The organism is Megalodesulfovibrio gigas DSM 1382 = ATCC 19364 (assembly GCF_000468495.1).
GTDB classification, from domain to species: Bacteria; Desulfobacterota; Desulfovibrionia; order Desulfovibrionales; family Desulfovibrionaceae; genus Megalodesulfovibrio; species Megalodesulfovibrio gigas.
In genome coordinates this window covers 332366-445308 of record NC_022444.1, presented here as the reverse complement: position 1 = coordinate 445308, position 112943 = coordinate 332366, and the positions used below count along the sequence as shown (strand labels likewise).

Annotated in this window: 101 protein-coding genes, 5 tRNA genes, 1 other RNA gene and 1 pseudogene; 67 read left to right on the top strand and 41 right to left on the bottom strand. The window is 64.1% G+C overall.

The genetic code is table 11. From position 1 onward, the window contains the following. Positions 1–129 precede the first annotated feature (129 nt). The 4 genes from DGI_RS01955 to DGI_RS01940 all read left to right on the top strand — a co-directional run bounded on the left by DGI_RS01955 (position 130) and on the right by DGI_RS01940 (position 3820). A complete protein-coding gene (locus tag DGI_RS01955) occupies positions 130–546 on the top strand; it encodes a bacteriohemerythrin (protein ID WP_027192947.1) in 417 nt (138 codons plus the stop codon). A 70-nt stretch (positions 547–616) separates the two neighbouring features. Next, the gene (locus tag DGI_RS01950) at positions 617–1669 is read left to right on the top strand and encodes an aspartate-semialdehyde dehydrogenase (protein WP_021758953.1); all 1053 of its coding nucleotides are present in this window, start codon (positions 617–619) and stop codon (positions 1667–1669) included. Positions 1670–1818: 149 nt separating this feature from the next. Continuing rightward, complete coding sequence (locus DGI_RS01945) at positions 1819–2766, top strand: aminotransferase class IV (RefSeq protein WP_021758952.1); 948 nt, start codon at positions 1819–1821, stop codon at positions 2764–2766. A 133-nt stretch (positions 2767–2899) separates the two neighbouring features. Next, on the top strand, positions 2900–3820 hold the full coding sequence (locus DGI_RS01940) for a cation diffusion facilitator family transporter (protein WP_021758951.1): 921 nt from the start codon (positions 2900–2902) through the stop codon (positions 3818–3820). A gap of 273 nt (positions 3821–4093) precedes the next feature. On the opposite strand, the gene DGI_RS16765 is transcribed toward DGI_RS01940, so the two are convergent. The 4 genes from DGI_RS16765 to DGI_RS01925 form a co-directional block, all read right to left on the bottom strand. Continuing rightward, entirely contained in the window at positions 4094–4810 is a 717-nt protein-coding gene (locus tag DGI_RS16765; protein ID WP_021758950.1) for a Tim44 domain-containing protein, read from the bottom strand. Between the two features lie 45 nt (positions 4811–4855). Next, the gene (locus DGI_RS01930) at positions 4856–5254 is read right to left on the bottom strand and encodes a response regulator (RefSeq protein WP_021758949.1); all 399 of its coding nucleotides are present in this window, start codon (positions 5252–5254) and stop codon (positions 4856–4858) included. Between the two features lie 155 nt (positions 5255–5409). Continuing rightward, positions 5410–5505, bottom strand: an RNA gene (gene ffs, locus DGI_RS17695) — signal recognition particle sRNA small type. Positions 5506–5514: 9 nt separating this feature from the next. Further along, positions 5515–5604, bottom strand: a tRNA-Ser gene (locus DGI_RS01925). Positions 5605–5777: 173 nt separating this feature from the next. Between DGI_RS01925 and DGI_RS01920 the strand changes: the two genes are divergently transcribed. After that, a complete protein-coding gene (locus DGI_RS01920; RefSeq protein WP_021758948.1) occupies positions 5778–6296 on the top strand; it encodes a hypothetical protein in 519 nt (172 codons plus the stop codon). Between the two features lie 105 nt (positions 6297–6401). Beyond that, positions 6402–7247, top strand: a complete 846-nt coding sequence (locus DGI_RS01915) for a DsbA family protein (protein WP_021758947.1) — start codon at positions 6402–6404, stop codon at positions 7245–7247. A 118-nt stretch (positions 7248–7365) separates the two neighbouring features. On the opposite strand, the gene DGI_RS16760 is transcribed toward DGI_RS01915, so the two are convergent. The 6 genes from DGI_RS16760 to DGI_RS01885 form a co-directional block, all read right to left on the bottom strand. Beyond that, positions 7366–7761: a VanZ family protein gene (locus DGI_RS16760; RefSeq protein WP_051286357.1), complete on the bottom strand. Its 396-nt coding sequence runs from the start codon at positions 7759–7761 to the stop codon at positions 7366–7368. Beyond that, entirely contained in the window at positions 7758–7961 is a 204-nt protein-coding gene (locus tag DGI_RS01905; protein ID WP_021758945.1) for a hypothetical protein, read from the bottom strand. Before DGI_RS01905 ends, DGI_RS16760 begins: the two co-directional genes overlap by 4 nt. A 321-nt stretch (positions 7962–8282) precedes the next feature. After that, positions 8283–10358 (bottom strand): chemotaxis protein CheA, encoded by a 2076-nt coding sequence (locus DGI_RS01900; RefSeq protein WP_021758944.1) that lies wholly within the window; start codon positions 10356–10358, stop codon positions 8283–8285. A gap of 10 nt (positions 10359–10368) precedes the next feature. Then, positions 10369–10650: an STAS domain-containing protein gene (locus DGI_RS01895; RefSeq protein ID WP_021758943.1), complete on the bottom strand. Its 282-nt coding sequence runs from the start codon at positions 10648–10650 to the stop codon at positions 10369–10371. A gap of 22 nt (positions 10651–10672) precedes the next feature. After that, positions 10673–11161 carry a chemotaxis protein CheW gene (locus DGI_RS01890; RefSeq protein ID WP_021758942.1) on the bottom strand — a complete coding sequence of 163 codons (489 nt, stop codon included), beginning with the start codon at positions 11159–11161 and terminating at the stop codon, positions 10673–10675. 98 nt (positions 11162–11259) lie between these two features. Next, positions 11260–13302, bottom strand: coding sequence for a HAMP domain-containing methyl-accepting chemotaxis protein (locus DGI_RS01885; protein WP_027192949.1), 2043 nt, complete (start codon positions 13300–13302; stop codon positions 11260–11262). A gap of 672 nt (positions 13303–13974) precedes the next feature. On the opposite strand from DGI_RS01885, the gene DGI_RS01880 reads away from it, so the two are divergent. Next, positions 13975–14547: a Cif family virulence factor gene (locus tag DGI_RS01880; protein ID WP_144284086.1), complete on the top strand. Its 573-nt coding sequence runs from the start codon at positions 13975–13977 to the stop codon at positions 14545–14547. Between the two features lie 135 nt (positions 14548–14682). Here the strand turns inward: DGI_RS01880 and hemC are convergent, their stop codons facing one another. The 7 genes from hemC to DGI_RS01840 form a co-directional block, all read right to left on the bottom strand. Further along, positions 14683–15624 (bottom strand): hydroxymethylbilane synthase, encoded by a 942-nt coding sequence (gene hemC / locus DGI_RS01875; RefSeq protein WP_021758939.1) that lies wholly within the window; start codon positions 15622–15624, stop codon positions 14683–14685. Positions 15625–15635: 11 nt separating this feature from the next. After that, positions 15636–15890 carry an FmdB family zinc ribbon protein gene (locus tag DGI_RS01870; RefSeq protein ID WP_021758938.1) on the bottom strand — a complete coding sequence of 85 codons (255 nt, stop codon included), beginning with the start codon at positions 15888–15890 and terminating at the stop codon, positions 15636–15638. 69 nt (positions 15891–15959) lie between these two features. Next, positions 15960–16589, bottom strand: a complete 630-nt coding sequence (locus DGI_RS01865) for a D-sedoheptulose 7-phosphate isomerase (RefSeq protein WP_021758937.1) — start codon at positions 16587–16589, stop codon at positions 15960–15962. Positions 16590–16674: 85 nt separating this feature from the next. Continuing rightward, a complete protein-coding gene (gene amrB / locus DGI_RS01860) occupies positions 16675–17532 on the bottom strand; it encodes an AmmeMemoRadiSam system protein B (protein WP_021758936.1) in 858 nt (285 codons plus the stop codon). Positions 17533–17623: 91 nt separating this feature from the next. Next, positions 17624–20971 (bottom strand): tetratricopeptide repeat protein, encoded by a 3348-nt coding sequence (locus tag DGI_RS01855; RefSeq protein WP_154661663.1) that lies wholly within the window; start codon positions 20969–20971, stop codon positions 17624–17626. A gap of 52 nt (positions 20972–21023) precedes the next feature. Then, complete coding sequence (locus DGI_RS01845; protein ID WP_021758934.1) at positions 21024–22034, bottom strand: sigma-54 interaction domain-containing protein; 1011 nt, start codon at positions 22032–22034, stop codon at positions 21024–21026. Positions 22035–22262: 228 nt separating this feature from the next. Continuing rightward, on the bottom strand, positions 22263–22646 hold the full coding sequence (locus tag DGI_RS01840) for a flagellar basal body rod protein FlgC (protein WP_021758933.1): 384 nt from the start codon (positions 22644–22646) through the stop codon (positions 22263–22265). Between the two features lie 135 nt (positions 22647–22781). Here DGI_RS01840 and DGI_RS01835 point away from each other — a divergent pair, with 135 nt between their 5' ends. From DGI_RS01835 to DGI_RS01820, 4 genes are all read left to right on the top strand, one after another. Further along, on the top strand, positions 22782–23585 hold the full coding sequence (locus DGI_RS01835; protein ID WP_021758932.1) for an alpha/beta fold hydrolase: 804 nt from the start codon (positions 22782–22784) through the stop codon (positions 23583–23585). Between the two features lie 121 nt (positions 23586–23706). Further along, a complete protein-coding gene (locus tag DGI_RS01830; RefSeq protein ID WP_021758931.1) occupies positions 23707–24360 on the top strand; it encodes a CerR family C-terminal domain-containing protein in 654 nt (217 codons plus the stop codon). 10 nt (positions 24361–24370) lie between these two features. Next, a complete protein-coding gene (locus DGI_RS01825) occupies positions 24371–25570 on the top strand; it encodes an efflux RND transporter periplasmic adaptor subunit (protein ID WP_051286419.1) in 1200 nt (399 codons plus the stop codon). Beyond that, complete coding sequence (locus DGI_RS01820; protein ID WP_021758929.1) at positions 25567–28650, top strand: efflux RND transporter permease subunit; 3084 nt, start codon at positions 25567–25569, stop codon at positions 28648–28650. Before DGI_RS01825 ends, DGI_RS01820 begins: the two co-directional genes overlap by 4 nt. Before the next feature lie 150 nt (positions 28651–28800). On the opposite strand, the gene DGI_RS16755 is transcribed toward DGI_RS01820, so the two are convergent. Next, the gene (locus DGI_RS16755) at positions 28801–30918 is read right to left on the bottom strand and encodes a glycosyltransferase (protein ID WP_144284085.1); all 2118 of its coding nucleotides are present in this window, start codon (positions 30916–30918) and stop codon (positions 28801–28803) included. Then, positions 30900–32396, bottom strand: a complete 1497-nt coding sequence (locus tag DGI_RS01810) for a glycosyltransferase (RefSeq protein WP_021758927.1) — start codon at positions 32394–32396, stop codon at positions 30900–30902. The genes DGI_RS16755 and DGI_RS01810 overlap by 19 nt, the downstream gene beginning before the upstream one ends. 215 nt (positions 32397–32611) lie before the next feature. On the opposite strand from DGI_RS01810, the gene DGI_RS01805 reads away from it, so the two are divergent. Beyond that, positions 32612–33007, top strand: a complete 396-nt coding sequence (locus DGI_RS01805) for a VOC family protein (RefSeq protein ID WP_021758926.1) — start codon at positions 32612–32614, stop codon at positions 33005–33007. A gap of 93 nt (positions 33008–33100) precedes the next feature. Here the strand turns inward: DGI_RS01805 and DGI_RS01800 are convergent, their stop codons facing one another. The 3 genes from DGI_RS01800 to DGI_RS01790 form a co-directional block, all read right to left on the bottom strand. Continuing rightward, positions 33101–35119, bottom strand: a complete 2019-nt coding sequence (locus DGI_RS01800; RefSeq protein WP_021758925.1) for a methyl-accepting chemotaxis protein — start codon at positions 35117–35119, stop codon at positions 33101–33103. A gap of 11 nt (positions 35120–35130) precedes the next feature. Then, positions 35131–35580 (bottom strand): cytochrome c family protein, encoded by a 450-nt coding sequence (locus DGI_RS01795; protein ID WP_027193013.1) that lies wholly within the window; start codon positions 35578–35580, stop codon positions 35131–35133. 135 nt (positions 35581–35715) lie between these two features. Then, positions 35716–37155 carry a sigma-54 interaction domain-containing protein gene (locus DGI_RS01790; protein ID WP_051286428.1) on the bottom strand — a complete coding sequence of 480 codons (1440 nt, stop codon included), beginning with the start codon at positions 37153–37155 and terminating at the stop codon, positions 35716–35718. Positions 37156–37377: 222 nt separating this feature from the next. Between DGI_RS01790 and DGI_RS01785 the strand changes: the two genes are divergently transcribed. From DGI_RS01785 to DGI_RS01770, 4 genes are read left to right on the top strand one after another with little or no spacing between them, the layout of a single operon-like run. Further along, positions 37378–38349, top strand: coding sequence for a 4Fe-4S dicluster domain-containing protein (locus DGI_RS01785; protein ID WP_021758922.1), 972 nt, complete (start codon positions 37378–37380; stop codon positions 38347–38349). After that, positions 38342–38815: a hypothetical protein gene (locus DGI_RS01780; protein WP_021758920.1), complete on the top strand. Its 474-nt coding sequence runs from the start codon at positions 38342–38344 to the stop codon at positions 38813–38815. Before DGI_RS01785 ends, DGI_RS01780 begins: the two co-directional genes overlap by 8 nt. A 21-nt stretch (positions 38816–38836) precedes the next feature. Continuing rightward, entirely contained in the window at positions 38837–40474 is a 1638-nt protein-coding gene (locus DGI_RS01775) for a tetrathionate reductase family octaheme c-type cytochrome (RefSeq protein WP_021758918.1), read from the top strand. 2 nt (positions 40475–40476) lie between these two features. Then, positions 40477–41085 (top strand): cytochrome b/b6 domain-containing protein, encoded by a 609-nt coding sequence (locus DGI_RS01770; protein WP_021758916.1) that lies wholly within the window; start codon positions 40477–40479, stop codon positions 41083–41085. 196 nt (positions 41086–41281) lie between these two features. On the opposite strand, the gene DGI_RS01765 is transcribed toward DGI_RS01770, so the two are convergent. From DGI_RS01765 to DGI_RS01750, 4 genes are all read right to left on the bottom strand, one after another. Further along, positions 41282–42967 carry a SulP family inorganic anion transporter gene (locus tag DGI_RS01765; RefSeq protein WP_021758914.1) on the bottom strand — a complete coding sequence of 562 codons (1686 nt, stop codon included), beginning with the start codon at positions 42965–42967 and terminating at the stop codon, positions 41282–41284. 133 nt (positions 42968–43100) lie between these two features. After that, entirely contained in the window at positions 43101–44534 is a 1434-nt protein-coding gene (locus tag DGI_RS01760) for a hypothetical protein (protein ID WP_021758912.1), read from the bottom strand. Between the two features lie 91 nt (positions 44535–44625). Beyond that, on the bottom strand, positions 44626–45186 hold the full coding sequence (locus DGI_RS01755) for a hypothetical protein (protein WP_021758911.1): 561 nt from the start codon (positions 45184–45186) through the stop codon (positions 44626–44628). Next, positions 45183–46208 carry a tetratricopeptide repeat protein gene (locus DGI_RS01750; RefSeq protein ID WP_021758910.1) on the bottom strand — a complete coding sequence of 342 codons (1026 nt, stop codon included), beginning with the start codon at positions 46206–46208 and terminating at the stop codon, positions 45183–45185. The genes DGI_RS01755 and DGI_RS01750 overlap by 4 nt, the downstream gene beginning before the upstream one ends. Before the next feature lie 121 nt (positions 46209–46329). Here DGI_RS01750 and DGI_RS16750 point away from each other — a divergent pair, with 121 nt between their 5' ends. The 7 genes from DGI_RS16750 to thiD all read left to right on the top strand — a co-directional run bounded on the left by DGI_RS16750 (position 46330) and on the right by thiD (position 52513). After that, positions 46330–47289, top strand: a complete 960-nt coding sequence (locus DGI_RS16750) for an alpha/beta hydrolase family esterase (RefSeq protein ID WP_021758909.1) — start codon at positions 46330–46332, stop codon at positions 47287–47289. 29 nt (positions 47290–47318) lie between these two features. Beyond that, positions 47319–47624 (top strand): 50S ribosomal protein L21, encoded by a 306-nt coding sequence (gene rplU, locus DGI_RS01740; protein WP_021758908.1) that lies wholly within the window; start codon positions 47319–47321, stop codon positions 47622–47624. 12 nt (positions 47625–47636) lie between these two features. Further along, entirely contained in the window at positions 47637–47924 is a 288-nt protein-coding gene (rpmA, locus tag DGI_RS01735) for a 50S ribosomal protein L27 (RefSeq protein WP_021758907.1), read from the top strand. Positions 47925–48024: 100 nt separating this feature from the next. Next, a complete protein-coding gene (locus DGI_RS01730) occupies positions 48025–49410 on the top strand; it encodes an Obg family GTPase (protein WP_021758906.1) in 1386 nt (461 codons plus the stop codon). A gap of 14 nt (positions 49411–49424) precedes the next feature. Beyond that, positions 49425–50594 carry a glutamate 5-kinase gene (gene proB / locus DGI_RS01725; RefSeq protein WP_027193011.1) on the top strand — a complete coding sequence of 390 codons (1170 nt, stop codon included), beginning with the start codon at positions 49425–49427 and terminating at the stop codon, positions 50592–50594. Positions 50595–50652: 58 nt separating this feature from the next. Next, the gene (locus tag DGI_RS01720) at positions 50653–51699 is read left to right on the top strand and encodes a lysylphosphatidylglycerol synthase transmembrane domain-containing protein (RefSeq protein WP_021758904.1); all 1047 of its coding nucleotides are present in this window, start codon (positions 50653–50655) and stop codon (positions 51697–51699) included. After that, positions 51647–52513: a bifunctional hydroxymethylpyrimidine kinase/phosphomethylpyrimidine kinase gene (gene thiD, locus DGI_RS01715; RefSeq protein ID WP_051286411.1), complete on the top strand. Its 867-nt coding sequence runs from the start codon at positions 51647–51649 to the stop codon at positions 52511–52513. Before DGI_RS01720 ends, thiD begins: the two co-directional genes overlap by 53 nt. A 235-nt stretch (positions 52514–52748) precedes the next feature. On the opposite strand, the gene DGI_RS01710 is transcribed toward thiD, so the two are convergent. Continuing rightward, positions 52749–52825: transfer RNA gene (locus DGI_RS01710), tRNA-Asp, on the bottom strand. A gap of 13 nt (positions 52826–52838) precedes the next feature. Next, a tRNA-Val gene (locus DGI_RS01705) sits at positions 52839–52914 on the bottom strand. Between the two features lie 247 nt (positions 52915–53161). On the opposite strand from DGI_RS01705, the gene DGI_RS01700 reads away from it, so the two are divergent. From DGI_RS01700 to cobT, 4 genes are read left to right on the top strand one after another with little or no spacing between them, the layout of a single operon-like run. After that, a complete protein-coding gene (locus DGI_RS01700) occupies positions 53162–53623 on the top strand; it encodes a universal stress protein (protein WP_021758901.1) in 462 nt (153 codons plus the stop codon). A gap of 9 nt (positions 53624–53632) precedes the next feature. Further along, a complete protein-coding gene (locus tag DGI_RS01695; protein WP_021758900.1) occupies positions 53633–54235 on the top strand; it encodes a peroxiredoxin family protein in 603 nt (200 codons plus the stop codon). Positions 54236–54245: 10 nt separating this feature from the next. Beyond that, a complete protein-coding gene (locus DGI_RS01690) occupies positions 54246–54827 on the top strand; it encodes a peroxiredoxin (protein ID WP_021758899.1) in 582 nt (193 codons plus the stop codon). A 7-nt stretch (positions 54828–54834) separates the two neighbouring features. Further along, on the top strand, positions 54835–55917 hold the full coding sequence (cobT, locus tag DGI_RS01685) for a nicotinate-nucleotide--dimethylbenzimidazole phosphoribosyltransferase (RefSeq protein ID WP_021758898.1): 1083 nt from the start codon (positions 54835–54837) through the stop codon (positions 55915–55917). A gap of 111 nt (positions 55918–56028) precedes the next feature. Here the strand turns inward: cobT and DGI_RS01680 are convergent, their stop codons facing one another. Beyond that, positions 56029–57027 carry an HD-GYP domain-containing protein gene (locus DGI_RS01680; RefSeq protein ID WP_021758897.1) on the bottom strand — a complete coding sequence of 333 codons (999 nt, stop codon included), beginning with the start codon at positions 57025–57027 and terminating at the stop codon, positions 56029–56031. Positions 57028–57433: 406 nt separating this feature from the next. Between DGI_RS01680 and DGI_RS01675 the strand changes: the two genes are divergently transcribed. The 14 genes from DGI_RS01675 (at position 57434) to ftsZ (ending at position 74321) form a co-directional block, all read left to right on the top strand. Then, positions 57434–57907: a division/cell wall cluster transcriptional repressor MraZ gene (locus DGI_RS01675; protein ID WP_021758896.1), complete on the top strand. Its 474-nt coding sequence runs from the start codon at positions 57434–57436 to the stop codon at positions 57905–57907. A 69-nt stretch (positions 57908–57976) separates the two neighbouring features. Next, the gene (gene rsmH, locus DGI_RS01670; protein WP_027193008.1) at positions 57977–58966 is read left to right on the top strand and encodes a 16S rRNA (cytosine(1402)-N(4))-methyltransferase RsmH; all 990 of its coding nucleotides are present in this window, start codon (positions 57977–57979) and stop codon (positions 58964–58966) included. A 36-nt stretch (positions 58967–59002) separates the two neighbouring features. Next, positions 59003–59347, top strand: coding sequence for a hypothetical protein (locus tag DGI_RS01665; protein WP_235619924.1), 345 nt, complete (start codon positions 59003–59005; stop codon positions 59345–59347). 131 nt (positions 59348–59478) lie between these two features. Continuing rightward, a complete protein-coding gene (locus DGI_RS01660) occupies positions 59479–61689 on the top strand; it encodes a penicillin-binding transpeptidase domain-containing protein (RefSeq protein WP_158407274.1) in 2211 nt (736 codons plus the stop codon). Further along, positions 61686–63170: a UDP-N-acetylmuramoyl-L-alanyl-D-glutamate--2,6-diaminopimelate ligase gene (locus DGI_RS01655; RefSeq protein ID WP_021758892.1), complete on the top strand. Its 1485-nt coding sequence runs from the start codon at positions 61686–61688 to the stop codon at positions 63168–63170. The genes DGI_RS01660 and DGI_RS01655 overlap by 4 nt, the downstream gene beginning before the upstream one ends. Then, positions 63161–64555 (top strand): UDP-N-acetylmuramoyl-tripeptide--D-alanyl-D-alanine ligase, encoded by a 1395-nt coding sequence (locus tag DGI_RS01650; protein WP_021758891.1) that lies wholly within the window; start codon positions 63161–63163, stop codon positions 64553–64555. The genes DGI_RS01655 and DGI_RS01650 overlap by 10 nt, the downstream gene beginning before the upstream one ends. Then, positions 64555–65634 (top strand): phospho-N-acetylmuramoyl-pentapeptide-transferase, encoded by a 1080-nt coding sequence (gene mraY / locus DGI_RS01645; protein WP_021758890.1) that lies wholly within the window; start codon positions 64555–64557, stop codon positions 65632–65634. Before DGI_RS01650 ends, mraY begins: the two co-directional genes overlap by 1 nt. Positions 65635–65641: 7 nt before the next feature. Continuing rightward, positions 65642–66961 (top strand): UDP-N-acetylmuramoyl-L-alanine--D-glutamate ligase, encoded by a 1320-nt coding sequence (murD, locus tag DGI_RS01640; protein ID WP_051286407.1) that lies wholly within the window; start codon positions 65642–65644, stop codon positions 66959–66961. Between the two features lie 89 nt (positions 66962–67050). Continuing rightward, positions 67051–68187, top strand: coding sequence for a putative lipid II flippase FtsW (ftsW, locus tag DGI_RS01635; protein ID WP_027193005.1), 1137 nt, complete (start codon positions 67051–67053; stop codon positions 68185–68187). Further along, positions 68187–69284 carry an undecaprenyldiphospho-muramoylpentapeptide beta-N-acetylglucosaminyltransferase gene (gene murG, locus DGI_RS01630; RefSeq protein ID WP_021758887.1) on the top strand — a complete coding sequence of 366 codons (1098 nt, stop codon included), beginning with the start codon at positions 68187–68189 and terminating at the stop codon, positions 69282–69284. Before ftsW ends, murG begins: the two co-directional genes overlap by 1 nt. A gap of 20 nt (positions 69285–69304) precedes the next feature. Then, the gene (gene murC, locus DGI_RS01625; protein ID WP_021758886.1) at positions 69305–70666 is read left to right on the top strand and encodes a UDP-N-acetylmuramate--L-alanine ligase; all 1362 of its coding nucleotides are present in this window, start codon (positions 69305–69307) and stop codon (positions 70664–70666) included. A 7-nt stretch (positions 70667–70673) separates the two neighbouring features. Then, positions 70674–71603 (top strand): cell division protein FtsQ/DivIB, encoded by a 930-nt coding sequence (locus DGI_RS01620; RefSeq protein ID WP_051286405.1) that lies wholly within the window; start codon positions 70674–70676, stop codon positions 71601–71603. A gap of 42 nt (positions 71604–71645) precedes the next feature. Next, positions 71646–72872 carry a cell division protein FtsA gene (ftsA, locus tag DGI_RS01615; RefSeq protein WP_021758883.1) on the top strand — a complete coding sequence of 409 codons (1227 nt, stop codon included), beginning with the start codon at positions 71646–71648 and terminating at the stop codon, positions 72870–72872. Positions 72873–72923: 51 nt separating this feature from the next. Further along, complete coding sequence (ftsZ, locus tag DGI_RS01610) at positions 72924–74321, top strand: cell division protein FtsZ (protein WP_021758881.1); 1398 nt, start codon at positions 72924–72926, stop codon at positions 74319–74321. A 385-nt stretch (positions 74322–74706) separates the two neighbouring features. Here the strand turns inward: ftsZ and DGI_RS19560 are convergent. Beyond that, positions 74707–75859 (bottom strand): annotated as a pseudogene (locus DGI_RS19560) (methyl-accepting chemotaxis protein). A 1042-nt stretch (positions 75860–76901) separates the two neighbouring features. Between DGI_RS19560 and DGI_RS01600 the strand changes: the two are divergent. The 3 genes from DGI_RS01600 to DGI_RS01590 all read left to right on the top strand — a co-directional run bounded on the left by DGI_RS01600 (position 76902) and on the right by DGI_RS01590 (position 79783). Continuing rightward, positions 76902–77870 carry a GAF domain-containing protein gene (locus DGI_RS01600; protein ID WP_051286401.1) on the top strand — a complete coding sequence of 323 codons (969 nt, stop codon included), beginning with the start codon at positions 76902–76904 and terminating at the stop codon, positions 77868–77870. A 66-nt stretch (positions 77871–77936) separates the two neighbouring features. Next, positions 77937–78962, top strand: a complete 1026-nt coding sequence (gene mreB, locus DGI_RS01595; RefSeq protein ID WP_021758877.1) for a rod shape-determining protein — start codon at positions 77937–77939, stop codon at positions 78960–78962. A gap of 26 nt (positions 78963–78988) precedes the next feature. After that, a complete protein-coding gene (locus DGI_RS01590; RefSeq protein ID WP_021758875.1) occupies positions 78989–79783 on the top strand; it encodes an inositol monophosphatase family protein in 795 nt (264 codons plus the stop codon). On the opposite strand, the gene DGI_RS01585 is transcribed toward DGI_RS01590, so the two are convergent. Continuing rightward, positions 79773–80399 (bottom strand): NUDIX hydrolase, encoded by a 627-nt coding sequence (locus DGI_RS01585; protein ID WP_327023098.1) that lies wholly within the window; start codon positions 80397–80399, stop codon positions 79773–79775. The genes DGI_RS01590 and DGI_RS01585 overlap by 11 nt on opposite strands. Here DGI_RS01585 and rimI point away from each other — a divergent pair. From rimI to DGI_RS01560, 5 genes are all read left to right on the top strand, one after another. Further along, positions 80398–80955: a ribosomal protein S18-alanine N-acetyltransferase gene (rimI, locus tag DGI_RS01580; protein WP_081696796.1), complete on the top strand. Its 558-nt coding sequence runs from the start codon at positions 80398–80400 to the stop codon at positions 80953–80955. The genes DGI_RS01585 and rimI overlap by 2 nt on opposite strands. Then, positions 80909–81658: a triose-phosphate isomerase gene (gene tpiA, locus DGI_RS01575; RefSeq protein WP_021758871.1), complete on the top strand. Its 750-nt coding sequence runs from the start codon at positions 80909–80911 to the stop codon at positions 81656–81658. The genes rimI and tpiA overlap by 47 nt, the downstream gene beginning before the upstream one ends. Before the next feature lie 41 nt (positions 81659–81699). Next, on the top strand, positions 81700–82119 hold the full coding sequence (gene secG, locus DGI_RS01570; RefSeq protein WP_021758870.1) for a preprotein translocase subunit SecG: 420 nt from the start codon (positions 81700–81702) through the stop codon (positions 82117–82119). Positions 82120–82128: 9 nt separating this feature from the next. Continuing rightward, positions 82129–82215: transfer RNA gene (locus tag DGI_RS01565), tRNA-Leu, on the top strand. Between the two features lie 388 nt (positions 82216–82603). After that, positions 82604–83776, top strand: coding sequence for a hypothetical protein (locus DGI_RS01560; RefSeq protein WP_021758869.1), 1173 nt, complete (start codon positions 82604–82606; stop codon positions 83774–83776). Between the two features lie 261 nt (positions 83777–84037). Here DGI_RS01560 and tpx read toward each other — a convergent pair whose 3' ends face one another. The 5 genes from tpx to DGI_RS01535 all read right to left on the bottom strand — a co-directional run bounded on the left by tpx (position 84038) and on the right by DGI_RS01535 (position 88882). Further along, positions 84038–84547 carry a thiol peroxidase gene (gene tpx, locus DGI_RS01555; RefSeq protein ID WP_021758868.1) on the bottom strand — a complete coding sequence of 170 codons (510 nt, stop codon included), beginning with the start codon at positions 84545–84547 and terminating at the stop codon, positions 84038–84040. Positions 84548–84677: 130 nt separating this feature from the next. Continuing rightward, complete coding sequence (locus tag DGI_RS01550; RefSeq protein ID WP_081696795.1) at positions 84678–85703, bottom strand: HD-GYP domain-containing protein; 1026 nt, start codon at positions 85701–85703, stop codon at positions 84678–84680. Between the two features lie 2 nt (positions 85704–85705). Continuing rightward, positions 85706–86107 carry a cytochrome c3 family protein gene (locus DGI_RS01545; protein WP_021758866.1) on the bottom strand — a complete coding sequence of 134 codons (402 nt, stop codon included), beginning with the start codon at positions 86105–86107 and terminating at the stop codon, positions 85706–85708. A gap of 168 nt (positions 86108–86275) precedes the next feature. Beyond that, positions 86276–87430 carry a DHHW family protein gene (locus DGI_RS01540; protein ID WP_027192999.1) on the bottom strand — a complete coding sequence of 385 codons (1155 nt, stop codon included), beginning with the start codon at positions 87428–87430 and terminating at the stop codon, positions 86276–86278. A 3-nt stretch (positions 87431–87433) separates the two neighbouring features. Beyond that, positions 87434–88882, bottom strand: coding sequence for an MBOAT family O-acyltransferase (locus DGI_RS01535; protein ID WP_021758864.1), 1449 nt, complete (start codon positions 88880–88882; stop codon positions 87434–87436). Between the two features lie 188 nt (positions 88883–89070). On the opposite strand from DGI_RS01535, the gene DGI_RS01530 reads away from it, so the two are divergent. From DGI_RS01530 to DGI_RS01505, 6 genes are all read left to right on the top strand, one after another. After that, on the top strand, positions 89071–89730 hold the full coding sequence (locus tag DGI_RS01530; RefSeq protein WP_021758862.1) for a hypothetical protein: 660 nt from the start codon (positions 89071–89073) through the stop codon (positions 89728–89730). Between the two features lie 130 nt (positions 89731–89860). Then, positions 89861–91225: a hypothetical protein gene (locus DGI_RS01525; protein ID WP_235619923.1), complete on the top strand. Its 1365-nt coding sequence runs from the start codon at positions 89861–89863 to the stop codon at positions 91223–91225. A gap of 63 nt (positions 91226–91288) precedes the next feature. Beyond that, positions 91289–92059, top strand: a complete 771-nt coding sequence (locus DGI_RS01520) for a hypothetical protein (protein ID WP_021758860.1) — start codon at positions 91289–91291, stop codon at positions 92057–92059. A 168-nt stretch (positions 92060–92227) separates the two neighbouring features. Continuing rightward, positions 92228–92767 carry a tetratricopeptide repeat protein gene (locus DGI_RS01515; RefSeq protein WP_027192996.1) on the top strand — a complete coding sequence of 180 codons (540 nt, stop codon included), beginning with the start codon at positions 92228–92230 and terminating at the stop codon, positions 92765–92767. A gap of 8 nt (positions 92768–92775) precedes the next feature. After that, positions 92776–93396 carry a hypothetical protein gene (locus DGI_RS01510; RefSeq protein WP_021758858.1) on the top strand — a complete coding sequence of 207 codons (621 nt, stop codon included), beginning with the start codon at positions 92776–92778 and terminating at the stop codon, positions 93394–93396. Between the two features lie 25 nt (positions 93397–93421). Continuing rightward, positions 93422–94261, top strand: coding sequence for a hypothetical protein (locus DGI_RS01505; protein ID WP_027192994.1), 840 nt, complete (start codon positions 93422–93424; stop codon positions 94259–94261). Between the two features lie 220 nt (positions 94262–94481). Here DGI_RS01505 and DGI_RS01500 read toward each other — a convergent pair whose 3' ends face one another. The 3 genes from DGI_RS01500 to DGI_RS01490 are packed head-to-tail and all read right to left on the bottom strand — an operon-like array spanning position 94482 to position 97406. After that, a complete protein-coding gene (locus tag DGI_RS01500; protein ID WP_021758856.1) occupies positions 94482–96128 on the bottom strand; it encodes an NAD+ synthase in 1647 nt (548 codons plus the stop codon). A 43-nt stretch (positions 96129–96171) separates the two neighbouring features. Then, a complete protein-coding gene (locus DGI_RS01495) occupies positions 96172–96786 on the bottom strand; it encodes a hypothetical protein (protein WP_021758855.1) in 615 nt (204 codons plus the stop codon). Next, positions 96783–97406, bottom strand: coding sequence for a 3'-5' exonuclease (locus tag DGI_RS01490; protein ID WP_081696802.1), 624 nt, complete (start codon positions 97404–97406; stop codon positions 96783–96785). Before DGI_RS01490 ends, DGI_RS01495 begins: the two co-directional genes overlap by 4 nt. 104 nt (positions 97407–97510) lie before the next feature. On the opposite strand from DGI_RS01490, the gene DGI_RS01485 reads away from it, so the two are divergent. The 6 genes from DGI_RS01485 (at position 97511) to msrB (ending at position 104548) form a co-directional block, all read left to right on the top strand. Next, positions 97511–97876: a VanZ family protein gene (locus tag DGI_RS01485; RefSeq protein WP_021758853.1), complete on the top strand. Its 366-nt coding sequence runs from the start codon at positions 97511–97513 to the stop codon at positions 97874–97876. A gap of 110 nt (positions 97877–97986) precedes the next feature. Continuing rightward, positions 97987–99039: a 4-hydroxythreonine-4-phosphate dehydrogenase PdxA gene (gene pdxA, locus DGI_RS01480; RefSeq protein ID WP_081696794.1), complete on the top strand. Its 1053-nt coding sequence runs from the start codon at positions 97987–97989 to the stop codon at positions 99037–99039. Further along, positions 99024–100679 carry a hydantoinase/oxoprolinase family protein gene (locus tag DGI_RS01475; RefSeq protein ID WP_021758851.1) on the top strand — a complete coding sequence of 552 codons (1656 nt, stop codon included), beginning with the start codon at positions 99024–99026 and terminating at the stop codon, positions 100677–100679. Before pdxA ends, DGI_RS01475 begins: the two co-directional genes overlap by 16 nt. 10 nt (positions 100680–100689) lie before the next feature. Next, entirely contained in the window at positions 100690–102009 is a 1320-nt protein-coding gene (locus DGI_RS01470; RefSeq protein ID WP_021758850.1) for a histone deacetylase family protein, read from the top strand. A gap of 119 nt (positions 102010–102128) precedes the next feature. Continuing rightward, positions 102129–103322, top strand: a complete 1194-nt coding sequence (locus tag DGI_RS01465) for a PAS domain-containing sensor histidine kinase (RefSeq protein ID WP_021758849.1) — start codon at positions 102129–102131, stop codon at positions 103320–103322. 104 nt (positions 103323–103426) lie between these two features. Further along, positions 103427–104548 (top strand): peptide-methionine (R)-S-oxide reductase MsrB, encoded by a 1122-nt coding sequence (gene msrB / locus DGI_RS01460; protein ID WP_407656286.1) that lies wholly within the window; start codon positions 103427–103429, stop codon positions 104546–104548. Between the two features lie 235 nt (positions 104549–104783). Here msrB and DGI_RS01455 read toward each other — a convergent pair whose 3' ends face one another. Next, a complete protein-coding gene (locus tag DGI_RS01455; protein ID WP_021758847.1) occupies positions 104784–105476 on the bottom strand; it encodes a response regulator in 693 nt (230 codons plus the stop codon). A 585-nt stretch (positions 105477–106061) separates the two neighbouring features. Between DGI_RS01455 and DGI_RS01450 the strand changes: the two genes are divergently transcribed. From DGI_RS01450 to DGI_RS01440, 3 genes are all read left to right on the top strand, one after another. Beyond that, the gene (locus DGI_RS01450) at positions 106062–107528 is read left to right on the top strand and encodes a right-handed parallel beta-helix repeat-containing protein (protein WP_202961829.1); all 1467 of its coding nucleotides are present in this window, start codon (positions 106062–106064) and stop codon (positions 107526–107528) included. A 165-nt stretch (positions 107529–107693) separates the two neighbouring features. Further along, positions 107694–108419 (top strand): BglII/BstYI family type II restriction endonuclease, encoded by a 726-nt coding sequence (locus DGI_RS01445; RefSeq protein WP_021758845.1) that lies wholly within the window; start codon positions 107694–107696, stop codon positions 108417–108419. Continuing rightward, positions 108416–109123 carry an MT-A70 family methyltransferase gene (locus DGI_RS01440; protein ID WP_021758844.1) on the top strand — a complete coding sequence of 236 codons (708 nt, stop codon included), beginning with the start codon at positions 108416–108418 and terminating at the stop codon, positions 109121–109123. Before DGI_RS01445 ends, DGI_RS01440 begins: the two co-directional genes overlap by 4 nt. Before the next feature lie 14 nt (positions 109124–109137). Here the strand turns inward: DGI_RS01440 and DGI_RS01435 are convergent. Further along, positions 109138–109231 (bottom strand) — tRNA-Sec (locus tag DGI_RS01435). 187 nt (positions 109232–109418) lie between these two features. Here DGI_RS01435 and ftsH point away from each other — a divergent pair. The 3 genes from ftsH to DGI_RS01420 form a co-directional block, all read left to right on the top strand. Beyond that, positions 109419–111446, top strand: a complete 2028-nt coding sequence (gene ftsH / locus DGI_RS01430) for an ATP-dependent zinc metalloprotease FtsH (protein WP_021758842.1) — start codon at positions 109419–109421, stop codon at positions 111444–111446. Positions 111447–111466: 20 nt separating this feature from the next. Further along, positions 111467–112357 carry a dihydropteroate synthase gene (gene folP, locus DGI_RS01425; protein WP_021758841.1) on the top strand — a complete coding sequence of 297 codons (891 nt, stop codon included), beginning with the start codon at positions 111467–111469 and terminating at the stop codon, positions 112355–112357. After that, positions 112345–112943: diadenylate cyclase (locus DGI_RS01420; RefSeq protein WP_051349717.1), on the top strand; the 599-nt coding region annotated here is incomplete at its 3' end. The genes folP and DGI_RS01420, both read left to right, overlap by 13 nt.

The following is a 112943-nucleotide window of genomic DNA, read 5'->3' as shown; positions in this document are numbered from 1 at the left end:
AGCTTTTTGCCGGCGCAGCACAACAAAAACTGCAGTTTGTCAAATCCCCTGCTGTTGGTGTACGGTGCCGCCACCCCGGGAGGCGCATTCTGCCTGCCGCCATGCCCGCGCTTCCCTCACGGAGAGCATATGCACCCCATCGATTGGAACGAGTCCCTTCATATTGGCGTTGCCACCATCGACGAACAGCACGGCCGCCTCACGGACACCATCAATGCCCTGCTGCTGGCCTACATGCAAGGACAGGAGCGGGAGGTGCTTGCCGGCATCATCAACGAACTGCACGACTATGCCCACACGCATTTCGCCACGGAAGAATCCTTGATGCGGCGGTTTGATGGGCAATACAGTGAGCTGACCATCCATCTGCAGCAGCACACCATGTTTTTTACCAGGATTGTGGATTTCCTGCTGGAATACGTCGGCGATCCTCAGGGTGAACTCACGCCCGAGGTGCTGGACTTCCTGACCGACTGGTGGAAAACTCACGTGACCGGCATTGACGCCCGGTTTGGAAAATTTTTGAATCAGCAAGGCATTCAATAACGACTTCCTTGTCATTTCGACCGGGGCGGCGCCGTCCCGGTCGCAACCGCCTCTCAAGGAGCACACAGGCATGGGCGCACAGCAATTCGTCGTGGCCGTGGCCGGCGCCACGGGCGCCGTTGGCAGAGAAATGCTCAAGATTCTGGAAGAGCGCGACTTCCCCGCATCCAAGGTCATCGCCTTGGCGTCCTCCCGGTCCGCGGGCAGCACCGTGCCGTTCAAAAACACGGAACTCCTGGTGGAAGAGCTCACCGAAGCCTCCTTCCAGGGAGTGGATATCGCCCTGTTCTCCGCCGGCGGGAGCACGTCCGAAAAATTTGCGCCGTATGCCGCCGCCGCTGGCTGCGTGGTGGTGGATAACTCCAGCGCCTGGCGCATGGACGACCGTTGCCCCCTGGTGGTGCCGGAAGTGAATCCGGACGACCTGGACTGGCACAACGGCATCATCGCCAATCCCAACTGCTCCACCATCCAGATGGTGGTGGCCCTCAAGCCCCTGCACGATGCCGCCACCATCACCCGCGTGGTGGTCTCCACGTATCAGGCTGTGTCCGGCACCGGGCAGAAGGCCATTGAGGAACTGGAGCGCCAGGTGCGCGGTCTGATGGGCGGCCAGGAGGTGGAGAACAAGGTCTACCCGCACCGCATCGCCTTCAACGTCCTGCCGCAGATCGACGTCTTCCTGGAGAATGAATACACCAAGGAAGAAATGAAAATGGTGCACGAAACCAAGAAGATCATGGGGGATGACTCCATCCGCGTCACTGCCACGGCTGTGCGCGTGCCGGTCTTCTTCGGCCATTCGGAATCCGTGAACATCGAAACGGCAAAGAAGCTCACCGCCAAGGAAGCCCGGGCTGTGCTCGCCCAGGCCCCCGGCGTGCGCGTGCTGGACAACCCTGGCGAGAAGATCTACCCCATGCCCATCAATGCCGGCGGCATGGACGACACCTACGTGGGCCGCATCCGCGAGGACGACACCATCGAAAACGGCCTCAATCTTTGGGTGGTGGCGGACAACCTGCGCAAGGGCGCGGCCCTGAACGCCGTGCAGATCGCCGAAACCCTGGCCGCCCGCGGCCTGGTGCGCGTGCAGGACAGGAACGTGTTCGAAACGAAGTAATCCGGGCGCGTCGAGCTGCTCCCCAACACGGGAAACAGCCCCGGCCCGCCTTGCTTGCTGCAATCAAACCCTAGTTTGAGATGGAAAGACGCGAGGGGAACACATCAACACGATGCCCCTCGCTTTTTCCGTTCTCGCGGAGATGTCTCATGGACGTGCTCGACAGTCAGGCGTTTCTGGAACGATTGGTCGGCCAGCCCAGGCCCGGCAGCCAGAACTATCTGGCCTGCTACAACCACCAGGTTCGCGCCTGCACCACGGATCCGGCCCTCATGCTCCTGCCCCTGGACGATCACCTTGTCCACCGGGGCGACGGGCTCTTTGAAACCCTCAAGTGGGAAGACGGCCGGCTCTATCAGCTGGAGCCCCACGTGGGCCGGCTCTCCCGCGGTGCGGCGGCCATCCACCTGAATCCGCCCTGCCCGTGGGAGGAAATCGCCTCCCTGACCGTGGAAACCGCCCGTCTGGCCAATCGGCCCCATGGCTACGTGCGCATTCTGCTGGGCCGCGGCGTGGGCGGCTTTGGCATCGACATGGCCGAATGTCCCGTCGCCTCCCTGTTCATCATCACCTATGCGTACACGCCCAAGCCCGAGAGCTTCTACGACAAGGGCGTCACCGCGGCCAAGGTCTCCACGCCGGCCAAGCAGGGCTGGTTTGCGCGCATCAAGTCCACGGACTACCTGCCCAACGCCCTGATGAAGCGCGAGGCCAAGGCCCTGGGCGCGGATTTTGCCATCTGTTTTGATGAACACGGCTACCTGGCCGAGGGCGCCACCGAGAACATCTGCATGGTGGACCGGCACGGCAAGCTGGTGATTCCCGAGTTTGACCGTGCCCTGGCCGGCACCACGGTGGTGCGTGCCGTGGAGCTCATCAGCAACGAGGTTCCGGTGCTCCGCCGGCCCGTGCACGAGGATGAGCTGCTGGAGGCCAGGGAGCTGCTGGTGGTGGGCACCACCTGGGACGCCATCGGCATTGTGCGCTACAACGACAAGCCCGTGCACGACGTGCGGCCCGGCCCGATCACCCGCCGCATGCGCGAACTGCTGCGTCAGGATTTGCGGCAGGAAGGCGTGCTGGTCTACGAGGGATAAGCGGAAGCAGGTTCGGGGGAACGCAGCGGTATCGAACGCAGTTCCCCCGATTTTTTTCATTCGCCAGGCAGGCAAAAAGGGGCCAGGGGGATTTTCTCCCTGGAGAACCAGTCTTGTGCCTTGGAGGAACGCAATGGCGCACGGGTCCAAAAAGGTCATCATCGCGGCGTTGCTGGGCAACACGGCCATCGCCGTGACCAAGTTCATCGCCGCGAGCATCAGCGGCAGCGCGGCCATGCTCAGCGAGGGCGTGCACTCCCTGGTGGACTGCGGCAACCAGTTGCTGCTGCTCCACGGCCTCAAACGCGCCGCCCGTCCGGCAGACGCACAGTTCCCCTATGGCTATGGCAAGGAAGTGTATTTCTGGAGCTTTGTGGTGGCCATCTCCATTTTCGGCCTTGGCGCCGGGGTGTCCATCTATGAAGGCATCCACCATCTGCTGCACCCCAAACCGGTGGAAAGCCCCTGGCTGAGCTATCTGGTGCTGGCGGCGTCCCTTGGCTTTGAAGGCTATTCCTGCAGCGTGGCCGTGCGGGAGTTCCGCAAGACCAAGGGCAGCGTCGGCTGGCTCACGGCCGTGCGCGCCAGCAAGGATCCGGCCATTTTTGTGGTGCTGTTTGAGGATGTTGCCGCCATGGCTGGCCTGCTGGTGGCCCTGGCCGGCATTGCCCTGGGCCATGCCACGGGCAATCCGTATTTCGATGGCATCGCAGCCGTGTGCATCGGGCTGCTGCTGGCTGGCGCGGCGGTGTTCCTGGCCTTCGAGACCAAGGGGCTGCTCATCGGCGAGGCTGCGGATCCCGGCGTGGTGGCCGTGCTGCATCGTCTGGCGGCGGCGCGACCAGAGCTGGCCGGCATCTCGGAGATCTCCACCATGCACATGGGGCCGGACACGGTGCTGGTGACCATCAGCGCGGATTTTCACGACGATATCCCCGCCGGCCGCGTGGAGGAAATCGTCTGCGAGCTGGATGCCAGCATCAAGGCCCAGGTCCCTGCGGTCAAACGGCTGTATGTGCAGGCGCAGAAATGCCCGCTGCCGACGCAGGGCTAGAGCAGGTTACACTTGAAAAAGGACAGTGCGAGNCTCGCGCTCTCCCCTTCCAAAACTTTTATAATACTTTGTCATTCTAACGAAAGTCTTTGAGAAGGGGGGTCGGGGGAAGAGCCTTTCTTGAGAAAGGTTTTTCCCCGAGAACTTCTTTCAAAGGTAACTTGCTCTAGAGCAGTTTACTCTTGAAAAAGCATATGCGAGAGGGGAAACCTTTTGGAAAGGGTGCGCCCGCCTGCCAAGCTGGTGTCCGAAGGAAGGATGTCCGGGCCCGTATCAGGCCACTTGGCTGATGCCCACCACTTTCCACATGCCGAGGGGGGCCCCTTCGGCGGAAAGCTCGCGGCCGAAGTGCCAGATTTCTTCGATGGTGTACGGCGGCTTGTCGTTCTTGCTCATGCGCACCCGGAAGCGCACGCTGGCCACCTCGCGATCACGTTCCGGCTCAATATCCAGGAAGGCGGCGTCCAGGGTGAGGATGGTGGCATGGGAGGGCGCAGGGTCCTTGGCGGCCAGTGCCTGCAGGTTGTTGAAGACCTGATCGTCCACAAACTCGCGGATGTCTGCCAGGTCGCGGGCGTCCCAGCTTTCCTGGATGCGGGCATAGACCATGCGCGCGCCCTGCAGGAATTCTTCGGGATCGAAGCCTTGGCTGCCGGCTTTGCGGGATGCAGCGGCGGTGTCGCCGTTGCGCGGCGAGGGGGCGGAGCGCAGGGAATCCCACATGGCCTGGGCGCGGCGGTAGGCCTCGCTGGCTTCGCGGGGGGTGGGTTCCGTGTCTGGGGACTCAGGCCCGGACGCCGAGCCGGGCGCAGCAGGCGGCGCCTGATACCTGGAGGGCGGCCGCAGATCGCCGGGGGAGGGCCGGCCATCGCGCCTGGGCGGCGTGGTGCTGTCGTCGGAGCCGGACCCGTCGTCGGCGTCGTCGCGGGGCCTGGCGAACAGGAACCAGGCCATGACGAGCAGCAGGATGATCCAGATTATGTCGCCCATGGCGTCACACGGGAGCTGCAGGTGGCGGCGGTTGGGTGCATCGGCCTACTGAATCAGGCCCAGATTGCGCAGCAGGTGGATGAAGAGCTGCCGATCGATGGGTTTGGGAATGTAGGAGGTGGCGCCGCCTTTGTAGTAGGCTTCCACCACGTTTTTGGGGTCGTCCAGGGCAGTGGTCATCACGACTTTCACTTCATCGGAAGCGCGTACCCCCATGGTGCGTTCAATGGCGCGGATCTGCTTGAGGGCTTCCTGGCCGTCCATTTCGGGCATCATGATGTCCATGCACACCAGATCATACGGCTTGGCGCTGTTCAATGCGTTCTGAAAGGCTTCCACCGCCTCGCGCCCGTTCACGGCAGCATCGCAGTCACCGTAGGGAGACAGGATGGTTTGCATGAGTTTTCGGCTGGTAAAGTCGTCTTCCACGATGAGCACGCGCATGCTGAATCTCCTGGCGTCTGCACGAGGACGCGACGCAAAGTGCTGTAGGACAACAAGGAATGACTTGGATCGTATCCAAAAAATCGAGGAAAGCAACGATTTTTTTGACGCGGTGAACAAAAAAACAAGGGCGCGCCATGCGTGTGCACAGCGCGCCCTTGAGGGAGCCGGGCGCCCAACAGCGTCTGTTGCCGCTGCTCCCTTTCGGGTCTGACGGGGTTGGCAGCGCCATTGCCGCCCAGCTCCCTGAAAAATCAGGATGGCGGAGAGGGAGAGATTTGAACTCTCGGTACCCTTTCGGGTACACACGATTTCCAGTCGTGCACCTTCGGCCGCTCGGTCACCTCTCCGCGGGAAGAGGGTTGATAGCGCATTCGGTCGCGGGTGGCAAGCAGTTTTTTTGTGCACGGCGCAAGGCGATGATGCGGCAGGATTGACCCCTCCCGCGGAGTGTGCCACAGACGGACAACGTGTTATTGTGATGCGAAACGGTGCACACCGCACCTGCCTGTGGGAGGGCGACATGATGAAACCGTTGCTGTTGTCTTTGGCGCTGCTGCTGGCCTGTTCGGGCGACGTGCTGGCCAAGGGCTTCAACTGCGTGGATCTCCCCTTTGGTGAGCGACTTGCAACGCTGAATGCGGAGCAGCACTTCATCAAGTATATGGAGAAAGAGGGAGTCGCCTATTACAACTATGTCGGCCCCTGCCATCTGGAACAGCAGCAGAAGCTGAATCTGGCCATTGCCTACGCCTTTGTGGACGAAAAGCTGTACGCCAGGATCATCACCATTGTCAGCAATGCCGAGGCCAAGGCAGACAAGGCGCTCATCGTCAAGAACCTCAGCGCCGAACTGGACGCCACCCCCGCAAAGGAATATGCGGAAGGCGACTGGCACGTCTATGCCTGGAACATTACGGACAAGCAGCTGAAGTTCAAGCTGAAGTTCAACAATAAAACAACGATGTCCAAATCTGCGTTCTATTATGCGCCGCTCAAGCCCGCACAGGACGACGACGCCCTGCTGCCGGTGCCGCAGTAGCCGTCGTCCTGCGCGGCGGCATTGGGCGCTTGTCAACTGTCGGCTGGAATTGTACAGAACGGCTGTTCCCGGGTTCAACAACCATACATCTGCTTCGGAGACTGCATGCGCCGTCTGCTCTGCCTCGTGTTGCTTTGTCTGCTCGCCCTGCCTGCCGCCTGCGACTCCCCCGCCCCCGCGGGCAAGAATGCCGCTGCCGATGAGGTGGCCGTCAAGGAAGACTTCAGGGAGTGGTTGCGCGACGCCATCAAGGACGATCCGGCGATGATCATGGATGTGTTGGCTGCGAACAACGAAACCGTGTTCCATATTGTGGACGAGGGCTTCCGCGTGGCGCAGAACAAGGCCCAGCTGGCCCAGCGGCTCAACCAGCTGGAGCAGGGCATCATGCCCAGGCTGGATGACTCCCGCCCGTCCATCGGGCCGGATAACGCCACTATTACGGTAGTGGAATTTTCCGATTTTCAGTGCCCGTACTGCAGCCAGGCCGCCCGGACACTGGAGCTGCTGCAGTTGAAGTATGCCGATTCGATGCGCGTGTTCTTCAAGCACATGCCCCTTTCGTCCCATCAGCATGCCCAGAGCGCGGCGGCCCTGTTCGAGGCGGCTTCCCTGCAGGACGAAGCCAAGGCCTGGGAGCTGTACCACCGCTATTTCCAGGGGCAGGAGCAGATCAAGGACGGCGGCATGGATTGGCTGCTGGGGCAGGCCCGCGAGGTGGGGCTGGATGTGGACCGCCTCAATCAGGACGCCGCCAGCAACAGGGTGCTCACGCGCATCAAGGAAGACGTGGAGGATGCCCAGCGCTTCGGCCTGCAGGGCACGCCGTCCTTCATCATCAATGGCGTGACCGTGAGTGGGGCCCTGAGCCTGGAGGAATTCACGGCGCTGGTGGAATTCGTGTTGCAGAACGATCCGCGACTGCAGCCGGGCGCAACGCCGCCGCAGTAAGCGGCAGGCCGGCGCTGCCTTAGAGCATTTTGATTTTGAAAAAACATTGCGAGAGGGGAAACCTTTTTGCAAAAGGTTNAGGTTTTCCCCCGAGAGTTCTTTTCAAAAACAACGTACTCTAGCGGCAGCGCCGGGCGCGTACCATGCGGTGCGCCATGCCGGGCAGTACCCCAGCGAGGCAGCCCAGGATGTTGGCGGCCATGTCCTGGAGGGCGAAGGCCCTGGACGGGATGAACAGTTGCGCCAGCTCCGTGGCCACGCCCAGCAGTACCAGCACCAGGACGGCCAGGCCCAGATCCAGCCACGACGCGAACTGGTACGGCAGCCCCACCGCCAGCATGGCAAAGGCCAGAAAGTGCAGGGCTTCGTCCAGCATGATATTGCCGAACAGGTTGATCTGATACGGGAACTGCCACGGCGCCAGGGAGAAGGCTGCGTACACTGCCACCCCGGCAAACCAGAAGGCGTAAAACGCGCGCCACCGGGGACGTCGGGCGGTGCCGTTTTCGTTCACTCGGCGTCCTTGTTGCGGTTGGATTGCCGGTTCTTTTCCGCACGTTTCTCCGCCCGCCGGGCCAGGGTGAGGCCGGCAAAAAAACCGCCCAGCATGCCCCAGGCCGCGCCACGGCCCATGTCCACCATGCCCAGGAGCGAGGCGAACACGCCAAGCGAGCCGCCAATCATAATCCCGCGTACAATGTGATTGATTCCCATGACGTTCCCGTACGTTCAAGGTTGCAGTATCTTGCGAGAGCATTACGCATTTTTTGCGCTACTGCGAAATCTCGCATGGCTGGTGCCTGCTGTCAATGATGGCACGCGCCAGCCACGCCGGGCTCGTTGGGTGCGAAGTATCACGCTGCATGGAGCGGGCGATGGCGAACTTTTTTTGCAAAAAGGTTCGCCTCTCTCGCGCGTTCCCCGTCCAAAAATTTGAGAGCGACCTTGAATCACAATAACAGTCTTTGGAAAGGGGGTTCGGNCCCCGAGAGTTCTTTTCAAAACAACGTGCTCTAGAAAGGTTTTCCCCCGAGACTAGCTGCCAAGGGCGCGGGCCTGGGCGTGGCGCACCAGCTGGGCGACGTCCAGAATCAGGGAGATGCCGCCATCGCCGCTCACGGTGGCTCCGGAAAGCCATTTGAGGTGGCTGTAGATATCCGCCAGGGGTTTGATGACCGCCTGCTGCCGGCCCACCACGGCATCCACGGCAAGGCCCACCTGCTTGCCATCGCTGGAGACGATGATCACCCGCTCGAATTCCGGCTGATCGCCCGGGATTTCCAGCAGGGCGCGCAGGCTGATGCAGCTGATGAGATGGCCCATGCGCTCGATGGCGTCCACCTCCCGCACGGTATCCGGCTGCACGGTGCGTTCCTGACAGGCTTCCACATGGGCCAGGGGGATGATGTAGGATTCCTTGCCCACCACCACATGCAGGCCGTCGATGATGGCCAGGGTCAGGGGCAGGCGGATGCGCAACGTGGAGCCCTGACCGGGGACGCTGTCCATGGTCACGGTGCCGCGCAGGGCGTCGATGCTCTGCTTGACCACGTCCATGCCCACGCCGCGGCCGGACAGGTTGGAGACCTGGGCTGCGGTGGAAAAGCCGGGTAGAAAAAGCAGGTTGCAGATTTCCGGATAGGAAAGCTCGGCCTCGGGGGCAATCAGGCCCCGCTCCACCGCCTTGGCGTGCACGGCTGCAGCATTGACGCCGGCGCCATCGTCGGACACCTGGATGACCACCTCGCCGCTTTCGTGCCAGGCCGCCAGACGCACCACGCCCTTGGGGGGCTTGCCGGCTGCGTGGCGGATGGCCGCGGCTTCAATGCCATGGTCCACGGCATTGCGCAGTATGTGCATGAGGGGATCTTTCAGGCGGTCGATGACGGTCTTGTCCATTTCCGTCTCTTCCCCTTCGGTGAGCAGCTCCACTTCCTTGTTGGTAAGGCTCCCGGCATCGCGTACCAGCCGCCGCAACGCACCGACAACACTACCGATGGGCAGCATGCGCAGGCCCAGGGCGGTATCGCGCAGTTCGTCGGCAAGGCGCTCCAGATCTTCGGCAATGCGGTAGACGGGGGAGTCTGCCGCCATCCACCGGGTGGCCTGGGTGAGCCGCGATTGCAGGATCACCAGCTCGCCCACCATGTTCACCAGATGGTCAAGGCGTTGGGAATCCACCCGGATGCCGCTGTGGACGGGTTCCTGCTGCCGGGCCGGGGCGGCAGGGGGCGGGGCGGCGTCTGGCGCGGCGGCAGTACGGAAGCCCAGCAGGGTATGATGCTGGGCGGCCAGGGCGGCCTGGATTTCCCGGGGCGGGTGCTGCCAGAGGCTGTGCAGGGTGTCGGCAAAGGCGTCCAGGTCGGCATCGCGCACCTGGCCCGGCCCCACGGGGTGGATCTGGGCCACGGCGTCATCCTCGAAAATGAAGATGTCGCGCAGGGGGTCGATCCCGTGAGGGGAGAGCACCAGCACATCCCACCAGCAATGGATGGTGTCCGGCTCCAGGGCCGCCAGGGGGGGCACGTCGTCGTCGTGGCAGAACAGGCGCGTCTTGCCCAAGGCCTGGACCTCATCCAGGAGCATGAGCGGCTGCACGCCGGAAAAGAACGCCTGGGCTGCGGGACGGTACCGCAACCAGCACACGCCCGGCTGGCCGGTGGGGCTGGGGCCGGCCGGCGGCGGCGCGACAGGTGCGGCGGATGGGGCAGGTGCGGCGGATGATGGCGCGCTGCCCAGAAAGGGCCTGAAGGCGGCGATGATGGCGTCGGACGCGGCAATGCCGGCCGGTTCGCCGGCGGGGTCCTGGCGCAGCAGTGTCAGCAGGTGGTCCTTGGCCTGGAAGGTCAGGCTCACCAGCTCGCTGTTGGCCTGGATTTCCCGGCTGCGCACCTTGTCGAACACCGTTTCGATATCATGGGTGAAGCGGGCGATCTCCGAATATCCGAACATGCCGCCGGAGCCCTTGATGGTGTGCATGGTGCGAAAAATGCCGGCAATGCATTCCGTATCCTCGGGATTCTGATCCAGGCGCAGGAGCAGATCTTCCAGGTTTTCGAGGAGCTCCTGGGCCTCGTCGAGGTAGGCCTGGTACGGGTCCATGGCTGGCATATGGCGCTCCTCAGCAGCTGGCGCCCGGCGCCGCGACAATGGCGGCCCAGTTGGTGACGCAGGCGGCGCGGGACAGGTGGGGCGGCAGATCCGCAGTCAGGGTCAGGAGTCGGCCGGACTCCTCGCAGCTGCGTTTCAGGGCCGTCAGCAGTTGAAAAAACGAGAGATCCGCTTCGACCACGTTCTTGAAGCTGCAGCGTATTTCACCGCCCCGGGCCAGGGCCTCCAGCAGCATGGCCTTGATGTCCTGGGCATGCTCCACGATACAGCGCTTGGGAAACACAATATCCATACTCCCCCCTATGTCCGTGCAATCAACGTGGTGCGGGCGGCGCGGCGAGGCGGACGCGCTCCAGCTCCTCGGGCGCAAACACCTTGTGCTCGTCCAGCAGCAGCAGGAAGCCGCCTTTGTGCCGGGCCACCCCTTTCAGGAAGTCGCTGCGCACCTGTGCCCCCATGAGCGGTGGCGGCTCGATCTGGCTTTCCTCCAGCTCCAGCACTTCCTTCACCGAATCCGCCAGGACGCCGATGAGCAGCGGGTGCTTGTCCTGGGGCAGCTCCAGAATGATGATGCGCGTGAGAATGGTGCGCTCCGTGCGGCCCATGCCGAACTGCTGCTTGAGATCCACCACGGTGACGGCGTTGCCCCGCAGGTTGACCACGCCCCGGATGAAGGACGGCATGTGCGGAATGCGGGTGATTTCGCAAAAATCAAGAATTTCCCGCGCACTGGTGATATCCACCGCAAAGAGTTCACCACCGAGGGTGAAGGCGAGGTATTTGCTCGTGGCGACGACGCTCATGGACCCCCCCCGGGTATATGACCGAAGATCAGGATGACGCCGGATCCCCGGGCGCGCGCTGCAGGCTTTCCCGCGGTGCGCGCCCGGGCACGGCACCGTCAGTAACGTTCGAACGCGTCGTCCGTGGGGTCGTTGTCGCTCAGGTCCAGCACGATTTTCTTGGCGGCGCCCTTGTTTTTGGAATCTGCCCTGGAGTCGGGGCGCTGCCCCTTGCCCGCCGGCAGGCTCCTGGGCGCAGGGCCGCTCTTCACGGCAAGCTGGTCCTGGTCTTCCACAAAGAAGAAGGCGATGCCCTGCTGCAACTGCACGGCCTGGGCGCTCATTTCCTCGGCGGTGGAGGCGAATTCTTCCGCGGCGGTGGTGTTCTGCTGGGTCACCTGATCCAGCTGCTCCAGGGCAACGGCCACCTGCCGGGCGCCCATGTTCTGCTCCTGGCATGCCGCGGCGATTTCCTGCACCAGACCGGCGGTTTTCTGGATGTCCGGCACCAGCTTGTCCAGCAGCACGCCGGCTTTTTCCGCAACGCCCGTGCTGTTCGCGGCCAGTTCGGTAATCTGGGCGGCTGCCACCTGGCTGCGCTCCGCCAGCTTGCGCACTTCCGAGGCCACCACGGCAAAGCCGCGGCCGGCGTCGCCGGCCCGGGCCGCCTCGATGGCGGCATTGAGGGCCAGCAGGTCCGTCTGTCGGGCGATTTCTTCGATGATGGAGATTTTGCTGACGATTTCCTTCATCGCCGCCACGGTCTGGCACACGGCCTGGCCGGATTCCCGGGCATCCTGGGCGGCCTTGAGGGCGATGGATTCCGTCTGGGTGGCATTGTCCGCGTTCTGGGAAATGGAGGCGCTCATCTCGTTCATGGAGGCGGAACATTCCTCCACCGAGGCTGCCTGCTCCGTGGCGCCCTGGGACAACTGCTGCGAAGAGGCGCTCATCTCCTGGCTGCCTGCGGCCACGTTTTCCGCACCGCCCTTGACTTCCCGGAGCACATCGGCAAGCCGGTTCACCATTTCACCCAGGGACTGCATGAGCGTATCCTGGGCATCGCGCTTCACCACAGACACATGCAGATTGCCCTGGCTCAATTCCTGGGCGATGGTCGCCACGCGTTTTTCCGCTTCCACCAGACCCGCGAGCGCCAGGATCAAGGCATCCTTTTCCGAGCGGGGCTGAATGGTCTGATCGATCCTGCCGATGGCAAGACCCTGGGCCAGCGTCACGATGCCGCGTTCCGCCTCCACCAGCTTGCGCAGGGAATGGATCATGGCGTCCTGGTCCGACCGGGCGACAGCCTCGACATTCAGGTCGCCTTCCGCCAGCTTGCTGACGATGCCTTCCACTTTTTTGGAGGCGTCCACCATATCGCGCATGGTCGCATACACGCTGCCTTCAGGGGCCTGATCGTTGAACCGCAGGGAAAGATCGCCGATGGCCACCCGCCGGGCAATGCCGGCGATGTCGTCCGGCTCGCCGCCCAGGCTGCGGTTGATGCCCCGGATGATGAACCATGCCATGAAGGACCCGAACAGGATCATGACCCCGGAGAGGACGGCAATCAAGATGATGGATTTCGTGTAGATGGTCCGCGAGTCGATTTCCCGCAACTCGGCGTATTTCAGGCTGAGCTCCGTCAGCTCGTTGATGGCTTCCCGCATGATCTCAAACTGGCGGTTGGCCTCGCCGATGCTCAGCTCCTCCGCCATCAGACGGTCCGTGGAGCTGCCTTGCCTGCATGCCTCCATGACCCGTTTGGAGGTCTCCTTCCAGATGGCGAAGTCCTTTTCGAACCGGTCGATGATGGCCTTTTCCTCTGGCGTCTCGGCCAGGGTCTTGAATTTGTTGAACCGATCCCGTGCCTGCTGCAGGTTCGTCTCGTATGCCTTCACGAGGGATTCAAAGGTCTTGGTGCCCGCGTCGGAAAACACCATGGACCGCTCGGCCACCAGCAACTGGTGCAGGTCACGGTCTGCTTCGAGGAGGGTGATGATGCCAGGCAGGAAGCGGGCATAGAGCGCGCCAAGGTCGCCACTGATGGCCTTTGCCGCGTAGTAGCCCGTGAACCCGACGACGGCCAGGGACAAGATGATGATCGCATAGCTGGAAATGAGTCTGAAGCTCAGGCGGCTTGTCATTCTCTTGCGCATCTTGGCCTCCTCGGGGGCAGTGTTCAACACTCTGTAACTAATTGTTTTTTTATCAATTCGCCAGCAGACCCTGGCCCAAAGGGGGAGTACAGGGCGCATGGGGAAGATGCGGCCGCTCCTGCGCGCCATCTGGCGCGGTAAGGCGTCTGTCCCTTGGGCAGTGTGTGAATGTCCCCCCGTAGCATGCTGGCAAACCACTATACATCCATTTGGGGAGAGTAGTCAAAGAATGCTTGTGACTGGGGGGACAACGGGAGCCCTGGGGGCAGCCGTCCGACTGCCAGTGTCACGTCCCCGAAATAAGACGATGTTTCCATCATCGTATTTCGGGGAGGACCGTCCGNGGCTCCGGGGCCGCCTTGCAGCGGCCCAGTGTTGCGTCTTCTATATATGGACATATTTTGAGGACGCAACACTCGCCGTCATGCCGGGGGGCAACTGTGTTGCGCCGTTGTGCTGCAGACACCTCTTGCAGCGATGTACCGCCGGCACAATCGGTCCTGGTGATGTTGAATGTCGTTGCCAGCCAGAAGCTGGACACGCGGTCCAATCTTTGGCATAAGTTTGTATCCCGCTTAATTTGCGCATATTTTCTGGCAGGAGAGGAGCATGCATCAGGTGAAGAGCAATCGGGCTATGGGCCGGAATCCGGAGGAGGGCAGGGGAAGGGTCATGGCCTTGGCGGCGTGCCTGATGGCGATGTGCCTGGCCGCGGCGGTGCTGGCCGGCTGTGCCGAGAAGCACGCGTCCGGACCGGATGCGATTGCCGAGCCCGGCCCGTCTGGCCCGTCTGGCCTGTCTGGCCTGTCTGGCCTGTCTGCCCCGTCCGGGGGGCCGATCAACGCCCGTACCATCCACCAGGAGGTGCGGCAGGCCATTGCAGCGTTGGTTCAGGCCAAAAACGCCCGGGACGTGCGGGGCATCCTGGCCTGCTACGATGTTGAGGCCCGGGTGATGACCTGGGTTCCTGATCAGGAGCGCGACGTGCTGGCGCCCCTGGCGGTGTTCCGGGATTTGCTGCCCGGCAAGGTCCAGGGCTGGGCCGAACACGACAGGCGGCACGAGTTGCTGGCGGTGGAAGAGCCCACGCTGCACGGCAGGGAGATCTGGTGTGTCTATACCGTGCGGATAACCGAAGGCCAGGGGGAAGGGGCAGGGCAGGTGCAGGCGCGGTTCACCACGCGGCTGGTGCATCAGGCCGGCCGCTGGCTGGTGGTGGAAGAGCGCTACAGCAAGGTGGAATGAGGCAGATTCAACGCCTCGGGGGAAACCTTTTTGCAAAAGGTTCTCCCCTCTCGCGCTCTCCCCTTCCAAAANGAGAGGGGAAACCTTTTTGCAGAAAGGTTTTCCCCCGAGAACTCCTTTCAAAGATACCTTGCTCTAGGCTCTGGCGTGGCCGGCGGCGTAGACGCGGTCCAGGATGACCTTGCCGCCGGCGGCGAGCACGGTGTCGGCCAGGGCCAGGCCCAGGGCGAAGGCCTGATGCGCCGGGCCTTCGGTGCTGCGGCGGATGGTTTCGCCGGTGTCCGGATCGGCCACCAGACCTTCAAGGCGCACGGTTTTGCCGTCCAGCACGCCATGGGCGGCAATGGGCACCTGGCAGCCGCCGTTGAGCCCGGTGAGGAAGCCGCGTTCGGCCTCCACGGTGATGCGCGTGGGGGGGTGATCCATGAATCCAAGATATTCCAGCAGATCGGCGCGATCCTGACAGTATTCGATCCCCAACGCCCCCTGGCCCACGGCGGGGAGGAAGTGCGGGGGCCCCAGCTCCTGCATGTGCGGGGCCTTGAGGCCCAGGCGGCGCATGCCGGCCGTGGCCATGACAATGGCGGCGAACTCCCCGGCCAGGAGCTTGTTCAGGCGGGTGTCCACATTGCCGCGCAGGTGCTCCAGCTGCAGATCCGGCCGCAGGGCCCTGAGCTGGCACTGCCGGCGCAGGCTGGAGGTGCCCACCACCGCACCCAGGGGCAGGCTTTCCAGGGTGGGCCAGTGCACGCTGAGCAGGCAGTCCGTCACCAGCTCCCGCGGCGGCACAATGCCCAGCACCAGCCCTTCGGGCAGCTCCACGGGCACGTCTTTCATGGAGTGCACGGCCAGATCGGCCCGGCCATCCAGCAGGGCATCTTCGATTTCCTTGACGAACAGGCCCTTGCCGCCCACCTTGGCCAGGGGGACATCCAGAATCTTGTCGCCCTTGGTCTTGAGGATCAGCAGTTCCACGGCCACGGCGTTGCCGTGGCGCAGTTCCAGCTGGGACTTGATGTGGTTGGCCTGCCAGAGGGCGAGCTTGGAGCCGCGGGTGGCGATGACGAGTCGTTGCATCGGCATCCCGGCTACTTGCAGGTGGCGCAGCTGCCGCCGCTGCAGCTTGCGCAGGCGCTGCGCGAGGAGGGGCCGGCTGCGGGCGCCGGGATGGCCTGGTCCTTGTACGGGAAGGGGCTCGGCCCGGTCTTGAACCGGCAGCAGCTCATGAGCTTTTCCGTCTCGGTGCTGCCGCACTTGGGGCAGGGCACGGCGGCATCGTCCTTGAAAACCAGTTCCTCGAATTCACGGCCGCACTGGCCGCAACGGTATTCAAAAATCGGCATGACACTCTCCTCTGACATGTATTCGCACGGTTCCCCGCGGCAGTCGCGCCGCGTCCGGCGGGGAACGGGTTACGGCCGGGGGGCGTTGCTGGACAGGTACGGTTCCAGCTCCAGCACGGCTTCGAACAGAAAATAATCCACCAGCCGGCACAGGCAATGGCCCACGGCGATGTGCACTTCCTGGATGAGGGCAGTGATGTTGGACGGCACGGCCACCAGATAATCGCACAGGGGGGCCATCTCCCCGCCGCTTTCGCCGGAAAATCCCACGGTGAGGCAGCGCTTGTCCCGGGCGGCCTTGAGGGCGTGGATCACGTTGGCGCTGTTGCCCGAGGTGGAGAAGGCCAGCAGCACATCCCCGGCGCCGGCCAGGGCCTGGACCTGCTTTTTGAAGACGAGTTCGTAGCCGTAGTCGTTGCCGATGGCCGTGAGGATGGACGTATCCGTGGTCAGGGCCAGGGCAGGCAGGGGCGGCCGTTCCATCTGATAGCGGTTCACCCATTCGGCGGCCAGATGCTGGGCGTCCGCCGCGCTGCCACCGTTGCCGCAGAGCAGGATCTTGCCGCCTTCGGCAAGGCGCAGGGCGATATGCCGGGAAATATCCACCACCAACTGGGCGTGGCCGTGGAAGAAGTCGGCGCGCAGCATGGCGCCGTCCTGGCCATGGGTGAGAACAAGGGAAAGGGCTTTTTCGGACATGGCGGCTTCTCCTCGCCGCAAGGGCGGCAGACGAATGGCGATCCTTATCGTAAGCGCCGGCGTCTGGCAATGGCGGGCCGTCGCGTCAGGCGGTCTGCACCAGGACGCCGGCGTAGCCCACCACTTGTGCGTAGTCGCCGCTCACCTGGCCGGAGGTGGTGTACTCCACCAGCACCGGCGGCGCGGCGTCCAGCTCCCGGGCGATTGCCAGGCCCAGGGTCATGGGCAGCACCCCGCACATGCTGATGCGCTCGCGCCGCACCGTGGCATGCAGGCCTTCGGGATCCAGGGCCAGCACCCGGTCCAGGGCCTTGCGATCCTGGGCGGCGGCGAGGTCCTGGGGCAGGTAGTGGCTCATGTCGGAACTGACAACAATGCTCACCGGCTCCGGCCACGCGCGCAGCACGCCGGCCATGGCATGCGCCACGGCCAGCAGCGGCCCCAGGGCGGGTTCAGCCACGGCCACGGGCACAATGCGGCAGGCAGGATTGGCCTGCAGCAGGAACGGCAGCAGCACTTCCAGGGAATGTTCGCCGCGGTGGGCGGTGGCGTCCGGCGTCAGGCGGGGGGCTGCATGCAGCAGGGCCTGGGCCAGGGGCGCATCCACGGGCACGTCGCCGGTGGGAATGCGCCAGCTGCCGTCGGGCCAGAGGGCCAGTGCCGCGCCCTGGCCGGTGTGGTTGGGCCCCAGGAGCAGCAGGGTGTCTGCCAGGGCGGCGGCGCCGATGGTCTTGCCGGCCACGTCGCCGGAGTAGACAAAGCCGGCATGGGGCACCATGGCCAGCAGGGTGCGTCCGGGCAGGGCCTGCCCGGTTTCGCGCAGGGCCTGCCCGAGGGCGAGCCGGGTCTGCACATCCTGGCGCAGACGGTCTGGGGAAAGCTCATAGAATCTGCCGGCGACGACGGGAGTGCGATGCAGGGGCGCTGCGGTGGGGGTGGACATGGCGTGAATCTCCTGTAAGGCGGCAACTATCCATCATCATAGGAGCTGTCGTGACAGAGTCAATGCCTGGGAATGGCGCTGGCCATACGCCCTACAGCGGCGGGGGCGGCGTGTACTGGCTCACACCCTCTTCCAGCTGCGCGCCTTTGAGATCCATGGCTGCCATGCGGCCGAAGGGCGAGTTTGGCAGTTGGGAGGCCAGCTCTTCCAGAATGGCCCGCCACTGTCCTTCATCCTGCACCTTCTTGTACAGCTGGGCCGTGCGGTAGCGCATGGCCGGCCAGCGGGTGTCGGCGGGATCCAGGCGGTTGCCGAATTCGATGGCCCACTTCAAGGCATCCCTGGGCCGGCCGGCCACGTCGGACACGTCCATGAGCAGGTGCAGCAGGTCCATCACCTTGCCGGGGTCTTCGCCGCTTTCCAGGAAGTAGGAGAGGGCGTCCATGCCGTGCTCGTAGGCGGCCTTCAGGTTCTCGCGCTTGCGGGCCTCGATGGCCAGGAAGTATTTTGTGTAGGCGATGCGATTCACGCCCAGGTCTTTCTTGTCCGCCAGCTCTTCCCAGATGGCCTGGCTTTTGTCCGGCGACTGGAGATTCTCGTAGGCCAGGGCCAGGGCGTAGTCGAACTCGTCCTTGATCTTGGGGGAAAGCTCCCAGTCCTGGACGAGTTCATGCAGGGCGACGATCTTGTCCCAGGCCCGGTTTTCCAGGTGGATGGTGGTGGCCAGCTGCAGGGCCATTTCGCTTTCCTCGGGCATGCCGGGCCGCGCCAGGAGCGGTTCCAGGATGGACAAGGCCCGGGCGGGCTGGCCGGTCTTCCAGAAAGCCAGGGCCATGGCCGTCTGCGTGGTGGGGGGCAGGCGGTCCAGCTTTTCCGCGATCATCGGATGCTCGTTGCACAGGACCACGATGCCCGGGTAGTTCTCCTGGCCCACGTGGTTGGCAATGACGGCCTGGAAGGCCTGCCCGGCCACTTCCATGGCCTGCGGGGTAAGCTCGTGCTGCGGGTAGTCCTTGAGGAAGGTTTCCACATCGGCCAGGGCTTCGCGCTCCCGGGTGTTGAACAGCCGCCACATGGCCAGCTTGAGCCGGGCCAGGGGCGCCAGGCTGGATTCCGGGTGCTCGCTGAGGATGCGTTGATAGATGTCCGCCGGCTGGGTGGAGAAGGGCCGGTCGAACACGGTAAACATCTCTTCCACCGAGGGCGTGTCGTGCACGCCGTTTTCCGCCAGCCGCATGAGGGAGATGAGGGCGCCATCCTTGCCGGGATAGCGGGCGGCGCATTGCTGGTAGATTTCGCGGGCGGCGGCGGTGCTGTTCTGGCCCAGATACACATCGCCGATGCGGGCGAGGGTGATGTCGGCATCGTCGCCGTCGGGACTCAGGTTGTAGTAGGTCCAATAGTTGGCGCGGGCGCGTTCCCAGGCCTGATTGCGGGCGGCCACCTCGCCGCCGAGCTTGAGGATGGGCGGATATTCCACGTAGAACCGGGGCCAGCGTTTGTCGATGTAGTCCACAATCTGCAGGGCCTGGGTATCGTAGCCGAGTTTGTACAGGGCTTCTGCCAGCCCCACGGCGGCCTCGCGCACGTGGCGGGAATCCGGGAACTGCTGGACCACGTATTGGAACTTGTCTGCGGCTTCCTGGAACTTGCCTTGGTCAAAGAAGTTCTTGCCCTGGTAATAATAGACCAGGGGCACGCTGGGATCGTTGGGGAATTCCCGCAGCAGCATGGCGAAATAGGCGTCTGCCTCGGGGGCGTTGCCCACGCGCAGGTTGATGAGCCCCAGCTTGAGCAGGGCTTCGGGGGTGCGCGGCGATCGGGGATTCTGGTTCATGGCCGCGATGAGCAGGGAGGTCAACGTATCGTAATGGGTGCGATAGTCTTCCTTGGCCTTGATGAAATGGGCGTCTGCCAGGGAATAGAGCACCTCTTCCACAAGCCGTTTGGGTAATTTTGGATGCACCCGCAAGGCGTCGAAAATGGCGATGGCGTCGTCATGGTCGCCGTTGACCATGGCAGCGCGGGCGCTGTTGATGACGGCATCGAAGTCCGGCACGTACGGCTTGGAGGCGTTTTGCTCTTCGCCGGGGGCGGGTTCCCGCGGCTCCAGGGCCTTGAGGGCCTCGTCGGCCGTGAGGATCCAGCCTTCGTTGGGGTCCCGGGATCTGCCGGTGCGGGTGCTCTCCACCAGGGCGCTGCTGGCATTCGTCGCGGCGTCGGGGGCGGGGTCTGGCGCAAGGGCCAGACTGGCGTTTCCTGCCGGCGTGGCGTTCTGCGCCAGCACAGGCGATGGCGTGGCGTTTTGCGCCAGGGGAGGGATCGCGGGCAGCGGTGGCAACACCGGCAACGGTGCAGGCGGCAGCGCAGCGGCTGGGGGCGCAGTTGGGGGCGCAGCGGCTGGGGGCGCAATTGGGGGTGCGGCAGGCGTCGGAGGTGCAGTCGGCGCAGGTGGCTGCGCAGGGGCAGCGGCCTGGACACTGCGGCCGCCGGGCATGGGATCGCCCAGTTCGCGCAGCAGCACCGGGGCCCGGAGATTCCATGGCCGGGACAATGCCGGCACGGGCGCAGGGGCGCCGGGCTCGGCCGGCCTGGGGGTAATGGGCCCGGAGATGATGGCCCCGGAGGGGCTCGGCCCGGAAGCGGTTGACGCGGAAGCGTTCGGCCCCGCCGCGGCAGGCGCGGAGACTGCCGTTCTGGGGGTGATGGGTCCGGAAATGGTCGGCCCCGTGAGGTTTGCGCCGGACGCGTTCGCGCCTGGCGTGAGGGGGCTCGGCGTGATGGGGCCGGAGACAATCGGACCGGAGATGGACGGTGGCGTTGCCCGGGGCCTGGGTGCGGCCGTGGCATTGGCCGTGGCGTTGGCCGCGGCGCTGGTGCTGGCCGTGGCATTGGCCTTGGCAGTCACAGGCGGGGCGTCCGCCGTGGGCTGCTCCGTGAACGCCGGCGGCGTGGCATTGGCTGCGGGCTGCGGCGCGGGCTCCCATCTGGCGCCCAGGGGATCGGCGAACACATCCACCGTCAAGGTCTTGCCATCGAGCTGGTGGATGAAGCCGAAGGCCGGCGAGACCAGCTCAATGCGCAGCCCTTGCGGCGTGGGCTCCACACGGCGCAACAATTTGCCCCGCCGCGGCTGCAAGGTTGCCGGTCGGGGGTGTTTTTTCCAGTAGTCCGGAGGCAGGGCGAGGGTCAGGGACGTGCGCGAATCGCGCAACAGATTGTACAGGGAAGGCGCTTCGTCCAGGGTGATGGTCAGCTGTTCATGATTCTGCGCCTGTCTGATGGCGAGGGTGGCCGCCGACAGCGGCGATGCAGCTCCCATGAGCGTGGCCGCAAGCACCAAAACGGCGAGCAAAAGCCCCGGGGGCAGCCGTGGCGGGGCTGGCGGCCGGGCAGGGAGCATCCGTGCCCCGACCAGAACCTGATGGCGAGCGTTCATGGTTGGGGGATTTGCAAAATGTGTGCGACGGCGTCCTGCATACGGCTGCGTCCTACTCCTCCCACTGCCGCTTCTTGAGTTTCTCAATCAGAGTGGTGCGCTTGATGCCCAGAATTTCCGCTGCCTGATTCTTGACGCCGCTGCTCATGTCCAGGGCTTCCCGCAACAGCCGCTCTTCCACGATATCCAAAAAATCCTTAAGACCCATGTTGTTGTCTCGAAGGTCCTTGATCATGGGCCACACAAAGCCCGCCGGGGCGGCCTCTGCCGTGCGTTTGGGCGGGTCCATCCCCACCTCGCGCAGGATTTTCTCCGGCAGATCGTCCACGGTCACGGCGTCGTTGTCGCACAGGATGGAGAGCCGCTCCATGAAATTTTCCAGCTCGCGCACATTGCCTGGCCAGGAATAGCCGAGCAGCAGTTCCCGGGCCTTGGGCGTCAGCGTCAGCAGCGCGCGGTTTTTTTTATCGCAGAACCGGCGCAGAAAGCTCTCGGCCAGCAGCAGCACGTCGTTGCCGCGATCACGCAGCGGGGGCAGATGCAACGGGATGACATTGAGCCGGTAGAACAAATCCTCGCGAAACCGGCCGGTGCGGACTTCTTCTTCCAGATCGCGGTTGGTGGCCGCCACGATGCGCACATCCACCTTCTTGGCCCCTGCGCCGCCCACTCGCTCGAATTCCTTTTCCTGCAGCACCCGCAGGATTTTCACCTGCAGGGAAAGCTCCATTTCTCCAATTTCGTCAAGAAAGATGGTGCCACCGTCGGCCAGCTCAAAGCGGCCAGGCCGCGAGCGGATGGCGTGGGTGAAGGCGCCTTTCTCGTGACCGAACAGTTCTGACTCCAGCAACTCCTTGGGGATGGCCCCGCAGTTGATGGGCACAAAGGGTTTGTCCTTGCGCAGGGAATTGCTGTGCAGGGCGCGCACCAGCAGTTCCTTGCCCGTGCCGGATTCGCCGGTCACCAGCACGGTGGAGTCCGTGGGAGCCACCTTGGCAATGACCTTGAAGAGGTCGCGCAAGCCTTGGCAATTGCCGATCATGGTTCCGGCGCTGAAGCTCACGCGAAGTTCTCCTTGAGACGAGGCGGCTGTTGCGGCAACTGCAAAAAGGACGCGCGTCGCCAAGTCCTTGCACGCGCGATGCGCAAACTATGGTGCCATGGCGTCGCCATGTCAAGGTTCTGACGTGTTCTGCACATAGCATTATCACTAAAGAAAATCTATCCCCTCGACACCACAAAAAAAATGCCCCAAGGGGCGGCATGCGGGATCCCGGCACGGCTGCGCATGCTACACCACCATGTTCAGCAGCACCCCGCTCATGTCGTCATTGGTCCGGATGACGGCGGCATTGGCCTCAAAGCCGCGCTGCCAGGAAATCATGTCCACCATCTCCCGGGCCAGGTCGGTATTGGAGGCTTCCACGACCTGCCATTCCATGGCAAGCTGGCCGGTATCCGGATGCTCCACGGGCTGCAGGCTTTGTATGTAGCCGGCATTGGCAGTGCGTTGCTGCACATCCGCCACGCGCACGCCGCCCGGCGGGGCGGATTCGGCAAGCACCGCATTGCCGGCCTGGAATCCGGGCGTGTTCATGTTGGCGATGTTGTTCGCCGTGACCTGCATGCCGGTGGAAAAGGCCTGCAGGGCGGATGCAGCCGTGGTGATGCTCATGATGATACTCCGGCAGGGTGGGCAGGGCAGCGAAAACCAGATGCAGTCCGGGACCGCCTTGCATACAATAACCACGAACCCTGCATGACGCAATGGCCACGGCCGCGCCATGCTTTCTGACAAGGAGCGCATACGATGCAGACTGTACAGACGACCACCGCGGCCGGCGAACCGGTCGTATGCCGGGAGCGCGGGACAGGTGAGGTGCTGTTGTTCATTTCCGGCTGGGGGGGAGACGCGGTGTCCTGGGAAGCGGAATTTGTCTGGTTCGGCTCCCGGTTGCGTTGTCTGACCCTGGAACATCCCGGCCTGGCGGGCATCCCGGCGCCGGACGGCCCTCTCGGCACGGCAGACATGGCCGACCGCATCGCCCGCGGCCTGGCGGCCATGGGAATCACGGCGGTGACGGCGTTGGGCATGTCCATGGGCGGGGCCGTGGCCCAGGAACTGGCCCTGCGGCATCCGCAGCTCGTGCAGAAGCTGGTGCTCAGTGGCACGTTTCCCCGCATGGATGTGCGCGCTGGCCGGGCCCTGGATGCCTGCACCCGGCTGCTGGCCGGGCCGGATCGGGTGGCTGCGCTGCAGATGATCTATTGGATGATCTTCGGCGCGTCCTTCCATGCCGCAAACCTGCAGGCGCTGGATGCGCTGCTGGAATCCCGGCTGGATTCGCCCGTGCCCCTGGAAGTGTTCCAGTACCAGGCCGCGGCGTGCATCGCCCACGATACCACGGCCCGACTGGGGCAGATCGCCTGTCCCACCCTTGTCACCCATGGCACGGCCGATTTGCTGGTGGATGTGTCCCATGCCCGGCAACTGGCGGCAGGCATCCCGCAGGCCCGGCTGGTGGAGTTTCCCGGCGCAGGGCACTGCCACCTGTGGGAGGAGCCGGCCCGCTACCGGCAGGTCGTGCTGGAGTTTGTGGACGCTGCCTGCTGACGAATTTGACAAGATCTTCATCTTCCGCCGATGTCGTGTGTCTGGACAACGATTCAACGATTGTTTAAGACCGAAGCGTCCCGACATTTCGGGGCAACGTCCTGAGCTGGAGTCCCCACGCATGTCTGAACCGCAACACCCGGAGACCAAGGCGCGCCTGCTGCATGCCGCGGGCGAGTGCTTTGCCGAAAAAGGCTACCACCGCGCCTCGTTGCGGGAAATTTGCCGTCTGGCCGACCTGAATGTGGCCATGGTGAAGTATTATTTTGGGGACAAGGCCGGCCTGTACGCCGCCGTGCTGGAGCACTGCCACCAGTGCGGCCCACCGCGGTTTGTGCAGGAGATGGGAAAGACGCCCCCCACACCGCCGGAGGTCCGGCTGCGTCAGTTCGTGCGGGCCATGGTTGCCCGCGCCCGTGGGGAAGACCGACCAGCCTGGTGCGGCCGCATCCTCAACCGCGAGCTGGTGGAGCCCACGGAAGTGCGGGCGGAGTTTGTGCGGCGGGAGATCGCCCCGGTGTCCTCGCTGCTGCTGGCCCTGGTGCAGGAGCTGGCCGGGCCGGGCCTTTCCCGACGCGAGACCATCCGCTGCGCCTTGTCCATCGTCGGCCAGTGCCTGCACCATCGCGTGGCGGCAGGCAACATCGCCCTGCTGTATCCCGATTACGCATACACGGCGGCCGAGCTGGATGCGTTGGTGGAACACATCACTGCCTTTTCCCTGGCCGGGCTGGCTGCGCTGCGGCGTGCCCGGGCAGCCTCCTCCCGCGAATAAAGGATTGCATATGCGTCGCATTTGTTGCTGCGTTCTGTCGTGCAGCGTGCTGGCCTGGGCACTGCTGTGGTCTTTGCCGTGTTTTGCCCAGGGCGGTGCGGGGGGGCAGGGCAAGGGCGCGCCCCAGGCTGCGCCGGTGCTGGCAGCCACGGCGACGGTGGAGTCCATCCCCGAGCTGGTTTCGGTTGTGGGCAATGCGGAAGCGGCCAGCGTGGTGGAGATCAAGGCCCGCATCAACGGCGAGCTGGTGCAGGCGCACTTCGAGGAAGGCCAGGAAGTGCGGCAGGGGGATGTCCTCTTCACCATCGATCCGCGTCCCCTGGAAGCCGCCCTGCGCGAGGCCAAGGCCAAGCTGGAGCGCAACCAGGCCCTGCTGCGCAAGGCCGAAGAGGACAACCGGCGCTATGCGCAGCTGGTGAATGAGCGCATCATCAGCCGGGAGCAGTTCGAGGAAAAAACCACCAATCTGGCTGCCTTGCTGGCCCAGGTGAAGGCGGACGCCGCCACCGTGGAATCTGCCGAGGTGGAGCTGACCTATTCCTCCATCCGCTCCCCCATCAACGGCCGCACCGGGCAGATCCTGGTGGACCGCGGCAACATGATCAAGGCCAATGACGTGGCCATGCTGGTGATCCAGCAGATCGAGCCCATCCATGTGCAGTTTTCCGTGCCCGAGGCCCTGCTTGGGGAGATCATGGCCCGATACAAGGCGGCCAAGCTGGAAGTCCGCGCCGCGCCGCCGGGGCGGGAGCAGGACCCCGATGTGGGCGTGCTGGTGTTCATCGACAACACCGTGGATCGCAAAACCGGTTCCATCGCCCTCAAGGCCAGTTTTGAAAACAGGGAACACCGGCTCTGGCCCGGGCAGTTCGTCAATGTCCAGCTGGTGCTGGGCGTGCGGGACAGGGTGGTGACCGTACCTTCCCAGGCGGTGATGCCGTCTTCGCAGGGCGAGGCGGTGTATGTGATCCGGGAAGACAACACCGCGGAATTCCGCCCGGTGAAGACGGACGTCCGCCTGAGCGCCGGCCTGCCGGGCAAGGTGGCGGTGGAGTCCGGCCTGTCCGGCGGGGAGCGGGTGGTGGTGGACGGGCATTTGCGCCTGGCCCCGGGCCGTCCGGTGGATGTGCGCGGCGGCGTGGCAGATGGCGGCGGCGGCGGGGTGATCGGCAGCGAGGCCCTCAACGGCAAGGCAGGGGGGCCGCAATGAACCTGTGCGAGCCGTCCATCCGGCGTCCGGTAGCCACCACGCTGGTGATGGCCGGGCTGTTGCTCTTCGGCATCATGAGCTACCGCATTCTGCCGGTGAGCGATCTGCCGGCCGTGGATTTTCCCACCATTTCCGTTTCCGCAAGCATGCCCGGGGCAGACCCGGAAACCATGGCCAGCACCGTGGCCACACCCCTGGAACGCCAGTTCGCCACCATCTCGGGCATTGATTCCATCTCCTCCACCAGCTCCCAGGGCAGCACGCGCATCACCCTGCAATTCAACCTGGACCGCGACATCGACGCCGCCGCCCAGGACGTGCAATCGGCCATCGCCAAGGCCCAGCGGCAGCTGCCGGACGACATGCCGTCGCCGCCGTCCTACCAGAAGGTGAACCCGGCGGACCAGCCCGTGTTTTACATCTCCCTGGCCTCGGAGACCCTGCCCATGGCCCAGGTGGATGAATATGCAGACACCATGATTGCCCAGCGGCTGTCCATGCTGCCGGGGGTGGCCCAGGTCTCCATTTATGGTTCCAAGAAGTACGCCGTGCGCGTGCAGCTGGACCCCAAGGCCCTGGCCTCGCGCGAGGTGGGCATTGACGAGGTGGCCCAGGCCATCGGCAACGCCAACGTCAACCTGCCCACGGGCACGCTCTATGGCGCGCACCGGGCCATGAACGTGCAGGCCTCGGGCCAGTTGATGAACGCCCCGGCCTATCGCCCCCTGATTGTTGCCTGGCGCGGCGGCGCGCCCGTGCGGCTGCAGGACCTGGGCGAGGTGATCGACTCCATCGAGAACGACAAGGCCATCACCTGGCGGGCAGGGCAGACGTCCATCGTCCTGGCCGTGCAGCGTCAGCCCGGCGCCAACACCATGGATGTGGTGGACGGCATCAAGGCCTTGCTGCCGGTGTTCGAGGCCCAGATGCCCGCGGCCATCTCCATGGAAGTGCTGTACGACCGGTCTGCGTCCATCCGGGAGTCCGTGGAGGATGTGAAGTTCACCCTGGTGCTCACGGTGTGTCTGGTGGTGCTGGTGATCTTCCTGTTTTTGCGCAACATCCGGGCCACGGTCATCCCCAGTCTGGCCTTGCCCATGTCCATTGTGGCCACGTTTGCGGTCATGCATCTGATGGGCTTTTCCGTGGACAACCTGTCCCTCATGGCCCTGACCCTGGCCGTGGGGTTTGTGGTGGATGACGCCATCGTCATGCTGGAGAACATCGTCCGCCATGTGGAAATGGGCAAGACGCCCCTGCAGGCGGCGCTGGACGGCTCCAAGGAAATCAGCTTCACCATCATTTCCATGACCATCTCCCTGGCGGCGGTGTTCATCCCCGTGCTGTTCATGGGCGGCATCGTGGGCCGGCTGTTCCATGAGTTTTCGGTGGTCATCGCCGCGGCCATCCTGCTGTCGGGGTTTGTCTCCCTCACGCTTACGCCCATGCTCTGCGCGCGGTTTCTCAAGCCGCATCACGAGCGCCGGCCCGGGCTGCTCATGCGGGCTTCGGAAAACGTGTTTGACGGGATGCAGGCCCTGTACCGCTGGACGCTGGATGCAAGCCTCAGGCTGCACCCGCTGACGTTTCTGGTGTCCCTGGCTGTGCTCTGGGGCACGGTGCACATGTTTCAGACCATGCCCAAGGGGTTTTTGCCCAGCCAGGACACGGGACAGATCCAGGGCTTCACCGAGGCCGAACAAGGCGTGAGCTTTGAACGGATGGTGCAGCACCAGCAGGCGCTGCATGAGGTGCTCAAGGGCGATCCGGCCATCCGGACGTTCATGTCCAGCGTGGGCGCCGGGGGCCCCAACGTCTCCGGCAACTCTGGCCGGTTCATGATCCGTCTGAAGGATCACGACCAGCGCAACGAGACGGCGGACGAGGTGATCCGCCGGCTGCGTCCCAAGCTGAACCGCGAACCCGGCGTGCAGGCCTTCCTGGTGAACCCCCCGGCCATCAACATTGGCGGTCGCGCGGCCAAGGCGTTGTATCAATACACCCTGCAGAGCCCGGACACGGCAGAGCTCTATCGCGTGGCCCAGGAAATGGAGGCGGTGTTCAAGACGGTGCCGCAGATCCAGGACGTCTCCAGCGATTTGCAGCTCAAAAACCCCCAGGCCCGCGTGGCCATCGACCGGGACAAGGCCTCGGCCCTGGGCGTTTCTGCCCGGCAGATCGAGCTGGCCCTGCAATCCTCGTACGGCACGCGGGAAGTCTCCACCATCTATGCCCCCAGCAACCAATACAAGGTCATCATGGAGTTGCTGCCCCAGTACCGGCGGGACATGGACGCCCTCTCCCTGCTGTACGTGCGCACGGCGGGAGGCGTGCTGGCCCGGCTGGATACCCTGGCGCAGATCACCGCCGGGGTGGGGCCCATGCTGGTGAACCATACCGGCCAGCTGACCTCGGTGACCATCGCCTTCAACGCCCGGCCCGGCGTGTCCCTGGGCGAGGCCGTGCAGGCCGTGGAAGCCGCTGCCCGCGACGTGCTGCCGGCCACGGTGCATGCCAGCTTCCAGGGCACGGCCCAGGCCTTCCAGGCCTCCCTGAAGGACATGGGCCTGCTGCTGTTCATGGCCGTGGTGGTCATTTATCTGATTCTGGGCGTGCTTTACGAATCTTTCATCCACCCGCTGACCATCCTCTCGGGCCTGCCTTCGGCGGGCTTCGGCGCGTTGCTGACGCTGTGGTGGTATGGATTCGATTTGAACCTGTACGGCTTTGTGGGCATCATCATGCTCATCGGCATCGTCAAGAAAAACGCCATCATGATGATCGACTTCGCCCTGGAGGTTCAGCGCGAGCAGGGCCTGACCCCGCGGGAGGCCATCCGGCAGGGGTGTCTGGTGCGCTTCCGGCCTATCATGATGACCACCATGGCCGCCATCATGGGCGCCATGCCCATTGCCGTGGGCTACGGCGCCGGCGGCGACGCCCGGCAGCCCTTGGGCCTGTGCGTGGTGGGGGGGCTGGTGACGTCCCAGCTGCTCACCCTGTACATCACCCCGGTGTATTACATCTATTTCGACAAGCTGCAGCGGCTGCTCTTCCGCACCGCACCCCGCCCGGCGTAGGGCAGGGGCCGGAGCAACGTATGTTTGGAAAAAGATCAGTGCGAGAAGGGAAACCTTTTGCAAAAGGNAGAACCTTTCTTCAGAAAGGTGTTCCCCCGAGAGTTTTTTTCAAAAAAACGTGCTCTAGGGGGCTGCACCTCGCGCCTGCCGTCACCAGACGGAGCGTTCGATCTCGATCTCAAATTCGTCTTCGATTTCCCAGGCTTCCCGGGCGGCGCGGCCGTAGTAGCGTTCGTAGTAGCGCCGCGCCTCGGGATCCTGCTCCTGCACGATGCCCAGCCGGCGCTCGACGAGGTAGCGGAAGAAGAGCCACAGCACATCGCGCAAGCCCTGCCCCAGCCCCTTGCGCTGCCAGCCGCGGGTGGAGGCCGTGACGCCGGCCTGCCGCCAGGGCTGGACGTGCGCCGGGCCAAGCTCCTTGGCCTGCAGGGAGAGTTCCACATCCTCCATGAGCCATTGTGCAGGAAAGCCACCCAGTTGCCGCAGGGGCTCGCGGCGGATCCACTGGGCCTGATCCCCGAAACAGATGTCTGTGCAGCGGGCCCGCAGGGCGTTGAGCATGGCGATGACCCACCACTCGTCCTGCCGGGATTCGAAGCCCATGCCCAGGGCGCCATGCACGACCTCGGGCCGGGTGTCCAGGAGGTGCACCAGTCGCACCAGGGCATCGGGATGGATGGTCACGTCCGCATGCAGAATGAGGAGCACGTCGCCGCTGGCCACGTCGGCCGCCGCGGCGATCTGCCGGCCCCGGCCGCGCGGGGCATGGATCACCAGACAGCGCGTCTCCCGGGCCACGTCCAGGCTGTCGTCGTAGGAACCGCCGTCGGCCACGAGGATTTCCACCGCCACGGGGCGCTGATGCGGCAGGGCGTGCTGCAGCGTGGTCACGGCCCGACGCAGGGAGCCCAGACAGTGGCGCAGGCGCTCGGCCTCGTTGAGCACGGGAATGATGACGCTCAGGGATGCCGGCGGCGGATAGCGCCGCGGCAAAAGGGCATCGCTTCGCCAGAGCCCCCGCACCAGCAGGGCCAGCACGGGGAGGTGGGCCAGATCCCGCAGCCAGGTGATTTCCGCAAACATGCCCGTCTGGTATTCCACGTGGTACACGGCAAAGGTCCAGACCTGCACACCCATGAGGGCCAGGACCGTCCGGGAGGGGAACAGGGGCAGCAGCATGGCCGGCAGCAGCAGATACCAGGGGTGCAGGGTGGGCAGCCAGACCAGCACCGCCAGACTGCTCAGGAACGCGGCGCGCAGCCGTTCCTGCACGGAGAGCCAGATGCCGGCCAGGGTCACAAGCAGGCCCAGGCCCGCAGCCAGGGGCGTGGCCGCGCCGAAGACCGGCCGCAGCAGACTGCACAGGACATCGTTGAAGTGCATCTCCCGGCCGAACTGCAGGACGGACTCCAGCAGGGCCGGGCCGGCATCCACAAACGGTAGCCAGAGCACAAGGGGCAGGGCGGCCCACCAAAGCCCGCGGACGTTGCGGCGCGTGACAAAACATGGCAGCAGCGCAAAGGCCAGGAACTTGGCCATGCCGGCCAGACCCAGGAAGCAAAAGCCCAGGCGGTCCCAGTCGGGCCGGTTCTTCTGAAAGCACAACAGGGCCACGGCCGTGCAGCCGGCCATGATGGCGTCCAGGTGTCCTTCGCCGGAAAAATAGAGCAGCACCAGCGGGTTGAGCGCGTAGAGGGCCAGGGCGGCGTCGGGCAGGTCGCGGATCCGCACCAGCCGGGCCACGCAGGCCAGGGTCAGCAGCTCGAAGGCCAGCACCGCAGTCTTGGCAGCGAGGACCGTGGGAGCGCAGGCCGCGGCCAGGCGGAACACCAGCTGGGCCAGGGGCGGATAGACGGCGGCGTAGTCTTTATGGTTGATGTGCGGCCAGATGGAGGCCATGGGCCCGCCGCGCAGGGGCTCCAGGGCAGGGGCGTCCGGCGTCCAGGCAAAGGGATTGATGCCCTGCAGCTGCAGCCAGCCTTCCCAGACATAGCGATAGACGTCGTTGGAGACGTCGAGCTGCAGAAAAAAGAGGCCGCGCAGCAGCAGGCCCAGGGTGAGGATGGGCCAAAACAAACGGGGACCATCCTTGCGGACGGTCCCCGTGTAAAAGACGATCAGGAGCGCGAAGCCGGCGAGCCAGAGGGCCGCCATGGCCGGGGCGTTGCGGCCGATGCCTCCCAGCTGGGTCATGACCGCCAGACAGGCGGCGCAGCCCAGCAGGGGGGCCGGCAGGCAACGCGGCGGGCCTACTTGTTGCGCAGCCACTTGAAGGCGTTCCCCACGGTCATGGCGCCCACACCCAGGAAGCCCAGGGCATAGATGAGCAGGAAGGGGCCCACCGCATAGTGGCCGTCGGCAAAGTAGCACACCACGCCGATCATGCACCAGGAGCCGGCCAGCAGTTCCCACATGTGCTGCTTGGAGCGGGAGGCCTTGTACTGCTTGACGCCGCCGTTCACGCCGGCCTTGGGCGTGCGCACAAAGGCGCTCTGCTTGCCCATCACGGCTTCAATGACGGCCTTGGTGTTGTTCACAGCCAGACCGCAGCCGAAGAGCACCATGGCCGGGATGAGCGCCAGGGTCTTCCAGAAGGAATGGCCCAGGGCGCGCTGCGCCGTCATGTACAGCCGGTTGGGGCCGGAGCAGGAGAGCAGCAGCAGGGTGATGAAGACCAGGAAGGGCATGCCTTCAAAGCCGATATTGCCGATGGCCATCACGGGCATGGCCAGAATGGCCAGGAACAGCATGATGGGGTGCACGCCGTAGTGGCTCATGTGCATGAAGGCCTGGAACTTCTTGAAGAAGGAGCCCTTGTGCATCATCACCTGGGGCATGAGCTTGATGGCCGTCTGGATGGAGCCCTTGGCCCAGCGAAACTGCTGCGCCTTGAAGGCGGCCATGTCGGCCGGGATTTCCGCAGGCACGGCCAGATCGATGAGGAAGCGGCAGTCGTAGCCCACGAGCTGGATGCGGTAGGACAGGTCCATGTCTTCGGTCAGGGTGTCATCCTGCCAGTTGCCGGCATCGTAGATGGCTTTCTTGCTGAACACGCCGGCAGTGCCGTTGAAGTTCAGGTACAGGCCATTGTAGTTGCGGGCGCTCTGCTCGATCATGAAGTGCCCGTCGATGCCCACGGCCTGCAGCTGGGTGATGAGGCTCTCGTCGCGGTTCAGGTGGTCCCAGCGGCCCTGGACAAAGCCGATTTCGGGATGATCCACAAAATAGGGGATGGAGCGCAGCAGGAAGTCCTTGGGCGGCACGAAGTCTGCGTCAAAGATGGCGATGTAGTCGCCCTTGCAGAATTCCTGGGCGTAGCGCAGGGCGCCGGCCTTGAAGCCCTTGCGGTCGGGGCGGTGCACCTGCACGATGTCCACACCCTTGGCGCGCCATTCGGCCACCTTGGCAGCCACGATGTCGCGGGTTTCGTCGGTGGAGTCGTCCAGAACCTGGATTTCATGCATGCCGGCAGGGTATTCCATGGCCGCGCAGGCGTCGATGCACCGGGCGATGACGTTGGCTTCGTTGTAAATGGGAATCTGCGTGGTCACACGAGGCAGCCGGGCGCAGGCGGAGTTGGCCACAGTCAGGCCCTGGGAGCCGTAGAAGGCCTCCAGATCGGCGGCATCGCGCTTGCGCGATTCAGCCACGCGACGCTGAAACAAGTGCGTCATCACGTGGCAGTTGATGCCGTAGATGGTCAGGATGGTCGCACAGACGATGTAGATAACGACCAGGAGTTCCATAGCTTTCTTAAACCTCGGTGAGGGGGTGGTGGTTGCAATGCGGCGCGAGTATGTGGTCAATTAAGGTCCCGGTCAAGAGGCGCAAGGGGAGAACCGATCGTTGAAACAAATGTTTTACCTTGCCAAGGCTGCAAGATAAATTCTACACAATTTTTTGTAACGAGCCCCTTGCCAAACTTGTTTTAAACATACCGCAATCACAGGAGAAAAGTGGAATGACCCTTCAGGACGTCTCGCATGGCATGATTAACTGGAGCGAACTCATGACCACCGATCCTGCGCGGGCGAGGGCGTTTTACGGGGAGCTTCTGGGGTGGACCTTCGAGGACTACCCGTCCTGTGGGTGCCAGTATGCCATCGTCAAGGTGGGCGAGCGGGTGATCGGCGGCATCATGGACATGCCGCCCGAGGCTCTGGAACTTGGCGCGCCGCCTAACTGGGGCTGCTACATCACCGTGGACGATGTGGACGTGACAGTGGACAAAGCCAAGGCCCTGGGGGCTCAGGCCATCATCGAGCCGCGCAATATTCCAGAGGTGGGGCGCTTTGCCGTCATTCGCGATCCGCAAGGCGCGGTCATCAGCTTCATTTCCTACGGCATGGTCCGATAGGGCGTTTGCTTTTGAACCATGCGCCCAGGGGAAAACCTTTCTTGCCGAAAGGTTTTCCCCTCGCGCAACGCGCTTGCTCCAACGATATTCGCCTTATGTATTGAGCTGCTGGACCAGCGTTTCCAGTTCCGAAGCCAGGCCGGCCAGGATGTTCAGGGCCTTGGAGGCCTCGGCCATGGCCAGGGAGTTTTCGTTGGCAATTCCGTGGATGGCCTCCACGGCACGGGTGATTTCCTCGCTGGCCGCGCTCTGCTGCTCGCTGGCTGCGGCGATGCTGCGCACCTGATCCGAGGCCTGCCCCGCCAGCGTGACGATGCGTTCCAGGGCGTCCCGGGAGTGGCGGGCCTGATTGGTGGCCTTGTCCACGGACGAAGCCGCCACGTGCACGGCCTGGGAGTTTTTGCGTACCCCCGCCTGGATGGAAGAGACGGATTGCGCCACGTCCTTGGTGGCGGTCATGGTCTTTTCCGCCAGCTTGCGCACCTCGTCGGCCACCACGGCAAAGCCCCTGCCTGCATCGCCTGCCCTGGCAGCCTCGATGGCGGCATTCAGGGCCAGCAGGTTGGTCTGGTCCGCGATGTCCTGGATGACCTGCATGATGGCGCCGATGCCCTCGGCCTGCTTGTCCAGCTCTTCCATGGCCCGCTGCAGGCTCTGGGTTTCCTGGGCCACGCTGCCGATGGCGGCCACGGTTTCATCCACCACGGCTTCGCCCTGGCCAGCCTCCTGCCGCATGTCTTCGGTCAACTGGGCGGCGTTGCTGGCGCTGCCGGCCACCTCCAGCACGGTGGCGTTCATTTCTTCCATGGCGGCGGCCGTCTGTCGGGTGCGCTGGTGCTGGTCGTGGGCGCCCTGGGCCGTCTCCTCCACCTGGCTGGCCAGTTCCTCGGACGAGGCAACCAGACGATCCATGATGATGCGGGCCTGGGCGGCGATTTCCTGCATTTGCACGTTCTGGCTGGCGATTCTAGCCTCCTGGGCGCGGATGGCCGTGAGGTCGAAATACAGCGCGAAGCCGCCCAGGGGCTTGCCGTCCAGATCGGTGATGGGCGTGGCGCTGATGTTCACGGTCAGTTCGCCCGACGGCAGTCGGAAGGTGAGCTCCCGGGCCTGACGCTGGTTCTGCCTGACGGCCAGCAGGGCGGTGGTGTCCCGGGAGGCGTCGTCATAGAAAAATACCGAGGCGTTGGTCTGCAGGTAGTCCTCTGGCCGGCCGCGTTTCTGGAACAGGGAGAGCAGCTCCTGATTGCAGTAGAGGATGGTGTTGTCGGGATCCACCAGCACGCACGGATACGTGACGCCCTTGAGCACGCCCTGGGCAAAGCCGAGCCGGGTCTTGATTTCCTGGAGCATGGCTTCCAGGTTGCGGGAGAGGGCGGCCAGCTCGTCGGAACCGGGCAGGATGAAGTGGCTGGCATAGTTGCCGGCGGCCACGGCATCGGAGGCGGCGGCCAAACGGGTGATGGGACGGAGCACCACGCGGCGCAAAAAGGCCAGCAGGGTCCCCACCAGCAGCACGCCCCCGGCCAGGGAGTACAGGGCGGAGTTGAAGGTCTGGTTTGCGATGGCTGCCATGGCCGGGTCCACATTCTTCATGATGACCATGCAGCCCAGGATGGGTTCCGATGCACCATGACAATGGTGGCAGGACGGCTGATTCTCCACGGAAAAGACTTCTACAAACAGGCTGCGGCCGTCTGTTTGCACCAAAGACCCCTCCCGGATGGGCTGGGCCAGGCCTTTTTGCAGCATGGCCTGGATTGCCGGCACGTTGACCGCCTGGGCAAAGTCGCGGCGGACATCAGAGGAAGTGGTGGAGTAGGTGATGTTGCCGGTGAAGTCTGTCAGATAGAGCGAGGTTTCCGTGAATTTGCGGCCCAGGGTCGCGAATTCCTTGCGGGTGGATGCATCGTCGCCCACGATCATGGGCTTTTCGATGGACAGATACAGCAGCTCGGCCTCGTCATCCATGGATTCCGCAAGCTGATGCAGCATGTTGTCGCGCTGGCTGGCGTTGCCCATCCAGGCCAGGACGACAAAGACGGCAAAACACAGGCCCGCCACCAGCAGGGCCAGCCGGAGGGCCAGGGAGGAGCGAATGCGTGCGAGCATAGGCCGCTCCTTTAATGGGCGCCGCTGAAGAGCAGCGGCTTGAAGTTGAAGTCCTGCACCCGCGTCTCGTTGTGGCAGGTCTTGCAGGTCTCGATGGCCGGGCGACGGGTGATGAGGCTGGTGTCACCGGCTTCGGCATGCGCACTGCCAGGGCCGTGGCAGGTTTCGCAGCCCACCTCGGCCAGATGCGGGGTCTTTTCGTAGCTGACGAACCCGCCCGGCTTGCCGTGGCCGGTGGTGTGGCAGTCGTAACACTCCTGCAGCTCCGCCGGCTTGAGGTTGGAGCGCATGATTTCCACGCTTCTCCAGGAGTGCGGTTTTTTGGAATGCGCCTCGAAGCGTTCATACTGCTCGGCATGGCAGTCCGCGCACGCCTTGGAGCCCACATACACCAGCCCCTCGCCGGCGCGTAACGCTTCGGGAATGCAACAAAGCACGGATGCCAGCACGATTGCCGGCATCCATACGCCATGGAAAATGTGCATTGGTTTTACTCCCCCTGTTCATGCAGGATTTTTCCTGCATGGCTGCCCGTCGTCGGGAACTACACAACTCGGCCGTGCAGTGTCAAATATAAACGAGGGGGATGTTGATTTCTATCGTGATTTCACCATATTTGTCGAATTATTCGCCGCGTTGGCTGCCACGGATTTTTGCACATCAACGCCATATTTGCGCATTCTGTTCAAAATGGTGCCCCGGTGCACGCCCAGCAGGCGCGCCGCGGCGTTCTTGTTGCCGCCGGCTTCCTGCAGTGCGGCGATGAGGGCGTTTTTTTCCGCGTGTTCGTCGGCGCTCAGCCCGTCGTCGGCGTGCCGGGTGGCGGCAGTCTGGGGCGGCGGGCACAGGGCCTGCCCCTGCACCGTGGCAGGCAGGTGGCAGACCTCGATGCGGCCGTCGGTTTCGGCCTCGGCGTGGATGGCGGCGAATTCCAGGGCGCTTTTGAGCTCGCGCACATTGCCGGGCCACGGGTGCCGCAGCAGGGCCTCCAGGGCAGGGCGGTCCAGACTGAAGGCGCAGCGGCCGCTGCGGGCGGCGATGGTGTGCAGAAAATGCTCGGCCAGCAGGGGAATGTCCTCCAGCCGATCCCGCAGGGGCGGGACGTGCAGGGGCAGGACATTGATGCGATAATAAAAATCTTCCCGATAGGTGCCTTCCGCCACCAGGGCCGGGATGTTGCGGTTGGTGGCGGAGATGAATCGCACGTCCACGGGCATGGGGCGGTTGTCCCCCACGCGTTCCACTTCCTTGGTCTCCAGCACGCGCAGGAGCTTGACCTGCATGGGCACGGGGATGTCGCCGATCTCGTCCAGGAACAGATCCCCGCCGTGGGCAGCCTCGAACCGGCCCTGCCGATGCCGCACCGCGCCGGTGAAGGCGCCCTTCACATGGCCGAACAGCTCGCTTTCCAGCAGGGATTCGTTGAGCGCCGCGCAGTTGAGCTGGATAAACGGCCCGTCGCGCCGCGCGCCCAGGGCATGCAGGGCATGGGCCACCAGCTCCTTGCCCGTGCCGGACTCGCCCAGGATGAGCACCGGCGCGTCGCTGCCGGCGGCACGCTCAATGGACTTGAACAGCCTGCGCATGGGCGCGCTCATGCCCACCAGCCCATGAAACCCTGGCGCTTCCTCCACGCGGCGGGTCAGCTCTTCTATTTTGCGGTCGCGCAGATCCAGCTCGGTCAGGTCGGTCAGGGTCTCCACGGCCACCAGCACCTGCTCCCCCTCCATCACCAGCGAGGCGTTCTTGAGCACGGGCACGGACGCCCCGTCCTTGCGCAGGATCCGGCACCGGCGGCGGTGCTCCTGGCGGGTGTCGAACAGCCGGCACCAGTGGTCGCGGCCCTCACGGCGGGATTTCTCGCACACGTCGCACTGCAGGATGGTGCAGGGCTGGCCGATGAGCTCGCCCGCGGTATAGCCGGTCAGTTTTTCCATGGCCGGATTCACGGCCTGGATGCGACCATCCGCCCCGATGAGCACCAGCCCTTCCTGCAGCGTGTTGCAGACGGCGGAAAGCTGAGGGGTTTTGAACATGGATGCCTCAAGCCAGGTGCAGAAGGTGTTTCGACATGTGTCGATGTGATTAGACATCAGCATAGACATCACCTCCGGAAAGCGCAAGGGCCGCGGGCATGCCGACCAGTGGAATCAGCACGTTGCAGATTTATTCCCCGCCATGCTTGTATCCGGCATGGATAATGCTTACATTGTACCAAAATCCCGCATCAGCGCGGTGGAATACAAGGATGCATGTTCATGACAACACCCCTTTCTCGTCGCCAATTTCTGGGGGGCCTGGGGCTCCTGGGCGTGGCCGGGGCCACGGCTGCCTTGCCTGCTGCACCGGCCCGGGCCGCCTCGCCGCACTCCGGGGAGCTGGCCACCTTGCTGGATCTGTCCAAATGCGTGGGCTGCGGCGCCTGTGCCCAGGCCTGCAAGGATGCCAACGCCGCCAGATTTCCCGAGCCCAAGAAGCCGTTCCCGCCCATGCTGCCCAAGCGTGTGAAGGTCGAGGACTGGTCTGACAAGCGCGAGGTGGACGACCGCCTCACCCCGTACACCTGGCTGTACATCGATCACTTCGAGGGGCAGCGCGACGGCCAGCCCTTCGAGCTGCACATGCCGCGGCGCTGCATGCACTGCCAGAATCCGCCCTGCGCCAATCTCTGCCCCTGGGGCTCCTGCAGCAAGGACGACCGCGGCGTGGTGGAAATCGATCCAGTCACCTGCCTGGGCGGGGCCAAGTGCCGGGATGTCTGCCCCTGGTCCATCCCACAACGGCAAACCGGCGTGGGCCTGTACCTGGATTTGTTGCCTCGCTTTGCCGGCAACGGCGTCATGTACAAGTGCGACCGCTGTGCCGCCCGGCTGGATGCAGGGCAGCTGCCGGCCTGCATCGAGGCCTGTCCCTTCGAGGTCCAGCAGATCGGCCCGCGCGAGGAGATCGTGGCCAAGGCCAAGGCCCTGGCGGCGGAAATGCACGGCTTTGTGTACGGCCTTGACGAGAACGGCGGCACCAACACCATCTACGTCTCTCCCGTACCCTTCGAGACGCTGGAGGCTTCCCGGGCCAAGGGGCCGGGGCGGCCGCATCTGGCGGCGGTGGAGGACCCGTTTGAGAATCAGACCCTGCTGGCAGCGGCCCTGGTGGCGGCGCCCCTGGCCGGTCTGGCCGGGGCGGCCCTGCGGACGGTCAGCCGGATGAAGCGGGGGGCGGACCATGAATAAGCCTCGTCCATGGATCGAACGTCGGCTCTTTGCCCTGGCGGTGCTGGCCCTGGCCATTTCCGGCCTGGGGCAGATGCCCATCTTCAAGCGCTATTACATTGCGGACATCCCCGGCCTGGCCTGGACGGCGGATTTTTACGTCACGCACATCATCCACTACCTTGCCGCGGCGGTGTTCCTGGCCCTGGTGGCCCTGCGCGCCGGCGAGGCCCTGGCGTCCCGTCGCCTCGGCCGCATCAGCCATCTCCGCATGACGCGGCTGCACTGGGCTCAGCTTGCAGCCATTGCCGGGCTCGTGCTCACGGGCTTCATCCGTGTCTGGAAGAACCTGCCCACGGGCGGCGTATCCAAGGGCACGGGCATGGCGGTGGATATCGGGCATCTGGTCCTGGCCATGGCCTGGGGCGGGCTGGCTTTGGCAAGCTGGATCATCCGGCGGCGCAGCGCGGGCCGCCTTGCACCATAGCCTGAGGAAGGGAGGAGATCCATGCGAATTCGCAGCACATCCATTCACTGGCGGGCCGGACCGGCCCTGGCCCTGTTGGGGGCCGTAATGCTGCTGACCGCCATCGCGGCCGTCAGTCTGGCGTCCCAGCCGGCGCCGCAGCCCCTGGCCCATGCCCCCAAGGAAACGCGGTGGATTACGGCGGATCATTCCAAGTTCCCGGCCTTGCAAGGGAACTTCACGTCCGGACCAGAGGTGACCAAGGCCTGCCTTTCCTGCCACACCGAGGCGGCCAGCCAGATCCACAAGACCATCCACTGGACCTGGAAGTGCCCGCATGACGAGACGGGCACCATGGGCAAGTATGGAAAAACGCTGAACAACTTCTGCGTGGCCGTGCCCTCGAACGAGCCGCGCTGCACCTCCTGCCACATCGGCTACGGCTTCAAGGACAAGACGTTCGACTTCTCCGACGCCAACAAGATTGACTGTCTGGTCTGCCATGACCGCACCGGCACCTATAAGAAGTTCCCCACCATGGCCGGCAATCCCGTCTCCGAGCCCACGGTCTTTCCCGAGGACAACACCACCTATCTGCCGCCGGACTGGAACAAGGTGGCCCAGGGCGTGGGCCGGCCGGACCGCACCAACTGCGGCAACTGTCACTTTTATGGTGGCGGTGGCGACGCCGTGAAGCATGGGGATCTGGATTCCTCCATGGTCAATCCGCCGCGCACCCTGGATGTGCACATGGCCAAGGACGGCGCCAACTTCACCTGCGCGCGCTGCCATACCACCGAGGCGCACCGCATCGCCGGCCGCTGCTACAAGACACCAGCCGCCACCCATCGCAAGAGTCTGGTGGAGGACGATACCGTCTCGCGCATTACCTGCGAATCCTGCCACACCAGCACCCCGCACAAGCCGGGTGTGAAGGCCAATGACCACACCGACAAGGTGGCCTGCCAGACGTGCCACATCCCCGCCTTTGCCCGGGAACTGGCCACCAAGATGAGCTGGGACTGGTCCACCGCCGGCAAGATGAAGGACGGCAAGCCGTTCAAGACCAAGAATGAATTCGGAGTCTCGTCTTACGACTCCAAGAAGGGCGACTTCGACTGGCAGAAAAATGTGGTGCCGGTTTACGCATGGTTCAACGGGACCATGGAATACCTGACCATCGACGACACCATCAATCCCGACACCCGCGTGGCCATCAATTCGCCCGTGGGGGCTCGGGAAGACGTCAATTCCCGCATCTACCCGTTCAAGATGCACACCGGCAAGCAGCCCTATGACACCAAGTTGAAGCGCTTCGTCATTCCGCATCTCTTCGGCAAGGACGACGCCGCATACTGGAAGAGCTACGACTGGGCCAAGGCCATTGCCGCGGGCATGGACTACATCAAGCAGGAATATTCCGGCGAGTACGGCTTTGTGGAGACGAGCTACGTGTTCCAGACCACGCACATGGTGGCGCCCAAGGAACAGAGCCTGGCCTGCGAATCCTGCCACACACGCGAGAACAGCCGCCTGCAGCAGTTGGCCGGGTTCTACATGCCCGGGCGCGACAGCGTCTCCGTCATCGACCAGCTCGGCTGGGGTCTGGTGATTCTGTCCCTGGCCGGCGTGTTCATGCACGGTCTGGCCCGTGTCATCGCATCCAAGAAAAGGAGCTGACCATGAGCGCCACGCGATTCTACTGCTATACGCGGTTCGAGCGCATCAACCACTGGCTGCAGGCAGCCCTGGTCATCACGCTGCTGCTCACAGGCTTCGAGCTGCACGGCACCTATGCGCTTTTTGGCTACAAGCTGGCGCATGAACTGCATATCTGGTGCGGACTGGGCTGGTTTGTGCTCTTCTGCTTCGGCATCTTCTGGCTGGCCACCACCGGGGAATGGAAGCAATACACCCCCACAGCCAAAAAGCTCATGGCCGTGATGCGGCATTACATGTGGGGCATCTTCAAGGGCGAGCCGCATCCCGTGCGCAAGCAGCCGGACGTCAAGCACAATCCCCTGCAGCGGCTCACGTATCTGGGCATTGTGTCGGCACTGTTGCCGTTCCAGATGCTCACCGGCTTCCTCTATTACTTCTACAACGACTGGGACGCCCTGGGCATCGTCATGCAGCTGGGCACGGCCGCAGCCCTGCACACCGTGGGCGCGTTCCTGGTGCTGCAGTTCCTCGTCGTGCATGTGTACATGACCACCACCGGGCATAGCGTCTTCGCGCATGTGAAGGCCATGTGCACCGGCTGGGAGGAAGGCGAAAAAGAGCACTGTTAGCGCAGGGTGATTTTGAAAAGGGACTTTGCGAGAGGGGAAACCTTTTGAAACAGGTTCTCCCCTCTCGTGCGTTTCCTTCCAGGATTGTAATAGTATCCTGGAATCAAAAGAAAAAGTCTTTGGAAAGGGGGTTCGGGGGAAGAACCTTTCTTCAGAAAGGTGTTCCCCCGACAACTCTTTTCAACGGTACATTGTTCTACTCGAACGCCACCACGCGGCGGGCGCGGTCCAGGGCCTCGCCGAAGTTGTCGAAGATGTTCTCTTCGCCGATGGCCTTGAGGGTGCCCATTTTCTTGAGGTTGGCCAGGGCCCGGGGCCGCACGCCGGCCAGGATGAGCCGGGTGCCGTCCTTCTGGCAACGCTTGGCGAACACTTCCAGGGCGTTGTCGGCCGTGGCATCGATGGCCGGCACCCTGCCCATGCGCAGGACGATGACCTTGGGCTTGGTGTCCAGGGTATGCAGCACGCTTTTGAAGCGGTCCGCCACGCCAAAGAAGAAGGGACCGTCGATCTCGTACACCATAAGATTATGGGGCAGCTCCAGGAATTCCGAGCGCGGCAGGTCGGGCTTCCAGGTGCAGCAGTTGTGTCCCCAGTCCTCGATTTCCGTGGTTTCGCTCATGCGCCGCATGAACAGCAGCGCCGCCAGCACCACGCCCACGTTCACGGCCACGGTCAGGTCGATGAGCACGGTGAGCAGCAGGGTCAGCAGCATCACCAGCATGTCAGACTTGGGGGCCCGCAGCAGGCGCAGCACCTTGTGGTATTCGCTCATGTCCCAGGCAACCACCACCAGCACTGCCGCCAGGGATGCCAGGGGGATGAAGGACGCCACCGGCGCCAGAAAGAGGATGAACGCCGCCAGCACCACGGCATGCAGCATCCCGGCCACGGGGGAAAACGCCCCGGCGCGGATGTTGGTCACCGTGCGGGCGATTGCCCCGGTGGCCGGAAGCCCGCCGAACAGGGGGGAGGCGATGTTGGCCACGCCCTGGGCCATGAGTTCGGTGTTGGACTGGTGACGGTCCCCGGTCATGCCATCAGCCACCACGCAGGAGAGCAACGACTCAATGCCCCCCAGCAGGGCCACGGTGAGGGCATCCGGGATCAGTTCGCGGACGCGCTCCAGGGTGACCATGGGAAAGGTCAGGCTGGGCAGGGCGTCCGGCACGCCGCCAAAGCGGCTGCCGATGGTCTCCACCGGCAGGCTGAACACATACGCCACCAGGGTTGCCAGAAACACGCTCACCACCGGCGCCGGCACGCGCGGGATGAAGCGCCGGATAAGGAGGATGGTGATCAGCCCCACGCCGGAAACAGTGAGGGTGGCGGGATTGATGCCCTGCACATGCCCGAAGTATTCTGCCCATTTGTCCAGGAAATCCGGCGGCACGGTCTCCATGGGCAGGCCGAGGAAATCCTTCATCTGCGAGGAAAAGATCAGCACGGCGATGCCGGCGGTAAAGCCCGTGGTGACTGGATAGGGAATGTATTTGATGAGCGATCCCATGCGGAACGCCCCGAACAGCAGCATCAACACCCCGGCCATCAGCGTGCACAGCACCAACCCGTCGTAGCCGTGACGGTCGATGATGGAATACACGATGACCACAAAGGCCCCCGTGGGGCCGCCGATCTGGTACCGGCTGCCGCCCAGGGCGGAAATGAGAAAACCGGCCACGATGGCTGTGAACAGCCCCCGCTCCGGCGTGGTCCCCGAGGCAATGGCGAAGGCCATGGCCAGGGGCAGGGCCACCACCCCCACGGTGAGGCCGGCGAACACGTCCTGCACGGCGTGCTTCGCTGAATATCCTTGCCTGAATACGTCTACAATTTTTGGGAGAAAGGGTTCGCGTTTCCCACTTGTGGCATCGTCCGCCATGATGTGTGCTCTCTGTTAACGTGACAAAAAACGTTCCGAAGTTACGCCTGCCTTGGGGTGAAGACAAGGGGCGCACCTTGGGAAACAGAGATTTATTTGTCGGAAATACGGAGCAGGCGGCGGCAATCAGGGATCAGCGCTGGCCGGCGGGCACGTCTGCCAGGGAGCCGCCCTGAGACGCACTCTCCAGGCGGAACATGGTGTGGCCCAGCCAGCTTTGCCGGTCCTCGGTGCCATTGGTGTAGCGTTCAACATGGTAGATGGACTGCACATCCAGATCCACGCCGAAGAGCACCACGCTGTCTGGCAATTTCTTGGTGATGGTGTAGCGGCCCTGGCTGGGGTTGGCCTCGATGAGCTTGAGGATGTCCCGGGCCTGTTCCTTGGCCGGCCAGTGGCCGCCGGGGACAGTCTGCAGGCCGGCGGCGGGCGGCGGGTCCGCGGCGCTGGTGCGCCCGGGCGTGGGCGGGGGCGGTGCATCGCCTTCGAGCAGTTTGGTGAGGGAGCGGGTTATGGCGTGCAGGGAAAGCTCGGGCGCGTGCATCACAAAAAAGAAGGCCCCCACGGCGCTGATGGTGAGCATGATCAATAGCGTAAGCGCAACTCGACGCGTCGGGGCGGTGCTGCGGACGACATGGCGGCCCTTCGCCGGGATGGAGCGTTGCGGCGAGCCCGTGCCCAGGCGCAGGGGGTCGCGGTTGACAGGCGGACTGGCAGGCCGGTCCTTGCCCGGGCTGGCGACGGGATCGTGCGCAGGCCGGGGGAGAGGCGGGGGCGGTTCGCCGGGCGGCGCGGCAAAAGGGCCGGGGTAGTCTTGCGTTCCGGGCTGCCCGCCTGGGGCCTGCGGGATGGGAGGGGCCTGCGGGATGGAGGGCATGGCCAATGGCGCGTCCAGCATGGGGTCAGAGATTGCCTCCGGCAGCGAATCCGACATGGAATTCGGCATCTCCCCGAGTGGGAAGGTCCGGGCGTCTTCGTGCTGATGATGTGCTGGTGCGGCCCAGCCCGTGGCTTCTGGCGGCAGCGGATAGCCTTGGCCGGCAGGGCCGCCTTCCTGGCTCAGCGCCTTGTGGATGCGTAGTTCCAGGATCTGACAATGGGCGGGATCCGCCGGGGCGCGACGGTTGGCCCAGCGGTCTTCCCCCGGATGATAATGGAAGAAGCCTTCCGCACACAGCACGCTGGCCCAGGGGATGGAGCGGTCCCGCGGGAAAAAGATGTCCGCGCTGTCCGGGCCGCTTTGGTGGACCAGGGCGGGCAAGGGCAGGGAGACGATGCGCCGGCAGATGGGGTAGCCCAGGCGCAGGGGTTCCAGCCGTTCCACGATGCGCCGGTCGCGCTCCTTGAACCCGTCCGGCAGCAGGTCTGGCTGGACGCGGAACACGTGCAGCAGATGCGGGCACAGCCGGCGGACGTCGTGGGGCTTGAAGGCAGCCCGGGTGACGAGCCATTCTTCGCAGGTGCAGGTCCAGGCCTGGGGATCCACTTCATACACGGCATTGTCGCCGGTGAAGCTGTCCACAAGAAAGGAGTCTGACGAAAACGGCGCGTCGTCTGCAGGGGGCACGGGCTGGTCCTTGGTCGGCGGTGACGCGTGGGGCGCGTGGGCACAGTGTAAGGAACCGCGCGCCCGAAGGCAAGGACCACCGGGCCTTGGATCAGGGGGCCCAGGGCGTGGCGTGCACGGCGAGACCGTCGATCCAGACCAGACCCGGGCCGGTGACCACCAGATTCAGCAGAATGCGGTCGGGATTCTCCCCGGCATTGAGATAGAACGGAATGGTCTGGCTCGTCCAGCCGGTGGTGCCGGAAAGGGGCATGTTCAGCCCCCGGGAAAAGAATTCTCCCTTGCCCGGAAACCGGCACAGCATTTCCAGATAGGCCTGCCCCTTGAGGTCCTGCGTGCGCAGCCGGGCCGAGAAGGTGACCATGGCGGCTTCCACGTCCGGATCGTCAAGGGTGGCCAGGTGCAGCGTGGTGGGGGCCACGGCCTGCAGCCGGAGGCCGCCATCGTCCGCGGCAACGGCGTGGGCGGCGGCAATGTCTCCGGGGGCGGCGAGATCCTTGGCAAACAGGGCCTGGGCCTGCGGCGGTGTCTGGGCATGGGCCGGGCCGGGGAGGGCTGCCAGGCACAGTCCCAGGCACAGCCCCAGGCACATCGCGGCAAGGGGCCGCCGTACGGCGAGTGCAGCGCGGGGGGAAGGGGTGGCGTGCGTCATTGGATGGCTCCCAGTGTGGGGGGTGGTCCGCCAGTCGAGGATTGCGGGAGGATCACCTGCGGGTCGATGGCCTGGGCTTTCTTGAATTCCTGCTCGGCCTGGCCGGCATTGCCCAGGCGAAGATAGATGTCGCCCCGGGCGGCGTAGGCCTGGGCGTCCTGCGTATTGATGGCGAGGGCCTTGTTGATGTCCTGCAGGGCGCTTTGCAGGTCGCCTTGCTGCAGGAACAGCTGGGAACGGTTGAAATAGGTATGGGGATAGCTGGGGTCCAGGCTCTCGGCCTTGTCGTAGTCGGCCTTGGCCCGGATGAGGTCGCCCTTTTTCAGCCAGGCGTTGCCGCGGTTGGAATAGGCCGTGGCGTCGGGCTGCAGGTCGATGGACTTGGTGTAGTCCTGGATGGCTTTGTCCAAATCTCCCTTTATTTTCAAAGCAATACCACGATGCAGATAGGCGTCGGCATCCTTGGCGTCCAGGAGGATGGCCTTGCCGAAATCGGAGATGGCCTTGTCCAGATCGTCCTTTTCCAGCCACAGGGAGCCGCGGTCGAAGTACAGATCCTGGGCGTTGTTCAGGTCGGCCTGGGCCTCGGCATTACGGCCCATCTTCAGGTAGATGTTGGCGCGATTGTGGAAGACATCCGGATCCGAGGGCAGGATGGCGGCGGCGGCGGTGAAGTCCTTGAGAGATTCCTCCATCATGCCGCGGTCGAACCAAGCCAGGGCGCGGGCCTTGAGGGCCATGCCCTGGTCGTACCGGGAAAGGCCACCGGACTGGAGGGCCTCCGTAAAGTACCGCACGGCCACTTCATGCGCGCCACGGCGGGCGGATTCGATGCCGGTCATCACCTTTTCCTCGGCGGTCTGGGCACGGGTGGCGCTGGAGAGCAGGGGGTCCTTGGTGCTCAGGGACGAGGGCCCGGCAGCCTGCGCACGGGCCGCACCAGGGGCGCAGGCAAGGAGCATGGCGGCGAACAGCAGGATGGAGCAGTGGCATTTTGAACAACACGGGACGCGGGCAGGCATGGGGTTCCTCCGGAAAAAACGCGATCAATCCCGGCGAAGGAGATTGATCGCTGGACGCTGAGAGCTCAAGCACTGTATCAAATGGATCTGGCAGAAGGCAATCTGTCCAAGGAGAAAATGCATGCGTTACAGCTTGTTCATGATATTGGCCCTCTGCCTGCTCGCGGCGTGCCCCGGCTGCAAGTCCGGCAAGGCGCGCACCGGGCGGGGCGCGGCCGCCCCTGCGCAATCGCAGGCCCAGGTCACCCAGCTTTCTGATGACGTCTCCCTGCCGGCGCGGCCCGTGCTCTTCGAGCCGCCGCCGAAGCTGGCCCGGGAGCGCGCGGCGCTGATTTTTCTGCACGATGCCGGCTCCTCGCCCCAGCAGGCCGCCCGGAGCCTGGGCCTGGAGGCTGCCGCCCGGGATGCCGGCGTGCTGCTGGCGATTCCCCAGGGCAGCGGGCCGGCCGGGGCCCTGGCCTGGAACGCCGGGAGCTGCTGCGGCGAGGCCCAGGCCACACAGACGCCGGATGCAGCCTGGCTGGTGAGCCTCATCAGGGTGTTGCCGGGAAAATTCGGGGTGGATCCGGCCCGCATCTACCTGGCCGGCAAGGGGGCCGGCGGCATGATGGCCTACCGCATGGCCTGCGAACACGCGGACCTGCTGGCCGGCGTGGCCGTGGTGGGGGCGTCGCTGGATGCGCCGGGCTGCGTCCCGGCCAAGGCGTTGCCGGTGCTGCATGTGCACGGCATGGAGGATCGTCGTCATCCATACTTCGGCGGGCAGGCCCCGGAACCCCTGGGCGAAGGCCTGCGGACCATGAACTCCGCCATCCGCAGCGCCATGTTCTGGGCGCGCAGCAACCGCTGTGCAACCCAGTACACCCGCTTCACCCAGGGCGACGCCATCTGGGAACGCTTCGAGCACTGCGCCGCCGGGGCCGATGTGACGCTGCTTTCCCTTTCCGCCACCGCAGGCCGGGGCGGGGACCCGTATGCCGGATATCCTGTAGGCTTCAAGATTCTTGAGTATTTCGGGCTGACGAAAAAATGGGACACCGGCAAGAAGAATTCCATTGACGCCATGCCAGGCATGAGGTAATACGCCTGTTTCCCATGCCGGAGGAAATCATGTTCGCAATTATTGAATGCAGTGGCAAGCAGTACAAGGTGCAGGAAGGCACCCTTGTTGATGTGGATCTTTTGGCGGCCGAACCCGGCCAGGAAGTGAAGCTGGACAAGGTGCTCATGTTGTCCGGGGATGAGACCAAAGTTGGCGATCCCTATGTGGACGGCGTGACCGTCTCCTGCGAAGTGGTGGAGCACTACCGCGACAAGAAAGTCGTGGTCTTCAAGAAGTGGCGTCGCAACGATTCCCGCAAGAAGCAAGGGCATCGCCAGAGCTACACCACCCTCAGGGTCACGTCCATCGCCTAAGGAGAAGCACCCATGGCACATAAAAAAGCAGGCGGCAGTTCCAGAAACGGCCGCGACTCACAGGGTCAACGGCGCGGCGTCAAGCGCTTCGGCGGCCAGGTGGTGCGGGCGGGCAACATCCTCGTCCGCCAGGTTGGCTCCACATTCCATGCCGGCAAGAATGTCGGTGTGGGCAGCGACTACACGCTCTTCGCCCTTGCCGACGGCGTGGTGAAGTTCGAAAAGTACCTGCGCAACCGCAAGGTCAAAACGCGCGTGCACGTGCTGCCGGCGGAAGCCCCTGCTGCTGCAGAGGCCTAGGCCTGCGCGTTTCCATGCTTTTGGAAGAGGGTGAAGGGCGCCTTGCGTCTTTCGCCCTCTTTGTCATCGTGTTTTTCTGGCGCGTGCCCGAGGCCTCTCCATGAAGTTCGTTGACGAAGCTGTCATCACCGTGCGCTCCGGCAACGGTGGGCGCGGGAGCGTCTCCTTTCGCCGCGAGAAGTTCATCCCCCGCGGCGGCCCCGATGGCGGCGACGGCGGCCACGGTGGCGATATCTGGTTCGAAGCTACCGCAGATTTGCTGACCCTGTACGACTTCCGTCTCAAGCGTCGCTACGGCGCCGAGAACGGCCAGTACGGCATGGGCCAGCAGCGCTATGGCCGTGCGGGCCGGGATCTCATCATCAAGGTGCCCGTGGGCACCCTCATTTATGAGCTGCCCCTGCCAAAGGCCGAGGTGGAAGACACGCCCAAGGCCCCTTCCGAGGACGGCTTCCTGGCGCCGCCCCAGCTCAACTGGCGCGCCAACGAGCCCCTGGACATCGAGGAAATGCTCGCCCTGGACGGCTACACCGGCGACGAGCCCGATGACGACGACAGCGAAGACATCGGCAGCGATCCTGTCCCCATGGATGACGAGGGCTGCATCGCCAGTTGCGAGGACGATTGCGACGACGATGCCGCAGGCGAGGACGACGCCATCAACGCCAACCCCGAGGGCGTCCGTGGTGTGCTGGTGGCCGATCTGGACACTCCCGGCAAGCGCTGGCTGGCAGTCAAGGGCGGCCGTGGCGGCAAGGGCAACGTCCATTTCAAGTCCTCCACCATGCGCGCACCTCGTTTTGCCCAGCCCGGCGAATCCGGCCAGGAGCGCAAGCTGCGGCTGGAGCTGAAAATTTTGGCCGATGTGGGGCTGGTGGGCCTGCCCAATGCCGGCAAGTCCACGTTCATTGCCGCCGTATCCCAGGCGCGTCCCAAGATCGCCAACTATCCCTTTACCACCCTCACGCCCAACCTGGGCGTGGTGATGGAAGGTCCTGGCGCAGACCTGGGCGAGCGCTTCGTCATGGCCGACATCCCCGGCCTCATCGAAGGCGCGCACCTTGGCCAGGGCCTGGGCGTGCGCTTCCTCAAGCATGTGGAACGCACGCGCTGCCTGGTGCATATCCTCTCCGCCGAGGACGTGGACCAGCGCGTCTATGACCCGGCCGAGGACGAGGAGCAGGAGCAGATTGATCCCTGGTCCGGCTTCCGGCTGGTGGATGAGGAGATGGCTGCCTTTGATCCCGCCTTGCTGGAAAAACCGCAGCTGCGCGTCCTCAATAAAATCGACCTGCTGACGCCCGAACAGATCCAGACCCTCAAGGCCCGGGCCCAGGCGGACGGCATGCGCGTCTATTTCATCTCCGCCCTGGAAAAACGCGGGGTGGAGCAACTGCTGGCGGCCATCTGGGACATGCTCGCCCACGTCAAGGGCGACTGCCAGACCAGTCAGGCCAGTCAGGACGGTCAGGCACGCCGGCCGTAAGCAGGGATCACGCCATGACAACGACGCAGGATGATGCCCAACTGGCGGTGCGTCGCCAGTGGCTGGCCAAGGCGCGACGGGTGGTGGTCAAGGTGGGCAGCGCAGTGCTCACCGGCAAGACGGGCATTGACGATGCCGTCATCGAGCAGCTGGCCGACCAGATTTCCCAGCTCATGGCCCGCGGGCTGCAGGTGGCGCTGGTCTCCTCCGGGGCAGTGGCCGCAGGGCGCGGCGTGATCTGCACCTCGGAAAAGTGCCGCGTCATCAAGGGCATGCCGGATCGTCAGGCCGCGTCTGCCGTGGGGCAAAGCCGGCTCATGCACGCCTACGATCAGGCCTTCGCCCGGCGCGGCATCGTCACCGCGCAACTGCTCCTCACCCGGGACGACCTGCGCAGCCCCCGCCGCTTTCTCAATGCCCGCAACACCTTCGGCGTGCTCTTCAACTGGGGCGCCGTGCCCGTGGTGAACGAGAACGACACCGTGGTGGTGGAAGAGCTGGAATTCGGCGACAACGACACCCTGGCCGCCCTGCTGCTCAATGTGGTGGAAGGCGACCTGCTGGTGAACCTCACCTCCGCCGATGGCGTGTACACCGCCAACCCTGCCGACGATCCCGACGCCCGCCGGCTGGATCACATCGACGACATCGATGCCCTGAATCTTGAAGCCATGTGCTCCGGCAAGACCGCCGTGGGCACCGGCGGCATGTATTCCAAGCTGCGCGCGGCCCGGCGCGCGGCCCAGCTGGGCGCGCCCACGCTCATCGTCTCCGGCCGCATCTCCGGCGCGCTGGTGCGGGCCATGGATGGCGAGGCCCTGGGCACCTTCATCGTACCCCACGACAAAAGCATTCCCCAGCGCAAGTATCGCCTGGCCTACAATGCCGTGCCCGTGGGCACCCTGACGGTGGACAACGGTGCGGCCAATGCCCTGACCACCAATGGCAAGAGTCTCTTGCCCATTGGCATTCGCGGGGTGGAAGGCAGCTTCGGCCGCGGGGCGCTGGTGCGCATCTGCGGTCTGGACGGCCGCTGCCTGGGCGTGGGACTGGTGAACTACCGGGCCCAGGATCTGCGCAAGATCATGGGCAAAAAGCTGGCAGACATCGAAGCCGTGCTCGGCCCCGGCCTGTACGAAGAGGCGGTCCATCGCAACAACATGTTGCTGGACGCAGCCCTGTGAAGCAGGTAGTGGAGGGCCGTCCCGGCCTTGCAATCGCACGAACCCCCCTGAATATTCCATGGCTAGCAGCTCTTCGCATCTGATGAAGCATCTTGGTACGGCCTTCCGTTTCGCCCTGGTGGGCGGCTGTCTTGTGTACGCCTTTTGGGGCCTGGAGTGGGACAAGTTCTGGCTGGCGGTGCAGCAGTTCGGCTGGCTTGGCTTGCTGGTCACGGGGGTGTTGTCCGTGGCGCAGTACCTGCCCGTGGCCCTGCGCATCAGCTACCTGACGCATTGGCAGGCCTCGCTGCTGGTGTCCCTCAAGGCCAGCGTGTTTTGCCTGGGGGTGAACAACATCCTGCCGGCCAAACTGGGCGAGGTGGCCAAGGCCTACTACCTGCGCAAGAAGACCGGCCTCACCCTGGGCAAGGGCCTGGGGATGATCTTCTGGGAACGGTTCTTCGACCTCAACATCCTGCTGCTCATGGGACTGGTGGCGGCGGTGCTGCTGGGCAAGAACATCGTGGTGGCGCCGTTGGGCATGGTGGTGGGCGGCATCTGGGCCACGGTGATCCTCTTCCGCTGGAAGCCAGGCCTGTCTGCCCTGGTGGCCAAGATGCTGCCCGGGGAAAAGGTCAAGCACCTGTTCCACGATGTGATGCATCAGTTGCAGTGTCGCGTGAGCCCTCAGTTTTTTGCCGCCCTGACCGGCTACAGCCTGATCGTGTGGGCCGGCTTTGCCGTGGTGTATTTTTCCGCCATCTGGCTCATGGGTGAGCTGGATCTGACCTTCGCGCAGACCCTCACCGTCTTCGTGGTGGCGTCCATCGGCTTTGCCGCGCCGTCCTCGCCGGGCGGGGTCGGGGTGTTCGAGGGGGCGTTCGTCTTCGCCATGTCCCTGTTCAAGGTGGAGCGGGAAACCGCCCTGGCCATCGCCCTGGTGCTGCGATTCATGTTCTTCGTGCCCACGGTGCTGGCGGCGTTGTACGTCATGGCCCAGTCCGGCATGAGCCTCAAGGGCATCCGCGAGGTGCAGGTGGAGCCGGAGAACATCGAAAAGGAGTGCGTGTTCGATGAATCAGACACCGCAGCCGTCCCAGCCCCCCAGGGGAGCGCACCCCGCTAGCCGGCCCTGTCTGTTGACCATCGCCGGGTCCGATTCCGGCGGCGGCGCGGGCATTCAGGCTGATCTCAAGACCTTTTCCGTCCTGGGCGGCTTTGGCGCCACAGTCATCACCGCCCTGACGGCCCAGAACGGCCTGGGGGTGACGGGCATTCATGCCCCGCCGCCCGAATTCGTCGCCGCCCAGCTGGACGCCGTGCTGACCGGGTTCCCCATCGCCGCCGCCAAGACGGGCATGCTCTTTTCCGCAGCCATCATCGAGGCAGTGGCCGATCGTCTGGCCGGCACCGCCTTCCCCCTGGTGGTGGATCCCGTGTGCATGAGCCAGAGCGGACATGCCCTGCTGCAGGATGACGCCGTGGAGGCCCTGACGGCGCGCGTGCTGCCTCTGGCCGCCCTGGTGACGCCCAATCGCCCTGAAGCCGAACGGCTCACGGGCATGGCCATCGCCTCCCCGGCCGACGTGGCCGAGGCCATCCGCCGGCTGCTGGCCCTGGGCGCGGGCGCGGTGCTGCTCAAGGGTGGACACTTCGACAAGACCGCCGACGTGGGCGGCCGGCTTACGGACTGGCTGGGCCTGCCCGGCCAGGCTCCTGTGGCCCTGCCCATGCCCCGCGTGGAGACCGAGCACACCCATGGCACCGGCTGCACGCTCTCCGCCGCCATTACCGCCGGGCTGGGCCAGGGGTTGGGGCTGGAAGACGCCGTGGTCTGCGCGCAACGCTACCTGCATCGTTGCCTGGAGACGGCCTTTGCGCCGGGGCTGGGTGTCGGCCCGCCGGATCATATGGCCCCCTGCGTCTGCGCCGGGGAGTAGAGAAAATTATCCGCGAAAAGGTCGGTGCGAGAGGGATACCTCTCCAAAGACTTCTTTCGATGCCGGGCGGTGAACTGATGCGGGTTCAGCGCCCGGTATTTTTTTGCTGACGCCCCGGCGTTGCCTCGACGCCGCAATAGCCCGAGCAACAATACACTGGCGCAGAACAGATAAACCCCCGAAGGGGCAAGCCCTTCGGGGGTCATCACAAGCAGCCAAGCTGCTTGGTACGTTCTGGCGGAGCCGACGAGACTTGAACTCGCGCCCTCCGACGTGACAGGCCGGCGTTATAACCAACTTAACTACGGCTCCGCGTTGTCACACTTGGTAGGCGGAACAGGGCTCGAACCTGTGACCCTCGGCTTGTAAGGCCGATGCTCTTCCAGCTGAGCTATCCGCCCACGCGCACATCGTTCTGTCGGAGTGAATCGATGCGCCCCGTGTGGAGAAATGTGTCTACGCACGATGGCCTCACTCGTCAACAACTTTTTTTCAAACCGCCCAATTTTTTTTCAGCCCGCCACAAAAATCTTCCCAGTCGCGCAACCCCTGGGCTACACTGCCAGACACAGTGTGTTCCATGCCCACCCCTCGCGCCGCCGGCACCTCCCCTGCCGCAGCAACCGCCAGCCCGGAAGGAGCCCCCGCATGGCCAGATTCGGCACCATTCTCTGCCCCGTCGATTTCTCCCCGGCCACGCCGCGCGTGGTGGCCTACGCCAAGGACCTGGCCACGGCCCTGCAGGCCCGGCTGGTGCTGCTGCATGTGTCCCGCCCCATGCTTCGGTTCACGGCGGTGGAGGTGGGCATGGAGAATATCGCCCGCTTTGCCAATGCCGTGCATGAGGGCGCCGTGAAGAACATGCACGCCCTGAAGGCGGAGCTGCTGCCCGAGACGGACGCGATCCTGCGGGTCGAGACGGGGTATCCGGCGGAAGTCATTCTGGCTGTGGCCAAGGAAGCCAAGGTCGATCTCATCGTCATGGGCACCCATGGCTATGCCGGCCTCAAGCGCATGGTCTTCGGCTCGGTGGCGGAGAAGATCGCCAAGAATTCTCCCGTCCCCGTGCTCACCGTGCGTCCCTACGACGAAACCGCCCAGCATCCGTGAGGAAGTAACATGCCGTTTGCCGTTGCCATTCGTGTTGTCCTGCTGTGTGCCCTGTGCCTGGGGCTGTATGGCCCTGTTGCGGCCGAGGCTGCAGCGCCTCCGGCCGTTGAGGGCAAGACGGCCGAGGGACAGGCCCTGCCGGCCATCACCCTCGCCGGCCCCCTTACCGCCAGGGACGCCGCGATCCTGGGCCTGCCCGAGGGCAAGCCCTTTGCCCTGACGGACATCCGTACCCCGTTCCTGCTGCTGCAACTCTATTCGATGTATTGCCCGCATTGCCAGCGTGAGGCCCCGCACATCAAGGCCATGTACGAATTGATGGTCCGGCGCGGGCTGGACAAGCAGATCACCCTGCTGGGGCTGGGCGTGGGCAATTCGGCCTTTGAGGTCGGCGTGTTCAGGGAGCAGTACGCCATCCCCTTCCCCCTGGTCCCGGACAAGGAATTCTCCATTTGCGAGGCCACCGGCCGGGTTGGCACTCCTCATTATCTGCTGGCCCAGCGCGAAGGCGACGCATGGAAGGTGTTGTTTCTGCACGAAGGCGCATTTGAAGATCCTCAGGCGTTCCTGACCCTGTTGCTCAAGAAAACCGGCGTGGCTGCCGCCAAATAAGGAGTCGCCCATGCGCGTCTGCCTGTTCCTGACACTCTGCATCATGTTGACGGCTGCACCCCTGCAGGCGGAGACGGACGCCTCCCTGTTGTTTGAGACCGGCACGCTCGCCCCGGTGGACAGTCAGACGCATCTCAAACCGGGCGACGAGGCCCCGGATTTTACCCTGCCGGCCATCTCCGGCGAGACGGTGACGCTTTCCCAGTACCGCGGCCGCAAGAACGTCATGCTCTCCTTCGTGCCGGCAGCCTGGACCCCGGTGTGTTCCGATCAGTGGCCCGGCTACTGCATGACGGAGAACATCTTCGCCGCCCACAACACCATCCTGCTGGGCATCACCGTGGACAACGTGCCCACCCTGCATGCCTGGACACGCCAAATGCCCAACCTGTGGTTCCCGGTGCTGTCGGACTTCTGGCCCCACGGCGAGGTGGCCAGGAAGTACGGGGTGTTGCGCAGCAACGGCACCAGCGAACGCGCCATTTTCCTTATCGACACCAAGGGCATCATCCGCTACATCGACGTGCACGACATCAACTTGCGGCCAGATCTGCAGGATCTGGTGAATGCCATGGAATCGTTAAAGGAATGAATTGCCCATGAGTGATTTGCTGCAGCAGGCCGTAGCCGGCGTGACCGTGCCGGACCCGTCCCTGCGTCCCTTGGCCCAGGCCCGATTGGACAGCCTCACCAAGCCGCAGGGAAGCCTGGGTCGGCTGGAAGAAATGGCCGCCTTGCTCTTCCGGCTGCAAGGCGGCGTGCTGCCTGTGCAGGTGGACCCGGTGCGGTGCCTCGTCATGGCGGGGGATCACGGTGTCGCCGGGCCGGACGGGCCGGGCGTGTCCCTTTTTCCCCAGGCTGTCACCCGGCAGATGGTGCAGAATTTCGTCAATGGCGGCGCGGGCGTGAATGTTCTGTGCCGTTCGGCGGGTGTCGCGCTGCAGGTGGTGGACATTGGATGCGCCGGCGGCGAATTCCCGCCGCATCCCACCCTCGTTCAGCGCAAGGTGGCCCCGGGCACCGCAAATTTCCTGGATGGTCCGGCCATGACCCGCGCCCAGTGCCAGCGCGCCCTGGAAGTTGGGATCGAACTGGCGCAGGAGGCCGCCGCCGCAGGCGTGCGCACCCTGTGCCTGGGGGAAATGGGCATCGGCAACACCACTGCCGCCTCGGCCCTGTTCGCCGCGTTCCTGGGGCTGGACCCGGCTGGCGTGGTCGGGCCGGGCACCGGTCTGAGCGCCTATGGCATCGAAAAGAAAATCGATGTGGTGCGCCAGGCCCTGGCCTGCCATGCGGACGTGTTGCGTGCCGGGGAGCCCCTGGGGATTCTTGCGGCGCTGGGCGGGCTGGAGATTGCCGGCATGGCCGGGCTGGTGCTTGGCGGCGCGGCCAGCGGCATGCTGGTGGTGGTGGACGGCTTCATCGCCACGGCGGCGTATGTGGCGGCTCAGGCCTTTCAGCCCCTGGTGCGGGAATACGCCATCTTTGCCCATGCCTCGGCAGAGCCGGGGCACCAGGCCATCATGCAATGCATTGGCGGCGCGCCGCTGCTGCACCTGGGCATGCGCCTGGGCGAAGGCACGGGGGCTGTGCTGTGCTGCCAGGTGCTGCGGGCCGCCGCGGCCGTCATCAATGAGATGGCCACCTTCGAAAGCGCAGGGGTCAGCGGCGCGTCGGGGTAGGGCGGTTTCGCCACCGGGCTCCATTGAAAAAGATTCGAGCGAGAGGGGAGGCCTTGTTAAAAAGGTGCTCCCCTCTCTTGCGCTTCTCGTCCAACATCCCGAGAGGTGGTGTTACAATTCGCTGGACACGAAGGCCGTGTGCAGCAGCCTGGCAAATCGTGAGTCGTAGCGGTCGCCATCATCCAACAGGGCCTTGGCAGCATCCTTGGGTGGCATGGCTGTGGCGTAGGGCCTGTCGGTGATCATGGCGCAAAAACTGTCCGCCACCGCCATGAGCTTGCCGAAGTTGCTGATGTCGCCCTCGGAAATCCGCCGGGGATAGCCGGAGCCGTCCAGCCGTTCGTGGTGCTCAACAATGGCCTGTTTCATTTCATCGTAGGCCAGTCCCAGCTTTTCCGCGAGCTTGAGGCCCGCCCCGGGGTGGGTGTTTATTTTGCCGCGTTCTTCCTGGGTGAGGGGCAGGGCTTTGGTGGTGATGAAGGACGGAATCTTGCACATGCCCATGTCGTGCAGGAAGGCGGCCATGGCGCTGCGATCGAGCTCGCGGCGCTTGACGTCGCCCTTGCGCCACATGAGGAGCAGCCACAACCCCGCCACCCCGCAGTTCACGGAATGCGTCACCAGGGAGTGCTTGGTCTGCAGCCGGCGCATGAGGGCGCGGATGCGGTGCACGTCCTGGGCAAGATACTCCGTGAGCACCATGATATCGCGATACAACGCGTCGAACACCATTTGCACGGGCTGGTCGAAAAACGCCTCCAGCCGCATGTTGAAGGCCTTGATGAAGATGTCTGCAATCTCGGCCTCGCGCAGGTTGGCGTCCACCAGAACCAGATCAAGCTGCTTGCAGATGTGCGTGGAGTAGATGGGGTGGTCGGACCGGGCCACAAACAGCACGCCTTGCTCGCACAGTGCCGCCAACTCTTCCACCTGCTGGTTGCTCAAGCGCTGCCCCTTGCGGGAGAAGGGCTCCAGGGTGGCAATGCTCTCTCGGAATCTGAAAAAGTCGAGGGGCGGCCTGTACTTTGGAAAGCTGACCAATATCTCTTGGCTGATCTGGTAGTACTCTTCAGTGACGTTGTCCGGAATGGGGCTTTTCACTGCAGCCATGCACGTTCGCTCCCGTAAGGGGACACTCCCCCCCCACTGTTGCAGTGTTGAGGCGGTATGCACCGCCGTGACAAAACACCTGTCGTCCTGGCCCAGGGGCGTTCTTTCGGCGTGCAACGGCAACGCCGCAACTGCACCTGCTGTCCAGCAAGATGGTATCGTTCAACTCTGGCATGAATGCCCAGACTGTGCAAGCCTCCAATGCAACAGTTCAAGGGGGTTGGAGATTTTTCCAGAATCCGATTTACTTTTTGTTAAAGTTCTTATAGAGATGGTCTAGAGGAATAGCTGCAGTGCTCCTTGACAGTTCCTAGAATTCCGGCGATGAGGTGGGAAATTGTGGTAAAAAGTGGTAAGTCCCGGTTCGCCAGCCCGGTTTTTGGTGGCGGCCCGCGGGGGGGAGGCCATGCAGTCCCAGCTCCTGTTCCGCGGGCGTTTGAAGCGCAGTCTCGATCCCAAGCATCGGCTTATGCTGCCGAGCGCGTTTCGAGAGGTGCTGGCCTCGCGGCCCGGACGGGGCGGCGACGGCAATACGTTCATGCTCACATGCTACGACGGGTGTCTGGCCGGATTTCCCATGGCTGACTGGCAGGTGTTTGAGGCCTCCCTGGCCTCCGTGCAGAACGCCTCCCGGAAGCTGCGGGATTTTCGCCGGTTGATCATTGGCAGCGCCGAAGAACTGACACTGGATGCGCAGGGCAGGGTGCGGCTTTCTGATGCGCACATGGTCTATGCCGGGATTCACAAGGACGTGGAGCTGGTGGGGCAGTTGGAAAAGTTTGAAATCTGGAGTCCGGAACTGTTGGCGCGGACACTGGAACAGGATTTCAGCGATGTGGCCGCCGAATTGGTGGACCGCGGGGTAGATTTGCCACTGTAGGGCAGGGCGATGACGGACAACGCGACCATGCAGACAGATTCAGGGCAGATCGTCGACGAGCAGGGGGGAATGGCAGTGCAGTCGCCGCCTCGGCACGTTTCCGTGCTGGTGCAGGAGGTGCTGGAGCTGCTGGATCCCAAGCCGGGCGGCCGATACCTGGATGGCACCGTGGGGCTGGGCGGACACGCCTGGGCCGTGCTGGATGCCGTGCGGAAACAGGGCGGCCGGGCCGAGCTGCTGGGCCTGGATCGTGATCCGCAGGCCCTGGCCCTGGCCCGGGAGCGGCTGGCCGAGTTCGGCGATGCCGTGCGGCTGGTGCATTCACCCTTCAGCGAATTTGAAGACGCCCTGGACGCGGCAGGCTGGACCGAACTGGACGGCGCGCTGCTGGATGTGGGCGTTTCTTCCCTGCAGTTGGACAACCCCGCCCGCGGCTTCAGTTTTCTGCATGATGGCCCCCTGGACATGCGCATGAACCAGCACGCGGACGACCCCTCGGCCCTGGAGCTGGTGAATCACGCCAGTGCGGAGGTCCTCAAGGAGATCATCCGGGATCTGGGGGAAGAGCCCCTGGCCGGCAAGATCGCCCGGGCCATTGCGAGCCGTCGTGTCAGGGCGCCCTTTGAAACCACGGCAGATCTGGCCGAGGCGGTGTCGTTGGCCTACCCGCCGCAGCGCCGGCGCATGGCGCGCAACCATCCCGCCACCCGCACCTTTCAGGGGCTGCGCATGGCGGTGAATCGCGAACTGGAAGAGCTGAGCGCCTTTCTGCAGCGCATCGTACCCCGCCTGAAGGTGGGCGGGCACGTGGCGGTGATCAGTTTTCATTCCCTGGAAGACCGTCTGGTGAAGCTGGCTTTCCGGGAGCAGGCCGCCGGTTGCGATTGCGGCCGCACCCCGCCCTGGTGCCGGTGCGGCAAGACGCCGGCCGTGAAAGTGCTGACCAAAAAGCCGATCATCCCCGGCGAGGTCGAACAGGCAGCCAACAGCCGGGCCAGAAGCGCCAAGCTGCGGGCTGCCGAACGGTTGTCCCGATCCGAAGGCGGACAATCCGCCTGAACCCGCCGTTCGGCAAAGGTCCAGGGAGTGCATGCCATGCGTCATACGAATCAGGGACATTCCGGCGCCATCTCGGGGCTGCTTTCCCGCTTTGTCATGCGGGGGATTTTTTTGGGCGGCACCACCCTGGTGCTTGCCGTGATGCATGTATGGCTGAACATTGAACGGGTGGATCTGGCGTACCGGTACCGGGCCATCGAAGAAGAGATTCAGAACAAGGCCGCCCTGGTGAGCAAGCTGCAGTTGGAACGGGAGAACCTCATTTCTCCGTATCGACTCAAGGAAATGGCCGGTTCGTTGGGATTGCAGCCGGCCCAGCCCGGGCAGATTCGCAATCTGGGGCTCATGGCTGGCGAAACGGGCGCAACAACGGCGCCTTAAGACAGGAAGCAGAGCAGATGGCAGGCGTGGCGCGCAACAGACATGTGGCAAACAAGCGGCGGTCCGCATCCCGGGTTGGGAGCAGGGCGTCCTCGTTTGCACGCGGCACGGCCGTGGAGGTTTCCGGCGGCATGGCAGCCTTTTGGCGAGCCGTCGGGGCGCTCGTGTCCGTCAAACCCGTCAAACCCGCTGGTTCCGGTCCTGCTGGTTCCGCCGGTCGGGGCGCGCCGCCGCGGCCTCCGGGAGCGGCCGGGCATGCCTCCCGGCAAGACAAGGAACGCAAGTCCCGCGCCCTGCTTTCCGCCCGGCTCAAGCTCACCATCGTGGCGTGCGTGTTCGGCGTGCTGTGGGCGCTGCTGTGGGTGCGCGCCGGGCAACTGCAGATCATGCAGGGCCCCAAGCTGGCGGCCATGGCGCGGCGGCAGCATCTGGCATCCCTGAAGGTGGCCGGTCCGCGGGGCCAGATTTTCGATCGTCATGGCTTGGTGCTCGCCAAAAGCGTGGAGTTCGCCTCCATCTATTGCCGTCCCGCCGAAGTGGGAAACCCGACGCAGGCAGCCACGACGCTGGCCAAGGCCCTGCGCATTTCCCGGCAGGAGGCCTATGCCAAGCTCAGCAGCAAGGAGCCGTTCGTCTGGGTGCGCCGTCAGGTGGACGACCGCCTGGCCGCAGCCGTGCGCGAGGCGAATCTCCCCGGCGTGTACCTGACACCCGAATACGGCCGCCAGTACCCCAGCACCATCCTCGCCGGCCAGCTCCTGGGCTTTGTGGGGCTGGACGACAAGGGCCTCTCCGGTGTGGAGCAGAGCTTCGACGAGGTGCTGCGCGGCAAGCTGGCCACGGTGAGCTGGCAGCGCGACGCTGCGGGCAGGTCCATGTCCATGGGCAACGACGGCGCCGATCAGTTGCTGGAAAGCAAAGGCGGCGACGTGCGCCTGACCCTGGACGCCACCGTGCAGATGCACGCCCAGGAAGCCCTGGCCAAGGCCGTGGCCGAGAGCAAGGCCCGCTGGGGCGGGGCCATCGTCATCGACGTGCCTACGGCCGAGGTGCTGGCCTGGGCCGAGTACCCCTTCTTCAATCCAAACGCCTTCCGCGATGCGCCCTCCAAGCTCTGGCGCAGCGGCATGGCCATCGACGCCATGGAAATGGGCTCCTCCATCAAGCCGCTGGTCATGGCCGTGGCCCTGCAGGAACGGCTGGTGGCCAGGCAGGACCGCCTGTTCTGCGAGCATGGCAACTGGCGCGTGGGCCGCAACAGCATCCGGGACACGCATCCCTACGGGGAGCTGTCCATGAGCGAGATCATCCGCTACTCCTCAAACATCTGCACCGCCAAGCTGGGCCTGCAGGTGGGCAAGCAGAAGCTCCGGGACTACTTCGCCCGTCTGGGCTTTGGCCAGAAGGTGGGCCTGGGCCTGCCGGGCGAGGCCGCGGGCATCCTGCGGCCGGCAGGGGCGTGGAAGGAAATCGACACCGTCACCGCGTCCTTCGGGCAGGGCTTTTCGGTGACCATCCCCCAGTTGGCCAAGGCGTATCTGTGTCTGGCCTATGACGGCGTGCTGCGGCCCCTCAAGCTCATCAAGGAGCCGGCGCTGCAGGAGGACAGCCCGGGCGTGCGGGTGTTCGATCCCAGCGTCACCTGGGATGTGCTGAGCATGATGCAGGAAGTGGTGGAGCAGAACGGCACCGGCCGCAAGGCCAAGATCGACGGCGTGACCGTGGCCGGCAAGACCGGCACCGCCCAGAAAGCCCGGCCCACCGGCGGCTACGGCGGCGAGTACGAAGCCGTGTTCGTGGGGTTGCTGCCGGTGGAAAACCCCAAATATCTCATCGCAGTAGTGGTGGACGAACCCCAGACCAGCCATTACGGCGGCGTGGTGTCGGCACCGGCATTCCGGGAAATCGCCATCAAGACCATGGCCTCCATGGGCACGCTGCCCGAGGCCTCCTCCCTGTTGGCGGCTGGCAGCGAAGAAGAACCGCCCCTGGAGATGCTGGCCGAAGGGTTGATTCCCATGGCCCCGGCCTCCGGCCCCAGCGTGCGCCTGCCGGTGACCAGGGCCTCCATGGAGATCCCGCCTCCGGCTCCCGAGCCGCGTCTGCCCAGGGAACGCGAACCCATCGCCGTGGCCGAAGGGCAGGTGCCGGATTTCCGCGGCGCTTCCCTGCGCACAGCCATGGAATGGTTCGCCCGGTATGGCGTGCTGCCGGAAATCAAGGGGCAGGGGCTGGTGGTGTCGCGGCAGCAGCCGCCTCCCGGGTCGCCCTGGGATGTGAAGGACAAAAATGCACGCGCCAAGTGCGTGCTGTGGCTCGGCAAACACGGGGGGGCATCGTGAACCGTGCCGCTATCTCTTCCATTTCGCATGACGACGTGCTGACGTTGCTGCGGCAGGGTGCCGGGCTGGCGTCGCACTCGGGCAAGGTGCAGGCCGGAGACGTTTTCGTGGCCCTGCCGTCCCTGCGCGGCAGCGTTGACGGCGCAGCCTTTGCCGCCCAGGTGGCTGCGGCCGGGGCTGTGTGTCTGGTGGCGGCGCAAGACGCCAGACTGCCGGATGATCTGCCCATTCCTGTCCTGCGGACGGCCGATCCCCGCGCCATGCTGGGCGAGCTGGCCGGCGTGCGCTTCGGTACGCAACGTCTGGGATTCCCCCTCATCGGCATCACCGGCACCAACGGCAAGACCTCCATCTGCGCCATGCTGGAGCACCTGTTCCAGGCTGCCGGCAAGGCCGTGGGGGTGCTGGGCACGGTCTCGTACCGCTGGCCGGGCGTGGATCGCGCCGCCTCCCTGACCACGCCGGGCTGTCTGGAACTGCACGGCATGCTGCGGGAGATGCAGGACGCCGGCGTGGAGATCGCCTTCATGGAGGTCGCCTCCCATGCCCTGGACCAGCAGCGCGTGGCCGGCCTGGCCTTCGATGGCGCGGCGCTGACCAACATTACCCAGGATCATCTGGATTATCATGCAGACATGGAAGACTATGCCCGGACCAAGTTCCGGCTCTTCCTCCATACCCCCCGCCAGGACAAGCCCGTGGCCCTGAATGCCGACGACGCCTACGGCGCCCGCCTGCTGACCCGGCTGCCGCAGAGCGTGGGCTTCGGCCTGCATCCGCTGGTGGAGTTGCCGGAGGATCGGCTGCTCCAGGGCCGCATACTGGAGCACAGCATCAGCGGGCTGACTCTGGAATGCGCTTTCCGCGGCCAGCGCTGGATTCTGCGCAGCCCCATGGTGGGCGCACACAACGCCTCCAACCTGCTGGCGGCCATGGCCATGGCGCTGCAATGCGGCCTGTCCGTGGACGACCTCCAGGCCCTGGAATCCTTCGCCGGCGTGTGCGGCCGGCTGGAGCGGGTGCCCAACGCCCGGGGACGCCATGTGTTCGTGGATTACGCCCACACCCCCGACGCCCTGGAAAACGTGCTCAAGGCCCTGGACATGCTGCGCCGCGGCCGGCTGCTGGTGGTTTTTGGCTGCGGCGGCAACCGCGACCGCGGCAAGCGTCCTCTCATGGGCCGGGCCGTGTGCCGCTATGCCGATGTGGCCGTGCTCACGTCGGACAATCCCCGCAGGGAAGACCCTGACGCCATCATGGACGATGTGATGCCCGGACTGGCACACTGCAAGCGCATTCTTCGCCTGGCCGACCGCCGTGAGGCCATCGCTGCGGCGCTGGAGAGCATGGACGAGGCAGATATCTGCATCATCGCCGGCAAAGGCCACGAGGATTATCAGATCATCGGGGACACCAAATTTCCGTTCAGCGATCAGCAGGTGGTCCGCGACGTGCTGGGGAGTGTGCCGCCATGCGCATGACCCTGCGCCAGATCGCCGCCGCCATGCAGGCAGCCCTGCCCGTCTGCGAGGCCGAGGGCCGCACGCCTGCCGCCATCTCCACAGACAGCCGCACCGCGGCGGCCGGGACGCTGTTTTTCTGCATCCCGGGCGAGCGCTTCGACGGCCATGATTTCCTTGCGGATGTGGCCGCCAAGGGCGCGTTGGCCGCCGTGGTGGAACGCGACATCCCGAACGCCCCCCTGCCGCTTTTGCGCGTGGAGGCCGTGGTGCCGGCCCTGGGACGGCTGGCCCTGGCCCACCGCTGCCAATATCGCGGCAAGGTGGTGGGCGTCACCGGGTCGGCTGGCAAGACCACGGTCAAGGAGTTGCTGGCCCATCTGCTGGAAGGCCTGGGGCCGGTGGCCAAGAATCACAAGAATCTCAACAACCACATCGGGCTGCCCAGCTCCATGCTGGCCGCCACGGGCGAGGAAGCCTTCTGGATCATGGAAACCGGTGTCAATTTTGTGGGGGACATGGATTCCCTGGCCGCCATGCTGGAACCGGATCTGGTGGTGGCCGTGAACGCCGGGGCGGCGCATCTGGAAGGCCTGCACGACGTGCCCACCGTGGCCCGGGAAAAGTGCAAGCTCGTCCGCGCCCTGCGTGAGGGCGGCGTGGCCGTGGCCAATGCGGATTCCCCGGAGTTGCGCCAGGCCATCGCCGAAACCGGTCGCCCGGCCGTGTGGTTCAGCACGGAATCCGCCACCGCGGCGTGTCGTTGCGAATTCGTCAGCCTCACCGAAACCGGCGGGCGCTTTGTCCTGTCCCTGCACGGGGAAACCGTGGAGGTGGACACCGCCTTTGCCGCGCCGTTCCTGGCGCAGAGTCTGGCTGCCGCGGCAGCCGCCGCTCATGCGCTGGGCGCACCGCTCGACCTGATCGCCGAACGGCTGACCACGGCCGGGCTGCCGGAGCAGCGTTTCCATGTGCAGCGGGCCGGCCGGTGGATCCTTATTGATGATTCCTACAACGCCAATCCCCTGTCCATGACCGCGGCGCTGGACGCTGCCCGGGCCATGGCGGGGCAGGGCGCGCTGGTGTTGGTGCTGGGCGAGATGCGCGAACTGGGCGAGGTCGCCCGGGCTGCGCACGAGGCCCTTGGCGCACAGGCGGCCGGACTGGCTCCGGCGGCCGTGTTCTGGACGGGTGGACAGCGTGAGGCCGTGGCTGCAGGCCTGGCCCGGGCCGGCGAGACCGATTCCCTGCGGGAACTCGCCGCTCCCGAAGCATTTGTGCATTCCCTCAACGAATTGTTTGCACGGCAAGGAGACGACGTGGTGGTGGTGTTCAAAGGGTCGCGCGCCAACAGACTGGAGCGCTATGTGACGGCACTGCGCGACGCAGCGGAAGGAGCCTGCTGATGTTGTACCATCTGCTCTTCCCGTTGCACACGGAATACAGCTTCTTTTATGTGTTCCGGTACATCTCCTTTCGCTCCATCTGGGCCATGCTCACGGCGCTGGTGGTGACGATCATGATCGGCCCGCTGTTCATCCGCTGGCTCAAGCGCATCAAGTTCGGCCAGTACATCCAGGAAGACGGCGTCAAAGCCCACATGGAAAAGGCCGGTACGCCCACCATGGGCGGCCTGCTGATGATTGCCGGCGTGGCCGCCTCTGTGCTGCTCTGGGGCGATTTGACCAACCATTACCTGTGGCTGTGCCTGCTGGTGTTCATCGGCTACGGGGTGGTGGGGTTTGTGGACGATTACGCCAAGATCCGCAAAAAGAAGAACATGGGCCTGAGTGCCCGGGCCAAGTTCATGCTGCAGGTGGGCATCGCCGGGCTGGCCATGGCGGCCCTCATTTACGAGCCGGCCTATGACACCCGCCTCACCGTGCCGTTCTTCAAGGAATTCACGCCAGACCTGGGACTTTTGTACCTGCCCTTCGCCATCTTCGTCATGGTGGGCTGCTCCAACGGCGTGAATCTTACCGACGGGTTGGACGGCCTGGCCATCGGCCCGTCCATCGTCGCCTGGGTCTGCTTTGCGGTGTTCGTGTACGTGGCTGGGAACAAGCTGGCATCTAACTATCTGTATGTGTCCTACATCCCGGGCGTGGGCGAGGCGACCATCTTCTGCGGTGCGCTCATCGGCGCGGGGCTGGGCTTTTTGTGGTTCAACGCCTACCCCGCCCAGGTGTTCATGGGCGATGTGGGGTCCCTCTCCATCGGCGGGGCGCTGGGCTTCGTGGCCGTGCTGGCCAAGCAGGAGCTGGTGCTGCTGATTGTGGGCGGCCTCTTTGTGGTGGAGACCCTTTCCGTGATTCTGCAGGTGGGATGGTTCAAGGTGAGTGGCGGCAAACGCATCTTCAAGATGGCGCCGTTGCATCATCACTTCGAGTTGCAGGGGATCCCGGAATCCAAGATCATCATCCGCTTCTGGATCATGTCCATTCTGCTGGGCTTTGCGGCCCTGTCCACCCTCAAGCTGCGGTGAGTGCGTCATGAATGCGTCCATTCCCCAATTGTTTGCCGAGACCCGAGCCGCCGTGGTGGGCCTGGGACGTTCCGGCGTGGCCGCAGCCCGGCTGCTGCTGGCTGCCGGGGCGCGCGTGCGGCTCATCGATCAGCAGGACGCCCGCTGCCGTGAGGTGGCGACCATGCTGGAACAGGGACTGGACGACGTGGCCGGACGGGTGGAGATCGCCGCCGGGCCGCACCATGCCGGGCAGTTTGACGGGATGGATGTGGCCATCATGAGCCCGGGCGTGGCCGTGGCCAAGATCCGGCCCTTCCTGCCGCAGGCAAACCCGCCACAGGTGCTGGCGGAAATGGAGCTGGCCTCCCGCTTCGTGCAGGCGCCCATCCTGGCCGTGACCGGCACCTCGGGCAAGACCACCACCGTGACCCTGGCCGCCAGAATGCTGGAAGCCGCCGGAAAAAAAGTCTTTCTGGGTGGAAATATCGGCACGCCCCTGGCCGAGTTCGTGCTTTCGGGCGAGACGGCAGACGTGCTGGTGCTGGAGATCTCCAGCTTTCAGCTGCAAACCTGCACCACCTTCCATCCCCGGGTGGGCGTGTTCCTGAATCTGGCGCCCAACCACCTTGATTATCACGCGGATATGGAAGAATACCTGCAGGCCAAGTGCATGCTGTTCGCGCAGCAGACCGCGGCGGATGTGGCCGTGGTGCACGCCTCCCTGCGGCCGCTCATTGAGGCGAGGGGCGGTCTGCACGCGTCGGTGCGCTGGTTCGATGAGCAGGCCGAGCTTTCTGCCGGGGCGCTCCTGGGCGCGCACAACCGGGCCAACGTGCAGGCCGCGTATCTGGCGACCTCATGCTTCGGCGTGAGCAAGGCCCAGGCCCAGGCCGCAGTGGACGCCTTTGCCCCCCTGCCGCACCGCATCCAGCCCGTGGCCGAGGTCAAGGGTGTGCTCTTTGTCAACGATTCCAAGGCCACCACGCCGGACGCCATGGCCGCGGCCATCCGCAGCATGGACCGGCCGGTGCGGCTGCTGGCCGGGGGCGTGTTCAAGGGTGGGGATCTGACGGAACTGACCCCGCTGATCCGGGAAAAAGTCAGACAGGTGGCGCTGTTCGGGGCCAATCGGGACGTGTTCGAACAGGCCTGGCAGGGCGTGGCGCCCCTGAGCTGGGACGATACCCTGGAACAGGCCGCCCGACGCCTGTTCGCCGAGGCCCAGCCCGGCGAGGCCATTCTGCTTTCTCCGGCCACCGCCAGCTTTGACCGCTATTCGAGCTACACCGAGCGCGGCAAGGACTTCATGCGCGTGGCCGCGCTCCTGGAGGAGGAACAGGCATGAGCGCCGCCCGCATCGCCATGCAGGCCGCCAAGACCTGCCCGCCGGCACCGCCGCGCGCCCCCCTGGGGACTGCGACGGGCGGGCACGCCATGGACGCAGACTGGTTGGGCCGCATGGATTTTCTGCTCCTGGGGCTGACCCTGCTGCTGACCCTTTTTGGTCTGGTGATGGTGCTTTCCGCCAGCGGGGTCATGGCTTCGCGGCAGTTCGGCGGAGCGTATCACTTTTTCATGCGGCAAAGTGTGTTCGCCGTGGCCGGGCTGGTGCTCATGAGCGTGCTGGCCGCCGTGCCCATCAAGCGGGTGTACGCCATGACATACCCGTTGCTGGTGCTCACCACGGTGCTGCTGGTGCTGGTCATCGCCTCGCCCCTGGGGGTGCAGGTCAATGGGGCCTCGCGCTGGATCAAGCTGGGATTCTTCAACTTCCAGCCCATGGAGATGGCCAAGATCGCCCTGGTGCTGTATCTGGCGTGGTTCTTTTCGGAAAAGCAGGATCTGGTGGGCCGCTTCAGCGTGGGAGTGGTGCCGCCCTTTGTGGTCACCGGCATTTTCGCGGGACTCATGCTCCTGCAGCCGGACTTTGGCGGCGCCGCCATGATGACCATGCTGCTGTTCCTCATCTGTCTGGTGGGTGGGACGCGGTTCGTGTATCTGGTGGGTTCCGTGGCCCTGGCCGGGATGGCCGGATGGACGCTGATCGTCAATTCGCCATACCGCTGGAAACGCTTCACCGCCTTCCTGGATCCCTTTGCCGATGCACGGGATACGGGCTACCAGCTGGTGCAGTCCATGTACGCGTTCGGCTCTGGGGGCACCTTCGGCGCGGGCCTGGGCGCGTCCAAGCAGAAGCTGTTCTTCCTGCCCGAAGCCCACAACGACTTCATCATGGCCGTGGTGGGCGAGGAGTTGGGATTCGTGGGCGTGACCGCCGTGTTTCTGGTCATGGGGCTGCTGTGCTGGCGCGCCTTCCACATCGCCATGACCCTGGACGACCTGCGCGACCGCCTGACCGCCTATGGGGTGACGCTGATCATCACCCTGGGCGCCGTGCTGAACATGGCCGTGGTGCTCGGTTCCGCCCCGCCCAAGGGCGTGCCCATGCCGTTTTTGAGCTATGGCGGCTCCTCGCTGCTGGGATCCATGGTCTGCGTGGGACTGCTGCTGAATCTCTCCCGTCAGCCGCGGGGCAACCGGCCGTTGGGCAGCCTGGGAGGTGGACGTTGATGGCGCTGGAACGGCTCATCCTCACCACCGGCGGCACGGGCGGGCACATTTTCCCGGCCCTGGCCGTGGCCGAAGCCCTGCGCCGGAACCGGCCGCAGGCGAGGGTGTTGTTCGTGGGCGGGAAAAGCGGCCCCGAGGGGCGGCTGTGCCAGCGGGCGGGCATCGAATTTCTGGCCCTGCCGGTGCGCGGGGTCGTCGGCCGGGGGCTGCGGGCCGTGGGCGCCATGGCTGCGCTGGCGAGCGCTTTTGTCCAGGCCGTGCGGCTGGTGCGATCTTTCCGGCCGCAGGTGGTGGCCGGCTTCGGCGGGTATGCGTCCTTCCCGGCCATGGCCGCCGCCGCCGTGCTGGGCGTGCCCACGGTGCTGCACGAACAGAACAGCGTGCCCGGCGTGAGCAACCGGCTGCTGGGCCGGCTGGCCCGGGCGGTGCTGCTGTCTTTTCCGGATGCATTGCAGCGGTTTCCCGCTGCCACCGCCACCCTCACGGGCAATCCGGTGCGCCAGAACATCGCCGCCCTGCAGGCCCTGCCGCGGGCGAATTCCGGCGAGCGTCGTCTGTTGGTCCTCGGTGGCAGCCAGGGGGCCGTGGCGGTGAACGACGCCGTCATTGCCGCCCTGCCGCGGTTCAAGGCCGCCGGCATGGCCATCCTGCATCAGGCCGGGGAACGAGACGCCGACCGGGTGCGCGCGGCCTACATCGCCGCGGGCTGGCCGGCAGACTGCGTCCATGCGTTCATCGACGACATGGCCGCCGCCTATGCCTGGGCCGATCTGGCCGTGTGCCGGGCCGGCGCGTCCACGGTGTTCGAGCTGGCCGCAGCCGGACTGCCGGCGGTGTGCATCCCGTTCCCCTTTGCCACGCACAATCATCAGGCCGTGAATGCCCGGCATCTGGAGCAGGCCGGCGCGGCGCTGTGCCTGGAGCAGCAGGAGCTTTCCCGGCGTGATCTGGCCGGCGAGATCATCGCCCTTCTCGACAACCCTGAACGGCTGGCCGCCATGGGCCAGGCCGCGCGCGCCTGGGCCCGCCCCGAGGCTGCGGCAGACATCGCCGCCGTCCTGGACCGCCTGGCAGCGCCGGCAAGGAAGACTGCATGACCACGAGCACGGGACATCAAATGCGCACCCGCGTGCGCCGCATGCACATGCTGGGCATCGGTGGCGCGGGCATGAGCGGCATCGCCGAGGTGCTGCTGAATCTGGGGTATACCGTCTCCGGCTCGGACCTGTCCGACGGCCCCGTCATCCAGCGCCTGCGGGAGCTGGGCGCCACCATTTTCAAGGGCCATTCCCGCGGTCAGGTGGGCGAGGCGGACGTGGTGGTCAAATCCACCGCCATCGCCAGGGATAATCCCGAACTGCAGGAAGCCATGGAACTGGGCGTGCCCATCATCCCGCGTGCGGAGATGCTGGCCGAGCTCATGCGCCTGAAGGCCGGCGTGGCCGTGGCCGGCACCCACGGCAAGACCACCACCACCTCCCTGCTGGCCGGCATTTTTGAAGAAGCCGGGCTCGATCCCACGGTGATCATCGGCGGCCGCCTGAATGCCTACGGCTCCAATGCCCGCCTTGGCGAAGGGGAATACCTCATCGCCGAGGCCGACGAGAGCGACGGTTCTTTTTTGTGCCTGTTCCCGCTCATTACCGTGGTCACCAATGTTGACGCAGACCACTTGGATCATTACCCCAATTTGGACGCCATCGACGCGGCCTTTGTCCAGTTTATGAACCAGATACCCTTCTACGGCCGCAACGTGGTGTGTGGGGACGATCCTGGCGTGCAGCGGCTCCTGGGCCGGGTCAAGCGGCCGGTGCTGGCATACGGCTTTGGCCTGCACAACCGCCTGCGGGCGGAGGTGCTGGAATGCTCGGATGTCTCTCGCTTCCGCGTGCTGCTGGATGGCAAGGAAGTGGGCGAGGTGCGGCTTAACCAGCCGGGCCGGCACAACGTGCTCAACGCCCTGGGCGCCATCGGCGTGGCCCTGGAGGCAGGCATTCCCCTGGCCACGGCCTTTGCCGGGCTGGAACATTTCCGCGGCGTGGGACGGCGCTTTGAGCGCAAGGGAGAGAAGAACGGCGTGACGGTGATCGACGATTACGGGCACCATCCCGCCGAGATTCGCGCCACCCTGGAGACGGCGGCCAGCTGCTTTCCTGGCCGGCGGCTGGTGCTGGCCTTCCAGCCGCATCGCTTCAGCCGCACCCAGGCCCTGTTTGGTGATTTCTGCAAAGTGTTCTCCACGGTGGACAAACTGCTGCTGACGGAAATCTACCCCGCCTCCGAGGCGCCCATCCCCGGCGTGAGCGGGCAGAGTCTGGCCCAGGGCATCCGGCAGATTTCCAATACGGACGTCACCTACTGTCCGGACTTTGCCGCCGTGCTGGCGGCCCTGCCGGATGTGCTCCAACCCGGGGACGTCTTCATGACCATGGGCGCGGGCAACATCTGGACTGTGGGCAGGGATTGGCTGGAATCGTGAGGTCGCCATGAGCACTTCGTACGCCACATCGTGCAGCAAACTGCAGATTAAGCGCGCCGCCGGGAGCAATCGCTACCGCCGGGACTCTTCCTCGCGTCGGCTGGAACTGCCGGGGGCCAGATCCGGGGTGTGGCAATGGGGCGTGAGCCTGCTGCTGTGGCCGCTGTTCATCATTGCCGCCAGCTGCGCCTGCTTGCTGCTGTACCGGTATGCGACATCCCATGAATATTTTACCCTGCGGGAGATCGAAGTCAGCGGCAACCGCCGGCTGACCTCCGCCGAAATCATGCAGGCCGGCGGCGTGCACCTGGGCATGAACACCCTGGATCTGGCCATGCACGATGTGCGCGCCAGGCTGCTGGGAAATCCATGGGTGGAATCCGCCAAGGTGGCCCGGGAGCTGCCGTCCACCTTCCGCCTGAGCGTGGTGGAGCGCGAGCCGCGCTGGTGGGTGCAGCAGGAAGGCGGCTTGTTTTATGCGGACGAGCAGGGTCGCATCATCGCGCCGGTGGAGCCGCGGGGCTTTATTTCCCTGCCGCTCATCCGGTTGGAAAACGCGGACAGCTCCCTGCTGGCCGTTCTGAACCGGCTGCAGCAGATGGCTGAAGCCAAGCGCCTGCCATTCACCATGCAGGAGGTGGGCTGGGTGCGGCTTTCCCAGGGTGGCGGTGTGGAACTGCATCTGGAGGCTGCGAACATCACCATTGCCATGGAGCATCAGGGGCTGATGGATCAGGTGGCCCGGCTGCGCGCCGTGTGGGATGATCTGACCCAGCGCGGCGAGTTGGAACAGGTGGCTGCCCTGCGTCTGACTGGTGAAAAACTGTGGGTGGAGCGCACCATGCAGGCGGCTGTCGGGGCCAAGCCGGCCACGGAATCCAAGCCGGCCACCACAACCAAGGGCGCCCAGACGTCCAAAAAGCCCGCCAGGTCCTGATCGGACCGGCAGGCATTGAGAAGCACGAGGCAAGGAGAAGCCATGTCCAAGTCCGATCTGATCGTAGGTCTCGACATCGGCACCACCAAGATTTGCGCTGTGGTGGGCGAGGCCACGCCCGAGGGCGTGGATATCGTCGGTATCGGCACCAGCCCCTCCACAGGGCTGCGCAAGGGCGTGGTGGTGAACATCGAGCAGACCGTCCAGTCCATCAAGAAGGCGCTGGAAGAGGCGGAGCTCATGGCCGGCTGCGAGATCAGGTCGGTCTATGCTGGCATCGCCGGCAGCCATATCAAGGGATTCAACAGCCATGGCGTCATTGCCGTCAAGGGCGGCGAGGTGGGCGAGAAGGATGTGGAGCGGGCCATCGACGCCGCCAAGGCCGTGGCGATTCCCCTGGACCGCGAAGTCATCCACATCCTGCCGCAGGAATATATTGTGGACGACCAGCGCGGCATCGCCGATCCGCAAGGCATGAGCGGCGTGCGGCTGGAGGTGCGGGTGCACATCGTCACCGGCGCCGTGACCAGCGCGCAAAATATTGTTCGCAGTTGCCATCGATCAGGGCTTGACGTGGCGGACATTGTGTTGGAATCACTTGCGTCTTCCAAGTCTGTTTTGACGGCGGAAGAACGCGAGATCGGCGTGGCCCTGGTGGACCTCGGCGGCGGCACGACGGACATTGCCGTCTTTGCCAACGAATCCATCAAACATACCGGCGTGTTGGCCCTTGGTGGCACCAACATGACCAACGACATCGCCTTTGGCTTGCGCACGCCCATGGCTGCGGCGGAGAAGATCAAACTTCGCTATGGTTGCGCCCTGGCAGACCTGGTGAAGAAGGATGAAACCATTGACGTCATGAGCGTTGGCGGGCGAGAGTCCCGACGGCTCTCCCGTCGGGTGCTGGCCGAGATTTGCGAGCCGCGGATGGAAGAGATCCTCTCCCTGGTGGATCAGGAACTCATCCGCTCCGGCTACAAGAACATGATCGGCGCGGGCGTGGTGCTCACTGGCGGCACGGCACTCATCGAGGGCTGTCAGGAGCTGGGCGAACAGATTTTTAACCTGCCCACCCGGCTGGGATACCCCCAGCACGTGGGCGGGCTCAGAGACGTTGTGAACAGCCCCATGTACGCCACGGCGGTGGGGCTCTTGATGTACGGCGCGGAGAAAGAGGGGTTGGAACACAAGTTCCGCATCCGCGACGCAAACGTCTTCAACCGCATTCTGGGGCGGATGAAGAAGTGGTTTTCGGATATCTCATAAGGTGAATTCTGGGGAAACAACGTGCAGCTTGGGGATGTTTTGGAGGGTCTTATGGAGTTTCAAGAGCTTGAAGGCGAACAGATGGCCAAAATTAAGGTCATCGGCGTGGGAGGCGGCGGCGGAAACGCCGTGAACAACATGATCGCGTCGGCCTTGAAAGGTGTTCGCTTTGTGACGGCCAACACGGACATTCAGGCCCTGGCGCGTTCCAAGGCTGAGTTCAAGATCCAACTGGGGGAAAAGCTCACCAAGGGCCTGGGGGCCGGCGCCAATCCCGAAGTGGGGCGCGATGCCACCCTGGAGTCCATGGACCAGGTCAAGAAAATCATCGGCGATGCGGACATGGTCTTCGTCACCGCCGGCATGGGCGGCGGCACCGGCACGGGCTCCGCGCCCGTCATCGCGCAGTGCGCCAGGGACCTGGGGGCCCTGACCGTGGGCGTGGTGACCAAGCCCTTCTATTTTGAAGGCAAGAAGCGCAAGGAATCCGCCGAGCGCGGCATTGCCGAACTGCGCCAGCACGTGGACAGCCTCATCACCATTCCCAACGACCGGCTGCTGGCCCTGGCCGCCAAAAAGGCCACCTTCATCGAAATGCTCAAGAAGGCGGACGAAGTGCTGTACTACGCCGTCAAGGGCATCTCGGACCTCATCATGCTGCCCGGCCTCATCAACCTGGACTTCGCCGACGTGAAGGCCGTGATGGGCGAAATGGGTCTGGCCATGATGGGCACGGGCATTGCCCGGGGCGAAAACCGCGCCCGCGAGGCGGCCATGAAGGCCATCACCAGCCCGCTGCTGGAGGACGTGTCCATCGAAGGCGCCAAGGGCGTGCTCATGAACATCACCTGCGGCCCGGATTTGACCATCGACGAAGTGAGCGAGGCGGCGTCCACCATCTCCGAAGCCGCCCACGAAGACGCCCGTATCTTCTTCGGCACGGTCTTCGATCAGGACTCCACGGAAGAAATGCGCATCACCGTCATCGCCACGGGCATCGAAACTGCGGCGGAAATGGCGCATGTGGCCATGCCGGGCATGGCGCAGGGGCTCACCCGCGCCCAGTTGCAGCAGGCTCGCGAGGGCGGGCAGGGCGGCAATGTCACACCCTTGCGCGGCGCCAAACCGCCGGCGCGTCCGGCCCCGCAGCCCCCGGTCCGTGGCGGGTACGGCGGGCAGGGCGGTCCGGGTGGCCCGGGTGGTCCGGGCGGTGGCAACGGCTCGGCCATGGCGCACGAAGGGCTTTCGCCCATGACGCCGGGTCTCAAGGCCCGCAAGCAGGCCGGCCTGGAGGACGAATGGTCCATTCCCGCCTACCTGCGCTATCGCAAGGGGCAGGAAGACGCCCATCTTGGACCCATGGGCTCTCACGCCCCGGGGGAGGATGATTTCGTGTTCGATGAAGACGAATTCGAGATTCCCTCGTTCATCAGGAAGCAAGCGGACTAGGCTCCCCACCTGGTACCGCGTGCCTTGGGACCCCTGGTCCCAGTCGCACTCCATACCCCCATCCCCCCGATTCGGCTTGAAGGAGCGGCCCCCCAGACCGTTCCTTCAAGCCCGGGCCGGAGCCCTGCCGGCAGCGTTCAGGCGGCCGCGGCCCGCAAGCGATGTCCACGTTCAGCGGTGAAGTTTCCTTGAAAAGAGCTCTCGGGGGAAACCCTTTCTGAAGAAAGGTTCTTCCGCCCTTCAAGGACTGGCCTCCTTTCCAAAAGACTTTTTATGGTGAGTCAAGGTCACTAGTAAAGTTTTGGAAGGGGAGAGCGCGAGAGGGGAGAACCTTTTTCCAAAAGGTTTCCCCCCTCGCAAAGATCTTCCTCAAGAATAAAATGCGCTAGTGCTTCTCGCCCATGTCGGTCATGGTCGCCTGGAGTTTGCGGGCCAAGTCGGCCAGGCTCTCCACATTGGCGTGCGAGTCGGCCATGGCGTCCACCACCTGGGTGGCGATGTCGGCAATCTCGCTGCTGGACCGGGTGATCTCGTCGCTGGCGGCGGATTGCTCCTCGCTGGCGGCAGCGATGCTCTGCACCTGGGCGGCGGTTTCTTTCACCAGATCGCGGATGGCGGTCAGGGAATCCCCGGCAGCGTGCACCTGGCTGGCCACGGCGCCGATGGTGCTGGCGTTTTCCTGGGTGGCGGCAATGCTGGTCCGGGTGCTGTTCTGGATCTGAGTAATGTAGCTGCCCACTTCCTTGGTGGCGTGCATGGTCTTTTCCGCCAGCTTGCGCACTTCGTCGNATGGCGGCGTTCAGGGCCAGCAGGTTGGTCTGGTCGGCAATGTCGTTGATCACAGTCATGATCTGCCCGATGCCCTCTGCCTGTTGCCCCAGCACGGACATTTCCTGCGCCAGCGTCTCGGATTTGGCATGCAGCCCGTCCATGGCATCCACCACCTGATGCACCATGGACGCGCCGGTGTTGGCCGTGTCCTGGGCTTCGGTGGCGCGGGTGGCGGCGTGGTTGGCGCTGGAGGCCACTTCCAGAATGGTGGCGTTCATCTGCTCCAGGGCGCTGGCCACCTCCTGGGCCCGGTGGCGCTGCTCGTCCGCGCCCTTGCCGGCGATCCGGGTCTGCTGCTCCAGCTGCGCGGAGGCCTCGGCCAGATCCGTGGCAATGCCGGCGGCCGCCTGGGCTGCCTGGGCCAGACGCTCTTTCTGGGCATTGATGGTGCGTTCGTTACGCACGGTATTGGTGAAGTCCATGATGGTGGTGAAGCCGCCAATGAGCTTGCCGTCCAGGTCCATGATGGGCGCGGAGGCTACGGAAATGTACTTGGTGTTGCCTTTCTGGGACACGACTTCCGTTTTGGCGAACTTGCGCTGACGCTCCGTGATGGCCTGCTCGGAGATGGTGGATCTGTTGTCGCCATAAAAGAACTGGGTAAAGGACCTGCCGTAATGGTCCTCAGGCTTTCCGGTATACTCCAGCAACTTGAGCAGGCTTTCATTCATCCATTTGATGCGGCCATCCTCGCACACCACCACCATGGGGGTGATGACGTTGGAGATGACGGCGTTGGAGAAGCCGACCTTCTCCTTGAGCACTGCCAGCATGTTGCGGATGGCCGCCTGCAGCTTTCCCGTCTCCAGAATGCATTCTGCGGATAAATCAACGTTCATATTGCCTGCAGCCACTTCCTCGGCGCAGTGGATCAGATGATCCAGCGGAGACAAGGCCTTGTGCAGCAGGCAATACGTCCCGAGAAGCACCACAATCACGGCTCCCAACACAATCAGGACGAGCCCCTCGCCACCAGATGCAGCCATGAGGCCCACAAGCGCGAGAATCGCCAGCCCCAGTGACAGTGCAACGCGTTTTAACATGAGTCTCCCCCTGAGCTTGAAATGGAATGGTGTGGCATGCAAAAAATGATCCAATCTAAACAATGCAGCAAGGCAAGGCGGATACAGAAAGGGCCTCTGTCCCGTCGGCAGCGTGATGGGGCATTACGACCCACTTGGCTTTGGTGGCCGTGCCCGGAAGCCGCTTTGTGTCGCGAGTGTCACTTCCCGGCGATCTGGATAATGGTGCACCAATCTTGAATAAATCTCAATGTGTCAAAAAGATCCAATGCATTTGGCGCAAGGGAGCGCTTTTGACACAAAGCTGTCACATCTGAGGCGGTTGCTCCGGCTGTGTACGTTTTGCATCGCAGCGGAGTGTCCCTGTCCGGGGGCATAATGTGCTGGCGATGCTAGAAATTGTTAAGAAAAGATTGAGCATTAATGAAGAATACGACCGCTGAAGACGCATCCTTCTTGAATATAATGATATTTTGAAAACTATCCATGTTGACAGCACCCTTTGTTTTCTCATAGGGTCTAGCGGGTATGGTTGCCAAGGTGGTGCATTCGCCGGTGCCCGCCAGTGTGTGCAAGGCTGTCGGGCGTTGTGCCGGCAGGCCGCCAGTGTGCTGAATCCGCCAGCATGGCTGCTGTTGATGTGAGGAGCCGTCTCAACGCCATGGATCCATCCCGCCCCGCCGTATCCACCAGCATGCATGCTCAGAGCCCGCATCTCGACCGGCTTATGAGCATCATTTGCAGCGTCTTCGACGCGTATTCCGCCGTGCTGTACCTGCAGGACCCTAAAGCGGCCGGGACGTACCGCATGGCTGCGCGGTTCAGCCTGGGGGATCGGCTCAATGTGGGGGCGATGGTTGCCCCTGGGCGCGGTCTGGCTGGCTGGGTGGTTCGGAACAATCAGCCGCTGCTGGTGAACGATCTGGTCAAGAAAAAGGGCAAGATCGAATACTACGACGAAGAAGAGCGCCAGCTCATCCGTGCTTTTATGGGCTGCCCCTTGCGCCAGGCCGAGGGCGTGGTATGCGTGGACTCCAAGCGCTCCCACTGCTTCAGCGAGAAGGACCAGAAAATCCTGCATCTGTTCACGGACCATGTGCAGTCCTTGCTGCATCAGTTTGAGGAAAGCGACGCCACAGTCTGCGACAATCGCTACTACCAGTGCCTGCAGCAGATTCAGGCCCTGCGCCGCCAGCTGAGCCGCTGGCCGGACTTCCTGCAGCAGACGCTGGCCCTGCTTTCCCAGACCACCGGATTCGAGCATGTGTTCCTGGCCGTGCGGGACTCCACCGGCGCGCATTACACGCTGGAAGGAACCACCAAACCCTTGCTGCCGCCGGGCAAGGAGATGGAATCGTTTGATTTTGGCATGGGGCTGGTGGGCTGGGTGTTCAAGAACAACGTCAGCTTTTTCACGGGGGAGCATGAGGCCACGGTGCAGCTCTCCCCGTTGTTCGGCAAGAAGATCAAGACACCGCCGGTCAAAAGCGCCGTGTGCCTGCCCCTGGTGGTGCACCGCATTGCCCGGGGAGTATTGGGGTTGGCGCATCCTGAGCCGGTGGTCATTGATGCGGCCATGAAGTCCTTTCTGCAAATGGTGGCCGATCAACTGGCGCTTTTTCTGGAAAACTTGTATCTCAAACACCGCCTGCAGGAGGCCCCCCGGGCCATTGCCCAGGCGAACCTGTTTTCCTGATTCTCACAGACGTCACCCTTGCGGCGCGGGCGTCCGCGCGGGACACGAATTCGCCCTGGAGCGTGTATGTTTTTCAACAGACTGCTGGGATTTTTGGGCAAGGATCTGGCCATGGACCTCGGCACGGCCAATACGTTGCTCTATACCCCCAAGCAAGGCATCGTGTTGAACGAGCCGTCGGTGGTGGCGTACGAGACCCCCAGCAACCGCATCATCGCCGTGGGGGCGTCCGCCAAGGAACTCGTGGGCCGCACGCCGGGCAACATCGTCACTGTCCGGCCCATGAAGGATGGGGTGATTGCGGATTTTGACGTCACCAAAGCCATGATCTCGTACTTCATCCACAAGGTCATCACCGGGCTCAAGTTCGTCAAACCGCGCATGGTCATCTGCGTGCCCACAGGCATCACGGCGGTGGAAAAGCGTGCCGTCATCGAATCCGGGCTGGATGCCGGGGCGCGGGAAGTCCTGATGATCGAGGAGCCCATGGCCGCGGCCATCGGCGCGGGGTGTCCCATCCATGAGCCCACGGGCACCATGGTGGTGGATATCGGCGGCGGCACCTCGGAGGTGGCGGTCATCTCCATGGGGGCCATTGCCTACGCAGAAAGCGTGCGCGCGGCCGGAGACTGGATGAACGCCACGGTGCAGCGCTTTTTTCAGGAACGACACCAGCTGTTCATCAGCGAAAACATGGCCGAGGCGGTGAAAATCGGCATCGGCTCTGCCTACCCGCTGCCCGAGCCGCTCAAGATGAACGTGCCCGGCAAGGACGTGATTGGCGGCGGCCCCAAGTCCGTGGTCTCCACAGACGAGGAGATCCGGCAGGCCTTGCAGGAGCCGGTCAAGACCATCGTGCGCGCCGTGCGCAAGGCTCTGGAAAAGACCCCGCCCGAGCTGGTGGTGGACGTGGCCCGCAACGGCATTCTTCTGGCCGGGGGTGGGGCGCTGCTCAAGGGCCTGGATCAGCTCATCCAGCGCAACACCAACATTCGCGTGAATGTGGATGACGACCCCCTGACCACCGTGGTCCGCGGCACAGGCCGTTCCCTGGAAGACATGCAGCGCTACAAAAACGTGTACATCAACTGATGTCCATGCTGGCTTCGGAGTCTTCCATGCAGTCCCTGACGTCCGGACTTCTGGACAGTGTGCGCCAGGCCGGTGCGCTCATCCGCGAGGCGTGGCGCACGCCCAGCACCGTGCAGCACAAGGGACGCATCGACCTGGTGACCGAGACGGATCTGGCCGTGGAGGCCGCCCTCAAGGTCTCCCTGGCGCAGGTGTATCCCGGGGCCGCCTTTCTGGCTGAGGAAAGCGCCGAAGACCTGGACCGCGCCGCCCTGCTGGCCGGGCCCTGCTGGGTGATCGATCCCCTGGACGGCACCACCAATTTTGCCCACCGGCTGCCCTTTGTGGCGGTATCTGTGGGATTGTGGACAGGAACAGGCGTGGATCTGGCTGCAGTGTACAATCCCATGCTGGACGACATGTTTCACGCCGTGCGCGGCGGCGGGGCCTTCCGAAACGGGGCGCCCATGGCCGTCTCGGCAGCGCGGCAACTGCAGGATTCCCTGGTTTGCACGGGCTTCCCCTATGCCTCGGCCGACGACCCGGCCCTGGCCGCCCGCATTGCCGCCTGGATCCAACGCATGCTGGCCGCCACCCGGGGACTGCGCCGCTACGGGGCCGCCTCGCTGGATCTGGCCTATGTGGCTGCCGGACACTACGAGGCCTTCTATGAACTGGGCCTCAAACCCTGGGATGTGGCCGCGGGCTGGCTGCTGGTGGAAGAAGCCGGCGGCACGGTATCGCCCATCCTTGAGGATACCGCGTATTCCCTGGATTCGCCCTCCATCCTGGCCACCAATGGCCGCGTGCACCAGGCCATGCTGGACCAGCTCAGGGCGTGAGGAGCAGGCCCGCGGCGTTCTGGCTGCCAGGAAAAAGCTGGCCACGCTCGTGCAGATGCACCAGCCCGGGCGTGAGGACGTCCACATAGTCCCGGATGAGGTAGTCCATTTCGTCCGCATCCACAAACATGCCGCCGTCCAGCTCGGCAGGATTGGGGCGCGGCACGGCATGCACCCGGCCGACGGTGAAGACGGTGACGAATTCGTAGCCGGTCAGCGGCGTGGCCGGCACCTGCAGCCTGCCCATCAGCCGCTCCGCCTGGATGTCCAGCTCCTCGAACAGCTCGCGCCGGGCGGCGTCCTCCAGGCTTTCGCCGGCCTGCACGTGCCCGCTGGCGGAGACGTCCCACCGGCTTGGGTACACGGCTTTGGTCCGGCTGCGCTGCTGCAGATAGAGCTTGCCCTGCGGGTTGTACACCAGCACCAGCACGCTGCGGTGAAAGAGCTGCTGGGCATGCACCACCGGCAACGGCATGACGGCCAGGGGCCTGTTGCGGAGATCCACCACCTCCACCAGCTCGGCGCCGGGGTTGCGGGCCAGCCAGGCTGCGGGCGCGCCCGAAGCGATCATTGCAGGCAAGACGCCGGCAGGGCCGGCAGCAAGGGAATGTTCCATGGAAGCACTTCCTGATCTGGAATCTGTTGCATTGACGCTAGAACGTCTGGGCCCGACAGACGTGCTCCAGTTGGCCGCGCTGGAGCGCATCTGCTTTGCCTGCCCCTGGAGCGAAGCCCAATACGCCCAGTTGCTGGAAGACTCCCGGGTGCGGGTGGTGGGGGCCAGCCATGGCGACGTGCTGGTTGCGTACTGCTCCTTTTACCACGCCGGGGATGAGATGGAAATCCTCAACCTGGCCACCGCCCCGGACTGGCGGCGTCGCGGTCTGGGCCGGCGCCTGCTGGCCTTCGTCTTGCGTATTGGCCAGCAAATGGGCATAGAACAGGTGGTGCTGGAGGTGCGCGTCACCAACACGGCCGCCCGGGCACTGTACGACGGCATGGGCTTTGTCCAGGTCGGCGTGCGCAAGGGCTACTACCCGGATACCGGCGAGGACGCCCTGGTGCTTGTCCGCGCGCTGCACGGTGCGGACGGTCATTCCACATGCAACGACCATCGAGGAATCCATGAAAAAGCTGATGGCGGCAAACTGGAAGATGTACAAAACCCGTGAAGAAGCGGCCATGACCATCGCCGCGCTCATGCTGGCCGTGGGCATGCCGCCTGCGGACAGGGAAGTTCTTGTTTTCCCACCGTTTACAGCCATTGAGTGCGTGAGCGCCGGCATTGGCGACGCCGACGGCTATGCCGTGGGCGGGCAGGATGTGTACCCGGCTGCCGAAGGGGCCTTCACAGGCGAAATCTCCCCGGCCATGCTCAAGGATGCCGGCGCCACCTGGGCGCTGACCGGCCACTCCGAACGCCGGCACGTTCTGGGTGAATCCGACGAGCTCGTGGGGCGCAAAACAGCCTTTGCCCTGGAGCAGGGGTTGCATGTGGTGCTGTGCATCGGGGAAACCCTGCAGGAACGCGAAGCCGGCCAACTGGCCGCCGTGCTCGCCCGACAGCTGGAAACCGGCCTGGCCGGCGTGCCCAAGGACGTTGCTGTCGCCAATTTGGCCATCGCCTATGAACCGGTCTGGGCCATCGGTACCGGCAAGGTGGCCGGCCCGGCGGAAATCCTGGACGCCCACGCCACAGTGCGCCGCCAACTGCAACAATTGCTGGCTACTGGAAGCGAGTTGCGCATTCTGTATGGTGGCAGCGTCAAGCCGGAGAACACCGCCGAGATAATTTCTCTTGACAACGTGGACGGCGTATTGGTAGGAGGTGCCTCTTTGCAGGCGGAAAGCTTCAGCCGAATTGTGCTGGCCTGAGCCCGCACCGCAAGGCCTCACCCCATGACACGGACATATTGATGGAAACCTTGGTCCTCACACTGCATATCATCGCCTGCCTGGTGCTTATCGTCCTGGTGCTCTTGCAGTCTGGCAAGGAAGGCATGGGCGTGATCTTTGGCGGCGGGTCCAGCTCCCTGTTCGGCGGCTCCGGCGCGGGCGGGTTGTTGGTGAAAATTACCGCCATGGCCGCAGCAATTTTCTTGACAACCTCCCTCGGTTACAATTATTTGAATAAATCCGGCCGCAATGACGACGGCAGCGTGATGGATGCCGCCATCGTCAGCACGCAGGGTGCGCCTGAAAACGCGACCATGCCTCCCGCCGGCCTGCTCATTGAAGAAAAAGGCGCTGCACCGGACTTCTCCGTCAAGGAAAGCTCCGAAGCCGCTGCGCCAGCTCCCATGCCTCCGGCTGCTGCGTCCAACCAGACACAGTAGTTGACGAGTGCCGAAGTGGTGGAATTGGTAGACACGCTATCTTGAGGGGGTAGTGGACACCTGTCCGTAGGAGTTCGAGTCTCCTCTTCGGCACCATCTTTCAAAAAGCCGCCTGCAACTGCTGCAGGCGGCTTTTTGTATGGCCTCTCCCGCACGTTGCGCGGCATGCCTGCCTGCTGTCGCGGGCCGAAGGCGTCTGGCATATGTTTGTGGCCGGTTTTCGCCATGACGCACACGGAGTATTACGCTATTTTACCAGATGCTGCCTTGGCGCTTTGCGCCGAGTCGAGTATGCAAGCCTTGAAGCAGCGCCCCCTGGCCTGTTCCAGGGCTGACTCCCTGACGCGCGCGTCGCGTTTCGGTCGGATGGTTCTCATCTGGCGCGCCGCTGGCGCATTCAGCCCTTTTTGCAACGGGTAGGCATGCCCCCCAGACGTTGGGGCAGCGTGCCGGCCATCTTTTCGCCCTTCTGGGCCGAGGTCGCATGAAAATTGCCAAAGTGCTTTTCCCCAGCGCATGCGTGGTTGTTGGTGCATGCCTGGCGGTGGCCGCGCTGGACCTGGCATTTCGGTGGTATGAATCGCACCACCTGATCCACAATCTTGAGGACCTGCCGGGGCCGTTCAACCTCCAGGAGCTGGGGTATCATCATCACGGTCAGCCGGTGCCCCGCAACAAGACGGCGGAGACCTTCCGCATCCTGAGCCTGGGCGATTCCTTTGCCCACTCCGTCACCACGTCGGAAAACACCTACGCGGCCATGCTGGAAGCGGCTCTCAACGAGACGGTGGCCTCCCGTCCGCAGGGGGCCCGCTCGGTGGAGGTGATCAATCTCGGCGTGCCGAGCGTCTCGTTTCCCGAGTACCTCAAGCAGGGCCGGCACTGGTCGCCGCTGCTAGAACACGATGCGGTGGTCCTCAACATTTATGCCGGCAACGACTTCCACGAGGCACGGGATGTGCCCCTCTCGACGGCGGTTCGGGAGCGGCTCAATGTCCAGGTGGGCCTGGGGACGCACATTCCGCGCACGCATCTCTTGCGGTTCATGGATTATCTGGCGGCGTTCGTGAAGTCTGGCACCATCCAGCCGCCGAAGGTCATGGATGCGCCGTCTGACTATGATCCTGTCCTCATCGGCGAGATGGATGCCGAAACCTACCGCATGGTCATGCTCATTGCCGCCAGGCGGTATGCGCCGGCGTTGCACGAGGAGTTTCAGCCCTCCCTGGCCTGGTGTCGGGAGGCCATGCGATTCCTGGCCGAGGAAGCCCGCCAGGGCCGGGTGGTGCGCATTCTGGTGAGCCCGCCGCATTTCTGGCATGATCCGCACTGGCTGCAGGAAGTGCAGCAGGCGCCGGAGTTTGCCGGCCAGCAACTGGACCCGGACCTGCCTGCGGTCCTGGTGCGTCAACTGGCTGCCGCCGAGGGGCTGGATCCCGACGTGGTGCTTGATCTGCAATCCGCCCTGCAGCAACGGGCGGCCGCCGGCGAGACGCTGTATCTGGGCACCAATTCGCATTGGACGGTGGCTGGCAACGCTGTGGCTGCCGACGTGCTGGAGCGCGCCTTTGCGCCGGTGCTGGCGGCCTGGCCGGGGAAGGCGGCGTTTTCCGCATCGCAGCTGGGGCTTGCTGCGGCTGCCCGCGCGGTGCAATAGGGCACGGTATCCTTGAAAGGAATGCTCGGGGGAAAACCGTTTTGAAGCACGGTTCTTCCCCCGGTCCCCCTTTCCAAAGACGTTGATTGTGATTCACAGCCACTCGCAACGTGTTGGAACGGAAGCGCGCGCGAGGGGAGAGCCTTTTTCAAAAGGGTTCCTCCCTCGCGCGGGCCTTTTTCAAGGGGACTGTGGGCCCCGTCGCGTCCTGTCGCGCCCCGTCGCGTTCTGTCACGCCGGGGACGCCAAGGCGTCCGTGTGTTACAGCGCTTTGGCGGCGGCCAGGGCGGCGGCGTAGTCCGGTTCCTGGGTCACTTCCTTCACCAGTTCATAATACGTGATGACGCCCGCGGCGTTCACCACCAGCACGGCCCGGGCCAGCAGCCGCAGTTCCTTGATGAGCAGGCCATAAGCCAGGCCCAGGGAGGCGTCGCGGTGGTCGGAGAGGGTCTTCACCTGGGCAATGCCCGCCGCGGCGCACCAGCGCTTCTGGGCAAAGGGCAGGTCCATGGACACGGTGAGCACGGGCATGTCGCCCAGGCCGCCCGCTTCCTGATTGAAGCGGCGGGTTTCCATGTCGCACACGGGGGTGTCCAGGGACGGCACGGTGGAGAGGATGAAGGCTTTGCCGGCAAGGGAGGCCAGCGTCACGGGGCTGAGGTCGTTGTCGAGCACGGTGAAGTCCGGGGCATTCATGCCCACGGTTACCGGGGTGCCCACCAGGGTGAGGGGATTGCCGAGAAAGGTGACGCCGCCGGGAAACTCTTGCATGGGTCATGCTCCTTATACGGATGGGATCCTGTGGAAGACCCCGCCGCACCAGGGCGGGGCCTGGACGGGAGCATAGCCTGTGGCGGATTTTTTTTCCAGTGCCGCCTGCACTGCTGCGAAAGAAAGGCTGTCAGGCGAGATCGGCCTTGGAGAGGACCATGATCAGCCGGCGGATGACGTCCACGTCAAAGCGGTCGCGGCGTTCCTTGAGCCAGCTCAGGGCCTCAAAGGGGGTCTTGGCGGGGCCTTCGGCTGTGGCGCGGGTGAGGTTCTCGTAGACGTTGCACAGGGAAAGGATCTTGACCGGCAGGGGGATGTCTGCACCGCAGATGCCGGAAGGGTAACCCTGCCCGTTTTCCATCTCGTGATGAAACAGGATGCACTGGATGGTGAGCTGGTGCAGGGGCAGGGATCCGGCCACCACCACGCCCAGGGTGGGGTGGCTGCAGGCCATGGCCATCTCCTGCGGGGTGCGCTCGGAGGGCTTTTTGGCAAAAATGAACTGGGGCAGCCGGATTTTGCCGATGTCATGAAAGATGGCGCCCAGGCCCAGGCCGGTGAGGGTCTCGTCGTCGAAGTGTTCGTAGGTCTGCGCCAGACTCAGGGCCAGGACCATCACGCCCAGGCTGTGGTGGTACTCGGAGTACCCGCGGGAGACATAGGAGGCAATATTTTTCAAGGCATCAGGATTTCTGATGAAGTCCGTCGAGCTTTGCACCATGTGCTCCACCCGGGCAAAGCGTTTCCCGGCCAGGGAGCGCGAGAGGCGTTCCTGATAAATATCCTTGACCAGCCCTGCGGCGGACTGACCCCAGAGCAGGGCGCGATCGTCCACGGGAATGCCGTCGTCATCCAGCATTTTCGGCAGGTTGCGGTGAAGGTATTCCTCGTAGAACTTCTTTTCGTGGGCGTGGATGTAAAGCCGGTGAATGCCCATGGCGGCAAGCCGGTCCCGATGCGCAGGGGTGAACTGTTCGCCACGGCGGCAATACAGCAGCAGCCTGTCCTGGTGGCGCAGCATGACGGAGAACCCGCCAGTGGTTTGAGGCAGGATGGCATGCGGAGATATTTCTACCACCGAAACTTCGTCGTATTGCTGGTCCTTCACCATGCGCGCGGGTGCCTGCAGTTTGGCGATTGGTTGTGGATGTGCCATGGTCAACTCGGATGGCAGGCACTGCCGGCACAGCCGGTCAGGACCTTTTTGCGTTCCGGGTTTTTTGCTGCCGTGTCCTTGTGGCAGGCAAGGCAGCTTGGTGCAGCAGCCGCACCGGGACCATGCACGATCTTGTAAAACGATTTTTCGGATTTGTCTTTGGCGTCGAACACATCGTGGCACCCGGCTTCGGAACATTTGGGCATGGGGTTTTCCCCATCCCATGGGTGATGACACGTACGGCACTCCAGCGCGCCATGGGCGGCATGAGGGAAAACCACCTCTTTTTTCAGGTATCGCAGGGTCAGGGGCGAACTGGGGGATTGGGGAGCCGCCACAGCTCCCACAGCAGCGGCCAGCAGCACCACGCTGAGTACGAGGCAAGCCGGCAGCGCATTCGGCATAATCCACCATCCTGAGCGAAGATAGTAACGGGACATCCAACCTATACACGCGCTGCGAGATAAAGGCAATCAACGCCGGGGGGCTGCGGCGGGAAATCTGCGGGATAGTTGGCGCAAAAGGCCCTAAGCAGGCTAAAACAGTGCCCTCAGGGCGCCGGTGGGCGAGGCCTATGGCGCTTGAATTTGGGGGAGAAACCGGATGCTGCGGGTGCGGTCGATGAGCTTGGGCAGCTTGCGTTCCACAATTTCCATAATCAGCAATGAGGGTTGCTGCTTCTCTATGAATGCGGGATCAAGGCTTTGGTTCTGGGGAGTGGTGATGATATCAAAATCCTGTGCCAAAAACTCCGGCAGGAACACAGAGAAGGAATCGCCGTAGAGCACAACGCGAGGCCGCTGCACACCGGCAGCAACAGCCGTGGCGTTGCGATCGTGCAGCGGAGTCAACTGCATGTTCACATCCTGCACATCGTCAGCCAGGATGACCATATGCGCCAGGTCGCCGCCATTGCGGGGGATTTCCGTCACGGTGTAGTCCGAGAGCTGCAGCGGAGCCCAGATGCCATCCTTGCCGGCTGCCGTCAGACGGGGGGCCATCTGTTCCTGCAGCAGTTGCGTGGCGTACATGGCGCCCAGACTGGTCCAGTGAGAGTCGGTCTTGTAGTAGATGCGTTCCTGTTTGTGCGCCAACAGTCGGGGCGTCGGGTCCACCACCAGGGGGGTGGCGTGCTGGCGCATGTGTTCCATGAAGATGGCCAGCCGGTTGGGCCGGGGCACCGGGCCAAGGCCCGGCGGCAACTTCTCTGGAAAAATCATAGACTTGTTGGGCGCAATGAGCAGGGCGAACACAATGCCGCGGGCACGGCACCATTCGTCCCAGGCATTGAGATTGACGGTAATTTCCGCCAATTCTGCCTGGGTCAATAGGGTGGTTCCCCTATATGAGGCGATGGGGTCAATGGTGGGATCTGCGTCGGTGAAAAACAGCCAGCCATCGCGTCCGAAGACCACCTTATTTACCTGGATGGCCCCCAGCAGGTGGTATTTGGCCAGCACGTAGGCCCGGATCATGGTGGCGCGCAGGCCAAAGTGGTCGCTGTACCAGCGGTCGAACTGTTTGGGCAGTCGCGACAGGTCGCGCATGGTCTGCGGAAAGGCCGGCAATTCGGCTTTCAGCCGCAGCTCGAAGTCGCTTCGGTGCAGCTCCACCCCGCTGAATTGCATTATGCTGGGCGCGAGCAGCGCCAGAAGAAACATGGCCGTCAGCGCCCATTGCATATGCCGGGCAAGCGGGGAGAGCGGGGTGACGTGCTGGGACTGCATCGTTTAAAACCGGAAGTAGATGAAGGGGTTGTACGTGGAAACCGCCGCCTGCAGCACCGAGAGCAGGAACACGCCGGTCAGCATGGCAAAGGCGATCACTTGCGGTGCAAGACGGGTCTGGCCGAGCTGGCAGAGCCGGCGGAACTGCACATTGGCAACCGGCGTGGCGAACAATGCGCCCAGAACAAGCGCACCGATGAGCTCGCCATGCAGATACTGCGAGGCGGTGTGGAGCACCTGATCCGCCGCGTTGCCCCCGACCATGGCCTGCAGGTAGCGCAGTGCCTGGGGCAGTTCCTCAATGCGGAAAAACACCCAGCCCACCATCACCACCACCAGGGCGTACAGGTGCCGGATGGGCCGCCATATGCGCTTCAGCAAGGCGCCCAGGAAGGCCCGCTCCAGGATCAGGAAGACGGAGTAATACAGGCCCCAGATCAGGAAGTTCCAACTGGCGCCGTGCCATATCCCGCACAGGGTGAATACGGCGAACAGGTTGAAATATGTGCGAAACGGCCCGCGGCGATTGCCCCCCAGCGGGATATACAGATAGTCCCGGAACCAGGTGGACAGGGTGATGTGCCAGCGCCGCCAGAATTCCTGGATGCTTTGGGAGATGTAGGGATAGTCAAAGTTTTCGGGAAACTTGAAGCCGAACATGGCCCCCAGGCCGATAGCCATGTCTGAATATCCGGAAAAATCGAAATATATCTGCAATGTGTAGCAGATAATGCCCAGCCAGGCAATGCCGGGACTCATCTCCGCAATCGGCAGGGCCATCACCTGATCCGCCAGGGCCCCCAGCGTGTTGGCCAGCAGCACCTTCTTGCCCAGGCCCAGGATGAAGCGCTGGATGCCATACGCCCAGCCGTCCAGGGAAACCTGGCGGTGCTCCATCTCCCTGGCCACATCCTCATACCGCACAATGGGGCCGGCAATGAGCTGCGGAAACAGCGAAATATACAGACCCACGCGGAAGGGGTTGCGTTGCGGCGCGCTGTGGCCGCGGTATACATCCAGCAGGTACGACATGCCCTGGAACGTGAAAAAGGAAATGCCGATGGGCAGATGGACGGCTTCTTCCTGGATCAGCAAGGGGGCGTAGCCCAGGGCGCCAGCCAGCTCATTGGCATTGGCCAGCAGGAAATTGAAGTACTTGTAATGCAGCAGCAGGCCCAGATTTGCCGCCAGGGTCAGCCCCAGCAGCCACTTCCGGCTGGCGTCGTCGCTGCCGCGCGGGCAGGTGCCGGCAGGCGCCAGGTACAGGCCTGCGGCCCAGTTCAGCAGGATGGACACCACCATCAGCCAATAATGATACGGTTCGCCCCAGGCGTAAAAACCCAGGCTCGCTACCAGCAAAAACCCGTTGCGGGCCTGCCGCGGCAGCAGCAGCGTACCGAGCAGCACAAGGGGGAGAAACAGGAACAGGAACAGGGGTGAGCTGAAAACCATAGTAGTAATGCCGGAGGGGATGCAATGGAAGGGAACGCAACGGCAGGCCTTCTACGCGAAACCGCGGCGATTGGCAATGTCGCCCAGGCCGTAATTTTTCTTGCAACGCCAAACGTTTTGGCATAACAATGGGCGCACTGGAAACTGGTTTTCTATGTCTTTTTCTGCAGTTGTACAGGGGGGCGTTCATGCGGGTGCTGGCACTTGGCATTCTCCTGATCCTCGGCTTCGCGTTGCCGGCATGGTCTTTTTCGTTCTCGCAAGCCGAACGGCAGGATCAGGCGGCAGATCAGGCGCGTGCGGAACAAATCATGGCCCAACTTTCGACGCCATGTCGCAACAGCTTGAAAGGCCAGAAGATTGCCGTGCTGATCGCCGAGCGCCACGGGGGGAATCTGCAGACGGGCAGCAGTAGTCACGGTCTGCTGCATGAAGCCCTCAACGCGCGCCTGCAAGCCCTTGGGCTGAAAACCTATTCCCAGGCGCAAATCAACTCCCAGATAGCAGCGGCACAGGTGCGCGCTGTGCTGAACAATGATCCGGACGCGGCGCTTTCGGCGGCGAGTCGCCTTGGCGCGGCGTTTTTCCTCAAGGGCGTCATCTCTTCGCGGGCCAACCATGCCATGAGCATGAACGTCAAGGGCGCGCAGATGAATGTGAACGACGTGTCCGTCACCATCCAGCTGACGTTGACGCGCGGCGCAAAGCTCATCTCCCACGTCTCCACCACTGAATCCTCCTGGGCCGGCGCAGATACCATGGGCGTGGCGCTTGACATTGTGGAGCGGCAGGCAGCGTCTCTTATTGCGCAGCTCTATCAGGATTTTTGCACGCAGGGCGGAAAATGACATGAGTATTCCACAGCCTGTCCGCTTCGCCGGGAAAATGGATTGTTGCAGGGTCGGGTGGCTTGCCGTTGGCGTTGGGCTGTTGCTGTGCCTCCTGGCTGGGCCCGCGTTTGCCAAACAAAAGGCCCCTGTGGCCGCGCCGACAGCCGTGGAGAGCGCCACCCTCATCGTCTCGGTCGAGGGTCTGGCTGATCCCAATGCAGACACGTATCAGCGCGACAAGGGACTCATGCTTGAGGACCTGCGCCGCGACGCCAAATCCCAGTGCCTGGAAAAGGCTGTGGGGGCGTATGTGGAAACGCATACGCTGATGGAAAACTACACCCTCATCCGCGATCAGGTCCTGAGCCGCAGCCAGGGGCTCATCAAGCAGGTGCTCAAGGAAAGCGATCCCTGGATCGGCGAGGACGGCTTTGCGCATTTGCTCATGAAATGCGAAGTGTATGTCGGCAGTGTGCAGGAGGCCTTGCAGCAGACTTCCCGCATGGAGCGGCGCATGTTGCTCAAGGAAGTGGGCGACCCTCGCATCTCTGTGGCCATTTTTGTCCGCGATGCAGACCGCAGCACCGATACGGAAGTGATCCGGTCCGACATTGCAGAAAACATCCTCAAGGAACGGATTCAGGGCTTCGGCTATCGCGTCTGGTCCGAAGAGATGGCCACCACGCTGGAGGCCGAGTTGCTTTCCAAGTCCACGGCGGAGAATCAGGTGCAGACCACCGTCGCGGCCAAACGCAGCATGGCCGCGGATTTCTTCATCAAGGGCGAGGCCAAATTCAAGCAGATCTCCGTGAAGCTGCCGCCGTCCGGCGTCACCATCACCAAGTATGCCCTGACGTCGTGGTCGGTGAAATGCATCGATACGCGCACCGGCGAGGAGCTGCTGTACAACAATCAGGTGCCCAAGAAGCAGACCTGGCCGGATGAGGATCAGGCCATCGAAGCCATCGGGCAGCTGATCGGTGCGGAGTTCTCCAAGGAGTTCTTCGAGCGGCATCTGCAAGCACCGTCGCATATGTATCAGCTGGAAGTATTGGGCCTGCCCAACTACGAAACCGGCCAGTTGCTGCGCAAGGAATTTATCGGGCTGCGGCCAGTGCTCAACATTGACTTTCGGAATTTCGACAAGAACGGCCTGTCGCTGTACGAAGTGGAGTTCACCGGGGGGCGCACCAATTTCAATGATCTGGTGCACACGTCCATCCTGGGGCCGCTGAACAAAAAGATCGGCCAGGCGGCATTCTCGCTGGAGTCTGCGCAGGGTCAGGTGGTGCGTCTTGCGTTCAAGAGCACGATGACGGCGGAGGAAATTTCACAACGACTCAATGGCACGGCGCCGAGTCAGTTGGTGGAGGCTGCGCCGGAACGGCTGCGCGACCTGATCAAGAGCGAACAGACCATGCAAAAAGTGGCGGAAGTGGCCCCCGAGGCGGTGAAAAAGCTGGAAGGCGCCGCAACGCCATCAGCCTCTTTGGATGCGGTGAAGAGTTTTTAGTTGACGTTGGTGCAGGTGGTTTTTTTCGATCATCATACCATTACACGGGAGATGAACCACGTGATGAAGCTACGCTATTTGATTCTTGTCGGGCTTGTGCTGGGGAGTCTTGCACTGGCGGGCTGCCAGGGCACTGCATCGCAGCAGGCACATGCCCAGGCCGATCAGGCCATGTATCAGCCCGTCACGTATGCCAATCAGAATGTGCAGGGCCCTGCCCTCGTGGTAATTCCTGGCGAGTTCAAGTCGGTCAACGTCAGCTTTGCCAACAAGATCACCCCCAACAACATTGCCGACTGGGGCGAGCTGGAACTTTCCAAGGCCAACTTTCAGGTGCTCGAGCGCACGGACCTTGGCCCCATGCTCGAAGAAGTGGCCCTGGCAGCCAACATGGGCGACGTGAGCGGCCTCAGCAAGTTCCGCAAGGGGAAATTTGAAACGACCCGGTGGTTTGTGAAGTTCGATATCCTCAAGGCCGAGCCGGTTGCCTCCGTGCAGCAGGGCTTCGACGGCCGGGCCCTGGCCGGCATCGCAGGCGGCATCCTCGGGCAGACCGTGGGCTACGGCGCAGGCGTCGCCGCGGAGGCCGGCGTCGGGTCCGTGCATTCCAGCGAGGCCGCGGGCATCTGGATTGTGGGGATGCGCTACAAAATCCTGGACGCCTCCACGGGCCAGCAAGTCTCCACCGGGTATTTCGAGGAAAAGATGGAGATTGGCGCAACAAGCGGCGGCGCGCTGGGATTCTCCAAGTCTGAACAACATGGCGTGACGTTGGACACCATGTCACAACGCCTGGTGCAACGGGCAGTGCAAGAGATCGACAGAAAGAAATAACAATCCCGCAACACGCCAGCTCCGCAAGGGCTGGCGTTTTTTGCAGACAAGGACTTCATTATGCGCACTCGGAACATGTTGCTCCCTTTGATGATGCTGGCGCTGTTGTCGCTGGTTGCATGCAAACAGCAAACCGTCGTGGTGCAGCAACCCGTTGGGCCCACTCCAATGGAGTATTTCAATACGGGCTTGAGCTACTACAATAACGGGCAGTACGTCCCTGCCGCAGAGCAGTTCGAGTTTGCCGTGTCGCTGATGCCGGGCATGGTGGATGCACACTACTATCGCGGCATGTGCTACATGCAGCTCAACCAGATTTTGCGGGCGGAAGAAGCCTTCAAAATGGCGTTGCGCTACAACCCCAATCATCTGTTGACCCGCGAGGCCCTGGGGCTGTTGTATTTCAACTCCGGGAATTACCTGGCCGCCAAGGCCGAGCTGGAAGCCGCGCGCGCGCTGAACAGCGTCTCGCCCGTTGTCTACTATTGCCTTGGCAGGCTGTACATGCAGGAGCGCAACTGCAAGGAAGCCATCCTCGCCTTCGACAAGGCCCTGCGCCTGAATCCGGGCTATGCCGAAGCCAGCGCGGAACTGGCCCGGGCCAAGGCCATGTGCGGCGGCGGCGTCAAGAAGCCCTCGCAGCCGCCCGTGCGTGAGGAGAAATCCTTCAAGGGTGGCGCCAAGGCCCTGGATCCGAGCGAGTTCTAGGCAACGTCATGGGAAGAGTCCACCATCTGCTCCTCGCGTTGCTGATGTTGGCGTGTCTTGGCGGGGGCATCCCCTGCGCCGGCATTGCCCAGAACGCAGACCTGATGCAGCAGCATGCGCAACGCAAGCGGCTGGCCCGGGACATGGTGCTTGAGAACCTGCGCGCCAGGGGTCTGTTGCCTGCCGACGGGGTGGTGGAGTTCTCCGCGCGGAGCGTGCCGGATCCCACGGACCCTTCCCGACTGCAAATCCAGATTGATTCCCTCCGGATTCTTCCGCTGCCGGGCGCGCCACGTCCGGGTCCGGCAGCGGAAAATGGCGGGAGGGCGCAGCCGTTCACTGCGCCGATGCAGCCATCTGCCCTGACGCGAGTCATCGAATACATGGAATTGGACATCCCGGTGCAGCAGGAGCCGGAAGTGCGTTGGCAGCATTCCTTTCGCATCAGGTCCGGCGCAGTGCAGGACGACTTGCCCGGCATTGCGCCGGGTGCGCCTGCCGTCCCGCCCTCGGGTGCGCCGAAAGCGCCTGCCGTGGTGGAACCGCCGCGCGACAACCCGCCTGCGCAGGACAACGCGCCTGCACAGGAGAAGGCCGCCGACGGCCCCTGGTACAAACAAATCCAATAGCATTTCAGATGCGGGGAGAAAGTACATGATCCGCAGCATGATCCTTTGTTGCCTGGCCCTGGTTCTTGCCATGGCTGCGCCGTGCGCGGCGGCCAATAAGGAACTGATGTCCGTGAAGATGGCCAAGCAGGACCTGACGCGCAATCTTGTGGAATCCGTGGTGGGCTTCAAGGTCAAGAGCGAGTCCCAGATGGGCTTGACGGAAGATCCCAACTATCAGGTGCAGAGCAAATCCGCCGCCGCCATCAAGGGCGTGAAGGTGGACAAGATGATCTACGACCGGGAAAAGGACATTGCCCTGGCCTTCGGACACATCGACCTCGGCGCCATCACCAACGTGCTGGGCGAGCGCATCAATTTCAAGAACGTCACCGTGCGGTCCATCGGCTTTGGCTCCATGACCCAGGCTTCCCGCCAGCCGCTCATGGCCCTCAGGGCGGCCCTGCTGAACGCCTATGACGAAATGGCCGCCCTGCTGGTGGGCGAAAAACTGCTCTCCAAAAGCCGCACCGAGAATTTCCTGCTGACCGAGGACATCAACCACGCCAAGGTCTGCGCTGCCGTGTTCGGGGCCTATATCCCGGATATCGATCTGAATTCCCCCAACCGCGGCTGGGGCTGGGATGAAAGCGGCAATGCCTTTGTGCGGCTGCAACTGGATGTGCGCACCGTCAAGGACGTGCTGGGCAACCGGTTGCGGTATGCCGATGGCGATCAGATTGTGGAAGTGCTCGGCCAGGGGTCCCAGACGGACGACCTGAACCCCACCGCCGGCAGCATGGTCCAGCCTCCCAGGGCGAAGCCGCAGTACCAGAGCCTGGACGTGCCCGGCGCAGGGCCCGCCGCGCCCGGCGTTGCGCAGTAGCGCATTTTACTTTTGAAAAAGGACACTGCGAGGGGGGGGATCTTTTTGCAAAAGGTTCTCCCCTCTCGCGCTCTCCCCTTCCAAAACGTTCATAGTGACCTTGCATCACCATAACAATCTTTGGAAAGGGGGCCTCTCTCGAAAGGGGGGAAGAACCTTTCTTTAGGAAGGTTTTCCCCCGAGTGCTCTTTTCCAAAGCAACGTGCGGTAGAAGCGCGTTCTACAGCCACCGCCCGGCCAGGGGCATGCGCCAGCCCTGGCCGAAGGCGCGGTCCGTGATCTTCAGCCCTGGCGCGGCCTGGCGGCGCTTGAATTCCGCGCGCTGCACCAGCCGCACCACCTTATCCACCGTCTCCGCATCAAAGCCCTGGGCCACGATGGCCGAGGGGCTCTGCCGGTCTTCCACGTAGGCCTTGAGGATGGCGTCCAGCACCTCGTAGGGCGGCAGGCTGTCCTGGTCCTTCTGATCCGGGCGCAGTTCCGCCGACGGGGCCTTGTCGATGATTTCCACGGGAATGGGCTCGCCGAAGCGGGCGTTCACGTGGCGGGCCAGGGCATAGACCGTCATCTTGGGCAGGTCGGCGATCACGGCCAGGCCGCCGCACATGTCGCCATAGATGGTGGCGTAGCCGACGGAAAGCTCACTCTTGTTGCCCGTGGTCAGCAGCAGGCGGCCCTGTTTGTTGGAGATGGCCATGAGCAGCCCGCCGCGGATGCGCGACTGCATGTTCTCCTCGGTCACGTCCTGGGGCAGGCCGGCAAAGGGCTCGGCCAGGGCGCGTTCGTAGGCCTGCATCAGGTCGGCGATGGGCAGGGTGATGCAGGGGATGCCCGCGCGCCGGCAGAGTTCGTAGGAGTCGTCCAGGGATCCCTGGCTGGAGTAGGGCGAGGGCAGACACACGGCCAGCACCTGTTCCGGCCCGATGGCCTGGGCGGCCAGCACGGCCGTGAGGGCGGAATCGATGCCGCCGGAGAGGCCCAGCACCACGCGGGAAAAGCCGGTCTTGGCCAGATAGTCCCGGATGCCGCACAGCAGGGCCAGACGGATTTCCTCTTCCGGCGCGGGGTCTTCGTGGGTACGCGGCCCGCCCTTGTCCGTGTCCACCAGCAACACTTCCTCCTCAAACGCCCGGGCCCGGGCCGTGCAGCGGCCTTTGGCGTCGAAGACCATGGAGCGGCCGTCAAAGAGCAGGTCGTCGTTGCCGCCGGCCTGATTCACATAATAGATGGGCAGCCGGTACTTTTTGGCCACCATCGCGAGCATGGCTTCCCGCGTGGCCTGCTTGCCGGCGGTGAAGGGAGACCCGGAAAGGTTGACGATGCAATCCACGCCCTGGGCCTTGAGGATGGCCACGGGATCGGTGGCGTACTGGCGGCGCTGCCAGAAGTCGATGTCGTTCCAGAGGTCTTCGCAGATGGTCACGCCGATGCGCAGGCCGTCGAGCTCGAAGGAACCGGGGGTATGGCCGGGCTCGAAGTAGCGTGCTTCGTCGAACACGTCATAGGTGGGGAGCAGGCATTTGTGGAAGCTGTGGACGATGCTCCCGTTCTGCAGCAACACCGCGCCATTGTAGAGGGACTTGCCGCCGTCGGAGCAGCAGGACGGCCGCGGCAGGGCCGCGCCCACCAGCAGGGGCGGGCCATCGGCAAGCTCCCGGGCCAGACGTCCCAGCACGGTCATGCTGCGGTCGAGAAAGTCTTCATACAGCAGCAGATCCCGGGGGGGGTAGCCGTGGATGGCCAGTTCGGGAGCCAGGCACAGGCGTGCGCCCTGGGCGGCGGCCTGGCGGGACATGGCGGCCAGACGGGCGGCGTTGCCTTCCAGGTCGCCCACGGTGGGGTTGAGTTGCAAAAGCGCGATGTGCATGGCGGGAATCTCCTCCTGCAGCGGTCGCTGGGGATGCGTCGGGCTACTCCAGCCCGTCGCGCAGGCTGTTTGCGCCCTGTTCCAGCAGCCGGATGAGCGCCTGATGTGAGGCGTTGGGATCTTGCGTGGATGGGTCGAGCTTGCCGCCCTGGGACGGGACAAGGGGCAGGGCGGGCGGTGCCTGGGCGGCTGGCCGTTCCACAGGCGTGGTGGCGTTGCGGGCAAGGGCATAAACAACTTCCACATCCGCTTCCACCGCCAGCCCCTGGCCGGCGATGGCGCCCAGATTGACGACGCGATGCACATACACCGCGGCGCGGCGCACGGCGTCGTCCTCCTCCGGCAGCCGGGAAGCGGCGGTGTCCTGTCCGGGAAAGGTCAGGGTCAGTTCCAGCTTGCGATTGCGGAGTTTGTTTTCCAGATCCTCACGCACCTTGGTCACGGCCTGACGCACGGCCTGGGCCAGGGCGGAGGTTTCCTGGGCGGCCTGGGCGGCGTCTGCCGGCAGGGTGGAGCTGCCCTGCACGGCCAGACGGGCGGTGCGCAACTCGCGCTCCGGCGTGGCGATGAGCAAACGATACGTGATGGCCTGGGCGGGGAGGGCCGCCACCGTCAGCAGCACCAGCATGGCTGCCGTGGCGCGGGTCAGGCGGGTCATAGCAGTTTGGCGGCCTGCATGCGCAAGTGGATCTCGCGGCTGGCCCAGGCGTCTGTGGCGGCGTAGGCAATCTGCTGCGGGGTGAGGCTTTCGCGGCCCCAGTTGGAGCAGCGTTCCTTCTTGGAGATGCGGATGCCCAGGAAATTGGCCGCCAAATTGCGCAAGCCGCACGTGGGGAGATTGTGCACGCGGGCCACCTGGCCCAGATCCACAAACCCGGCAGCGTCGAACAGGATCACCTCCCGCAGCTCGCGCACGTCGTCGTGCACGGCCACGCCGGTCTTCACCGTGGCGGGATCGCTCATGAGCGACTCCAGCACCCCGGGCAGGGTCATGCGGCAGAGCTGGAACAGATACACGGCGTTGGCCGTGGCCAGCTGCAGCAGGGAAAGCGGGAAATTCTGCCCCTTGCGGAAGGTGGGGCGGCGTTCCGTATCGAAACCGATGACCGGTTCGGTGATGAGGTCGTCGATGGCGGCGTTGAGATCGCCGGCATCAGGAAACACGTGCACAGGCCCTTCATACCTGGTGAGGGGGAGGGCGTTGATGGCCTCGGGGGGCATGGGTTGGCGATACGAATCCAGCATGCTGGATTTGGGCGCGGAGAGAAGAGTGGGCATACGGTGCGTGGGCGTGAATGGGTTGTGAAACCACGACGATTGGTGATACGCGATCATAGCGAAATTTGCTGCAAAAGCAACCCGAAGAAATGCGGAATACAATCATGGATATGTGCTTGACCCGTCGCAGTGCCGGAGTGCTGCGCCTGATGTGGCTGGCCAGCATGGCCCTGGTGACGGCGCTTTCTCTGCTGCCGGACGTGGGACCGCCGGCGGTGTTCGATCATGTCGATCTCGTTGCGCATCTGATCGCCTACGCCTGGCTGGCCCTGCTGCCGCGACTGGCCCTGCGCCAGTCCGACCGCACCTGGGCCTGGGGCATGCTGGGCCTGGGCCTGGCGCTGGAACTGCTCCAGGGCCTCACGCCGTATCGCTCCCTGTCCTTGTGGGACATGCTGGCCAACACCGCCGGCGTGGGCCTGGGCGTGTGGCTGGGCGGTCTGGTCCGGCGGCGGCTGCCGCGCACGTAAATACCAGTTTCTGCCCATTCCCTTTCTTGCCCCTGCCTGTCCCTTTTGCTAGGGTGCGCCATGCGTGTGAAAAAACGTAAGGAATCAGGAATGGTCAGGATGTGGAACCCATGATGACAACTCCCGAAACCACGGTCGGCGGCGTGCTGCTCATCACCCTGGGCGATGCCGGCGGGCTGGGGCCGGAGCTGGCCGCGCGGGTGCTGCCCACCACGCCCCTGCGACGCACCTGGCGGCTGGTGATGCTGGGCAGCGAGGCCTCGCTGTTGCGGCACGTGCTGCGTCGCGGCGAATCGCCGTTCTGGACGCGACTGGACCCGGCGACGGGCCTTGCGACGGATTTGGCAACCCTGGCGCCCGGCGTGTACCTGCTGGAGCCCCCCACGCTCCACGGTCTGGCGCCGGACATCGGCCAGCCCACCGTGGCCGGCGGCCGCAGCGCCGGTGCGGCCCTGGAGCTGGCCTGCGAGCTGTTGCGCCAGGACCGGGCGCGCGGCGTGGTCACGCTGCCGTTGCACAAGGCCATGCTCAAGGCCGCGGGGTATGATTTTCCCGGCCACACCGAACTGTTTGCCGAGCACGCCGGCCTTTCCCGCGAGGATGTGACCATGCACCTGTGCGGGGAACGGCTGCGCGTGTCCCTGGTCACCACCCATCCGCCCCTGGCCGCCGTGCCCGGGCTGGTGACGCAGGCCCGCGTGCTGCAGACCATCCTGCACACGCATCGATTTCTGGACGATCTCGATCTGCCCCGCCGCCGGCTGGCTGTGTGCGGCCTGAATCCGCACGCCGGGGAAAGCGGCACCATCGGCCGCGAGGAAATCGAGATCATCGAACCGGCCCTGGCCGTTGCCCGGGCGCACGGCTGCGAGGTGCACGGCCCGCTGCCCGGAGACACGGTGTTTCACCGCGCCGTGCATGGCGAGTTCGACGCCGTTGTCGCCATGTATCATGACCAAGGCCTGGCGCCCCTCAAGCTCCTGCATTTCAACGAAGCCGTGAATGTGACGCTGGGCCTGCCCTTTGTGCGCACGTCCGTGGATCATGGCACGGGATTCGATCTGGCAGGTGCGGACGCCGCATCCACAACGAGTTTCACGGCCGCGCTGGAACTGGCGGCCCGTCTGGTTACACGCAGGGAGGCGACATGTACTGCGGCATAGACGTGGGAGGGACCCACACGGACGCGGTGGTGGTGGACCACGGCGAGGTGCTGGCCTCGTGCAAGGTGCTCACGGATCACCGAAATCTGCTCATGAGCGTGCACGCGGCCCTGGAGGATGTCTGCTCCCGGGTCAAGATGCATCGCATCGAGCGCATCACCCTCTCCACCACCCTCTCCACCAACGCCATTGTGGAAGGCAAGACCGAGGACGCCGGCATCATCGTCTCCTCCGGGCCGGGCATCGATCCGGAATCCTTCCGCCACGGCAAGGGCTATTTTGTCATCCCCGGCTCCATCGATCATCGCGGGTACGAAATCCAGCCCCTGGAGACTGCGGATCTCAAGGACACCCTGACCATGTGCCGCGAGCTGGGCTTGTCGGTGTATGCCGTGGTCGGCAAGTTTTCCACCCGCAATCCGAGCCATGAACTGCAGCTTGCCCAGGCCTTGCAGGGGCAGGCCGATCATGTGACCCTGGGGCATCGCCTGTCCGGGCTGCTGAATTTCCCCCGCCGCATCGCCACGGCGGCGTACAACGCCCAGGTGTGGCGGCTGTACAACCGCTTTGCGGATGCGGTGGAAACCAGCCTGCGGGAACTGGGCCTGGAGGCCCAGGTGGGCATCCTGAAGGCCGATGGCGGCACCATGCCCCTGGCTGCCTCCCGCGCCCGGCCCGTGGAAAGCATCCTCTCCGGCCCGGCAGCCAGCGTCATGGGCATGCTGGCCCTGTGCGACATCTACGAAGACGCCATCCTGCTGGATATCGGCGGCACCACCACGGACATCGCCCTGTTGTCCCAGGGCACGCCGGTGGTGGAGGAGGGCATTGCCATGGGCAGCTACCCGACCCTGGTGCGCGCCCTCAAGACGCGCAGCATCGGCGTGGGCGGCGATTCCATGCTGACGGTGCGCGGGGGCACGGTCTTCGTGGGGCCGCGACGCGAGGGACCGTCCATGGCCCAGGGCGGGCACACGCCCACGCTCATTGATGCCTGCAACTACCTGCGCATCACCAGCTTTCGGGATCGGGAAGCCTCCCGTCGCGGCATCGAAAAACTGGCCGCCCTCTGGGATATGTATCCGGAGAAGCTGGCCAGGGCCGCAGTGGACCGGGCCGTGTCCGCCATCAAGGAAGCCGCCCTGGAACTGGTGCGCGAAATCAACGAAAGACCGGTATACACCATCCATGAGCTGCTCAAGGGCAAAACCCTGGACCCCCGGCGGGCCTATCTCATGGGCGGGCCGGCCATGGTTTTCCGGGAGCTGCTGGAGCAGGCCTTCGGCTTTGAGGTGGAAGCCCCCCAGCATTACGAGGTGGCCAACGCCGTGGGCGCAGCCCTGACCCGCACCACGGCCGAACTGGAGCTGACCGCGGATACCGAACGCCGCCAGCTGGTCATCCCGTCCCTGGGCCGGGTGGAGGACATCCCCGCCCGCTTCACCCTGGAGGACGCCAAGGCCCGCGCCAAGGAATCCCTGCTGACCATGCTGGAGGGCCAGGGCCTCAGAGCCCGCGAGGAATACGGCGACGACGTGGAGTTCACCGAGGTCCAGAGCTTCAACATGGTGGATTTCTACGGCGCCGCGCACAAGAACATTCGCGTGAAGTGCCAGATCAAGCCGGGCATTTCCGAGTAAGGAACCAGCCATGCTCACCGCAAAAAATTCCCTCGGCGTCGTCTTTTTCCCGGCCTTCGACTGGGCCATCGAAGCCACGCATCCCGAACGCGAAGAACGGCTGCTCTACACCCAGGATCAGTTGAAGGAAGAGGGCCTCTTCGACATCGAAGGCGTGGTGGAATACAAGCCCGAGGTCGCCACCCGGCAGGACGTGGAGCGCGTGCACTTCTGCCTGCCCAGCGTGGAGACCGTGGCCACCAAAAGCCACATGATCAGCGCCGGCGGGGCCATCAAGGCCGCCCGGCTGGTGATGGACGGCGAAATGGACCGCGCCTTTGCCCTGGTCCGTCCTCCGGGGCACCACGCCATGAAGGTGGTGGAGGGCAACCGCGGCTTCTGCAACATCAACATCGAAGCCGTGATGCTCGAATGGATCCGCGAGCACTACGGCCCCAAGCGCGTGGCCATCATCGATACCGACTGCCACCACGGCGACGGCACCCAGGACATCTACTGGCACGATCCGAACACGCTCTTCATCTCCCTGCATCAGGACGGCCGCACCCTGTACCCCGGTACCGGCTTTCCCGACGAGCTCGGCGGCCCAAACGCCCTGGGCCGTACCCTGAACATCCCCCTGCCGCCGCGCACCGGGGACGAAGGCTTCCTCTATGTGGTGGAGAACTGCATCCTGCCGATCCTGAAGGACTTCAAGCCGGACCTCGTCATCAATTCCGCCGGGCAGGACAATCACTTCACCGATCCCATCACCAACATGAACTTCTCCGCCCAAGGCTATGCCCGGCTCAATGAGCTGCTCAAGCCGGACCTTGCCGTGCTGGAAGGCGGCTACGCCATCCAGGGCGCGTTGCCATACGTGAACCTGGGCATCTGCCTGGCCATGGCCGGGGTGGACTATTCCCACGTGCGCGAGCCGGATTTCGACCCCGCCCGCATCAGGCAGGACGTGCGGACCATGGACTTCATCAAGAAGGTCTGCGAGATGACTACCCGGCACTACTTCCGCCCCCCGGCCGCCCCGACCGACGGCGACGTGGTGAACGGCTGGCACAGCCGCATGAAAGACGTCTATTACGACACCGACGGCATCTCCGAAAGTCAGGTGGAAAGCGTCTCGTTGTGCTCGGATTGCGCCGGGGTGCGCAAGATCGAGGTCTGGTCGTCCATCTCGCCCTTGTCCTTGTGCATCGAGATTCCCCAGACCGCCTGCGATCGCTGCCTGGGCCTGGGCAAGCGTGTCCTGGAGGAAGGGCACACCAAGGGCAACTATCGCATCATCCAGTGCATCAACAGGAAGGAAAAGGAATATACCCAGTTCGGGTTTTGAGCATTTGCCCGGCCGGCGCGGTCGTGATAGAGTCGTGTCGTGAGGGAATCTTGCGCACCTCTGTGCGCACCGCGCCGGCTGAGGGGCCTGGCGTGCACGCCCGAGGACGGTGCAGAACTATGCAGGACGCGCCCGAGTCAGCATTCACGCCGGTGGCAGGCCTTGCGGACGCCGTGCCGGGATTTTCTCCCGACGAGATGGACGCCGTGCTGCGCCGCTGTCGCGCGCTGGAAGAAGAACTCAGAACCATCCAGGCCATCCAGCTCACCGCCGTGGAGCAGGCCCCGGTGGGCATTCTGGTGGCCGACGCCCGGGAGCGCCGCATCCGTCTGGCCAGTCTCAAGGGACTGGGATTGCTGGGCAAAGACGAAGCCGTTTGCCGCAATGCCCCCCTGCATAGCTGGACCTTGCTGCACCCGGATGGCACTCCCTTTGCCCCGGAGGAGCGCCCCCTGGAGCGCGCCATGTGCCACGGCGAAGTGGTGGAGACCGCCGACGCGCTCATCGTGGGCCTGGACGGCCAGCAGCGCCATGTGAGCATCAATGCCGCCCCCGTGCGCAATGGCAGCGGGGAGATCGTGGCCGGGGTGTCCGTGTTTCTGGACATCACCGAGCGCCGCCGCCTGGAGTGCCAGCGCACCCAGACCCTGACGTTCTTTGCCCACGACATGAAATCCCCCCTCATGGGCGCCCTGGCCCTGACCCGGCGACTGCTGGAGGGCAAGGAGGGGCCGCTTTCCGGACGACAGGTCGAGAATCTGGAAATGGTGGCCTCCCTGCTGGATCGCGTGCTCACCCTGTCCATGGATTTTCTGGACGTGGCCCGCATGGACCAGGCCGGCTTCACCCTGGCCCGGGAGCCGGTGGCACTGGCTCCCGTGCTGCAGGCCCTGGTCCGCGAATACGGCCGGCGCGCCGAAGACAAGGGCCTCGCCTTTCGCGCCGAACTGGATCAGAACCTGCCCGAGGTGCTGGGCGACAGGCAGCGCCTCATGCGCATGGTGGCGAATCTGCTGGATAACGCCATCAAATACACCGCCGAAGGCGCGGTGGCGTTCACGGTCCGCCGTCACGGCCGGGAATTGGAACTCTGCGTGCAGGACGACGGGCCGGGCCTCTCCCAGAACGATCAGGACAATCTCTTCGAAAAATTCTTCCGTGGCGATGCCGGCAAGGGCTCCGAAGGCTCGGGCGTGGGGCTGGCTGCGGTCAAGGCCATTGCCCAGGCCCACGGCGGCCGCGTCATCGGGCAGAACCGGCCCGAAGGCCGCGGCGCCCTCTTCTCCATCTGGCTGCCGCTGCAGGCCTCCTGATCCATACCTTGCCGGATTGTCATCCGCGCAGGCTTTGACTCCGTCTCCAGACGACCTACCTGTAGGGGCATGCATTCACCGCATGTACGTTCCGGAGGCTCTCCATGCGCCGTTCATCCCTGTTCGTGTTGTTGCCGGCAATGTGTCTTGCGCTGGTCTGGCTCCTGACCGGCGGCAGTGTTCCCCACCTTGCATCCCAGGAGAATGTGACCATGCCCAATGCCACCTCTGCGCCAGCCACCGCCACGGCCGTGTTTGCCGGCGGCTGCTTCTGGTGCACGGAATCGGATTTCGAGAAAATTCCCGGCGTGCTGGAGGCCAACTCCGGCTATGCCGGCGGTACGGAACCCAATCCTGCCTACACGGATGTCTCCGCCGGCCGCACCGGCCACCTGGAGGCTGTGCAGGTGGTGTATGATCCGCAGCAACTCAGCTACGCCGATCTGGTGGAGCACTTCTGGCGCACCATCGACCCCACCGACGCCGGCGGGCAGTTTGTGGACCGCGGCGCCCAGTACACGACGGCCATCTTCACGGCCAGCGACCAGGAGCGGGAGATTGCCGAACGCTCCAAGCGCGCCCTGGCCGCCTCTGGTCGGTTCAGCAAGCCCATTGTCACGGCCATCCTGCCCCTGGACCGGTTCTGGCCGGCCGAGGCCTATCACCAGAACTTCCATGTCGCCAACCCGGTGCGCTATTGCGCCTACCGGGAGGGATCCGGGCGGGATCAGTTCCTGGAAAAAACCTGGGGCAGCCTGCGACAGGTTGCGAACAATGCCACCGCCGGGCGCTGGGTCAAGCCCTCGCCGGCGGAACTCAAGGCACGGCTGACGCCGCTGCAGTACCACGTGACCCAGGAGGAGGGCACGGAACCGCCCTTTACCAATGCCTACGCAGACAACAAGCAGGAGGGGATTTACGTGGATGTGGTGTCCGGCGAGCCGCTGTTCAGCTCCACCCACAAGTTCGATTCCGGCACCGGCTGGCCCAGTTTCTGGCAGCCGCTGCACCCGGACAACATCGTGGAGCACACGGATCGTTCCCTGTTCAGGACCCGTACCGAGGTGCGCAGCAAGGCGGCGGATTCCCACCTGGGGCACGTGTTCCCGGACGGCCCGCCCCCCACGGGCTTGCGCTACTGCATCAACTCCGCGGCCCTGCGCTTTGTGCCCAGGGACCAGCTTGAGGCGGAAGGGTATGGGGAATTTGTGACACTGTTCCAGTAATCGCGACGCCGGCAAGGCCCTCTCTTGCGAGGGCCTTGCCGCTGCGTGCGCTAGAGCATTTTACTTTTGCAAAAGGACATTGCGAGAGGGGNTTCAAAAACAACGCGCTCTAGTGTCACGTCCCCGAAATAAGACGATGTTTCCATCATCGCATTTCGGGGACGCAACACTAGAACGCGGAGGCAGCGTCTTTCATTTCCACTTCAGCAAATAGTGCGTTGAAGTGGAAAAGGAATTACGCCTCGGCACCCCGGCGCCGCGGCGCTTCCTCGGTGAACAGCCCGGCGCGGTGGGCCCAGGCCACCACCTCGGCCGAGTTGCGGCAGCCCAGCTTGCGCATGAGCCGGCACCGGTGATGTTCCACGGTCTTGGTGGAGAGGCCCAGCATGGAGGCGATCTCTCTGGTGTACAGTCCCTGGGAGACCATCTGCAGCACTTGACGTTCGCGATTGGTCAGCTTTTCCGATTGTCCGGCGGTGGCGGCCGACGCGGCAGCGCCGGGCCGCAGCCGGGCCATGGCCACGGACTGGGTGAGCTCCGGATCCAGATACACATCGCCACCAGCCACGCGATTCAGCGCCTTGACGGATTCCAGGCTGCCGGCCGTCTTGGTCAGGAAACCGGACGCCCCGGCGTGGAACGCGCCTTCCACCAACGCGGGATCCGTATTGGAGGAGACCACCAGCATGCGTGTGTGCGGGGAAATGGTCTTGATTTCACGGACCAGCCGCATGCCGCTGCCGCCCTGGATGGCAATGTCCAGCAGCACCAAGTCGGGCTTGTGGCTGCCGATGGCTGTCCGCGCCTCGTCCAGCGTTGCCGCCTCGCCCACCAGACGCAACGTGCCGGCGGTTTCCACAATCCGCTTGAGTCCTTCCCGGAACAATGGGTGGTCATCCACCAGAATTACAGTGAGCAGACGCGGCATGACGCACCCCCTTGGCGTGTCCGGCGGTCGCCGTGTGTGGCGCGCCATGCCGGAACATTGTGAAAATTTCTGCATGTCACAGGATTGCCCCCTATCTGCAGTCGGGAATATACACCATAAATTTCTTATTCGATATCACAGAAAATTGGCATTGCGTCAACTGCGAGAAGCAGTCTGCAAAGCAACTTGGTATTCAAGCTGGATAAATTGTTCCCCAAAGCCTGATTTTGTGCCGGTGTGCACAAGGCCTGGATGCAGGCCATGGGGTTGTCCCCTGGCGACGGAACTGGTGTGTTATTGTAAAAATGTGTCCAGGCATAGGGATAACCCCTAAGGAGATGTCTGCGGTCTGTTGCAGAGATGACATGCAGGCTTAGACGGACGTGATGCTTGACCATATGCCATAATACGGCATGCGATGCGCGGGGTTTTATGTGTCGATATTGGTGCTGAAGATGGTGCGCTGGTGTCGAATGCAATGGAAAACAGGAAACGTGCCTTGTCTGTAATGACAAGTCACGTGCCTGCTGGTATGGTCACGGTGTTGTGGAAACCGCTGCAATGGCCACGGTCAGGGAGGTGCTGATGTTCACGCGCGCCATGTTTTCCGTGTTTTCCGTGTTCCCCATGTCCCCCATGTCCCCCATGTTCCCCATGGTCTCCATGTTCATATGTCTGATGTGCACGGCCGTGTGCGTGCTCGCAGGGCCTGCCTGCCTGCATGCAGCGACATTCTCTCCCGGGGTGCAGGCGGATGTGTGCAATCGGGCCACGCTGTCCGGCGTGGTGCGGTATGTGGCCACCACCGGCAACGATACCACGGGCGACGGCACCGCCGCCAGGCCGTACCGCACCCTGTTGCGGGCTGCGGAAGTGGTGCAGGCCAACGAAACCATCGTCCTGCGACAGGGAACCTATGTGGAGGCCGACGAAATCCGCCTCCGGGTGCCCGGCGTCACCATCCGGTCGTATCCGGGAGAATGGGCCATCGTGGACCGCCGTGCGGAAACGGAATATGGGTCCGGAATCTATTTTTATGTGGGCTCCGATGGCGGGGCCCTGGAATGCGTGGAGGTGCGGGGCGGCTTTTACGCCGTCTCCACAGAAACCAAGTGGGACTGGGGCGACCCGGACGACCGCGCCGGCGCCTCCCGTATCCGCATCGAAAACACCAAGCTGCACAGCTCCCTGCGCGATGTGGTCAAGATCAAGCCCAACAGCGACGACATCATCATCCGGCACAACGAGATCTACAATTCCGGTGTGAATGAACCCCCCGACGACTGCAACGCCGAAGGCATCGACAACGTCAATGGTGACCGGACCCTCGTGGCCCACAACCACATCCACGACATCTGCTCCACCGGCGTGTACCTCAAGGGCGGGGCCACGGACGGCGTGATCGAGTACAACCTGATCGAACGCACCGGCGGCGCGGGCATCCTGCTGGGGTTCGATACCAGCCCCGAGTATTTCGACCTGACGGTGAATCCGAACTATTACGAAAATATCCGAGGCATTGCACGAAACAATCTGGTCCGCGACACCGGCGGCTCGGGCATCGGCTTTTACGCCTCCCTGGACGCCAAGGCCTACAACAATACCCTTGTGGACACGGCGTCGTCCTTCCACACCCCCATCTACTTCGGCATCACCTTTCAGGACTGGGACCCGGAAGCCGGCCGCCCGGCCAATCGCAACCCCACGGTGCTGTACAACATCGTCAGCCAGCCGGGGACGCCCACGCAACAGGTGGTCGCCATCCGCTATTCCACCGAGCTGGGGGGCCTGAGCGCCCTGGACGGCGCGTTGCGCATCAATGCGAACTGCTACTGGCGCGCTGCCGGAGCCGCCTGGTTCGACGACGGCCGCACCAATTGGTCGGGCAATTTTGCGCAGTGGAAAACACACATTGGCGGGGATGGCTCCACGCGGGAGACGAATCCACAGCTCGATGCGGACTCTCTGCCGCAGCAGGCGGTGTGCATGGGGCGCGGCCACGGCGGGGCCCTGGGCGGGGGTGTCCCTGGCATGGCGCTGCTGCTGGAGTGAAGCGCCAGTCCTGTCAGTCCGGGCCAGTCCTGTCAGTCCGGGCCAGTCCGGGCCAGTCCGGGCAGTGGCAGCCAGTGGCGGCGGGTAGCCCTGGACTTCGGGTCCGGCATCCGGTACAACACGGATACATTTTTGGACATGCCATGATTCCAGAAGGTTGAACAGATGGATGCGCCCCTTGCGGCCGGGACGGCGGAAGGCGTCGGCCTGGGGGCCGATGCCGCCAGTGAGATTCACGCCTTTGTTCCGCACGATATCCGCGAACGGTACGAGGTCCATAGCTACAAGCACGCGGCAGCCATGCTGCACACGTGCCATGCAGCGGAAGCGGCCGAGCTGTACGATTCGTTGCGGGCCTTTCGCCTCACCAAAGCAGACATTCAAAAGCCCGGCGGCAATGAGTCGGACATCCCCAAGCGGTTTGCCGAGCTGCTGCGGCCCCAGGGGTGGGATGAGACAAGCATCCGGGGGGATCTGGTGGTGACCCTCAGCCGCCATAAAAAGCGCGAGGACGCGAGCCACGGAAAAGGTGCCGTGGATCAGACCATCCTGCGAAAGAACAACTATCTGGACGGGCACAAGATAGATTTCGTCAAGCATGGCGTTGCATTCGACCTGGAGTGGAACAGCAAGGACCAAACCTTCGACCGGGACTTGTACGCCTTCCGCGCCTTTGCCGAATGCGGCGTCATTGGAGTCGGCATTTTGCTGACCAGAAGCGCCTCCCTCAATCCCGTGTTCGCGGCGCTGGGGGTGAAGAACAAATACGGCGCAAGCACAACATGGATGGGCAAGTTGTTGTACAGACTGAATGCCGGAAGGCACGGCGGATGCCCGGTGCTGGCGTTGGGCATTACGCCGGCGCTGATTGCGGACTGGGCCGCCGCATGACCACTACACCTGCTGCATGCAGCGCAGCCACGGATCTGCTGGCCTGTTGCCAGGCTGCTGGCCTGGGCGAAGGCCTGGGAGAAGGGACGGGCGCAGGCACCGTGCTGGCGGACCCGCCCTGGCAATTCCAGAACCGCACAGGCAAGGTGGCCCCCGAGCACAAACGGCTCAACCGCTATGGCACCATGACCCTGGACGAGATCTGCGCCCTGCCCGTGCAAGGCCTTGCCGCAGAAACCGCGCATCTCTATCTCTGGGTGCCCAATGCCCTGCTGCCCGAAGGTCTGGCCGTGATGCAGGCCTGGGGCTTTTCGTACAAAACCAACATCGTCTGGCATAAAATCCGAAAGGATGGCGGGCCGGATGGCCGGGGCGTGGGCTTCTACTTCCGCAATACCACGGAGCTGGTGCTGTTCGGCACCCGCGGCAAAAAGGCCCGCACCCATGCGCCGGGCCGCTCGCAGGTGAACATCATCAAGTCGCAAAAGCGGGAGCATTCAAGAAAACCGGACGAGCTGTACGAGATCATCGAGAACTGCAGCCCCGGGCCGTATCTGGAGATGTTTGCCCGCGGCAGCCGCCCGGGATGGATCGCCTGGGGCAATCAGGCCGAGGCATACTATCCCACCTGGACCACGTATGCGAACCACTCCCAGTGCGGGCAGGAACTTGAGGTGCAGCAGGAAGAACAGACAGCGCCGTGACCCCGGCAGGGGGGTGGCGGAAGCGTAGTGGAGTCGAACCACCCTGGGAGCTCTCACCCCCACACTGGTTTTGAAGACCAGGCGCCACACCGGTGACGATACGCTTCCGCGGCAGGACCGCCTTTCCTTACGTGCTCGCGGCGGCGGATGCAAGCCTTGATGTGCAGGACTTCAACCGCCCGGGGTTTTAAGAAATTGTCATCTCCGCATCCCGGCGTTGCCAAAAACCCGGCATCCATCTATAGACATTGCCTCCAGGAATGCTATCCTACTCTCCAGAAACGGGAGATATACGTTGAACAATTTCGGTCGCAATCTGGTCATCTGGGTGGTTCTGAGCCTGGTGCTCATCGCCCTGTTGAACGCGTTCAATCAGCCAGCCGGCTCGGTCAAAAAACTCACCTACAGCGAATTCGTCCAGAGCGTGCAGGAAGGCATGGTGCAGGAAGTGCTGCTGCAGGACCAGAACATCTCTGGCAAACTGCTTGATGGCACCAACTTTTCCAGTTACGCCCCGCGCGATGCCGGCATCACCACCTTGCTCATGGAAAACAAGGTCCGCGTGAAGGCCGAGCCGGACGAAGAAGCCGGCTACATGGTGCTGCTGGTGAACCTCTTACCCTTCCTCATCATTGGTGCAGTGATCTTTTTCTTCATGCGCCAGGTGCAGAGTTCCGGCGGCAAGGCTTTGTCCTTTGGCCGTTCCAAGGCCCGGCTCATCACCCAGGAGCAGGCCCGCGTCACCTTCGAGGACGTGGCCGGCGTGGATGAAGCCAAGGAAGAGCTTACGGAAGTGGTGGATTTTCTGCGCGATCCCAAGAAGTTCACCCGCCTGGGCGGCCGCATCCCCAAGGGCGTGCTCCTGGTGGGCCCTCCTGGCACGGGCAAGACGCTGCTCTCCCGGGCCGTGGCTGGCGAAGCCGGGGTGCCGTTCTTCTCCATCTCGGGCTCGGACTTTGTGGAAATGTTCGTCGGCGTGGGCGCGGCCCGCGTGCGCGATCTGTTTGTCCAGGGCAAGAAGAATGCCCCCTGCCTCATCTTCATCGATGAAATCGATGCCGTGGGCCGCCAGCGCGGCGCCGGCCTGGGCGGCGGGCACGATGAACGCGAGCAGACCCTGAACCAGCTGCTGGTGGAGATGGACGGCTTTGAGAGCAACGAAGGCGTCATCCTCATCGCCGCCACCAACCGGCCCGACGTGCTGGACCCCGCGCTGCTGCGGCCGGGCCGCTTCGACCGCCAGGTGGTGGTGCCCACGCCGGATCTCAAGGGCCGCCGCCACATCCTGGGCGTGCACTCCCGTCGCACGCCGCTTTCGGACAACGTCAATCTGGATATCCTGGCCAAGGGGACGCCCGGCTTCTCCGGCGCGGATCTGGAAAATCTGGTCAACGAAGCCGCCTTGCACGCCGCCAAGATGAACAAGGACAAGCTGGACATGTCCGACTTCGAGGAGGCCAAGGACAAGGTGCTCATGGGCAAGGAGCGCAGAAGCCTGATCATGACTGATGAGGAAAAGCGCAACACCGCCTACCATGAAGCCGGCCACGCCTTGGTGGGGCGCATGCTCCCCGGCACAGACGCGCTGCACAAGGTGACCATCATCCCCCGCGGCCGGGCCCTGGGCGTGACCCAGTACCTGCCCGAGGACCGTCACAGCTTCTCGCGCACCTACCTGGAAAATCGTCTGGCCATGATGCTCGGCGGCCGGGCGGCGGAACTCGTCATCAACAACGAATACACCACCGGCGCGGGCAACGATATTGAGCAGGCCACCAACATGGCCCGTCGCATGGTCTGTCAGTACGGCATGAGCGAGGCCCTGGGGCCGTTGAACTTCGCCGAACGGTCCGACGAGGTCTTCATCGGCCGCGACCTGGGCCACTACAAGACCCATTCCGAGGAAACCTCCCGGCTCATCGACGCCGAAATCAAGCGCTTTGTGGAAGACGGGCAGAAGACGGCCCTGGACATCCTGCGCGAGAAGATCGACGTGCTGCACGCCATCGCCGCGGCGTTGCTGGAACGCGAAACCATCACCGGCGACGATGTGGATCGTCTCATCCGCGGTGAGCCTTTGCCCCCCTTCAATGGCGGTCTGGGCAAGCCGCAGCCCCAGGCGTCCCAGGGTTCCCAGACGCCCCCGGCGGCGGAAGGCGAGGGCGACGGCCAGGCCGGCACCCCGGCGCAGGCCGCAGGGGCGGGCGATCCGGATGCCGCGTCTTCCGATGCTGCTTCCGCCGGTGCGCCTGCGTTTGCCGGGTCTGACGGCTCCACCCCGCCCGACAAGGCCGGCGGCTCCACCCCCCCTGCAGGCTCCTAGGCCGTCCGGGGTCGCGGGGCATGGTCTGCTGGGAAATACGGGACGGCGCTCGCCTGGGGCCATCACCTTTTCTGGTGATGGGCATCGTCAACATCACGCCGGATTCCTTTTCCGACGGCGGCAGGTTCCTGGAGCCTGCCGCCGCGGTCATGCATGGACTCGCGTTGGCTGCCCGAGGGGCGGACATCCTGGACCTGGGCGGCGAATCCACCCGCCCCGGCAGCGATGAAGTCCCGGCCGACGAGGAATGGCGGCGGCTGGAACCGGTGTTCGAGCTGCTGCAGGACGCCCCGCCGGCGCGGGGGCTGGTCCTCTCGGTGGATACCTGGCGCGCCGAAACCGCGGCCCGGGCGTTGGCTGCCGGCGCCGCCATCGTCAACGATATCTCCGCCTGCCGCTTTGACCCTGCTCTGGTGGATGTGCTGGTGCAGCACCAGCCCGGCTATGTGCTCATGCACGCCCAGGGCCGGCCCAAAACCATGCAGCAGAACCCGCACTACGACGATGTGGTGGACAACGTGCTGCGCTTTCTGGAAGAACGCCTGGCCGCGCTGGTACGGGCCGGGCTGGCTGAATCGCGCATCGTACTTGATCCGGGCATCGGCTTCGGCAAGACCGTGACGCACAACCTGGCCCTGCTGGCCGGGCTGGAGCGTCTGGCCGTGCTGGGCCGGCCCGTGCTCATGGGGCTTTCCCGCAAGCGGTTTCTGCAGGGATTCGTCCCGGCAGACGCACCGGATGAGGCCGCCCGCGCCACGGCCCTGCAACTGGCCACCCAGGCCGCCACAGTCCTGGCTGCCCGCCATGGTGCACGCATCCATCGCGTGCATGACGTGGCCCAGACCCGTCAGACGCTGGACATCGTGGCCGCGGTGGAGGCCGCCGGCGGGGAGGGGCCATGCTCGACCTGACCGTCGTTCGCGTGGGCTGGCGCGATGTGCTGGACATGGCCGTGGTGGCCGCGGCGCTGTACCGGATGCTGCTGCTCATCAAGGGCACCCGGGCCGTGTCTGTGCTGTATGGGCTGTTGCTGGTCATCCTGGTCTATTTCGCCTCCGAGGAGTTGGGGCTGTACACCCTCAACTGGCTGCTCACCAACTTCCTGGGCTCCATCTTCCTGGTCATCATCATCCTGTTCCAGCAGGATATCCGCAAGGCGCTTTCCGAAGTGGGTGCGGGACGTTTCTTCCGCAGAAAGACCATGGACGGCGAGTATCTCAACCAGCTCATCGCCGCCCTGGACGCCCTGGCCAAAAGCCGCACTGGCGCGCTGGTGGTCATTCAGCGCAAGGTGCCCCTGGGCGATGTGGTGGAGCGGGGCGTGCAGCTGGGCGCGCGCATCAGCAAGGATCTGCTGGTGACCATCTTCTACCCCAATACGCCCCTGCACGACGGCGCAGTGGTCATCCACGGCGGGGTCATCGTGGCGGCGGCCTGCATTCTTCCCCTGAGCGCCGGCTTGCGATACAAAACGGAACCTGATTACCCACAATTCTC

What these genes read in the sequence shown, in the direction of transcription:
- DGI_RS01820 (WP_021758929.1), top strand. Translation starts at nt 25,567, where the DNA reads ATGAACCTGTGCGAGCCGTCCATCCGGCGTCCGGTAGCCACCACGCTG.
- DGI_RS01895 (WP_021758943.1), bottom strand. Translation starts at nt 10,650, where the DNA reads ATGGATATTGTGTTTCCCAAGCGCTGTATCGTGGAGCATGCCCAGGAC.
- DGI_RS01920 (WP_021758948.1), top strand. Translation starts at nt 5,778, where the DNA reads ATGATGAAACCGTTGCTGTTGTCTTTGGCGCTGCTGCTGGCCTGTTCG.
- murD (WP_051286407.1), top strand. Translation starts at nt 65,642, where the DNA reads ATGAATGCGTCCATTCCCCAATTGTTTGCCGAGACCCGAGCCGCCGTG.
- DGI_RS01500 (WP_021758856.1), bottom strand. Translation starts at nt 96,128, where the DNA reads ATGCACATCGCGCTTTTGCAACTCAACCCCACCGTGGGCGACCTGGAA.
- mreB (WP_021758877.1), top strand. Translation starts at nt 77,937, where the DNA reads ATGTTTTTCAACAGACTGCTGGGATTTTTGGGCAAGGATCTGGCCATG.
- DGI_RS01835 (WP_021758932.1), top strand. Translation starts at nt 22,782, where the DNA reads ATGCAGACTGTACAGACGACCACCGCGGCCGGCGAACCGGTCGTATGC.
- DGI_RS01620 (WP_051286405.1), top strand. Translation starts at nt 70,674, where the DNA reads ATGAGCACTTCGTACGCCACATCGTGCAGCAAACTGCAGATTAAGCGC.
- DGI_RS01515 (WP_027192996.1), top strand. Translation starts at nt 92,228, where the DNA reads ATGGAGTATTTCAATACGGGCTTGAGCTACTACAATAACGGGCAGTAC.
- DGI_RS01800 (WP_021758925.1), bottom strand. Translation starts at nt 35,119, where the DNA reads ATGCTCGCACGCATTCGCTCCTCCCTGGCCCTCCGGCTGGCCCTGCTG.
- murC (WP_021758886.1), top strand. Translation starts at nt 69,305, where the DNA reads ATGCGCACCCGCGTGCGCCGCATGCACATGCTGGGCATCGGTGGCGCG.
- DGI_RS01470 (WP_021758850.1), top strand. Translation starts at nt 100,690, where the DNA reads ATGCTCACCGCAAAAAATTCCCTCGGCGTCGTCTTTTTCCCGGCCTTC.
- DGI_RS01945 (WP_021758952.1), top strand. Translation starts at nt 1,819, where the DNA reads ATGGACGTGCTCGACAGTCAGGCGTTTCTGGAACGATTGGTCGGCCAG.
- DGI_RS01445 (WP_021758845.1), top strand. Translation starts at nt 107,694, where the DNA reads ATGGATGCGCCCCTTGCGGCCGGGACGGCGGAAGGCGTCGGCCTGGGG.
- DGI_RS01955 (WP_027192947.1), top strand. Translation starts at nt 130, where the DNA reads ATGCACCCCATCGATTGGAACGAGTCCCTTCATATTGGCGTTGCCACC.
- DGI_RS01600 (WP_051286401.1), top strand. Translation starts at nt 76,902, where the DNA reads ATGAGCATCATTTGCAGCGTCTTCGACGCGTATTCCGCCGTGCTGTAC.
- DGI_RS01940 (WP_021758951.1), top strand. Translation starts at nt 2,900, where the DNA reads ATGGCGCACGGGTCCAAAAAGGTCATCATCGCGGCGTTGCTGGGCAAC.
- DGI_RS01550 (WP_081696795.1), bottom strand. Translation starts at nt 85,703, where the DNA reads ATGGCACATCCACAACCAATCGCCAAACTGCAGGCACCCGCGCGCATG.
- DGI_RS01650 (WP_021758891.1), top strand. Translation starts at nt 63,161, where the DNA reads ATGCGCATGACCCTGCGCCAGATCGCCGCCGCCATGCAGGCAGCCCTG.
- DGI_RS01900 (WP_021758944.1), bottom strand. Translation starts at nt 10,358, where the DNA reads ATGCCAGCCATGGACCCGTACCAGGCCTACCTCGACGAGGCCCAGGAG.
- DGI_RS01730 (WP_021758906.1), top strand. Translation starts at nt 48,025, where the DNA reads ATGAAGTTCGTTGACGAAGCTGTCATCACCGTGCGCTCCGGCAACGGT.
- amrB (WP_021758936.1), bottom strand. Translation starts at nt 17,532, where the DNA reads ATGTCCACCCCCACCGCAGCGCCCCTGCATCGCACTCCCGTCGTCGCC.
- DGI_RS01720 (WP_021758904.1), top strand. Translation starts at nt 50,653, where the DNA reads ATGGCTAGCAGCTCTTCGCATCTGATGAAGCATCTTGGTACGGCCTTC.
- DGI_RS01915 (WP_021758947.1), top strand. Translation starts at nt 6,402, where the DNA reads ATGCGCCGTCTGCTCTGCCTCGTGTTGCTTTGTCTGCTCGCCCTGCCT.
- DGI_RS01780 (WP_021758920.1), top strand. Translation starts at nt 38,342, where the DNA reads ATGAATAAGCCTCGTCCATGGATCGAACGTCGGCTCTTTGCCCTGGCG.
- DGI_RS01535 (WP_021758864.1), bottom strand. Translation starts at nt 88,882, where the DNA reads ATGGTTTTCAGCTCACCCCTGTTCCTGTTCCTGTTTCTCCCCCTTGTG.
- DGI_RS01530 (WP_021758862.1), top strand. Translation starts at nt 89,071, where the DNA reads ATGCGGGTGCTGGCACTTGGCATTCTCCTGATCCTCGGCTTCGCGTTG.
- DGI_RS01585 (WP_327023098.1), bottom strand. Translation starts at nt 80,399, where the DNA reads ATGGAACATTCCCTTGCTGCCGGCCCTGCCGGCGTCTTGCCTGCAATG.
- DGI_RS01495 (WP_021758855.1), bottom strand. Translation starts at nt 96,786, where the DNA reads ATGACCCGCCTGACCCGCGCCACGGCAGCCATGCTGGTGCTGCTGACG.
- DGI_RS01880 (WP_144284086.1), top strand. Translation starts at nt 13,975, where the DNA reads ATGGCCTTGGCGGCGTGCCTGATGGCGATGTGCCTGGCCGCGGCGGTG.
- DGI_RS01855 (WP_154661663.1), bottom strand. Translation starts at nt 20,971, where the DNA reads ATGAACGCTCGCCATCAGGTTCTGGTCGGGGCACGGATGCTCCCTGCC.
- DGI_RS01930 (WP_021758949.1), bottom strand. Translation starts at nt 5,254, where the DNA reads ATGCGCGTGCTCATCGTGGAAGACGACTTTACCAGCCGAAAACTCATG.
- cobT (WP_021758898.1), top strand. Translation starts at nt 54,835, where the DNA reads ATGAGTGATTTGCTGCAGCAGGCCGTAGCCGGCGTGACCGTGCCGGAC.
- DGI_RS16750 (WP_021758909.1), top strand. Translation starts at nt 46,330, where the DNA reads ATGCGTTACAGCTTGTTCATGATATTGGCCCTCTGCCTGCTCGCGGCG.
- DGI_RS01660 (WP_158407274.1), top strand. Translation starts at nt 59,479, where the DNA reads ATGGCAGCCTTTTGGCGAGCCGTCGGGGCGCTCGTGTCCGTCAAACCC.
- DGI_RS01545 (WP_021758866.1), bottom strand. Translation starts at nt 86,107, where the DNA reads ATGCCGAATGCGCTGCCGGCTTGCCTCGTACTCAGCGTGGTGCTGCTG.
- DGI_RS01775 (WP_021758918.1), top strand. Translation starts at nt 38,837, where the DNA reads ATGCGAATTCGCAGCACATCCATTCACTGGCGGGCCGGACCGGCCCTG.
- DGI_RS16765 (WP_021758950.1), bottom strand. Translation starts at nt 4,810, where the DNA reads ATGGGCGACATAATCTGGATCATCCTGCTGCTCGTCATGGCCTGGTTC.
- DGI_RS01805 (WP_021758926.1), top strand. Translation starts at nt 32,612, where the DNA reads ATGACCCTTCAGGACGTCTCGCATGGCATGATTAACTGGAGCGAACTC.
- DGI_RS01840 (WP_021758933.1), bottom strand. Translation starts at nt 22,646, where the DNA reads ATGAGCATCACCACGGCTGCATCCGCCCTGCAGGCCTTTTCCACCGGC.
- DGI_RS01475 (WP_021758851.1), top strand. Translation starts at nt 99,024, where the DNA reads ATGTACTGCGGCATAGACGTGGGAGGGACCCACACGGACGCGGTGGTG.
- DGI_RS01520 (WP_021758860.1), top strand. Translation starts at nt 91,289, where the DNA reads ATGAAGCTACGCTATTTGATTCTTGTCGGGCTTGTGCTGGGGAGTCTT.
- secG (WP_021758870.1), top strand. Translation starts at nt 81,700, where the DNA reads ATGGAAACCTTGGTCCTCACACTGCATATCATCGCCTGCCTGGTGCTT.
- DGI_RS01505 (WP_027192994.1), top strand. Translation starts at nt 93,422, where the DNA reads ATGATCCGCAGCATGATCCTTTGTTGCCTGGCCCTGGTTCTTGCCATG.
- DGI_RS01810 (WP_021758927.1), bottom strand. Translation starts at nt 32,396, where the DNA reads ATGGAACTCCTGGTCGTTATCTACATCGTCTGTGCGACCATCCTGACC.
- rplU (WP_021758908.1), top strand. Translation starts at nt 47,319, where the DNA reads ATGTTCGCAATTATTGAATGCAGTGGCAAGCAGTACAAGGTGCAGGAA.
- DGI_RS01750 (WP_021758910.1), bottom strand. Translation starts at nt 46,208, where the DNA reads ATGCCTGCCCGCGTCCCGTGTTGTTCAAAATGCCACTGCTCCATCCTG.
- tpx (WP_021758868.1), bottom strand. Translation starts at nt 84,547, where the DNA reads ATGCAAGAGTTTCCCGGCGGCGTCACCTTTCTCGGCAATCCCCTCACC.
- rpmA (WP_021758907.1), top strand. Translation starts at nt 47,637, where the DNA reads ATGGCACATAAAAAAGCAGGCGGCAGTTCCAGAAACGGCCGCGACTCA.
- hemC (WP_021758939.1), bottom strand. Translation starts at nt 15,624, where the DNA reads ATGCAACGACTCGTCATCGCCACCCGCGGCTCCAAGCTCGCCCTCTGG.
- DGI_RS01885 (WP_027192949.1), bottom strand. Translation starts at nt 13,302, where the DNA reads ATGCGCAAGAGAATGACAAGCCGCCTGAGCTTCAGACTCATTTCCAGC.
- folP (WP_021758841.1), top strand. Translation starts at nt 111,467, where the DNA reads ATGGTCTGCTGGGAAATACGGGACGGCGCTCGCCTGGGGCCATCACCT.
- DGI_RS01865 (WP_021758937.1), bottom strand. Translation starts at nt 16,589, where the DNA reads ATGTCCGAAAAAGCCCTTTCCCTTGTTCTCACCCATGGCCAGGACGGC.
- DGI_RS01795 (WP_027193013.1), bottom strand. Translation starts at nt 35,580, where the DNA reads ATGCCGGCAATCGTGCTGGCATCCGTGCTTTGTTGCATTCCCGAAGCG.
- rsmH (WP_027193008.1), top strand. Translation starts at nt 57,977, where the DNA reads ATGGCAGTGCAGTCGCCGCCTCGGCACGTTTCCGTGCTGGTGCAGGAG.
- DGI_RS01690 (WP_021758899.1), top strand. Translation starts at nt 54,246, where the DNA reads ATGCGCGTCTGCCTGTTCCTGACACTCTGCATCATGTTGACGGCTGCA.
- DGI_RS01590 (WP_021758875.1), top strand. Translation starts at nt 78,989, where the DNA reads ATGCAGTCCCTGACGTCCGGACTTCTGGACAGTGTGCGCCAGGCCGGT.
- rimI (WP_081696796.1), top strand. Translation starts at nt 80,398, where the DNA reads ATGGAAGCACTTCCTGATCTGGAATCTGTTGCATTGACGCTAGAACGT.
- murG (WP_021758887.1), top strand. Translation starts at nt 68,187, where the DNA reads ATGGCGCTGGAACGGCTCATCCTCACCACCGGCGGCACGGGCGGGCAC.
- DGI_RS01465 (WP_021758849.1), top strand. Translation starts at nt 102,129, where the DNA reads ATGCAGGACGCGCCCGAGTCAGCATTCACGCCGGTGGCAGGCCTTGCG.
- DGI_RS01485 (WP_021758853.1), top strand. Translation starts at nt 97,511, where the DNA reads ATGGATATGTGCTTGACCCGTCGCAGTGCCGGAGTGCTGCGCCTGATG.
- DGI_RS01680 (WP_021758897.1), bottom strand. Translation starts at nt 57,027, where the DNA reads ATGGCTGCAGTGAAAAGCCCCATTCCGGACAACGTCACTGAAGAGTAC.
- ftsW (WP_027193005.1), top strand. Translation starts at nt 67,051, where the DNA reads ATGGACGCAGACTGGTTGGGCCGCATGGATTTTCTGCTCCTGGGGCTG.
- DGI_RS01870 (WP_021758938.1), bottom strand. Translation starts at nt 15,890, where the DNA reads ATGCCGATTTTTGAATACCGTTGCGGCCAGTGCGGCCGTGAATTCGAG.
- DGI_RS01700 (WP_021758901.1), top strand. Translation starts at nt 53,162, where the DNA reads ATGGCCAGATTCGGCACCATTCTCTGCCCCGTCGATTTCTCCCCGGCC.
- proB (WP_027193011.1), top strand. Translation starts at nt 49,425, where the DNA reads ATGACAACGACGCAGGATGATGCCCAACTGGCGGTGCGTCGCCAGTGG.
- DGI_RS01440 (WP_021758844.1), top strand. Translation starts at nt 108,416, where the DNA reads ATGACCACTACACCTGCTGCATGCAGCGCAGCCACGGATCTGCTGGCC.
- DGI_RS01830 (WP_021758931.1), top strand. Translation starts at nt 23,707, where the DNA reads ATGTCTGAACCGCAACACCCGGAGACCAAGGCGCGCCTGCTGCATGCC.
- DGI_RS01665 (WP_235619924.1), top strand. Translation starts at nt 59,003, where the DNA reads ATGCGTCATACGAATCAGGGACATTCCGGCGCCATCTCGGGGCTGCTT.
- DGI_RS01490 (WP_081696802.1), bottom strand. Translation starts at nt 97,406, where the DNA reads ATGCCCACTCTTCTCTCCGCGCCCAAATCCAGCATGCTGGATTCGTAT.
- DGI_RS01950 (WP_021758953.1), top strand. Translation starts at nt 617, where the DNA reads ATGGGCGCACAGCAATTCGTCGTGGCCGTGGCCGGCGCCACGGGCGCC.
- DGI_RS01450 (WP_202961829.1), top strand. Translation starts at nt 106,062, where the DNA reads ATGTTCACGCGCGCCATGTTTTCCGTGTTTTCCGTGTTCCCCATGTCC.
- DGI_RS01675 (WP_021758896.1), top strand. Translation starts at nt 57,434, where the DNA reads ATGCAGTCCCAGCTCCTGTTCCGCGGGCGTTTGAAGCGCAGTCTCGAT.
- msrB (WP_407656286.1), top strand. Translation starts at nt 103,427, where the DNA reads ATGCGCCGTTCATCCCTGTTCGTGTTGTTGCCGGCAATGTGTCTTGCG.
- DGI_RS01695 (WP_021758900.1), top strand. Translation starts at nt 53,633, where the DNA reads ATGCCGTTTGCCGTTGCCATTCGTGTTGTCCTGCTGTGTGCCCTGTGC.
- DGI_RS01455 (WP_021758847.1), bottom strand. Translation starts at nt 105,476, where the DNA reads ATGCCGCGTCTGCTCACTGTAATTCTGGTGGATGACCACCCATTGTTC.
- pdxA (WP_081696794.1), top strand. Translation starts at nt 97,987, where the DNA reads ATGATGACAACTCCCGAAACCACGGTCGGCGGCGTGCTGCTCATCACC.
- DGI_RS01765 (WP_021758914.1), bottom strand. Translation starts at nt 42,967, where the DNA reads ATGGCGGACGATGCCACAAGTGGGAAACGCGAACCCTTTCTCCCAAAA.
- DGI_RS01825 (WP_051286419.1), top strand. Translation starts at nt 24,371, where the DNA reads ATGCGTCGCATTTGTTGCTGCGTTCTGTCGTGCAGCGTGCTGGCCTGG.
- tpiA (WP_021758871.1), top strand. Translation starts at nt 80,909, where the DNA reads ATGAAAAAGCTGATGGCGGCAAACTGGAAGATGTACAAAACCCGTGAA.
- thiD (WP_051286411.1), top strand. Translation starts at nt 51,647, where the DNA reads ATGAATCAGACACCGCAGCCGTCCCAGCCCCCCAGGGGAGCGCACCCC.
- DGI_RS01755 (WP_021758911.1), bottom strand. Translation starts at nt 45,186, where the DNA reads ATGACGCACGCCACCCCTTCCCCCCGCGCTGCACTCGCCGTACGGCGG.
- DGI_RS01770 (WP_021758916.1), top strand. Translation starts at nt 40,477, where the DNA reads ATGAGCGCCACGCGATTCTACTGCTATACGCGGTTCGAGCGCATCAAC.
- mraY (WP_021758890.1), top strand. Translation starts at nt 64,555, where the DNA reads ATGTTGTACCATCTGCTCTTCCCGTTGCACACGGAATACAGCTTCTTT.
- DGI_RS01785 (WP_021758922.1), top strand. Translation starts at nt 37,378, where the DNA reads ATGACAACACCCCTTTCTCGTCGCCAATTTCTGGGGGGCCTGGGGCTC.
- ftsA (WP_021758883.1), top strand. Translation starts at nt 71,646, where the DNA reads ATGTCCAAGTCCGATCTGATCGTAGGTCTCGACATCGGCACCACCAAG.
- DGI_RS01560 (WP_021758869.1), top strand. Translation starts at nt 82,604, where the DNA reads ATGAAAATTGCCAAAGTGCTTTTCCCCAGCGCATGCGTGGTTGTTGGT.
- ftsZ (WP_021758881.1), top strand. Translation starts at nt 72,924, where the DNA reads ATGGAGTTTCAAGAGCTTGAAGGCGAACAGATGGCCAAAATTAAGGTC.
- DGI_RS01890 (WP_021758942.1), bottom strand. Translation starts at nt 11,161, where the DNA reads ATGAGCGTCGTCGCCACGAGCAAATACCTCGCCTTCACCCTCGGTGGT.
- DGI_RS01540 (WP_027192999.1), bottom strand. Translation starts at nt 87,430, where the DNA reads ATGCAGTCCCAGCACGTCACCCCGCTCTCCCCGCTTGCCCGGCATATG.
- DGI_RS01790 (WP_051286428.1), bottom strand. Translation starts at nt 37,155, where the DNA reads ATGTTCAAAACCCCTCAGCTTTCCGCCGTCTGCAACACGCTGCAGGAA.
- DGI_RS01905 (WP_021758945.1), bottom strand. Translation starts at nt 7,961, where the DNA reads ATGGGAATCAATCACATTGTACGCGGGATTATGATTGGCGGCTCGCTT.
- DGI_RS01510 (WP_021758858.1), top strand. Translation starts at nt 92,776, where the DNA reads ATGGGAAGAGTCCACCATCTGCTCCTCGCGTTGCTGATGTTGGCGTGT.